The following is an 82,296-nucleotide window of genomic DNA, read 5'->3' as shown; positions in this document are numbered from 1 at the left end:
GCGCCAACGAGCTGATGGCGCACAGCTACAGCCATCTGTTCCGATTGCCGACGACCGGGCTTCGCTTCTTCACGGTGTATGGTCCTTGGGGTCGCCCGGACATGGCGCTGTTCCTGTTCACCAGGAACATCCTGGCCGGCGCGCCGGTCAAGCTGTTCAACAACGGCAATCACACGCGCGACTTCACCTATGTCGATGACATCGCCGAAGGCGTGATCCGCGCCAGCGACAGCCCGGCCACGGGCAATGCCGCCTGGGACTCCAGCCGTCCCGATCCGGCCACGAGCAGCGCCCCCTGGCGCATCTTCAACATCGGCAACAACAACCCGGTGAAGCTGACCGCCTATGTCGAGGCGCTGGAAAACGCGCTGGGCCGCAAAGCCATCGTCGAACTCTTGCCGCTGCAGCCCGGCGACGTGCCCGATACCTTCGCCGACACCTCGGCGCTGGAGCAGGCGGTCGGCTACCGCCCGACGACGACAGTGACCGAAGGGGTGGGGCGGTTCGTCGAGTGGTACCAGGCGTATTTCGGGCGGGGATAAGGCTCGGCGTTTCCCGGCTGATCCGCGCTGTTCCATGATCACGTAACCAGGAGCAGATGGAATCGATACGGCTCGCAAACAGGCAGTCTGCAATCCATTGCAGTCCCAGGCGCTATTGAGCGTCTGCATCCCCACGTTCAATCGGCGGGATCGCGTTGCGGCGCTGGTTCAGCAACTGTTGCGTACGGACTGCCCATTGCAGATATGCGTCCATGTCGACGGTTCGACCGATGGAACGAACGAAGCGCTTGCGGAAATCGCATCTCGCGATGCCAGTTTGGTGGTCACCACCGGCCCGAATGACGGCAGAGGCCGCGCGATGTTTTCGGCGATTGCTTCCGCCACTGGCGACTATTGCATGGTCTTCGATGATGACGACGATCTCTTCACCGATCGCTTACCGGAAGTCTGTGAGCACCTCTCGCAGAGAAGTGTCGATGAGAAGATTGCGGGTTTTGTGTTCTCGATGGCTCTTGGCCACCCAGAGACGGCAGCAGAGCCATTTCCATCGGAACGGACAAACCTGATAAAGATGCGGGCCGACGAACGGGTGGTCGGCGACAAGAAGGAGGTCATCAAAACTCCTTTGCTTAAACGGGTTGCCGTGCCCCCAGCGGGGCGGTTCCGCCGTGTTCCAACATCTCTTCTCTGGTCCAGATTGGCGATCGAATACGACGTTATCTGTGTCAATGTCGAGATTGGACGGAAACGATATTTGCCGGAGGGGATGACGGCAAGGATTCGGCTTCTTCAGCGGCAAAATGCATACCCGATGTTGTTGCTGAACTTAAACTACATCAAGGCGTTCTGGCTAGGACGATATCGGTCGGTTCGGTTCCTGGGCAAGGCGGTTCTTGCCTGTTTGAGCTTTGGTGCCTTGAGTTTCCCGTTCTTGCTCAAGAGGTCATTCGTGCGGGTGACTTCATGAAAGAAGCCAGCCTGTGGAAGTTGGTGGAAGCCATCGTAATACGAATTGTTCCTGGTCTTCTGAACATAGCGACGTTGCTGTACATCGGCAGCCATCTGGAGACTGGACAGTACGGTATTTTCAGCACGACGATTGCAACAGTTTCATTTATTTCGACACTTGTTTTTGGGGTCGCGACCTATTCGATAATGCCGGTTTCCGCAAAAATGCATGCCGCGGGAATGGGTAGAGAGTACGTATCGTCCATCTTGACCGTGCTGGCAGTTGTGGCGTTGTTTGTCGTCCTGTCTGGACTGGCACTGACGTGGCTGGGATTTGGCAATGCCGTTGCCGCGACCATCATCGTTTCTTTCGGCTTGCACACCGCACTTCAAGAGATTTTGAGGTCACAACTGCGCTTGTGGGCGTACGGTTGGTCGGCGATTGGCCAGGCCGTCGCATACCAGGCAGGAGCCATAGTCCTGCTTGTCGGAGATGCGAAAGTAGGCTCGGCTCTTGCAGCCTTTTCGCTCAGCTATTTCGTCGGAGCGCTGATTTCATTTGCCTTGCTGGGACCTAGGAATCTGAGACGGCCTGGCTTTTCCTATCTTGCCGGGTCTCTGGTCACTGGCTGGGGATTTGTGTTGAGCAATTTGGCCGAGAGCGGCGTGTTTGTCGGCATCCGATACATAGTTTTGTTGCTTGGCTCCGAGACCCATCTCGGTGTCTTCTCGTTTTGTGTCGATCTTTCACAACGGTCCGTCGGCTTCTTCATGAATGCGGCCAGCTTCGTTTTCGTGCCAAGGGCGTTTCTCAGCGCCGCAAATGGAAACGTCAGGGAGTTTCGGCGCGGACTGTTCGAGGGAGCGGCCATCGCACTCATTTTTGCGACCGCGGCGGCGGCCGGAATAGTTGGCCTGTTTTTCTCGGGCCATGCCTCCGGATGGCTGGGGAAGTCTTTTGACCCTGTGGTGTTCGGGATCGTTTCTTGTGCTGTTCTGGTCAACAGGACGAAAAAGGTGATCATCGATCCGTTTGCGCTTCGGTCGAGCAAAGCGATGACGTTGACCTATTCCTACGCGATAGGGGCGTTGGCTTGCTGTTGTCTGGCGGCATTGGGCCTTTGGTGGCGGGTGCCGCTTGGCAGTGAAATGGCGTTTTTGTTCGGATATGTCGTTGCCGCTGCCTGTTCCTTTTTCGCATTGAGGAATGTGATTGCAGACCAAGGGCCTGATGCGAAACAGCGCACTGTTTTGGTGGTCGGGCCGGATGCCAGAAATGAATGAGAAGAAAGCACTCTACGACGAGGAAAACAGGCGCATCGTCCATGTCGGCACGGTGGCTGATGACGACTATTGGGATTCTCACTGGGCCGAAGGGATTGTCTTGAGGCCGGATCGCTTTGTCGTTGAAACCACCAGGCGATACCTGACCGGATCGGCCAAGATCCTGGACGCTGGATGTGGCTTGGCCAATACGGTCCATGGCCTCCACCAGGCAGGCTTTTCCGCCTACGGGATCGACTTCGCGCAGAAGACCGTGGGGATGGTGAACCGTGCCGCGCCCCATTTGCAAGTGACCGTGGGGGATGTTCGAGCAACGGGCTTCGCGGACGAATTCTTCGATGGGGTGTGGTCTCTGGGGGTGATCGAGCACTTCTTCGACGGTTACGATGAGATCGCATTGGAGATGAGGCGCATCATCCGGTCAGGAGGAGTTGCCTTCGTGACAGTGCCGAGCATTTCTCCTCTCCGACGGCTGAAGATCAGAATGGGTCTCTATCCCAGGTTTTCAGGTGAACAGGCCGGATTTTACCAGTTCGTTCTTGAGCCGTCTTCGATTGTTTCCAGTTTCGAACAGTACGGCTTCAAGCTTCTGGGATCACAGCCAAGGGGAGGCTTCAAGGGGCTGAAGGACGAGACATTTTTCTCCAAGCCGATGCAGGCCTGGTACGACAGCAAGAATGGAATCCTAAGAGGTTTGCGTGCTGCTGCGGACCGGTTGCTCGGCCCATTTTCGCATCATACGCGGCTCTACATCTTCCACAGGATATAGCGCGGATGTCAAATCCGAGTGGGCGCAGATCGCCAAACGAAACCGGTGGTGAAGCAGTGTCGATATTGCGAAAGTTTGTTCGCGCGAATGTGGCCATTTCCGAGTTCCTGGACAGTGCTCTGCCGCGGCGCCTTCGCATCGACGGCAACCGTACCTTTGCGACGGAGATAGCACCTCCCTTACTTACCTCAAACGCACGGGTTTACGATCTTGGCGGGGGTGCCAGGCCGTTCGTCAGTCTTTCGGAGAAGCGGCGCCTGGGGCTTTTTGTCGTTGGGCTCGACCTCGACGCGGAAGAGTTGTCGAAAGCGCCACGCGGAATATACGACGAGGAGATTGAAGCGGACCTTACCTCGTTTAGGGGGAGGGGCGATGCTGACGTCGTCATTTGCCAGGCAACGCTCGAGCACGTCCGTGATGGCGAGGGTGCCCTGCGCGGCATTGCCAGTTGCGTGAAGCCGGGAGGCATGGTTGCCATTTTCTCGCCCTCGCGCAACGCCGTTTTTGCCAGATTGAATCGGGTCCTGCCGGAGGGGATGAAGCGACGGCTGCTTTTTGCGATCTATCCTGAAAAGGGCATGGGTCATGACGGGTTTCCGGCCTTCTACGACAAGTGCTTGCCCAGTGACGTCGAGACAATCGCAAAACGGAACGACCTGGAACTTGTCGAGCGCCGTCTGTTCTGGAAAAGCTCCTACTTCTATTTTTTCGTGCCGGCCTTTCTTGCCTGGCGCATCTGGTTAGGCGTTTCGGCCCTGTTTCTCCGCAAGGATGCCGCTGAAACCTACGCCTATGTCTTTCGGCGAAAACAGTGAGTTCCCGCGGCTCATGAAAAGGAAGCTCGCGCTGATCGCCATTCCGCTCGACAGAAGAGGCGGTGCCGAAACCATTCTGAAACTTGTTGCGCGCGCACTCGCGAGGCGACCCGACTGGGACGTCGAAATCGGCTTCTTGGGTAGCCAGGCGGCGGGCGAGGCCGCTGGATCACACCAGGACGGAATTCGGTGCAGCTACGGCTTTGGCGGCGGCAAGGCCATGAGCGAGTTTTTGCTCGCCCCGCGGCTGCTCCGGCGTCGGTACGATTTGGTGTTCTCGAGCCACGCACGGGTAAACTCGTTTCTGGCTGCCGCTCGAAGCATTGGACTTCTCCGCAGCCATAGGCTGGTCGCCCGCGAGTCCACGGTACTTCTGGATCGTTTCAAGGGTCCTCGCGCGCTCGCTTACAAGGCGCTCTACGCTGCCTATGGCAGCCAAGACATGATAGTCGCGCAAACGAGCTATATGAATGAACGCTTGCGTGACGTATTGCCCCGGCGAGCAATCGCCAAGTTGTGTACTTTGCCCAACCCGGTCGACGACGATCTCATCGTCAAAATGTCCATGGAGGCATTGTCCGGGCACGACGCCGAGATACTTTCCCGCCGTCCACAGATAGTCTGGTGCGGCCGGCTGATTGATGTGAAGCGTCCGACGATCGCGGTTGATGTGCTGGCCGAAGTCAGACGAAGGACCGGCGAGGATTATGGGCTGACCATGGTTGGCTCTGGCCCCATGGAAGCGGAGTTGAGAGCCCGCGCCGGCAAGCTTGATCTGGCCTCGCGACTAAATCTGCTCGGCCAGAGAGACAACCCGTTTCCGCTGTTTCGCGCAGCGCGTGCCGGCATGCTCACGTCGGCGACGGAGGGATTTCCCAACGTCCTTCTGGAAATGATGGCTTGCCGGATTCCCGGCATCGTCACCACCCCCTGTGCGGGAGATCTGGACATGCTGTCGGGCCTGGAGATTTCAGCCGGCTTTGGCGCGTCGGAAATTGCGGAAGCACTGCTGAAGGTCATTCAAGTCGGTGATCGGTCGGCCTTGTACGGAAAGACCTTGTCGGAAAGATCGCCGGATCGGTTTGCGGATATGCTGTTGAGAGCGCCGTCGTCATATCCGGGTGGGCAGAGATGACGGCCGTTGCTCGCAACAAGATAGTCGTCTCGATAAACACATCCTGGAATGTCGTCAATTTCCGCAAGGGACTGATCGAGGCGCTGCGGAGCCGTGGCTATGACGTGGTCGTCGTCGCGCCGAGAGACGAGTATTCTCCGCTGATTGGGGCCATGGGCTGCCGCTATGTCGAACTCGACATGGACAATTCCGGCACGTCACCGTTGCGGGATTTGGTCCTTCTGTGGCGCTACTGGCGTCTCTTGCGGCGCGAGAGACCGCTGGCGTTTGTCGGCTTCACGATCAAGCCCAATGTGTTCGGCTCCATCGCGGCCAATCTGAACGGCATTCCCGTCATCAACAACATTTCGGGATTGGGGACGGCGTTCGTCCGCGGTGGTCTGCTGCTCAGGATTGCCAAGGCCTTGTACCGGGTGGCATTGGCCCGTTCCAAAATGGTTTTCTTCCAGAATGACGATGACCGGATGCTGTTCGTCGACGAACGTCTGGTTCGCAAGGATCGAACCGCGCTTTTGCCTGGCTCCGGCATCGACCTCGTGCGTTTTGCCCCGTTGTCCGAAGCGCGCACCGGGTCTGGCGCCATCGTCTTTCTTCTCGTGGCCCGGCTTCTCTGGGACAAGGGTGTCGGCGAGTTCATCACGGCGGCCCGTCGGGTTTGCCGTGAGGTGCCCGGAGTGCGTTTCCAGCTACTCGGCTTTCTTGATGTCGAAAACCGGACCGCGGTCAGCCGCGAGCACGTGGAAAAATGGGTTGGCGAGGGATTGGTCGAATATCTCGGCTCCACCGAGGATGTGCGGCCTTTCATGCGTGCCGCCGATTGTGTCGTGCTGCCCTCCTACAGGGAGGGAACGCCGCGCTCGCTGCTCGAGGCGGCTGCGATGGGCAAGCCGCTGATCGCAACCGACGTGCCAGGATGCAGGGAAGTGGTGGACCACTCCGTCAATGGCTTCCTATGCAAGGTGAGGGACCCTGATGACCTTGCGAGCAAGATGGTCGAGTTTGCGCGGCTGGACGGCTCGTCCAGGGACAGAATGGGGGCACAGAGCAGAAACAAGGTCGAGCGGCAGTTTTCGGAAAGGATCGTCATCGAGAAGTACATGCAGCAGATAGAAAGACTGAGCGCCCTTGCGACGAAATGAGCGGACCGGCCGCACAGGGTCGGATGGAGGATGGTTTTGTCAGTCAGGAGCATAGCGTTGCTTGCCGTCGTGGCTGTTTTGTTTGGTGTTGGCTTTCTGGGCATCATCGTGATGCAGAGGGGCGGCCCGTCCCCCGCGAAGCCGGTAGCCGAGCTCAAGCCGTTTGACGGCAAGCTCGCAATCCCATCGGTCGATGATCTGCGCGTCGGCGGTCGCAAGATCCTGCTGTGCGGAGCGGCGTTTTCCAGGCCTCAGGCTATGCGCCTCCTGGTGACGGAAGCGGCGCGCCGAGACTACCAGGGGCTCGTCCTGGCCTGCAAACCTGTCGGTGCCGGAACACCTTGCGACGGCAAGATCGCCTCCAGGGTTGGCGATACCCTTGTTGTGCAGTGCTTGACGGCCGAGGGCGAAGATTTGGCCACCATACTTACGCAGGGCGGAATTCTCTGCGGCCAGCCGGTTCAGGCCGGCGCAACGTACAAACCTTGCTGAGCAGGTCGCCAGTAAAGACCGGAGCCTCTTGCGGCGAAGTGAGTGGGTCTTGTTCTCAAGCTGGCCGGCTGCCCGTATTTGGGTATTTATGGGTCCTTTCTTGGTATGTCGGTTCTTGAATTTTCGGGTATTTGTGGGTATATTTGTGGGCATGACCCTGAAGATCGACTCTCTGCAAATTACCACCGAGATCCTTGCCCTGGTCTCGGAGATCGACGAATTCAAAGGGGCTTGGCGAGCGCTGGGCGCGCTCGCTCCGGAGCGCCTATCGGCTCTGCGCCGCGTTGCGACCATCGAGAGCATCGGCTCTTCTACCCGTATCGAAGGAAGCAGGCTTACTGACGGCGAAGTGGAGCGGCTGCTCGCCAACCTCGACATCAAATTCTTTGAGTCCCGAGACGAGCAGGAAGTCGCCGGATATGCGCAGGTCATGGAAATGATCTTCGCGCATTTCGATGCGATTGATCTGACCGAAAACCACCTGACACAACTACACCGGGACCTGCTGGCGTTCAGCAACAAGGATGAACGCCATCGCGGTGCATATAAGACACTCGCCAATAATGTCAGTGCGTTCGATGCCGACGGGAAAGAGATTGGCGTCATTTTCGAAACGGCGACGCCCTTCGATACACCAAAGCGGATGAAGGAGCTTATCGAGTGGACTCGCAACACACTCAACGAGCAAAGCCTGCACCCTCTGCTCGTCGTCGCAATCTTCACGGTGGTGTTTCTGGAGATACACCCATTCCAGGACGGGAATGGACGGCTGTCGCGCGTTCTGACGACGCTCCTGCTGATGCGCAGCGGATATGCGTATGTGCCTTACTCTTCCCTCGAAAGCGTGATTGAGAACAGCAAGGAAGGCTACTATCTGGCGCTACGCCAGACCCAGAAGACGATCCGCAGCCCGAACCCCAATTGGCAGCCATGGGCTGTGTATTTCCTGCGCGCTCTGCAGCAGCAAAAGCGGAGGTTGGAGAAAAAAATCGAGCGGGAACGCCTTGTGCTCGGCACGTTGCCCGAACTCTCGCTGCAAATCGTTGAGGCCATCAATGAGCGTGGGCGCATAACCATCAGCGAGATCGTCAACTTGACAGGTGCAAACCGAAACACCGTCAAAAAACACTTGGCCATTCTGGTCGAAGCGAACCATCTGGCCCAACATGGAACCGGCAAGGGAACGTGGTACGGCCAAAATAGGCGGTAAAGGCTCCAAGTCTGAGGCACGTCGACTTGGTGAATTGGATCGAGGTGGGGGCATGGAGCCAGATCTCTATGGCCGAGAGATGAGGAATGGGTAGCCGAGCCGGCCGTCTACCCCGTTGGCCGCGATTGGTATCGAGCCGATCTCGAATTACATGCTGTCAGCAGGAATATCTACACCGAAAATGTATCTATAATTCAATATATTAGCTTGGGTGTCGGAAGGTTTGGCGCGCTCAGCTTGGTCAAATCTTATCGAGCCAGTCACCGCGGAAAGGAGACCTCAAATTTTTGCCCGATAATAAGAAACCTGTGAAAGTTAGTCGAAAACTATTAATGCGATTTGGCTAAAGTACTGTGCTCGGACAGACACGCATCAGCTTAAATCGCCTCGCGCGCGCGAAACAGGTTGGAATTGTGGCCAAAAACTGGTACGCGCTGATGCACTGCCTTTGACTGGGTGCGTCTGAAGTGGTGCAGCAAGAAGGGATCGAAGACTGATGAACCTTGTGGTCAAAACTGCGCTTGCCGTATTTGTCGTGTCAATCGGGTTTGGTCCAGCTTCATCGTTTGCCCAGGATGCTTCGTGCAGCTGCGCGACACCCTATCAAGGTTCGGCAAACCCGATCGGATCCATCCGTTCCGCCATCGGTGATGTGATGGTGTCGCAGACGGCGGGCTATGGCGCTGCCAAGGTTGGAAGCGCGCTCGATTTCGGCAGCCGTGTGGTGGTTGGCGCCAAGGGCGCGGCCTCCGTTCTGGTCGGCGGCTGCAATCTGGAGGTTTCGGCCAATTCGAGCCTCGACGTTTCCCGCCTTGGCGACAACATTTGCCTCAAGCTTGTCGGCTCGGAGCAGACGGCTGCTATTCAGCCCTCCGGCGGCGGCGCTGGGTTCGGTCCGCCGGAGACGATTTTCGCCGGGGCGCTTCTGACGTCTGGCGTGCTCGCGGCGACGCAGGACGACGACAACGGCGTCAGCCGCTGACGAAGATATGGCGGCGTCGGCCGCTGTAGAGAAGGGTCTGGATAGGTTGGCGGGCCGGCTGGTTTATTGGGTTTGTTAACCATATTGTTCTATTGCTTGGGGCGGGGCGGGCTGTAATTCGTACCAACAGGGCGAGTTACAGATTTTGGTGGGGTAAAATGATGAGTTGCCATCGGTTCGGGGCTGCTTTTGCTTTTGTTGCATTCGTCGCAGGGGGCGTCCTGTTCGCCGAGCCCGAGGCTGTAGCTCAGCAAACCTGTTCCTGTCTTGCGCCCGTGCCGGCGTCCGAAGACGCGATAGGTCGTCTTACGCAGGTCCGGGGTGATGTCCAGATGTCCCAGGCCGGCGGCTATGCAGGGGTGGATGCCGAGGCGCCGGTGTATGCGGGCGCGCGCATCATGACCGGGGCGCAGGCGTCTGCTTCGCTGGCTATCGGAGCCAATTGCGCGCTCGATATTCCAGCCAATGCCACCGTCAAGGTCGACCCTATCGAAGGCGGCATGTGCGTTTCGCTTGAGACACCATCTGCGACGATCGTACCCGCCAGCTCAGAACCTGGCATGCTGCCGGTTCTCTTGGGCGGCGCCGCCGTCGGTGGTGCCGTCGCCCTTATTATCGGCCTGCAGGATGACGACGACGCGGTCAGCCAATAGGCGGGATACGACCCCCGTTGTTTTGCGTAAATTTGTCAAATGCGTCATTCGCCTTCATGCGGGTGACGCGTTTCTATTTTTGTCGAGGCGAAGCTTTGCCTCCTCTCAACCAGAAACGCCAATGATCGACCTGCATTCACATATCCTGCCCGGTCTCGATGACGGTTCTCCTGACTTGGCCATGTCGCTGGAGATGGCACGGCTGGCAGTCGCCGACGGTACAACGCATATGGCATGTACGCCGCATGTAATGCCTGGGGTTTATGAGAACGCCACGCAAAACATTGCCGAGGCTGTTCAGGCGTTGGAACTGGAGCTTCATCGCGCTGCCATACCGCTTACCCTATACGTTGGCGCTGATGTTCATCTCGCGCCTGATCTTTCCGATCGATTGAGGCTTGGTACGGTGCCGACTCTGAACGGATCCCGCTATTTCCTGCTCGAACCGCCACATCACATTCTGCCTCCGCGGCTCGAAGACTTCGCCGCGCGTCTCATAGGCGCCGGCTTCGTGCCGATCCTCACTCATCCAGAGCGGTTGACCTGGATCAAGGCGAATTACGACGTCATCGAGAGGTTGAATACGCTAGGCTGCCTTATTCAGCTCACGGCTGATTCTGTGACGGGGGCCTTTGGACGTACGGCGCTCTACTACTCGGAGAAGCTGCTGGATGAGGGCAGGGTGGATATTGTCGCCTCCGACACGCACGGCGCCAGCCGGCGGCGGCCAGGGCTTTCGCAGGCGGTTGTCGCCATCGCGAACCGGTGTGGGGAAGATGAGGCTTACAACATGGCAGTGAAACGCCCGGACGCGATATTGCAAAATCGGCCGCTCGTGCCCATCGGAAAGCAAAGCGCGAGGAAATCGGGCGGCAGCAGTGCGGGGCGGTTTGGCGGATTGGGCCGGTTGTTCAAGAGCGGGGCTCTTTGATGGGCATTTTCGATCTTGCAAGAAGTCATGCGGGCACCGTGCCCGCTTTGCTCGCATCGCTAGCAATATCTGCTTGCGCAAGCACTTCGTCGACATCGACGTCCTCCACCAGTTCTGTCGATGCGCTGCAGCCGATGGCGTCTTCATCGGCGCTCTCAGGCGGTGGTACGCTGCAGGTGGTCAAGGATCTCCCGCCGCCGCAGAATACCCAGAACGGCAGCGAGCAGCCGCTGTCTGCCAACGATGTGCTCGAGGTCAGTGTGTTTCAGGTCGATAATTTGAACAGAACAGTTCAGGTCGACGCGGGCGGGCAGATTTCGCTTCCGCTGATTGGAACCATGACTGCAGCCGGCAAGACCGTTCGTCAGCTCGAGAAGGAAATCGAGACTGCCTACGGTGAAAAGTACTTGCAGTCGCCTGACGTGACGATTTTCGTCAAGGAGTCGATTGGCCAGCGCATCACGGTCGATGGTGAAGTCAACAAGGCCGGCATTTATCCGGTGTCCAGCAGCGCTTCCTTGCTCGACGCGATCGCCCTTGCCGGAGGGTTCAATCCGGTCGGTGATGCCGGCAAGGTCTTCGTCTATCGCAATGTCGGCCAAAACAAGCTGGTCGCAAATTACAATGTCGAGGAAATCCGCGCCGGCAAGAACCGCAACCCGCGGATCTATGGCGGCGACGTGGTCGTCGTTTTTGCTTCGAAGTCGAAAATCGCGATGAACAATTTGAAGGATGCGCTGGGCCTCGCCTCCAGCGCTGCCCGCATTGCGGTCATTCCGTAGACACGGACAACTCCAGGATCACCTCGCGCATGCTCGATCGTAACAGGCAGCCCCAACTTGCCGGACCCGGACATGGCCAGGCCCTGTCCGCGGACTCCTATTACGACGTGCCGCAAAACTACGGTCCCTATGGTCGCGACTATGCGGGCCAGGATGAGGGGTTCAACCCGCTCAAGCTGCTTTTATACATCGTCCAGTATCGCTGGCTGATCGTCATGATGGCGGCGGCCGGGCTCGTTGCCGGCGTCATCGTGACGATGATGCAGACACCAAAGTATCAGGCGATGACGCAGCTCGAAGTTCTGGTGCCTTCGGCGAAAGTGTTTCAGGACATTGAGGTTGTTTCCGAAAACAGCGACGTCCGGGCCTTCCTGACCGCTCGGGAGAAGCTGAAGAGCCGGGCATTGGCTCAGCGCGTGGTGTTCCAGCTTGGGCTTAGCGAAAAACCGGATTTTCTGTTTCCGACGCCGAGCTTTTCCCCGAGCAATATTGTCTACCGTGCCTTCGGGATGTCCAAGTCACCCTCCATTGAGGAGAAAACGCCCGAAGAGCGCGAGGCAATTGCGATCAAGCGCATCCAGGAAGATCTGACTGTCAATCTGGTCACCAATACAAGCCTGCTATCGATCACCTTCGTCGATCAAAAGCCGAAATATGCAAGCGACGTTGCCAATCAGGTTGCGCAGAGTTTTATCGATCAACGTCTCGATCAGACCAGCGAGACCTCTGATCTGGCACGGCAGTTCATCCAGGAACAGGTTTTGCAAGTGAAGCAAAAGCTGCAGACCTCCGAAGAGGAACTGGTCACCTATGCAAAAGATGCCGGCATCACGGTTACCGGCGATGACAAATCGCTGATCGGCTCCAACATCGAAGCCCTGAACACCGCCCTGGCCACTGCAATCCAGGAGCGTCTTGATGCGGGGCGGGTGGTCGATCAGATAGAAAAGGGCCGCGGGTCGAGCCTCGGTCCGGTTCTGGAAAGCGAAGGTTTGCAGAAGCTTAGCGACAAGCTGGCGGATCTGACCAGCCAGTATCAGCAGAAATTGGGCATCCTGAAGCCCGGTTTTCCGGAAATGCAGCAATTGCAATCGCAGATCAAGGAACTGCAGCGACTCTACAACAACGGCGTGCTGGCGATAACCGATTCGTTGCGGCTGAAATATCAGGAAGCGCAGAACAAGGAAACCGACCTCAAGTCCAAGCTCGCGGAGATGGAGAGGCAGCAGGTCGTCTTCAACGACAAGAATATCAAATACACGATCCTGAAACGCGAAGTCGACTCCAACCGGTCGCAGTATGACAGCCTTATCGCCAAGCTGAATGAAGTCGGCGTTAGCTCGGAGCTCAAGACGCAAAGCGCTGCGATAGTCGATTTCGCTTCGCTGCCCACAGCCCCCTATTCTCCACGTCTGAGCATCAATCTTGCAGTCGCTCTCGCGCTTTTCATGGCCCTGGCGGCATCGATCATCTACATCATCGAGTTGCTGAACAACACTTTCACCAACCCGGAGCAGATCGAGAAAGAGCTGGGGCTGGCGATGCTCGGCATCCTGCCGCTTGTCGGTGACCGCGAACTCATAGCCAGCATCGCCGATCAAAAATCCGGGCTCTCCGAGGCCTATCGTTCGCTGCGAACATCGCTGCAGTTCTCCGGTGCGGAGGGCGCGCCGCGATCGCTGCTGGTGACCAGTTCGGAACCGTCGGAAGGCAAGTCGACCACGTCGTTCAAGCTTGGCCAGGATTTCGCGGCACTCGGCGCAAGGGTTCTGCTTGTCGACGGCGATCTCCGCAAACCCAACCTGCACCGGCTGTTCGGCCTCGACAATGCGATCGGGTTGAGCAACCTGCTGACAAATACCGTTCGCAAGGACGATCTGCCGAGCATTTTCAGACCGACGAAATACCCCAATGTCACCGTGCTGACGTCCGGAACGATTCCGCCGAATCCGGCCGACCTGCTCTCGTCGCCGAAGATGGCGTTGATCTTGACCAATCTAGGCAAACGCTTCGATCTGGTCATCATCGACGCCCCGCCGGTCGTCGGTCTTTCCGACGCACCAATCCTCAGCCGGCTTGCCGAAGGCACATTGATGGTCGTTTCGACCAATCAGGTCACACGCAAGTCAGCCAAAACGGCACTCAAGCGTCTGCGCTCAGCCGGTGCGAACGTGATCGGAGCGGCGATGTCGAAATTTACGGTCAACAAATTCGATTACAATTACGCCTATAAATACATGAACTATCAGTACTACGACTATGGCGCGAGTACCCCGAAAATTGAGGGCAAAGTCGATGACGGAGCAGGCCAGCCCGCTCACGCGAAATCTCCGGCGTTCAGGCGTTTGGTTCGTCGCCTCCGTTCTGGTGTTGGCGGTTTCGTCGATAGGGCTAAGTCGGCTTCTTGAGTCGGAAACGCCGGCCGTCTCGCTTGCGCTTGATCCCTTGAACACAGATGCCTTGATAGGCGAAATTGCCGGTCGGTTGAGCGAAACAGGCGACGGTGTTGATCTCGACGTCTTGGCAGCAAAGGCGAGGGGCGCGCTTCGTTTCAACGTCGCGGACGCCCGGCTCTACAGCCTGATAGGCGAGATTGAGTATCGACAAGGCGAGAAAGACGAGGCTTTTGAACTCTTCGACCAGGCTCGAAAGCTGTCCAAGACCGAAATCCATTCGCTTCAGAGATCGATCGATCGCTCGATCGAGGTGGGCGATCTGTCAAAGGCCGTTGCCGAGATCGACACGTTGCTGCGCCGGTGGCCCGACAGATTTCCAGTCATTGCGGCAGGCTTGCCGGCTATTCTTTCAAACCCGGACGGATATCAGGCTGTCCTGGCAGCCTTAAGGATCGAGGCGCCGTGGAGATCCAATCTTTTCTCCGCCCTTGGTAAGGATCCGCGGGGCCTGCGCGTCGCAAATCAACTGTTGCTTGACCTTGCCGGATCGAGCTCACGACCCACGTCGAAGGAATTGTCTGCCGTAATCGACGGGTATATCCGGCAGAAGGAATACGAGGCGGCCTATCGGCTGTTCCTGTTCAGTCTGTCCGATCAGGAGCGGACACTGGCCGGATACATTTTCAACGGCGGCTTTGAGCATATCCTCAGCGACAAGCCATTCGACTGGCAGGTTCGCGACCGCTCCGGTCTGGAAATTACCTTTGCCGGGGCGCGCGATGTCGGCGAAAGCGATAGCGGAGCGACTGTCCGGTTCCTGAATACGCCGGTAAAGAACGCCGCGCTCCAGCAATACGTTGGATTGCCTCCCGGCTCCTACAGGATTTCCCTGATCGCCTCCGCGAGAAACCTGAAGCTGCCCAAACAGTTGTTCTGGTCCATCAGATGCGCGGATCCGGCGGGCGAAATAGCGCGGTTCAACATTCCGGAAGGCACATTCAATCGGCGGCAGTTGAGCCTGGATTTCGCGATCGGACCAGGCGCGTGTCCCATGCAATTGTTGCGGCTGGAAACAGCTGCCATCGCTGAGAGCTGGCGATTTCGGTACGTTGGCACGCTGGTCATGCACAAATTGAGCATCGAAAGAGTTTCATCTTGAGAGAGCGGTCAACCCGGTCCACGGAATGGGAAAAATATCTGCTTGGGTCGGTTCTTTTCCTGTCAGTGCTGATTGGCGGCGGCACCGCGAGCGGTCTCTACACCGAAGCGCTGATCGAGGTGGCGGCGATTGCCGCGGCCGCGGCCGTCTTTTCAAGGCCGTCGGAGCACGGCATCCCTCGCTCGGCCCTGTGGTTGCTTGCTCTGGGCCTAGCCGTGTTCTTTTTTCAGATCGTGCCGCTGCCTGCCGCCCTGTTGAGCGGATTGCGGCCTGAGGTGCTACTTGCAAATCCATGGCTGAGCGGTGAAACCGGGCTGCGTTTCGTCAGTGTCGGCGTGGGACGTACGATCGAGTGTCTGTTGTACTTCGTTGCGATGGCTGCATTCTTTCTGAGCGTCACCCGCCTGCGCCCAGATCAGGTCTACGGTCTTCTGCCCTTCTTTTTGATGGGTGTCATCTGTAACGGATTGGCTGCGGCGATCCAGTATTCGCTCTCCGACACGGTTGCCATACAGGGTTTGTTGCCGTTCACGATCAATGCGGGACTGTTTGCCAACCAGAACCATTTTTCAGCTTTGCTCTTCGTCTCCATCCCCTTCGTCGTCTACTACGGCCTGTTTCGCGGGCACCTTCTGTCCGGGTCGCTCGGTTTGATAACGCTGCTGCTGCTGCTTCTGGCCGCCGGTTCGCGCGCCGGTATTCTGATAGGGCTGGCGATCACCATAGTATCTGTCGTCTTTCTGTCCGCGCGCTCGAGGCTGGGCGGGTATGGAATACCCGCTGTCTTCATCGGGCTTTCGCTTTACACGATCGGGGCGTGGACGAAGATTGATGCGGAAGTGGTTGACCCGGCCTTTGGACGGGCCGAATTTGCCCGCACGACGATCGCGGGAATTGAAGAGAACTGGGCGACGGGCGTCGGCTTTGGCAGTTTTCCGAAGGTCTACCAGATTTACGAAAAGGGAGAGATGATCTTCAAGCCCTACGTCAATCACGCCCACAATGATTATCTGGAATTGGCACTTGAAGGTGGCGCGCCTGTTGTCTTTCTGGTCGCGGCCTACTCGGTATTGCTTTTTGCGTTTTCCCTTGCGGCACGGCGAGATCCGCTGCAGAAAATGGCATTTCTCTCAGTATCGTTTCTGCTCGTTCATTCCCTGGTCGATTATCCCATGCGAACGGCGGCGCTTGCGATGACTTTCGCCTATATGAATGGCATCATCTTTCACAAGGGATTCGCTGGGCGGTTAAGCCAGAGAGGCGAGTCGACCGAGGCCCATGATGACAATCTGCTTGTTCCCGTCAGGCCGGCCTTGGCAAGACGATAGCAATGCGTCGCCTGGAATTGGCCATGGATTGGCGCTGGACCGTGACCCGGTCGTTTGCCGAACGCCGAGATTGACAAGCCATTGCATGGAACCTAAGCACGGGCGGCTGGGGCCGGGGGGTTCAGGCATGTCAAGGAGAGCTTCTTGAAAGGAATTATCCTTGCTGGAGGCAGTGGAACGCGTCTTTATCCACTAACATTAGCAGTCTCTAAGCAAATTCTGCCGATATACGACAAGCCGATGATCTATTATCCGCTGAGCGTTCTGATGCTCGCGGGTATCCGTGAAATTCTGATCATTTCGACGCCGCGTGACCTGCCGATTTTTCGCGATCTGCTTGGCGATGGATCGGAGTTCGGCCTCGACCTGTCCTATGCCGAGCAACCGCAGCCCAACGGGCTGGCGGAGGCCTTCATCATCGGCCGCAATTTCATCGGCAAGGACAACGTGTCGATGATCCTCGGCGACAACATCTATTTCGGCGATGGGCTGTCGCAGCTTTGCCGCGACGCTGCCTCGCGCGAAAAGGGCGCTTCGGTGTTCGCCTATCATGTCGAGGATCCCCAGCGTTATGGCGTGGTTTCCTTCGACAAGGCCACGGGAACGGCGCTGACGATCGAGGAAAAGCCGCAGGTGCCGAAATCCAACTGGGCGGTCACCGGTCTCTACTTCTATGACAACGACGTCGTCGACATCGCCCCTGCCATCCGTCCCTCGGCGCGCGGCGAGCTCGAGATCACGGCGGTCAACAACGTCTACCTCGAGCGCGGCCAGTTGCATGTGCATCGGTTGGGGCGCGGCTTTGCCTGGCTCGACACCGGCACGCATGACAGCCTGCATGAGGCCTCGTCATTCGTGCGCACCATCGAGCACCGCCAGGGCATCAAGGTCGCCTGTCCCGAAGAGATCGCCTTTGAACAGGGTTGGCTGACAGTGGACCAGGTTCTGCGTCGCGCCGACCACCTGGGCAAGAATGAATATGCCGCCTATTTGCGCCGGCGTGTCGTCGACCTGTCGGAGGGCTAGGCGTTGGAGGTCAGGCCCCTTGGCATCGATGGCGTGCTGGAAATCGTGCCGAAGCGACATGGCGACGCGCGCGGCTTCTTCGTGGAAACCTACAATGCCGAGCGCTTTTCGCAGGCCGGCATAGACCTGGCTTTCGTGCAGGACAATCATTCCTATTCCGCCGCGGCGGGCGTCTTGCGAGGGCTTCATTATCAGCTTGCGCCGCGCGCGCAGGACAAGCTGCTGCGCGTCATCCGGGGCAGCATTCTCGATGTCGCGGTCGACATTCGCCGCGGTTCGAAAACCTTCGGAAAATGGGTCGCTCTCGAAGTGTCGGCCGAAAAGGGCAACCAGATTCTGGTGCCGAAAGGCTTCGCGCACGGCTTCGTGACGCTCGTGCCTGACACCGAGGTCCTGTATAAGGTGACCGACACCTATTCGCAGGCGCATGACCGGTCGGTCCGTTTCGACGATCCCGCCATCGGCATCGAATGGCCGTCATTGACCGGCGGGTTCCAGCTCTCGGACAAGGACCTCAAGGCGCCGCTGCTGGCCGCCGCCGAGGTGTTCGCCTGATGGGTCACGTGAGGACAGCGGCATGAATTTTCTGGTGACGGGCGGTGCGGGCTTTATCGGTTCGGCGGTGTGCCGGCATCTGTGCGCCAACCCGGCCTATCGGGTGACCAATCTCGACAAGCTTACCTATGCGGGAAACCTGGCCTCGCTGCGGCCGATCGAGAACGCACACAATTATCGCTTCGCGCAGGCCGATATCTGCGACGAAAAGGCGGTGCTCGACATCCTCCGGCGCGACGATATCGACATCGTCATGAACCTTGCCGCCGAGAGCCATGTCGACCGCTCGATCGATGGGCCGGGCACCTTTATCGAGACCAACATCGTCGGCACCTACAAGATGCTCAATGCCGCGCTGGAGTACTGGCGCGGCCTGCCCGAAGACAGGAAGAGCCATTTCCGCTTCCATCATGTCTCGACCGACGAGGTGTTCGGCGATCTTCCCTTCGACGGCGGCATGTTCGTCGAGGAAACGCCCTACGCGCCATCCTCGCCCTATTCCGCCTCGAAAGCGGCCTCGGACCATCTGGTGCGGGCCTGGCACGAAACCTATGGCCTGCCGGTCGTGCTTTCCAATTGCTCGAACAATTACGGACCCTACCACTTTCCCGAAAAGCTGATCCCGCTGGTCATCCTCAATGCGCTCGATGAAAAGCCGCTGCCGGTCTATGGCGCCGGCGCCAATGTGCGCGACTGGCTGTTCGTCGAGGATCACGCGCGCGCGCTGGAACTTGTCGCGACCAGGGGACTGCCGGGCGAAAGCTACAATGTCGGCGGCAATTCCGAGCGGACGAACCTGGGCGTCGTCGAGACGATCTGCGATCTGCTCGACATCAGGCGGCCGCGGGCAGGGGGCAAGAGCTATCGCGACCTGATTTCCTTCGTCACCGACCGCCCCGGTCATGATCGCCGCTATGCCATCGACGCCTCGAAGATAGGCCGGGACCTGGGCTGGGCGCCCAATGAGAATTTCGACAGCGGCCTCGCCAAGACCGTCGACTGGTTTCTCGACAACACATGGTGGTGGGGACCGATCCGCGAGCAGCGCTATGCCGGTGAACGGCTGGGCGAAGCACGCAAGGGGGCGGCGTGAGGCTGGTTGTCACCGGACGCGACGGACAGGTCGCGGCAAGCCTTGCGGAGGCCGGCCAGGCGGCCGACGGCGTTGAGGTCATAGCCATTGGCCGTTCGCAACTCGACCTTGGAAGACCCGACACGGTGATCGAAGCCATCTCGGCCGCGAAGCCGGATATCGTCGTGTCGGCTGCCGCTTACACGGCGGTGGATCAGGCCGAGGACGAGCCCGATCTGGCATTCGCGGTGAACGCCGTCGGCGCCGGCAAGGTGGCGCAAGCGGCGGCGCTGCTTGGCGTTCCCGTCATCCATCTATCGACCGACTATGTCTTCGACGGCACCAAGGACGCCGCCTACGTGGAGACCGACGCTACCGCACCGCGCAGCGTCTATGGCGCCTCCAAGCTTGCCGGCGAGCAGGCGGTTGCAGCAGCCAATCCGCATCATCTGATCCTGCGCACGGCATGGGTCTACAGCCCGTTCGGCAAGAATTTCGTGAAAACCATGCTGCGGCTGGCCGCCGACCGTGACGAGATCGCGGTGGTGGCCGATCAATGGGGAAATCCAACATCGGCACTTGATATCGCCGACGCAATCCTGCATGCGGCGGCACAGTTGCACGAGGGCGCCGCCACATCCGGCATCTATCATCTGGCCGGAACCGGCGAGGCCAACTGGAGCGGCTTTGCCCGCCATATCCTCGACACAAGCCGCGTGTTGGGTGGTCCCTGGGCGCGGGTACGGGACATTGCTACGATGGACTATCCGACCAAGGCGCGCCGCCCCGCCAATTCCCGGCTGTCGAGCGCGAAATTCGCCGACGTGTTCGGGTGGAGGGCGCCGGACTGGCGGCAATCGACGGAAGCGGTGGTGCGGCGGCTTCTAACCGGTGAGACGAAACAGGCATTGACGGCATGAACAAGCACCCTTCACCTGAAAACATGCGCGATTCCGCGCCCATCGACGAGGCGGCGCCGAAGGCGCGCAAGCCGAAAGCAGGCAAACGCACCTGCATCATGGTGCTCGGCATGCATCGCTCGGGCACCAGCGCGCTGACGAGGGCGATCAGTCTGCTCGGCGCGGAACTGCCGAAGAACATGCTGGGCGCCAATCCGACTAACCCTGCCGGCCATTGGGAGCCCCTGCGGCTGGTAGGACTTCATGACCGAATGCTGGCCGAGGCCGGCAGCCGATGGGATGACTGGCGGTCCTTCGATCCCGCTGATCTCGGCGCGGCGCGGCTGCGCTTCTACAAGGCCGAGATCGCGCGGTTGATTGACGAGGAATACGGCAACTCGCCGCTTTTCGTCCTCAAGGAACCGCGCATCTCGCGTTTCGTACCGCTTTATGCGGAAATCCTGAAGCGAATGAACGTAGACGTTCGCTATGTCCTAACCCAACGCAATCCTTTGGCGGTGATCGCTTCACTCGAAAGGCGCGACGAGTTTACCTTTGGTTTCAGTGCACTGCTGTGGTTGCGGCACGCACTGGAGGCCGAACGCGCGACGCGTGGCAAGCCTCGCGTTTTCGTATCGTATGAGGCCATGCTTGAAGACTGGCGCATCGACATTGAGAAAATTACCAGCGCGCTGCAAATTGACTGGCCGCAATCTATCTCAGAAACACGAGCGGCTCTGTCCTCCCATTTTTCGACTGACCATCAGCACCATATCGCAAGCGCGGACTTACTCGACGCCGATCCACGTGTCGTCGATTGGATAAAGCAAGCTTACGATGCGCTAAGAGACCTGGAGACGGATTCTGCGGACGCAACCGCATTGGCGCGGCTCGATAATGTTCGGATTTCATTCGACACTGTCACTCCGGTGTTTGGCGAAGCCTTCTTTGCTGAGATTAACTCACGCGTTCAGCGATCGGTTCAGGTAGGTTCGCAGGCGCAAAGCCTGGCGGATGAGAGGGCTGCAGAACTTAACCGGCAAACGGAAGAGTTGGAGCAACTCCGTCAAGAAGCGGGAATGAAAGGCGAAAAAATAACTCAACAGGAGAAAGATCTCCGCCGCTTGCTGGAAGAACATACGTCGAACAATTACCGCCACACAGCCGAACTCAAAAAACTTCAGGTGAAAGTGGCGAGGAAGGATGCAGAACTCGTTCGAGCTTGGGATGCCGTCAGTCGTTTGACGGAAAAGCTATCTCTCGGCGCCGAGATTCTGAAATATCTGGAAACAAAGGAACTTGCTGCTCCTCAAGCTGAGTTGCTGGCGGAGGTCGAACGCGAACGACAACGTTCGTCCTACGCCGAAAGCCGGGTGCACTTCTTAACCCAAGAATTGGAGGCCAGTCGTACCGCTCATGCAAATATGCTGCTGGAGAGGGATCGAGTTCTCGCCGAGAATCAAGCCGTTCACGACAGCACGTCTTGGCGGCTGACATCCCCTCTTCGTTCGGTCGCGCGCTTCGTCAAGCGTACGTCATTCGATGTTGGCTACCCCCTTTCAGTTCTTTGGAAAGTTGGAACCAAGCTTTCTCTTGTGCCAATACGCGAGGTGCGAGCGGCGGGCATCATCAGGAAATCCGGTGCTTTCGATAGAGAGTGGTATCTCAGTAATAATCCTGACGTTGCCGAGTGGCGTATTGATCCCTTGCGACACTACGTTGTCTTCGGCGCTAAAGAGGGGCGCGATCCTAATCCGCACTTCAGTAGCAGCTATTATCTACGCCTCAATCCGGATGTTGCGCTTGCCGGTCTAAACCCCCTGGCTCACTTCATAGCTCACGGCAAAGGCGAGGGGAGAGAGGGGCGAGCGAGCGAGCTTAGTTTAACAGTGCGAACGGTTCCGCAAAGTCCTCGACGTCTTGGCCCATTGGCTGCCTTTAAGCTGGCACCCGCTGCGCTGCGCTTCTCGGGTGGCTTCGCACCCCTTGCATCTTCCTTTTGGCGAGTGTTTCGCCGCGAGGGCGCGAGGGGAATTGCATATCGGATGAAGGTTCTGGAGCAGCGGAATGGCGGTGCGCGTCTGCCCGGTCCGCCTGCGTATGGGCTATCGGGTATCAAAGAAGCACCGGTTCGACGTTCAAAAGAGGTTCGCCGTCACATTGCCACTGTAGATATTATTGTTTGTGTTCATAACGCCTTGGAAGACGTTCGTAGATGCCTAGAGTCAGTGATAGCTCTGACGGTGCCACCCTACAATCTGATCATTGTGGATGACGGCAGCGACGAACCAACCGCATCATATCTCAAGGAGTTCATGGTCGGCCAGCAGGGCAGGCTGCTGAGGCATCCGGTTGCAGTGGGTTACACGCGTGCGGCCAATGCTGGTCTAAAAGTCTCCACCGGAGACTTCATCGTCCTATTAAACAGCGACACTGTCGTCACAACATTTTGGCTCGATCGCTTGATCGAGTGTGCTCAATCGGACAGCAAAATCGGAATGGTTGGACCTTTGAGCAACACTGCTTCGTGGCAGTCGGTGCCCTTGACCATTGAAGAAGGCGATTGGGCATTGAATCCACTGCCAGACGGAGTGGACGCGAATGGTATGGCCTTACGCGTGGCGGAGTGTTCTTCGCGCGTTTATCCCAAGGTCGGGTTTTTGAACGGTTTCTGCATCCTTGTCAGACGGTCTCTTGTCGAGGATATCGGTTACCTTGATGAGGCATCATTTGGCGAAGGTTATGGAGAGGAAAACGATTACTGTCTCCGTGCTACGGCCGCAGGGTGGCTCCTTGCTGTGGCCGAGGACACGTACATCTATCATGCGCAATCAAAAAGCTATTCGAATGAACGACGACGCAAGCTTGTCGAGCACTCTGACCTAGTACTGCGTGAAAAGCATGGTAGCCGCATTTTGGCATCTGTGGATGCGACCAGAGAAAACGCCGGTCTCGTGGCAATGCGCGCAAGGATTGCGGAGAGTTCGGAGCGTGCCCTGATTAGGGATCAAATTCGTAGTCGGCACGAGGGCCGGCGGGTCTTGTTTCTGTTGCCAGTTCGGGATTCTGGGGGCGGGGCCAATGTCGTGCTCACCGAGGCGAAATGCATGATGGGTGCGGGTGTAGACGTGACAATTGCAAATTTAAATATGCATAAGGATGCGTTCGAGCTTAGTTACCATGGTATGGAGGTGCCAATAATATATCTGGAAAGCCCGCAATCGTTGCCGGACGTAAGTGGCAATTTTGACGCGATAATCGCGACCGTTTTTTTTACGGTGGAGTGGTTGAGAGGGGTGAAATTAGATAAATCCCATAGGATCGGATACTATGTTCAGGATTTCGAGCCCTATTTCTTTGATGAATCGGATCCTCTTTATGCGCAGGCCCTGAGCAGTTACACCGCGATGCAAGATATGAAATTGTTCACGAAGACATCGTGGAATGCTGGGGAACTGGAGCAATTTGCTGGCGTTAAGGCATCGATTGTCGGACCTAGCTACGACGGCGACCGCTTTTTCCCTGGCACACGTGACGGCAAGGCCATCACACGGGTAGCGGCCATGATTCGCCCATCGACTCCTCGTCGCGCACCAGAACTAACCGCCTCTGTGCTAGAGCGTTTCTGTAGGGCTCAGCCAATGCAAGTGGAAGTCCACGTTTTTGGTTGCTCGCCCGAAGATCCTCTCATGAGGCGTTTCGCCCAGCTTCCAAATGCGGTGATAAGGGGTCACTTGGATCCCGACCAAATGGCGGATTTTCTCGCATCTATGGATATTTTTGCGGACTTTTCAGTCTACCAAGCCATGGGCTTAACCGCACTGGAGGCAATGGGTTGCGCTACAGCCGTGGTTGGACCGGCAAATGGAGGCTTGGCCGAGATCGTCACCCATCGCGAGGATGGCTTGATCGTAGATACGTCCGATGAAGACGCCTGCTATGAAGCGCTGGTGGAGCTTGTTGGCGACAGGCAATTGCTGGAGACAATACAATTGGCTGGTGTCAAAACTGCATCCAAATATTACCCCGAGAGATCTGCAGCTCGGATCCTTGATGCTCTATTTCCGAATGCATAATACGTTGGTTTGGGGTTGAGAACATTGCCGAGAAAACTCAAGGTCCATGTGTTGTTTGAAAGCGGAGATGGCAGGACTCCGTTCGGAGCTAGCTACATACGCCTGCTCCGGCCGCTAGGGCATCCTTCAATTGCAACGAGAATTGCATTGTCGGCCGGTGTGAAGCTGCCTGATGATGCTGCTGACGTTGTAGTGGTTGATCGCCTCTGGCGCCAAGATCTTGACGCCGGAAGGCAAGCTAGTGCGCAGGCCGCACTTTTCTCCGAGCTTGAACATAGGCGTATTCCCCTCGTATACGCCTTAGACGACAATCTTCTTGATTTGAATTCTGAACCGGGACGCGCACCTTGGCCGGGAGCGCTTCAACGAACAATATGCAGGCGCTTTATTCAGAAGAGTATCGGCGTCATCGTTTCAACTCCTACGCTAGCGAAGCGCATAGGTGGGCTGAACGCTAATATCGCTGTTCTGCCCAATCAAATAGACGATACGCTGTTTCAGCGTCCCGGACGGGAGGCTTCTTCCTCTTCGTCGCGGAAGTTGCGATTTGGATATATGGGGACATTCACTCATTTTGAGGATCTTTTGGGTGTCGTCCAGCCACTTCGACGATTTATGTCATTAAATTCCAATATCGAATTTGAGATTGTCGGTGTTGCTGATCCATCAGATGTTATTTCTGTATTCGGACAACTTCCAGTTCGTGTGATAAATGTTCCTCATGAAAATGTTGAGTATCCGAGATTTGTAAAATGGATGCAAGAGAAGGTAGGTTGGGATTTCGCAATCGCGCCATTAAACGACAGTTGTTTTAACAATTCAAAATCCGACGTCAAATTTCTCGACTATAGCGCCATTGGCGTTCCAGGAATCTATAGCAATGTCGCTGCTTATAAAGACACAGTGCGTCACGGTGAAAACGGCCTTCTAGCCAGTGCAAATTTTGACGAATGGGCGAACGCGTTGGATCGTATGATCCACGACGATGAAATGCGCCATCGCATTGCCGGCAATTGTTCAAATGAGGTGTGGGATTCGCGGGTCCTGGCGAAGCACGCGGGCAATTGGGTTGATACCATAGAGCGGTTCGTGGCGGAGAGCCAATCACAGCCTGCGCGGCGCGGGTTCAGTGCCATTGCTGCCGTTACTTCTTCTCAGATCGTGAGGGGCGAAGGCTCTCTCTTCGGCTTAAGCTCGGAGAACCCAGCTAACTCGCGGTCAGCAAAGAAAGCGCCACTCGATCATCAATTGAATAGGCACGAGAAGTTGCTATGGCACATTGACCCACAAGGTTTGGGCCTTGAGATAGGTCCGGGGTACAGTCCTCTGCTCCCTAAGGCTCAGGGTTATCGCGTTGAGACGCTCGATCACGCGCCCGCAGATGAGTTGCGACGAAAGTACAAAGGTATGGGGGTCGACACGAACCTAATTGAAGAAGTGGATTTCGTTTGGCAGGGTGAGCCTTTGGATGAATTGACCGGGCGTAAAGAGTATTATGATTTTGTCATTGCTTCACATGTCATCGAACACACGACAGATTTTGTTAGTTTTATTAGGCAGTGCGAATCGATGTTGAAACCCGGTGGAGTGATTTCATTGGCAATACCGGACTGCCGATATTGTTTCGACATTTTCCGGGGAGTCACGACGACAGGAGATGTTCTTCAAGCTTTTATAGAGAAGCGAAAGCGCCATACTCCAGGAACGATCTTCGACCACGTGTCCCTTGCAGCGTTTTTGGATGGCAAGCCCTCATGGTATCGTGGTGCTGCGGGTGATTTGAAATTTCTGCATACTTTTCAACAAGCTGAAGAATTGTACGAGAGAGCCCAGATGGAGGATAAGTATTTTGATGTGCATAATTGGAGGTTTACACCATCGTCATTTTCTTTGATCATGAGCGATCTTTTCTCATTGAATTTGGTCGAATGCTCGGAGCAGGTTTCGTTTGAAACCGTCGGCTACGAGTTTATCGTCAATATGGCGAAAGGTAAGTCGCCCATCGCTGATCGGCTGGAGCTGGCTCGTCGGATTCGCTCTGAGATTGCTGAATCTCGGGTTCCTGGCAATTAGGGCGTCGTAAGCAAGATATGCCAAATAAGGATATCGTATTATCTCTCATCCGCCGCGAGGTGGTGGGGCGTTATCGCGGCTCAATGCTCGGGTTGTTGTGGTCACTACTCAATCCGCTTCTGATGCTGGCAGTTTACACTTTCGTATTCGGTGTTGTGATGAAGTCGCGCTGGACAATTCCTGGTCAGGAGAGCGCCGCACATTCGACGGGTGAATTCGCAGTCATCCTGTTTTGTGGGCTCATCGTCTTCCAATTTTTCGCTGAAGTAGTTTCGCTAGCGCCAGGGTTGATTGTAGCCAATGCCAACTACGTCAAGAAGATCGTCTTCCCGATTCAGATATTGCCGGTGGTTTCGGCGGGTGCTGCGTTGTTTCATGCTGCCGTCAGTCTGCTGGTGCTGCTCGCTTTCGCCTACATCATCTTCGGCCACGTTTCTCTCACCGTGCTCCTGGCCCCGTTGGCATTCGGCCCGCTTATCGTGATGGTGCTTGGCATCGCCTGGTTGTTGGCATCAATCGGTGTCTATTTTCGTGACATGGGCCAAATCGTGACGCCGCTGGTGACCACCACGATGTTCCTGTCGCCGGTGTTCTTCCAGCGAACGTCGCTGCCAACCTGGCTACAACCTTGGCTGTCTCTCAACCCGCTCGCGATCCCAGTCGAGAGTTTCCGTGACGTCGTCATTTTCGGGGTAATGCCGGATTGGATGTCGCTTGGCTCCTATTCGGGTGCGGCGATTGTGGTGGCTGTTCTCGGGTATCAGTTTTTCCAGAAGACCCGCAGGGGCTTTGCCGATGTCCTCTAACGACTTTGCCATCGAGGCAGGCGAGCATACCTCACATTTTGCCATTCGCGTGCGCGATGTGTCCAAGCATTATGTCATGTTCGAGCGACCGGAGGACCGCTTCAAACAGATGATCGTGCCGCGGCTGGAGCGGCTGATCGGTCGTTCGCCGCGTCGCTATTTTCGTGACTTCGCAGCCCTGTCCGGAATTTCTTTCGAGGTCGGTCGCGGCGAGACAGTCGGCATTATTGGCCGCAACGGCTCTGGCAAGTCCACGCTGCTGCAGATCATTTGCGGCACGCTGCAGCCAACTGTTGGGTCGGTCGAGGTCAATGGCCGCATCGCGGCGCTGCTGGAGCTTGGTGCCGGATTTAACCCCGAATTCACCGGACGCGAAAACGTGTTCCTGAACGCGTCTATCCTCGGCGTGCCACGCAAGGAGATGGAGTGGCGCTTCGACGACATAGCGCGTTTTGCCGATATTGGCCCTTTCATCGACCAACCGGTGAAGACCTATTCGTCAGGTATGTATGTGCGGCTGGCCTTTGCCACGGCGATTAATGTCGATCCAGATATTCTGGTGGTGGATGAGGCCTTGTCCGTGGGGGACGAGGCGTTTCAGCGCAAATGCTACGCCCGCATTGAGGACATCAAGGACAAGGGCGGCACCATCCTTTTTGTCAGCCACGGTGCGCAAACCATTGTGCAACTATGCACGCGAGCGATTCTTCTCGATGGCGGTGAAAAGATCCTTGAGGGTAATCCAAAAGCTGTGACTGGTCAGTATCAGCGGCTGGTAAATGCGAGCCCTGACGGTGCGTCGGCGATCCGGTCGGACATCTTGGCTCTCAGCGGTTCATCTCCAGATGAATCCGCGGTAAGGCAAGGGCAGGCAAAGACGCACCAGCCACCGGTCAACGACCCGAGTGACAGTTCCCTCTGGACGGAAGATTTGGAAGGGTCCGCCGGGGCAGTCGCGGACATTAGCGATTATCTCGATGATGGGATGCAGTCTCAATCGCTTGAGTCACACGAAGAGCGTGGGGCGCACATTCACAGCATGCGCGTCCTGACTCTCAGCGGAAACCAGGTGAACGTGCTGCGTCTTGGGCGTCGCTATGTATTTGAATATCAAGTGGATTTCGACCTGAGTGCGCAGGATGTTGGATTTGGAATTTGGATTCGAACCATGGAGGGTTATGGGCTCGGGGGGGCTCAGACGATCCGTTCGCCAGGCCAAAGAACGAAGTCTGTGTACGCTGCGCAATCAATGTCTGTTCGTTGGGAGTTCTCTTGCTCGATGCTTCCAGGGGTCTATTTCCTCAGTTGCGGTGTTACCGGAACACGGGATTCCGAGCGCATTGTGATGCACAGAATTATGGATGCGCTGATGGTGAGGGTGGCTCCTGAAACCGGATCAATTGCCGTAGGGCGTGTCGACTTCGGTGCGCAGCCCTATATATCACAGCGACCGCCTCCGACGGCCTTAGGGATTGAGGATCGGTGAACTTGTGGATGGCAGCCGGGTCGATGCGTTCGAGTCATGAATCGTGAACCAACAGTAGCCTGGCTCCACTTTGACCGAATTCGCGAAGAGTTTCGGCAGTTTCAAGTGAGACTGTTCGTAGGAGAAAATATAACCGTCCACTTCATTCTGAAATATTGCAAAGAATGGGGATCCGGCCTCTGGTCCGTATATCGCCTTAAAGTCATACTGCGTAAGGTTTTCAAGGTTAAATATCATTGGCTGAAAACATACATGAAGTGAACTCGAGCGACTTTTTGAGACTTCTTGATATATTCTTTCAAGATAATCTTTTCTTATAAGGTCGTCGCTGTCAAGACCAACTTGAATTCGGTACGGAGGTAGTCCAACAACATCTCGCCAGTAAGTGAAATCAATATGATAGTTCTTAGCTCGCTCAACGTCTTCTGGCCTAACGAAGCCATCGGCTTCGGGGCGTACGCCGAAAACCCTGATTTTCTCAGAGAGTGCGAGAAACATGTCTCGATGCCAAGGGTTGCACCAGATGGCAATCTCGAACTCATTGACGGTCTGTGAGAGTATGCGAGGAAGCACTACAGAGCGAAAATACGCAAACCGCCAATCAAACCGCCGATCGCTTGGACCGTAATGAAACCTAATTACAAAAGCCGTATCCATCGTTTCCTGCTTAAAACTGTGAGAAGAGGATGGTTGAGCGCCGCATCGGAGCAGTCCGACGTTGCAATTCGAGAGTGGCACTTTTCAAGGATCGGGAACATCGGTGACGTGGTGAGCCCGGACGTGATTGAGCATGTCTCGCGCCATCATACAATATTTTCCGCTGATTCTGACCAGTCGCGACTTTTTGCAATCGGCAGCATCGCGGGCAGCGCGAACTCCAAGGCAATCTTGTGGGGCACTGGCCTCATGGATCCGGATCAGCAAGTCTCGCAGATTGCTGCCTCCAACGTATATGCGTTACGGGGCAAATTAACCCATCAGAAATTTAGATCGGCTGGCGTTGACGTTCCTGACATTCCGCTTGGCGATCCCGGTTTTCTGGTCTCCAATTTTATTCCTCGAATTGTTAAATCTGAGCAAAGGTTCCGTGTAGGCCTTGTTCCCCACTATGTGGATCGCCAGCATCCCCTTTTCCAGCGGCTTGTTCTCGAGGAGGGGGTAGTTGATCTTAACGTCCACGACGCACCCGCTGAGTTTTTTCGCAGAATGCAGTCATGCGACGCGATTATAAGCTCAAGCCTCCACGGGCTAATATTCGCCGAGGCGTTTGGCATCCCCAATCTTTGGATCAAGCTTTCTGATCGCGTCGTTAGGAGTGGGTTCAAATTTCGAGACTGGTTTTCTCTGGCAGATCGACCTCAGCTTCAGCCGTATGAACCGGCAAGTGACGTAAGAATTAATGAGTTGGTTGCTCGGGCCACCTTGCATGAGATGCAGATCGATCGTGAGGGTTTGATCAAAAATTTTCCCAACGATCGGGTAGGCGAGCTCTCTTATGATCTTGGAGAACGTTCCTATCTGACTTTGTCTTCATGTCGAGAAGCGCCTCTGCCGATCTTCGTAATTTCTTACAATCGCGGAACCTTCCTGCGGATTTGCGTTGAGTCCTACAAAAGAATGAAGAGAAATGTTGCGATAATTATACATGACAACGGGTCAGATGATCTGGAAACATTGCGTATACTTGATGAACTGGAATCTGAGGGGTGTGTTATTTACAGAAAGCAAAAGGTATTTACCCAAGATGATTTGAATAAAATTGATGAAACTATTAAGCATTATTTTTCTTCGTGGGCACAACCCTCGAGGTATGTTGTAACCGACTGCGACATCGATCTTTCGGTCGCGGATGCTGACACGCTAGACATTTACGACGAACTCCTCGATCACTACACCTCGGTGCAATGCGTCGGTCCGATGATCCGCATCCGCGATGTTCCGCACGATTATCCATTGTTCCAGGATGTTATGGCTCGCCACATTGAGCAGTTCTGGCATCGCAAGCCTGAATGGATAGACACATCGCATGGGCGGGTCGCCAGTATTGAAGCCGCAATTGACACCACCTTCGCGTTACACAGGGCTGGCGAGCCCTTTAGCAGAATGAAGACTGCCAGGCGTGTCTATTATCCTTTTGAAGCCGTGCACCTAGACTGGTATCTTAAGCCAGTTGACTATTCGTCCTCCACGTATTTCAAAACCTCTTCTGGTTCTATATCTCACTGGAACAACGAGGCGGCCGACAAGCTTGTGACAACTGAGCCAATGGAGTTCGGCGATTTCATCTATGTCGATGCAGATGCAGATGGAATTTTGGTTGAACGCACGCAATCGGTGGAGGCAAGGCGGGCCAGGACAGATATTCACTGATCGAGGTCTAGCGCCCTGACCGCCTCTTCCCGAAAAAACCTCTGGCTATGCCCTCGCCGCCGAAGTATGCGATACAGGACGGCGGGGGCCGGGGATGGCACTTTGAGAAAGCGGTCGCGAAGTATCTTCGTGTCGCACCTCGCTGGTGTCGATGCCCCTGAGCCTGGAGTCTAGTGCCGTCCAATGAATTCCCACCTCGAAGCTGTGTTCGGGCTCAGGCCACAGATGCGGCGCGCCTTCATCATGGTCCAGGACGTGGTCATGGTCCTGGTCGCCGTTGCGCTCAGCCTCGTGCTTTCGCGGTCGAATCTTTCGTTCGAAGCGCTCTCCAAGGAGGGTCTGGCGACATGGGCGGGCATCGTCGTCATCAGCCATTTGCTGTTCCGCTACAGTGGCCTCTACACCACCGTCTGGCGCTTCGCCTCGACGCCGGACTTTTTCAACATCCTGAAGAGCTGCGCGATCTTGACGTTCACTCTTTATGGGGCGTCGCTGCTGCTGCGGTTTTACCGGCCGGTCGCGGGGCTCAACGAGCGTCAGTTCATCGTCTTCTTCCTTGTCTCCTTCACCATCATCTCGGCACCCCGGCTGTTCTACCGCTTCCTGCGTGACGGCGCGAGCTGGGGGATTCTGAGCCGCAAGACCGACATCAGGCAGGCCAAGCGCGCCCTGTTCGTCGGCCGGCTCGGCGAGGCCGACCTGATCATTCGCTTCACACGCACGGCGCAACCGGCGGACTATTCCATCGCAGGCATCATGGCGACCGAGCGCGGCGCACCGTTGGGCACGCGGATTCAAGGTGTTCCCGTGGTGGCGACCATGCCGCGCCTGATCGATGTCCTGGAGGACTATGCGACCGGCACCAAAAGTCTGGACTTGCTGATTTTCGGCAGCGGCGCCGAGCACGAGATCGAGGACTATTCGGAACTCGTCCGCGTTGCCCGGCACGGCGACATAAATGTGGTGCAGTTCTCAGGCCTTTCGGAGTTGGAACAGCACGGAAAGCTGGTTCTCGACACCGTTGAGATGGAAACGATCCTGCGCCGTCCGGCGGTCGCGTCCGACATCCAGCGCATCGGCGCCTTTGTCAGCGGCAAACGCGTTCTGGTGACCGGCGGCGCCGGTTCTATCGGCCAGACGCTGGTCAAGCGGTCGCTGGAACTGGGAGCCGAGGCGGTGCTGGTCGCCGACAACTCCGAGTTCGGCATTTTCCAGTTGAGCCAGTATGTTGACGAAAAGGACCATGACCGCCTCAAGGTCCGCATCGTCGATGTCGCGGACCGGCGCCAGATAACGCGTGTCGTCACGGAATTCCGGCCGGACATCATCTTTCATGCCGCGGCGCTCAAGCACGTTCCGCTGCTCGAGGAAAACTGGGATTCAGCCATTCAAACCAACATTTTCGGAACGCTCGTCTGCGCCGAAGTTGCCGCCAAGTGCGGGGTTGCGCAATTTGTCCTGATATCGAGCGACAAGGCGGTGGATCCCTCATCAGTGCTTGGCATGACGAAGCGGGCCGCCGAACAGATCATCAGCGCCTTGCATGGCGAGACGGGCGGGCGTGACCCGGCCACCAAGTTCATTGCAGTGCGGTTCGGCAATGTCTTCGGCAGCAATGGTTCGGTGGCGACCATATTCCAGGCGCAAATCGAGGCTGGGGGGCCCGTCACCATCACCGACCGGCGCATGACGCGCTATTTCATGACCGTGGCCGAAGCCGTCGATCTCGTCATCATGTCGGCGGCCGATGCCGCGTCGCGGCAGAGCGGACACGATTATGCCGTCTATATGCTCGACATGGGCAAGCCGGTGCCGATCCTTGAAGTGGCCGAAACGATGATCCGCTTGTCCGGAAAGAGCCCATACAAGGACATCGCGATCCGGTTCACCGGCATCAGGCCGGGCGAAAAACTTCACGAAACGCTGCATGGCGAAGACGAGGAACTCGTCGAACTCGGCATCTCGAAGGTTTTCGGCCTCAGCACGGACGTCGTGGAATGGTCGGATGTCCAGGTCGCGCTCTCGGCGCTGCAGCAGTCGGCGAAAAACCAGGACAAGGCTGCCGCGCTCGCCGCATTGGCAGGTCTCGACCGCGCCAAGAAGGCCAGGGAGAGTGCACGTCAAGACGCGATCCCGAAAACGGCCGGGCAGGCGAGCTAGGTTCAGAATTCAGAAAGCGATCTTGGTCGTGAGCAAAGCAGATCTGCGCATCGCGGTCCTGATGGGCACGAAGGATGGCGCGGCCTTCATCGATGAACAGCTGCAGTCCCTGCTCGCGCAGTCGCACCCTCTGGTCGACCTGTGGATTTCAGACGATGGCTCCATCGACGGCACGACCGCCATCATCGAGACATGGAAATCCCGCTGGCGGCCCAAAGGTCGGATGACGCTGGTAGAGGGGCCGCGGCAAGGCTTCGCCGCCAATTTCCGCTCCATGATCGTCGATCGACGCATCGAGGCGGACTGCTATGCCTTCTGCGACCAGGACGATATCTGGGAAACCGACAGGCTGGAGAGCGCTATCAGCTGGATGCGGACCCAGGATGCGAAAACCCCGCTGATGTTTTGTTCGCGAACCGCAACCATGACGGAAACAGGAAGTCTCGTCGGCCATTCGCCGCTGTTTGCCCGGCCGCCAACCTTTCGCAACGCGCTTGTGCAAAGCATCGCCGGCGGCAACACAATCCTGCTCAACGCGGCGGCACGCGACCTGCTGGCCAGGGCCTCCACGCGGACCGGGTTCGTCAGCCATGACTGGTGGGCCTATCTCATCGTGACCGCCGCCGGCGGCATCGTCCGCTACGATCCGCGGCCGCTGGTGCGCTACCGGCAGCACGCGGCGAACCTGGTCGGCGCCAACGTGTCCTGGAAGGCAAGGGTGTCCCGGCTTGGCCGCCTGTTCAAGGGGGAATTCGCCGGCTGGACAGACCTCAACCTCGACGGTCTCGCCCTCAATCGCGACCTCCTGACCGAGGACGCGACGGCATGCCTCGACCTTTTCACCCGCGGGCGCAACGGCGGTCTTTTCCGGCGCTTGGCGGGCTTGCGCCAAAGCGGCGTCTATCGGCAGACCGTTTCCGGAAACCTGGGGCTCTATCTCGCTTTCGTCCTGGGGCGCATCTGAACATTGGCACGAGTGCGTGGCACGCTTGGCCAAAAGATCGGCTCATGCTACTTCGGCCGGATTGACGGCATTTGCCTGCGGCGTTGCCTCGGGACTTCGGCAGGGAGCACTATCGGCCGTTCATGAAGGCAGCCAAGAAAATCTTCGATATTGCCGGTGCGGCTCTGCTGCTGGTGGCGACATCTCCTGTCTTGGCGCTCACCCTCCTTGCCGTTCGGGCATCGTCGCCGGGCCCGGCTATTTTTTCACAGGTGCGGGTCGGCCGTGACGGTCGGCTTTTTCGCTGCTACAAGTTGCGCACGATGTACGTCGGGACGCCGTCACTGCCCTCGCATGAGGCGCCGGTGGATTCCGTGACATCGGTCGGGAAGGTCTTGCGGAAGTTCAAGCTCGACGAGCTGCCACAATTCTGGAACGTCCTGAAGGGCGAAATGAGCCTGGTCGGGCCGCGCCCCTGCCTGCCGACCCAAACGGAATTGATCGAGTGTCGCAGGCGGCTGGGGGTTTTGGCGGCGCTGCCGGGCATAACAGGCCTGGCCCAGATCAGGGGCATCGACATGTCGAACCCGGAGCTTTTGGCCGAAACGGATGCTGCCTACCTCCGCACCGCGTCGTTCTGGCTCGATTTTCGGATCCTGTTTGGAACGCTCTACCGAAGACCATGATCCCAAAAAGTGGAAGCCGGTTTTTGGAAAAGATCATGGTCAAGCAAGAAAGTCAGGATCTACCGAGCCGCGCCAGCTCGGCCAGCCGCTCGACCGTGCGAGCTTCAGGCGTCCACCCCTGCGATACCAGCAGGGCGGGGTCGCATATCTGTGTCGCAGTCAGGCTGTCCCAGAACGCCCGCCTGCCGAGCGCGGCCACGACCGGCCGTATCAGGCCGGCCGGCACAGCCATCAGGCGCACAGGCCGCCCCAAACCTCTGCGAAAGGCGACGATGATGGCCTCGACGGTGACCGGCGCCACATCGGCGCCGACGTAGATCGGGCGAAGCGGTCCGGAATGGCTGAGCAGGTGCGACACTGCTCGCACCGCGGCTTCGGAAGACATCAGCGAGCGGATTCCGGTCAAGGCACCCGTCGGCAGCGGCAGCGGCGTATCGGCAACGCGCATCAGCGTTGCCAGATTTCCCCTCATGCCGCTTCCATAAACCGGAGGCAGGCGCAACACGGCGGCGTCCGAGCGGCCGTGTAACGCGTAGGCGTCCAAAACCTTGATCTCGCCTTCGCGCTTCGAGCGTCCATAGGCGCATTGTGGGGCAGGAAGCGTGTCCTCGTCGATCGTTGCGCTGATATGCGCGCCGATCACCGCTCGGATCGAGGAGAGATGGATGAAGCGTCCGCTTATCTGGGCGGCCGCCGCATGCGCCAGCCGCGCGCTCAATTCCACATTGACTGCCCTGTAATCGGCTTCGGTTGCATTTCCCTGATCATTGTTGAGGCCGGCGCAATGGACGACGTCAGTCATATCCCGGGTCAGTTCCAGGAAGGCGGCGGCCGGCGCGTCGAAACCGGGCATCGGCACAGTCTCGTTTTCCGAACCCAGCCTCTCGGGATGGCGGGAGGCGAGGCGAAGCTCGGCACCGGCTTCGCGAAGGTGGCGCACGACAAGACGCCCGATGAAACCTGTCGCTCCCGTGACCAGAACCTTCATGGTCTTGCCCGAAACAGCTCTTTGCTGACTACTCGCTCTTCCATCACTGGCGCAGGTGCCTGCTCTTCCAACAATGGAACCTGGCGGCCGGAGGCGAGATATGTTCCGCTCACCAGGAAGACCATCAGCACCGAGTCCAGAATGTCATGGCCGATCAGGATGCCTGTCATTCCGGCCGTCAGATAGGTGATCACCACGACGACAATCATGGTCGCGCCGAACCGCTCGCTCGGATCGCTGCTGTTTCGCAAGACCCGGACGGCATTTCCAGCGGCAACGATAAAGATCGCCGCCAGCGTCACGGCGCCCAGAATTCCCGCTTGCACCAAGGCGGTCAGGAAGCCGTTGTGAAAATGGTTGAAGCCTGTGTCCATCGCGAACTGCTCATGAAAGCCCTGCTTGATCAGAAGCTGGGTTGCACCCACACCGTGCCCGAACAGTGGCATGTCATGGAATGCTTTGAGGCCGATCTCCCAAAGCGCAACACGTATTCCCAGCGAGGTATCGTAGTTGCCGCTGGCTCCAAGCGCACCCCAATCGGAGCGCAAAAAGTCGACCCGCCCGGATATCGCCTGGATGCTGGAAGCGGCGATCACGACGCCGACCGCCGCCAGCAGCAGCAGCAGGCGAACGGCATTCCTGCCTCTGAGCCTGTGCCGGTTGATCAGCATGACGGCGATACCGGTGATCAGCAGTGCCAGCCAGACGATACGCGAGCCGGAATAGATGACGGCGATCGTCCCGGCCAGTGCCGCGTAGAAGAGGGGTGTCCGGGCTTGCTCAATACCGGACAAGGCGCCAGCCACACACATGACCACGGCAAGGCAGACGACGGTTGCGAACACGATCGGATTTCCAGCTCCCCCCTCGGCCCTGACGCCAATCCAATATTGCTGGATGACGGCTATGAGCAGCGCGACAAAGCAGGCGGCCATGCTGGAAAGCACGATGATGCGGGCAAGCGTGGTTTTCTGCGTGATGCTCCAGGTCGAATAGGACACGGGGAAAAACAGGAAGGTCACCAGCGGGATAAGATGCGGCGCATCCCGGGCGAACGAATTGTTGACGATGGAAGCCAGGAGATTGGAGGCGCAGTAGGCATAGATCGCGACCGTCATCCAGATCATGGGCCGGTCGGCGTTGAAGCGCCTTTTCCGTAAAGCAATCAGCAGGACTGACGAAAGGCCTCCGCCATTGAATACGAAGCTGACCACCGATCCCAGAACCGGTGGAAAAAAGAAGCAAAGGATGGAGAAGTAGTTGTTGATCCGCGAAGGCGTGAATTGCTGTCTCAGGGATGAAAGCCGGGTCAATTTTCGGGCTCGCTGTCTTCGGCAAGTTTCATGCGGCGGATCTGTTTAGCGAAGTTGAATGCGCTCGCCTCGAAATTGCCCATGCCTCATGATGCACTTGCCCGCTTCCCGAGGCTGGTATAGCGGCTGCCCCCCATTTTCGATAGTGTATAGGGCAGATTGCCACCGAAAATCGGCGGCAGGCGCGGGCCGACCAGAGGAAGTCACTTGAAAGCCGCACACTGGTCCATTCAAGCAATATTTTCCCCGCGTTTTCTGGGCCGTTGAGCTTGCGGGCAGGAATTTCCGGGTTTGCCGGCATCTGTGGAAAATTCATTCTCGAACCATGTGCGGCCGGGCCAGTCTTGCATTGTTCTTGACAATGGCGATCTGCTAGAACGCCGGCACGAGAAAGATTGTCCGGAAACAAGGCTCGAACCGGGCGCGAAGAGCTCGATGATTTGAGGCAAGGTCTTCTGTTGGAAGATACGAAAGAACGCCCACGGCCCATGACAACAGCGCTTACGCATCTTCAGCGGCTTGAAGCCGAGTCCATCCATATATTCCGTGAGGTTGCGGCCGCTTTTGCCAAGCCGGTCATGCTCTATTCGGTCGGCAAGGATTCATCCGTGTTGATGCATCTGGCGATGAAGGCGTTTTATCCCGCCAAGCCGCCGTTCCCCTTTCTTCACGTCGACACGACGTGGAAGTTCCGCGAGATGATCGCCTTTCGCGATCAGATGGCGCAGAAACTCGGCTTCGATCTCCTGGTTCATGTCAACGAAGACGGCGTGCGCGACAACATCAATCCGTTCGACCATGGTTCGAACACCCACACCCATGTCATGAAGACCGTGGCGCTGCGCCAGGCGCTCGACAAATACGGTTTCGATGCGGCCTTTGGCGGCGCTCGTCGCGACGAGGAGAAATCGCGCGCCAAGGAGCGCATCTTTTCGTTCCGCAACGCCCAGCATGTGTGGGATCCGAAGAACCAGCGCCCCGAAATGTGGAAGATATTCAACACCCGCATCGCATCGGGTGAATCGATCCGCGTCTTTCCGCTGTCGAACTGGACCGAACTCGATATCTGGCAGTACATCCTGCAGGAAAGTATCCCGATCGTGCCGCTCTATTTCGCGAAGGAACGGCCGGTGGTGGAACGCGACGGCATGCTGATCCTGCGGGACGACGACCGCATGAAACTGCGCCCCGGCGAGACAGTGGAGAACAGGCTGGTGCGGTTCCGCACGCTGGGTTGCTATCCGCTGACCGGCGCCATCGAATCGGATGCCGACACGCTGGAAGCCATCGTCGGCGAAATGCTGACGGCACGCACGTCCGAACGGCAGGGCCGCCTGATCGACCGCGATGAAGCCGGCTCGATGGAAAAGAAGAAGCGCGAGGGGTACTTTTGACCATGCGCCACATCATGGCAAAGAGCCTCGCTCCCACCGACGGCGTTCGCGACTATCTGGCTGCGCAGGAGAAGAAATCGCTGCTGCGCTTCCTGACCTGCGGCTCGGTCGATGACGGCAAGTCGACGCTGATCGGGCGCCTGCTGTCCGACACCAAGCAGATTTTCGAGGATCAACTCGCCGCGCTCGAACGCGATTCGCGCAAGCATGGCACGACGGGCGACGACATCGATTTCGCGCTGCTGGTCGACGGTCTGGAGGCCGAGCGCGAGCAAGGCATCACCATCGACGTCGCTTACCGCTTCTTCGCCACACCGAAACGCAAATTCATCGTTGCCGACACACCTGGCCACGAGCAATACACCCGCAACATGGCCACCGGCGCTTCGACCGCCGACCTGGCAATCGTGCTGATCGATGCCCGGCAGGGGGTGCTTCGCCAGACAAGGCGGCATTCGATCATCGCCTCGCTGCTCGGCATCCGCCACGTCGTGCTGGCCGTCAACAAGATCGATCTTGTCGATTTCGATCAGGCGGTTTTCGACCGGATCGTCGAAGACTACGGGCAATTCTCGCGCGATCTCGGCTTCCAGACCATTGTGCCGATCCCAATGTCGGCCCGTTATGGCGACAATGTCAGCCGCCGGTCGGAAAGCATGGAATGGTATTCCGGCCCGACGCTGATCGAGCATCTCGAAACCGTGTCGGTCGACGAAGCGATGGTCGAACTGCCGTTCCGTTTCCCGGTCCAGTATGTCAATCGTCCCAATCTCGACTTTCGCGGCTTTGCCGGCACGGTCGCCTCCGGCTCGGTTGCGCCCGGCGACGAGGTCGTTGTCGCCAAGTCCGGCAAATCCTCGCGCGTCAAGCGGATCGTCTCGTATGGCGGCGATCTCGCCCAGGCGGCCGCCGGCCAGGCCGTCACGCTCGTCCTCGATGACGAAGTCGAAATCTCGCGCGGCAACATGCTGGTTTCGCCTGCCGCACGGCCGCAAGTCGCCGACCAGTTCGCCGCCAACATCGTCTGGTTCGACGAGCATGCGTTGCTACCAGGCCGCTCTTACATCCTGCGCACCGAGACCGACCAGACCAGCGCCACCGTCACCGACCTAAAATATCGGATCAACGTCAATGACTTTGCCCATGAAGCGGCCAAGTCGCTCGAAATGAACGAAGTCGGCATCTGCAACATCTCGACGCGGACGCCGATCGCCTTCGATCCCTTCGCCGAAAACCGCACCACCGGCGCCTTCATCCTGATCGACCGCATCTCCAACGCCACGGTCGGCGCCGGCATGATCCTGCACTCGTTGCGCCGTGCCGAAAACATTCATTGGCAGTCGCTCGATGTCGGCAAGCGCGTGCGCGCCGACATGAAGAACCAGCGGCCCGCCGTGTTCTGGTTCACTGGGCTGTCGGGATCCGGCAAGTCGACCATCGCCAACCTGTTCGAAAAGAAGCTGTTCGCTACCGGCCGCCATACCTATATCCTGGACGGCGACAACGTCCGTCACGGTCTCAACCGCGATCTTGGTTTCACCGACGCTGATCGCGTCGAAAACATCCGCCGCGTCGCCGAAGTGGCGCGTTTGATGGCCGATGCCGGGTTGATCGTCATCGTGTCGTTCATTTCGCCGTTCAGCGCCGAACGGCGCATGGCGCGCGAATTGATGGCCGATGGCGAGTTCATCGAGGTGTTTGTCGATACGCCGTTCGAGGAATGCGCCAGGCGTGATCCCAAGGGCCTCTATGCGCGCGCACTGAATGGTGAGATCAAGAATTTCACCGGCGTCGATTCCCCTTATGAAGCGCCGGAAACCCCGGAGATCCATCTGCGGACACTCGGCAAGTCGGCCGAAGAGATGGTCGACGCCCTGGAACACTGGCTGAACGAGCGCGACATTGCCGAAGACCAATACGATAGCGGCGGCGGCATCTGACGACAGGCTGATGCTCGAAATCTTCGAGCGCCTGGCCTTGTCGGCCGGGCGCGAGGTGATGCGCGTATTCCACGCCGGCTGTGCGGTTGACCGCAAGTCCGACGCCTCGCCGGTGACCGAGGCGGACCGCGAGAGCGAAAAGATCGTTCTCGCCGGACTGCGTGCCGCATTTCCCGATATCCCCTGCGTGGCCGAGGAAGAAGCTTCCGCCGGGATCGTGCCGCCCGACCTGGACGGGGCTTTTTTTCTGATCGATCCGCTCGATGGGACCAAGGAGTTCGTTAACCGCCGCACCGATTTCACCGTCAACATAGCGCTGGTTCGCGATGGCGTGCCGGAAGTCGGCGTCGTCTTTGCGCCCTGTACGGGGCGCTTCTTTTCCGGCCAGCCGGGCAGGGCGGAATCACTCGAAATCGATGGCGATTACCAGGTCGTCGGCCGCCGGTCGATCGCGGCGAGAACGGCCGCGACGCCGCTGGCCGTCGTCGCCAGTCGGTCTCACAACACACCGGAAACCGAGGCCTATATTCGCGACCTGGGTGCCGCCGAAATCGTTTCGGTCGGTTCGTCCTTGAAATTCTGCCTTCTCGCCAGTGCCGAGGCCGATGTCTATCCGCGCTTCGGCCGCACCATGGAATGGGACACAGCGGCGGGCGACGCCATCCTGCGCGCCGCCGGCGGCATGACGCGCACGCTCGATGGCCAGCCTCTGGTTTATGGCAAGCGCAGGCAAAGCGACGACGAGGATTTTGCCAATCCGCATTTCATTGCCAGCGGCAGGGCTGCGGGCCCCGGCTGAGAAAGGCTCGGCAGCTTACTCCGCTGCGGCCTGCGCTGAATTCGAGCCGATATAGTTGCGGATCGTCTCGATGATTTGGTCCTGGTCGGCTTCGCTGAGATAGGGGTGCATCGGCAGGCAGAGGATACGCTTCGGCAGGTCTTCCGAAACGGCCAGGCCGGTCGGCGTGCGCGGGTAGTCGCGATAGGCGACCTGGGCATGCAGCGGCTTCACATAGTAGATGACCGACGGAATGCCCTTATCGCCGAGATGCGCCTTCAGCCCGTCGCGCTTGGGTGTCTCGATGGCGTACTGCGCCCAGGCCGAACGGCTGCCGTCCAGATTGCGGGCCGCGGTGACGATGTCGCCAAGCCCGTCGGCATAGCGCTTTGCCACCACCTGGCGCGCAACCATCTCGTCTTCGAGGATGGCCAGCTTCTCGATCAGGATCGCCGCCTGTATCGTGTCGAGCCGCGAATTGATGCCGACGCGGACATTGTCATATTGCGTTTCGCCCTTGCCGTGGAAGGCGAAGGATCTGAGCTGCTCGGCCAGCGCATCATCATTGGTGAACATCGCGCCGCCATCGCCGTAGCAGCCAAGCGGCTTGGCCGGATAGAAGCTGGTCGATCCGACATGGCCGAAAGCACCGCACATCTTGCCGTCGAGCGAACCGCCCATCGACTGGGCGGCATCCTCGATCACCATCAGCCCTTCGCGGTTGGCGATCGCCATGATCGCCTCGTAGTCGGCGGCAAGGCCGAACAGATCGACGGGAATGATTGCCTTCGGCTTCAGCCGGCCTTGCTTCTTGATCATGGCGATGGCCGCTTCGAGGCTGGCAATGTCGATGTTGTAGCTATGCGGGTCGACATCGACGAACACCGGCTCGGCCTTGGCCAGCGCCACCACTTCGGCGGTGGCGGCGAAAGTGAAGCTCGGCACGAACACCGCGTCACCCGGGCCGATGCCGGCCGCAAACAGCGGCAACAGCAGCGCGTCGGTGCCGTTGGCGCAGGCCACGACATGCTTGGTGCCGATATAGGCGGCAAGCTTGTTCTCGAATTCGGTGACTTGCGGGCCAAGAATATAACGGCCTTCGTCGACGACACGGTCGATCGCGGCCTTCAGCCGGTCGCGGATTCGTTCGCGCTGCGCGCCAAGATCGATGAACTGCATGTCGGCCTCAAAACGGGTTAGCCAGATAATCGGCCGCTGGTACCAGAGTTGCGCTTGCCGAGAAAGCCGGGCAGGCGGAGCCCTAAATTGCCCAAGTGTCGCAGTCCGTTACCAGTATTTCCCGGCGAATGTCAGTCAGATGCCGGAAATCCGGGCTTCGTCGGGCGCCATCCCGCCCTCATAGCCTTGGAAAGAGCCCCTGCGAAACATAAAGTGATCGATTGGGCTCAGCTTATGTTGAGCGTTGCTCAGGCGATTTCATGTCGCCAGGGTGGATTGGCGCCGGCCCGCGACACGGTCACTGCCGCCGCCTTCGCGCCGAGCGCCAGCGCCTTGTGGATGGCGTCTTTCGACAAGCCGGAAATCGCCGCTTTGGTCAGCAGGCCCTGCTCATGCAAGGAGGCGAGGATGCCGGCGTTGAAGGTATCGCCGGCACCGACCGTGTCGACCACCTCGACCTTTTCCGGCATGACGGTGACGGCATGTTCCCTGGTATAGCCGACGGCGCCTTCGCTGCCATGGGTGACGACGATCAGCTTCGGGCCTCGATCCAGCCAGTTGCGGATGACATCCTCGTGCGAGCCGGCTTCGCCGAACCAGTTCAGGTCTTCGTCCGACAATTTCACGATGTCGGCCATCGCCATCATCGCGCGAATGCGCCTGAGGTGCTTGGCCTTGTCCGGTATGAAGTTCGGCCGGATGTTGGGATCGAGCATCATGACTCGACTTTCATGCTCGCGCCGCATGAATTCCTCATAGGCACTGCCGGCGGGCTCCGAAATCAGGCTGATGGCACCGAACAGCATGGCTTCGATCTCGCTGCCAAGCTGCGGCAGGTCGTCGACGGTCAGCATGCGGCCGGCGGTGTTCTCGTCATAGAAAGTGTAGGTCGCCTGGCCGTTGGTGAGCTTGACGAAGGCCAGCGTCGTTGGCCGTGGTGAGGTGTGCGCATAGGTGGAGCTGACCTTGCTTGCCCCCAGCGCATCCCGGAATTGGCCGCCGAACAGATCCGACGACAGGCCCGAAAAGAAGCCTGCCGGCGCGCCGAGCCGGCCAAGCGCGATCGCCGTGTTGAACACGGCGCCGCCGACATAAGGCGCAAAGGCCGGCTCGCCTGCTGTCGTCGTGCGCGGCAGCATGTCGATCAGGGCTTCGCCGCAGCAGAGGATCATGGCTTCCTGGTCTCCGGCGGATGGATCACGCCCTTGCGGATGATGATGTTGGCGTAGAGCCGCGGCTCGCTGGTCGCGACGATGGCATGCGCCGATTTGACCCGTGCATAGAAGTCGGCGCCGGCCAGCGCAACCACCTTGCGGCCAGGCGCGCGTTTGGCGCAGATCGCCTCGATCTCATGATGGACGGGATCGGCAAGCGAAGGATCGCCCTTGACCGAGGCGCGAAACAGCGCCTCCGGCACGGCGTCGTCCACCGGCAAGACGCTTAGTATCGCGTCGAGTACCGGGATAAGAGGGTGGCCATCGGCGCGTACCAGCCGGGTTGCCTGCTGTTCCGCCGGATAATTTCCGTCGACAAGGGCGATTTCGTCGCCATGGCCCATGCCGCGCAGGATCGCCAGAAGCTCCGGACCGAGCAGCGCCGGAATTCCGATCAGCATCAGGCGCTCCTGGAAATTGTCGTCGAGCCGATCAGGAAGCGTTCGGAAAGGGGCAGACTGGCGCCGCCGAGCGCCCGGGCGTGAATGCCGACGGTTCCCTCACGAATGGCGGGCAGCTTCAAGCCTTCGCTGTCGATCGTGGCGATGGCCGCAATGATGGCGTCGACCAGCCGGCGGCGCACCGCCTTCGGCATCCAACCGTCGATCACCGCCGCTTCGAAATCGATGATCGAGGATGCGGCGACGATGGCGTAAGCGAGCGCCGTTGAGGCGCTGGCGATCCAGTCGTCGAGTTCGGATCCGATCTCGCCCCAGTCTTCCGGCGAGGTCCACAGATGCGAGGCCTCGATGCCGCGCGCATTGAGCGCCTTTTCGAGCATGGCGATGGAAGCGACATCGATCAGTTGGGTCGGCTTGCCGTCCGGCCCGGGCACCGGCATGGAGCCGAGCGCTCCGGCATTGCCGGTCGGGCCGCCAAAAAGCCGGCCATTCAGCACGATGCCGCCACCGGCAAAGGCGCCGATATAGAAATAGACGAAGTCACGCGCGGCGCCAGCCTGGCCGAAGACGAGCTCGGCGCCGCAGGCCGACGTGGCATCGTTCTGCAAATAGACCGGAAAATCGCATTGCGCCTGGATGTCGGCCCTGATGTCGCGGTGACGCCATTCGTCCATGACATCGCGCGGGGCGCCGGCGGTATCGGCCCAGTTCCACAATTCGAACGGCATGGCGATGCCGAGCCCGGCGATGCGCTTGTCTTGCGCGGGCGTCAGCTCGCCGCGCATCTGCCGCATGCCGTTGGTGACGAAGTCCACCGTCTCGCGCGGCGCCGGGTAGCGATAGGAATGCTGCAGCATCGAACGGACATGGCCAAGGAAATCTATCAATACCAGTTCAGCGCTGCGGCGGCCGATCTTCAGGCCAATGAAGAAAGCGCCTTCGGGGTTGAGCGCCATCGGGATGGAAGGCTGGCCGATCTTGCCGCGCAACGGCGCCTGGCGCAGCAGGAGGCTTTCTTCCTCCAACTCGCGCATGATGACCGAAACCGTCTGCGCCGAAAGGCCGGTCATGCGGGCGATGTCGGATTTTGCCAGGCTGCCGTGCTGGCGCACCAGCGACAGCACCAACCGCTCGTTGTGGTCGCGCATGCCGCTCTGGTTGGTGCCGCGGTGAATGAGACTGTCATTCACCTCGGGCGAACCGTGCCTCGCAATGGCCGTTTCCACCCTGTTCCTCCCGTCGTTTCCCCTCAATACTTTTGGGCCAGAATGGGTGAACGAAGCAAGGCTGTCAATAATAAATAAGAGTGATTTAATTATTGACAGGGGCTTCGTGCTGGTGTCTGTTGAGACGGCGTCCACGCTGGGAGAATTTCGTTGGACGCGCTGCAGGTGCCGGTTGGCCGGCATCCGGATAGTTCCACTGGGAGGAAATCGTGACCAATACAAAACTGTTGAAATCGACCGTGTTTGCCGCCGCGGCTCTGGGGCTGATGGCGTCTGCGTCGTCCGCATCCGCGGCTGGTGTCGGTGCCTGCCTGATCACCAAGACTGACACCAATCCCTTCTTCGTCAAGATGAAGGAGGGCGCCACCGCGAAGGCCAAGGAACTCGGCGTCGACCTCAAGACCTATGCCGGCAAGATCGACGGCGACAGCGAGAGCCAGGTCGCGGCCATCGAGAGTTGCATCGCCGACGGCGCCAAGGGTATCCTGATCACTGCATCCGACACCAAGGGCATCGTGCCTACCGTGAAGAAGGCGCGCGATGCGGGCCTGCTGGTGATCGCGCTCGACACGCCGCTCGATCCGATCGACGCCGCCGACGCGACCTTTGCAACGGACAATCTCGAAGCCGGCAAGCTGATCGGTGCCTGGGCAGCCGCCACGCTCGGCGACAAGGCCAAGGACGCCAAGATCGGCTTCCTCGACCTGACGCCTTCGCAGCCGACCGTCGACGTGCTTCGCGACCAGGGCTTCATGATGGGCTACGGCATCGACGTGAAGGATCCCAACAAGATCGGCGATGAGGACGATGCGCGCATCGTCGGCCACGACGTCACCAACGGCAACGAAGAGGGCGGCCGCAAGGCGATGGAGAACCTCCTGCAGAAGGACAACACCATCAACGTCATCCACACCATCAACGAGCCCGCCGCTGTCGGCGCCTACCAGGCGCTCAAGGCTGTCGGCCTCGAAAGCCAGGTGCTGATCGTCTCCGTGGACGGCGGCTGCCCCGGAGTGAAGTCGGTGGCCGAAGGCGTCATTGGTGCCACTTCGCAGCAATACCCGCTGCAGATGGCAGCGCTCGGCATCGAGGCGATCGCCGCTTTTGCCAAAGACGGAACCAAGCCGAAGCCGACCGAAGGCAAGAATTTCTTCGACACCGGCGTCAACCTGGTGACCGACAAGCCGGCTACCGGCGTGAAGTCCATCGACACCAAGGAAGGCCTCGCCAAGTGCTGGGGCTGATCCCGGTCTGACAGGCATCCAGGGAACCTGAGCGGCCGGGGCTTGATCCCCGGCCGCTTCGGGTGGACGATGGCTCGCGTGACCGCGAACAATCCCGGCAGCAGACCGGAAAGGCGTGGACTGGCGTCGGCGTTTGGCTGAAGCCTACGGGGAGTAAACATGGCTCAAGCTCAGGAATTCGAGAAGGTTCTCTCAAGCAGCGACACCAGCGTTGCTGCTTTTGACGAGCACAAATCGGCCGTCAAGCGCATCCAGCATTTCTTGCATTCGACGCCGGCCGCGGTGCCGCTGATCGTCCTGGTTCTGGCGATCATCGTCTTCGGCATCACCATCGGAGGGCGGTTCTTTTCGTCCTATACGCTGACGCTTATCCTGCAGCAGATCGCCATCATCGGCATTCTGGGTGCCGCACAGACGCTGGTCATCCTGACCGCCGGCATCGACCTGTCGATCGGCGTGATCATGGTAATTTCAGCGGTGATCATGGGCAATTGCGCTGTCAGCTACGGTATGCCGAGCGCGCTCGCCGTGGCGATCGGGCTTGCCGCCGGCGCGGCCTGCGGGCTGCTCAACGGGGTGCTTGTCGCCTACATGAAGCTGCCGCCCTTCATCGTGACGCTTGGCACCTGGAACATCGTCATGGCCACTAACTTCATCTATTCGGCCAACGAGACGATCCGCGACACCGATGTCGACACCCAAGCGCCGCTGCTGCATCTCTTTGCCATCAGCTTCAAGGTCGGCACGGCGGTGCTGACGCTCGGCGTCATTGCCACGGTCGTGCTCGTGATGATCCTCTGGTACGTGCTCAATCACACGGCATGGGGCCGCCATGTCTACGCCGTTGGCGATGATCAGGAGGCGGCGAAGTTGTCGGGCATCCAGACCAAGAAGGTGCTGATGACGGTCTACACCCTTGCCGGGCTGATCGCCGCTTTCGCTGCCTGGGTCTCCATCGGCCGCAACGGCTCGATCTCGCCGTCGGCCGCCGTCACCGACTACAATCTCCAGGCGATCACCGCGACGGTGATCGGCGGTATTTCCCTGTTCGGCGGACGTGGCTCGATCCTGGGCACGCTGTTCGGCGCGATGATCGTCGGCGTCGTCTCCATGGGCCTCAACATGCTGGGCGCCGATCCGCAATGGAAGGTGCTGCTCACCGGTGTGCTGATCATCGGCGCCGTGGCAGTCGACCAATGGATCAGAAAGGTTTCGGCATGACCACGACCCAGGAACCCATTCTCACCGCGCGTGGCCTGGTCAAGCGCTACGGCCGCGTCACCGCCCTCGACAACGCCGACTTCGACCTTTACCCCGGCGAAATCCTTGCGGTCATCGGTGACAATGGCGCCGGCAAATCGTCGCTCATCAAGGCGATTTCCGGCGCTGCCGTGCCCGATGAAGGCGAGATCCGGCTTGAAGGAAAACCCGTCTCCTTCAAATCGCCGATGGAGGCCCGCGAAGCCGGCATCGAGACCGTCTACCAGAACCTGGCGCTGTCGCCCGCGCTGTCGATCGCCGACAACATGTTCCTTGGCCGCGAAATCCGTAAACCGGGTTTTCTGGGCGATTGGCTTCGCATGCTCGATCGCCCGGCGATGGAAAAGCGCGCCCGCGACAAACTTACCGAACTTGGCCTGATGACCATCCAGAACATCAGCCAGGCTGTGGAGACGCTCTCGGGCGGCCAAAGACAGGGCGTTGCCGTGGCACGTGCGGCCGCCTTCGGCAGTCGGGTGGTGATCATGGACGAACCGACGGCCGCGCTTGGCGTCAAGGAAAGCCGCCGCGTGCTCGAATTGATCTTCGACGTCAAGAAGCGCGGCCTCCCGATCGTGCTGATCTCGCACAACATGCCGCATGTCTTCGAAGTGGCCGATCGCATTCACATCCATCGGCTGGGCCGTCGCCTCGCCGTCATCGACCCCAAGCAATATACGATGTCCGATGCCGTCGCCTTCATGACAGGAGCCAAGGCCCCGCCGGAGGCGGCGCTGGCGGCTTGATACATGTCGCCCAAAGTGGCTGGTGCTTGGCAACAGCGGCAAGCACGGAACAGGAATTTGAAGCGCGTCGCGCGGGCCGTCTTGACGCGTCACACTTCAGAATTGCCAAATTGCCGCAGGGGGCAAGCCGGATCGAACCTGTTTAAATCGATTGAATATATGGCGGTATCAGCTAGCATGGGCTGGGAGGAGCGATGAAAGCCGGTATGATCATGGCAACCGCACGAGAGGCATCATGACGAGCGCGATGACATCCGAACCCCTTCCGCCACTGCTCGAAAATCCTGATCCAAAGACACTCGCACGTGAAGTCTTGGTGGCCCTCAAATACAGGGTCGGCAAGGACACCACCGTTGCGACCCAGTACGACTGGCTGACCGCCTCGATCAAGGTCGTGCGCGACCGGATCGTCGATCACTGGATGCAGGCGACGAGAGAGGCTTACGACCAGAAGGAAAAGCGCGTCTATTATCTGTCGCTGGAATTCCTCATCGGCCGCCTGATGCGTGATGCCTTCTCCAATCTGGGCCTGATGGACAACATGCGCGAGGCGCTGTCGTCGCTGGGTGTCGACCTCGACTTGATTGCAGCACTCGAGCCCGATGCGGCGCTCGGCAATGGCGGCCTCGGCCGGCTCGCGGCCTGCTTCATGGAAAGCATGGCGACCGTCGACATTCCGGCGCATGGCTACGGCATCCGCTATGCCAATGGCATGTTCCGGCAGGAGATTCACGACGGCTGGCAGGTCGAACTGCCAGAGACCTGGCTTGATCACGGTAACCCGTGGGAATTCGAACGTCGCGAACGCTCCTTCGAGGTTGGTTTCGGCGGTTCGGTGGAATCGATCACCTCCAAGGACGGGCGCCTCGAACGCCATGTCTGGAAACCGACCGAGCATGTGCTGGCCGTCGCCTATGACACGCCCGTCGTCGGCTGGCGGGCCAACCGCGTCAACACGCTGCGGCTCTGGTCGGGGATGCCGGTCGATCCGATCCTGCTAGACAAATTCAATGCCGGTGACCACATCGGCGCGCTAGCCGAAAGCAACAAGGCCGATGCCTTGTCGCGCGTGCTCTATCCCGCCGATTCCCACAAGGCCGGGCAGGAACTGCGGCTTCGGCAGGAGTATTTCTTCTCCACCGCCTCGCTGCAGGACATCGTGCAGCGCCATCTGAGCCAATATGGCGACCTGAAGTCGCTGCCCGACAAGGCTGCGATCCACTTGAACGACACCCATCCCGCCATCGCCGTGCCGGAGTTGATGCGCCTGTTGATGGACGTCCACGGCATGGACTTCGACCAGGCCTGGGATATCACCCAGCGCACCTTCGGCTACACCAACCACACACTGCTGCCCGAGGCGCTGGAAAGCTGGCCGGTGCCGCTGTTCGAGCGGCTTTTGCCGCGCCACATGCAGATCGTCTATGCCATCAACGCTGAAGTGCTTCTGGAGGCGCGTGCTTCCAACCAGTTCTCGGACGAGCAGATTGGCCGCATCTCGCTGATCCAGGAAAATGGCGACCGCCGGGTGCGCATGGGCAATCTGGCCTTTGTCGGCTCGCATTCCATCAACGGCGTTTCGGCTCTTCACACCGACCTGATGAAGGAGACGGTGTTCGCCGACCTGCACAAGCTCTACCCCAATCGTATCAACAACAAGACCAACGGCATCACGCCGCGGCGCTGGCTGATCCAATGCAATCCCGGACTGACGTCGCTCGCCCGCGAGGCGATCGGCGACCGTTTTCTCGATGACATCGACGCCATTAAGGATCTCGACGGTTTCGCCGGCGATGCCGTCTTTCGCGACAAGTTCGCCGCCGTCAAGCGCGCCAACAAGGCGCGATTGGCCAACCTCGTCGCCGACCGGCTCGGCATCAAGGTCGATCCTTCGGCGCTTTTCGACATCCAGATCAAACGCATCCACGAATACAAGCGCCAGCTTCTGAACATCCTCGAGGCGATCGCCCTCTATGACCAGATCCGCTCGCACCCCGAGCGCGACTGGATGCCGCGCGTGAAATTCTTCGGCGGCAAAGCGGCGCCCAGCTACCACAATGCCAAGCTGATCATCAAACTCGCCAACGATGTCGCAAAAGTCATCAACCGCGATCCGGCCGTGCGCGGTCTGCTGAAGGTAGTGTTCGTGCCGAATTACAATGTCAGCCTTGCCGAGATCATGATGCCGGCCGCTGACTTGTCCGAGCAGATCTCGACCGCCGGCATGGAAGCGTCGGGCACCGGCAACATGAAGTTCGCACTGAACGGCGCGCTGACCATCGGCACGCTCGACGGCGCCAATGTCGAGATCAAGGAATGCGTCGGCGACGACAACATCTTCATCTTCGGCCTGACCACCGCCGAGGTCGCCGAGCGGCGCAACAACGGCTACGATCCGCGCGCCGTCATCGAAGGATCGCCCGAGCTGGCGCAAGCGGTCGCGGCTGTTTCGTCAGGCGTCTTCTCGCCGGACGATCCGGAGCGTTACCGCGACCTCGTCAACGGTCTCTACAACAGCGACTGGTTCATGGTCGCCGCCGATTTCGATGCCTATGCCACCGCCCAGCGCGAGGTCGATGCGGTCTGGCGCAACAGTCCCGACTGGTACGCCAGGGCAATCCGCAATGTGGCGCGTGTCGGCTGGTTCTCCTCCGATCGCACGATCCGCCAATATGCGAAAGAAATCTGGAACGTGCCTGCCTGATGTGATTGCATGAGGCCGCAAACAATGTGGTCCCGGTGGTGTGAACTTGAAAGTCGGATCACACCACTAGAAACAAACACTCGGTGCCGGGGAGGGACACTGCCTGATGAAGAAGCTGCGCGCGACCGCTGCGACAAGCGGGCCGGACGGACTGGCGGCAGCCAGCGATGTTGCGGCGATTGTTGCCGGCACGCATGGCGATCCGTTTGCCGTTCTCGGTGTTCAGGAGGCTGGGAAGGGTTTTGTGGCCCGCTGCTTTGTTCCGAATGCCGAATTCGTCACCGCTTATACGCTGACCGGCACCATCGCGGGTGAATTGTCCAGGCGCGACGATGGCGGCTTTTTCGAAGGCAAGCTCTCGATCAAGAAGCGGCAACCGCTTCGCTATCACGCGCGCAACGCCGGCGGCGACTGGTGGCTGACCGATCCCTATTCGTTCGGTCCGGTGCTCGGGCCGATGGACGACTACTACATCGCCGAGGGATCGCATCTCAGGCTGTTCGACAAGCTCGGCGCCCATGTCATCGAGCACGAAGGCGCCACGGGCGTGCATTTCGCCGTCTGGGCTCCCAATGCGCGGCGTGTCTCTGTGGTCGGCGATTTCAACGAATGGGACGGCCGCCGGCACTCGATGCGCGACCGCCGCGACACCGGCATCTGGGAGGTGTTCATTCCCGATATCGGTGCTGGCCGGCCCTACAAATACGAGATCATCGGCCCCGACGGCGTCAGGCTGCCGCTGAAGGCCGATCCGTTCGCCTTCAAATCCGAACTGCGTCCGGCCACCGCTTCGGTCGTTGCTGTGCCGCCGGCGCATGAGTGGGGCGATGAGGCGCATCGCAATTTCTGGCGCAATGCCGATCACCGGCGCGAAGCCATTTCGATCTACGAAGTTCATGCCGGCTCCTGGCAGCTTCGCGACGACGGTACGTTCCTGTCATGGGACGAACTGGCCGACCGGCTCATCCCCTATGTGGTCGAGACCGGCTTCACCCATATCGAATTCATGCCGATCTCTGAACATCCCTATGACCCGTCCTGGGGCTACCAGACGACCGGGCTCTACGCGCCATCGGCCCGCTTTGGCGATCCGGACGGCTTTGCCCGCTTCGTCGACGGCGCCCACCGTGCCGGCGTCGGCGTTATTCTCGACTGGGTGCCGGCGCATTTCCCGGTCGATGAGCACGGCCTGGCCAATTTCGATGGCACCGCGCTCTATGAACATGCCGATCCGCGCAAGGGGTTTCATCCCGACTGGAACACCGCGATCTACAATTTCGGCCGCCGCGAGGTGGTGTCGTTCCTGGTCAACAATGCGTTGTTCTGGGCCGAGAAATACCATGTCGACGGACTTCGCGTCGATGCGGTCGCCTCGATGCTGTACCTCGACTATTCGCGCAAGGCCGGCGAATGGATCCCCAACGAGAAAGGCGGCCGCGAGAACCTTGAGGCGGTCAGCTTCCTGCAGAAGATGAACAAGGAGGTCTACGGCCACCATCCGGGCGTGATGACCATCGCCGAGGAATCGACCTCTTGGCCGAAGGTCTCGGCACCGGTGCATGAAGGCGGGCTGGGCTTCGGCTTCAAGTGGAATATGGGCTTCATGCACGACACGCTGGAGTATTTCTCCAAGGAACCGATCTTCCGAAAGCACCACCACAACGACCTCACCTTCGGCCTGACCTACGCCTTCTCCGAGAATTTCGTGCTGCCGCTCTCGCATGACGAGGTCGTGCACGGCAAAGGCACGTTGCTTGGCAAGATGGCCGGCGACGATTGGCAGAAGTTTGCGACGCTGCGCGCCTACTACGCTTTCATGTGGGGCTATCCCGGCAAGAAGCTGCTTTTCATGGGGCAGGAGTTCGCGCAGCGCCGCGAATGGAGCGAGGCGCGCGCGCTCGACTGGAACCTACTTGAATTCCGGCCGCATCGCGGCGTCTGGCAGACGGTGCGCGATCTCAACTATCTCTACCGTTCGCGCCCGGCACTGCATGGCCGTGATTGTGAGCCGGAAGGGTTTTCCTGGCTGATCGTCGATGACAGCCAGAATTCGGTTTTTGCCTGGCTGCGCAGTGCACCGGGCGGCAGCCCGGTGGCCGTCATTTCCAATTTCACGCCGGTGCCGCGTGACAATTATCGCGTGCCGTTGCCGATATCAGGCAAATGGCGCGAAATCATCAACACCGACGCTTCCGAATATGGCGGGTCCGGCAAGGGCAATGGCGGCATGGTCGAGGCACGGGCGGAGGGAGGAAGCATCTCCGCGACGATGCTTTTGCCGCCGCTGTCGACGATCATGCTTGAACTCGTTGCCGACTGAGCCATGTCGATATCGAGTAACTTGGGAGGGTAGAAATGGCAGACTTGAAACGGACCCAGCCGCTGGCGCGCGATGCCATGGCCTATGTATTGGCCGGCGGCCGTGGGAGCCGCCTCAGGGAACTGACCGACCGGCGTGCCAAGCCGGCCGTATATTTCGGCGGCAAGACGCGCATTATCGACTTCGCGCTCTCCAATGCTCTGAATTCCGGCATTCGCCGCCTTGGCGTTGCCACCCAGTACAAGGCGCATTCGCTGATCCGTCATCTGCAGCGCGGCTGGAACTTCCTGCGGCCCGAGCGAAACGAGAGTTTCGACATCCTGCCGGCCAGCCAGCGCGTCTCGGAAACGCAGTGGTATGAAGGCACCGCCGACGCCGTTTATCAGAACATCGACATCATCGAGGCCTACGGGCCCGAATACATGGTGATCTTGGCCGGCGACCACATCTACAAGATGGACTACGAGATGATGCTTCGCCAGCACGTCGACGCCAATGCCGATGTCACCGTCGGCTGCCTCGAAGTGCCGCGCATGGAAGCCACCGGCTTCGGCGTCATGCATGTCGATGCCAAGGACAACATCATCGCCTTCGTCGAAAAACCCGCCGATCCGCCCGGCATTCCCGATAAGCCGGAATTCGCGCTGGCTTCGATGGGCATCTACGTGTTCAAGACCAAATTCCTGATGGAGCAATTGCGCCGCGATGCGGCCGAGCCGGGCTCAAGCCGCGACTTCGGCAAGGACATCATCCCCTATATCGTCCAGCACGGTAAGGCGATCGCGCATCGCTTCGCCAAATCCTGCGTCCGCTCGACCGCCGAGAACGAGGCCTACTGGCGCGACGTCGGAACGGTCGACGCCTATTGGGAAGCCAATATCGACCTGACCGACATCACGCCTGAACTCGACCTCTACGACCGCGACTGGCCGATCTGGACCTATGCCGAATTGAAGCCGCCGGCAAAGTTCGTGCATGACGAGGATGGCCGCCGCGGTTCGGCCGTGTCCTCGCTTGTCTCGGGCGACTGCATCGTCTCCGGTGCGTCGCTCAAAAGAAGCCTGATCTTCACCGGCGCGCGCATCAATTCCTTTTCGACGCTGGAAGAAGTCGTCATGCTGCCCGACGTTCATGTCGGCCGGAACGCAAAGTTGAAGCGCGTGGTCATCGACCATGGTGTTAGGATACCGGAAGGCCTGGTGGTCGGCGAAGATCCCGTCCTCGACGCCAAGCGCTTTCGGGTCTCGGAGAAAGGCATCTGCCTGGTCACCCAGGACATGATCGACAAGTTAGGGCTCTAACGCATGCAGGTTCTGTCGGTCACGCCCGAGATCTTTCCGCTGATCAAGACCGGAGGGCTTGCCGACGTGACCGGCGCGCTGCCCATTGCCTTGGCGGGCAAGGGCGTGACCGTGCGCACGCTCATCCCAGGGTTTCCGACCGTCATGGCCGCCTTCAAGAAGAAGCGGGCGGTTCTGCAATATCCCTTGCTGCAGGGCGGCAAGGCCTCCGTCCATTCAGTCCAACTCGCCGGGCTCGAACTGTTCGTGCTCGATGCGCCGCATCTGTTCGACCGTCCCGGCGGTCCCTACGGCAACGCCACCGGCGTGGACTGGCCAGACAATTGGCGGCGTTTCGCGGCGTTGAGCCAGGTCGGCGGCGACATCGCCGGTGGCGCCATCTCTGGCTACCAACCCGACATCGTCCATGCCCATGACTGGCAGTCGGCGATGACCCTGGCCTATATGCGCTACGGCAAGGCGGTCGGCGTGCCATCGATGATGACTGTCCACAACCTCGCTTTCCAAGGCCAGTTCGGCGCCGCCATCTTTGGCGAACTCGGCCTGCCGGCAGCGGCGATGGCGCTCGACGGCGTCGAATATTATGGCGGTGTCGGCTTCCTCAAGGCCGGCCTGCAGGCCGCCTGGGCGATCACCACGGTCAGTCCGACCTACGCGCAGGAGATCCGCTCGGCGGAATTCGGCATGGGCCTCGACGGCCTCATCAACATGCGCTCCAGCGATCTCTATGGCATAGTCAACGGCATCGACACCGACATCTGGGATCCGGAAACCGACAAGCACCTGGTGTCCACCTATACGGCTAGCACGCTGAAGGCGCGCGCGCCCAACAGGGTCGCCGTGGAAGACCGCTTCAGCCTTGAGCGCGACGACAGCCCGATCGTCTGCGTCGTCAGCCGCCTAACCTGGCAAAAGGGCATGGATACCTTGGCGACAGCGGTCGACGGCATTGTTGCGACCGGCGCGCGCCTGGCCATCCTCGGCTCGGGCGATGCCGGCCTCGAAGGCGCGCTGCTCGCCGCCGCCGCCCGGCATCGCGGCCGCATTGGGGTCGTCGTCGGCTACGACGAGGGGCTGTCGCACATCATGCAAGGCGGCTGCGACGCCATCGTCATTCCCTCGCGCTTCGAACCGTGCGGGCTGACGCAGCTTTACGGCCTGCGCTATGGCTGCGTACCCGTGGTTGCCCGCACCGGCGGCCTTGCCGACACGGTAATCGACGCCAATGAGGCTGCCGTTTCGGCCGGCGTCGCCACCGGCTTCCAGTTCGCGCCCAACAATGGCGGTGCCTTGCTGCACGCCATCCGCCGCCTCGTCGACGCACATGCCAGTCCGGCGGTCTGGGAATCGTTGCAGCGCCAGGGCATGAAGGCCGATGTGTCATGGGACAAGAGCGCGGAAAAATATGTCGAACTCTATCGCTCTCTGCTTTCGAAAAGGGTTGCCTGAAGCATGATACGCACCGTCCCCACCAAGCCTTATTCCGACCAGAAGCCCGGCACGTCGGGCCTGCGCAAGAAGGTGCCTGTCTTTCAGCAGGAGCACTATGCCGAGAATTTCATCCAGTCGATCTTCGACGCGCTCGACGGTTTCAAGGGCAAGACCCTGGTGATCGGCGGCGATGGCCGCTTCTACAACCGCGAGGTCATCCAGAAGGCCATCGCCATGGCAGCCGCCAACGGCTTCGGCAAGGTGATGGTCGGGCAGGGCGGTATCCTGTCGACGCCGGCCGCCTCGCATGTCATCCGCAAATACAAGACCTTTGGCGGCATCATCCTGTCGGCCAGCCACAATCCTGGCGGCCCGCATGAGGATTTCGGCATCAAGTACAATGCCGGCAATGGCGGCCCGGCGCCGGAAAAGCTGACCGACGCGATGTTCGAAAAGACCAGGGCGATTTCGAGCTTCAAGATCGCGGACATCGATCCGATCGACATCGACACAACAGGCACGGTCAAGGCCGCCGGCATGACGGTCGAGATCATCGACCCGGTCGCCGACTATGCCGAACTGATGGAAAGCCTGTTCGATTTCGATGCCTTGCGCAAACTGTTCAAATCCGGCTTCCGCATGCGCTTCGACGCCATGCACGCGGTGACCGGCCCCTACGCCAAGGAGATCCTGGAAAACCGGCTCGGCGCGCCCATCGGCACCTGCCGCAATTTCAAGCCGCTGCCGGATTTCGGCGGCCATCACCCGGACCCGAACCTCGTCCATGCCAAGCACCTCTATGACGAGATGATGGGACCAGACGCGCCGGATTTCGGCGCTGCCTCGGATGGCGACGGCGACCGCAATCTGATCATCGGCAAGGGCATTTTCGTCACCCCGTCGGACTCGGTTGCCATGCTTGCCGCCAACGCCCGCCTGGCGCCCGGCTACAAGGGCGGGCTGAAGGGCATCGCCCGCTCGATGCCGACCAGTGGCGCTGCCGACCGCGTCGCCGAAAAACTCGGCATCGCCCTCTATGAGACGCCGACAGGCTGGAAGTTCTTCGGCAATCTGCTCGACGCCGACATGGCGACGATCTGCGGCGAGGAAAGTGCCGGCACCGGTTCCAACCACGTCCGCGAAAAGGACGGCCTTTGGGCGGTGCTTTTGTGGCTCAACATTCTTGCCGCGCGGGGCGAAAGCTGCAAGCAGATCGTCGCCGAGCACTGGGCGACCTACGGTCGCAACTACTATTCGCGGCACGATTATGAAGAGGTTGAGAGCGACCGCGCCACCGCATTGGTCGACGAACTGCGCGCCAAGCTCGGCGCGCTGCCGGGTGCCAGCGTGCGCGGCATGACAATCGCCAGCGCCGACGACTTTGCCTATCACGATCCCGTCGACGGTTCGATCAGCGAGCATCAGGGCATCAGGGTGCTGTTTGAAGGTGGTTCGCGGGTGGTCTTTCGGCTGTCCGGCACCGGCACGTCAGGTGCCACGCTGCGCGTCTATATCGAGCGCTACGAGTCGGACAAGTCGAGGCACGACCTCGACACCCAGGCCGCCCTTGCCGATCTGATAGCCGCGGCCGATGATATTGCCGGGATTCACAGCCATACCGGCCGCGCCGAGCCAAGTGTGATTACTTGAGGATGGCGCTGCACGCGCCCATAGCTCTCGCAGAGCGCCAGGTTAGATAATGACGGGCGTATGGCGCTGCACCCCCCTCTGGCCTGCCGGCCATCTCCCCCTCAAGGGGGGAGATCGGCAGTTTCAGCGCCTCGTTCCTCATGCTGCGTTGGCCGTTGGCGAAAGCGATGCGACGGTCCGATCTCCCCCCTTGAGGGGGAGATGCCCGGCAGGGCAGAGGGGGGTGCCTCGCGCTAACCTTGGCGGTATTTTCCAGTGACCCAGCTCGGCGCCACCGTCACCCGCGAAGGCATCCGCTTTGCCGCTTGGTCGCAGGCCGCCCGTCGGCTCTGGCTCTCGATCTTCGACGAGCAGGGCAATCGGGAAATCGAACGGCTCGAACTGCAGCCGGAAGGTGAGGGCGTCCATGCGCTGTTCGTTGCGGGCCTTGGCCAGGGCATCCGCTACGGCTTTCGCGCCGATGGCGACTACGCGCCGGAGCGCGGGCTGTGGTTCGACCCTGCCAAGCTCCTGACCGATCCTTACGCCGTCGAGATCGACAGGTCCTATGTCTATGACTGGCGGCTGGCCCAGCGCCGGGGCGAGGGCGCCGATACCGCACCGCTGATGCCGAAGGCGATTGCCGCTGCGCTGCCGAAGCCGGTGCAGGCTGCCCCGCCGCTATTCCAGCCGGGCGGCCTTATTTACGAAGTGCCGGTGCGCGCCTTCACCATGCTGCATCCGGACATTCCCGAAAAATTGCGCGGAACAGTCGCCGCACTTGCTCACCCGGCGGTTATCGAGCATCTGAAAAAACTCGGGGTTGGCGCGGTCGAACTGATGCCGGTGACCGCGTCGATCGATGAGCGACATTTGCCGCCGCTCGGGCTGCGCAATGCCTGGGGCTACAATCCCGTGACTTTCATGGCCCTCGATCCGCGTTTGGCGCCGGGCGGCATCATGGAGTTGCGAAACACGGTCGCCGTGCTGCGCGAGGCTGGCATCGGCGTCATCCTCGACCTCGTCTTCAACCACACCGGCGAGAGCGACTGGCTTGGCCCGACGTTGTCGCTGCGCGGTCTGGACAACCAGGCCTACTACCGGCACTCATCAGACGGCGGGCTGGCCAACGATACCGGCACCGGCAACACGGTCGCTTGCGACCATCCTGTCGTCCAGGAGATGGTCCTCGACACGCTTCGCCATTTCGTCAGGGATGCCGGCGTCGACGGCTTCCGCTTCGACCTGGCGCCCATTTTGGGCAGGGTCGAAGGAACATTCGATGCCGAGGCGTCGTTGCTGAGAGCGATGCGCGACGACCCGCTGCTGGCCGATCGGGTGTTGATCGCCGAGCCGTGGGACATCGGTTCCGACGGCTATCAGCTCGGTAATTTCCCGCCGCCCTTCCTCGAATGGAACGACAAGTATCGCGACGATGTCAGACGCTTCTGGCGCGGCGACGCCGGCATGGTCGGTGCGCTGGCGACCCGGCTTGCCGGTTCGTCCGATGTGTTCGCAACGAACAGGCAAAACGCCAGTCGGACCGTCAATTTCATCGCCGCCCATGACGGCATGACGCTCGCCGATATCGTGCGCTACGAGCGCAAGCACAACGAAGCCAATGGCGAGCAGAACCGCGACGGCCACAATGAAAACCTGTCCTGGAACAACGGCGCCGAAGGGGATGCGGACGATCCGGCCGTACCAACTGCTCGCCTGAACGATCAGCGCGCGCTGCTCGCCACGCTGTTTGCCTCACGCGGCACCATCATGCTGACCGCGGGCGACGAATTCGGCCGCACCCAGCAAGGCAACAACAACGCCTATGCGCAGGACAACGAGATCACCTGGCTCGTCTGGGCCGGCCGTGACCAGGCGCTGGAGCGCTACACGGTGGAACTCTCGAGGCTGCGCCGGTCGATGCCGGCGCTCTTCGATACAAGCTTCCTAACTGGCCAGCCGCAGGCAGGTTCGGGGACGCCGGACGTCGCATGGCTGACCGAAACGGGCACGCCGCTCGATGGACAAAGCTGGCAAGATCCGCAGCGGCACCGTCTTGTCATGATCCTGGGTGGCGCCAGCGACGACGAGCGCCGTCTCGCGGTGCTCGTCAACGGCGATCGTAGGGCCTGCATGTTCACCTTGCCTGAGCGTGAAGGATTTTGCTGGGTGCCAGCCCTCGAAACCGCCGAGCCAGCGGACAGCTCGCGACCGATATCGGGACGGGCGGTGATCTTCATGATCGAACGAGCGCAGGCCGGCACAGGGGAGAAGCGCAATGGCGGCAGGTGACAAGACCGGATGGTGGCGCGGTTGCGTCATCTACCAGATCTATCCGCGCTCCTTCCAGGACACGACCAGCGACGGCAGCGGCGATCTCGCCGGCATTACGTCGAGGCTCGCTCATGTCGCTTCGCTTGGTGTCGACGCAGTCTGGCTGTCGCCTTTCTTCAAGTCGCCGATGGCCGATATGGGCTACGACGTGTCGGATTACTGCGATGTCGATCCGATGTTCGGCACGCTCGAGGACTTCGATGCGCTGGTCGCCGAGGCGCATCGTCTCGGCCTGAAGATCGTCATCGACCAGGTGCTGTCGCATTCGTCCGACAAGCACGACTGGTTTGTCGAAAGCCGCGCCAGCCGCGATAACCCCAAGGCCGACTGGTACATCTGGGCCGATACCAAGCCCGATGGCGGCGCGCCCAACAACTGGCTCTCCGTCTTCGGTGGCCCGGCCTGGGAATGGGATTCGACCCGCCGGCAGTATTACATGCACAATTTCCTTGCCTCGCAGCCCGACCTGAATTTCCACAACCCGGAGGTCCAGGACGCGCTTCTCGACACGGTGCGGTTCTGGCTGGAGCGCGGCGTCGACGGCTTCCGGCTCGATACGGTCAATTACTATGTCCACGACCGCTGGCTGCGCAGCAATCCGCCGCTGGCGTCGAGCGTCGCCGGCACCAACGGCGAGACCAACACCTACCTCTACCAGGAGCATCTGTTCGACAAGACGCAGCCGGAAAACCTGGCGTTCCTGCGCCGCTTGAGGGCGCTGCTCAACGAATACGACAACCGCGCCGCGGTCGGCGAAATCGGCGATGAGGGCCGTTCGCTGCAGACGCTCGCCGCCTACACCTCCGGCGGCGACAAGCTGCATATGTGTTACACCTTCGACCTGCTCGGTCCGCAGTTCTCGGCCGCGCATGTGCGTGGCTGCGTCGCAGCCTTCGAGGCGGCCGTCTCCGACGGCTGGGTCTGTTGGGCGTTCTCCAACCATGATGTGGTGCGCCATGTCAGCCGCTGGACAAGGCCGGACAGCGATCCCGATGCGGTCGCAAGATTCTCGATCATGCTGCTCGCCTGCCTGCGCGGCTCGATCTGCCTCTATGAGGGCGAGGAGTTGGGCCTGGAGGAGGCGGAGCTGGCCTATGAGGATCTGCGCGATCCCGTCGGCATCCGCTTCTGGCCAGGCGTCAAGGGCAGGGATGGGTGTCGCACGCCAATGGTCTGGGAGGCCGGCGCCGACAATGCGGGCTTCTCCACGGCCAGGCCGTGGCTGCCGATACCGGCCAGCCATCGCGCCCGCGCGGTCGACGTCCAGAATGCCGACACGGCCTCGGTGCTGAAGTCCTATCGGACCACGCTGGCCTTGCGCGGGAAGCATGAGGCGCTGGTGTCAGGCTCGATCCGATTTCTCGACGCCGAGGGTGACCTGCTTGCTTTCATTCGCGAGGGCGGCGGCGAAAGACTGCTCTGTGTCTTCAATTTCGGCGGGGGATCGGCCAATTGGCCGTTGCCGGGGGACATCGGAGTGGTTACGGAACTTGACGGCGATGCCTCGCTAACCAGGGAGGTCGAGCTTTTGCTGCCGGGACTTGGATGCTTCCTCGGTAGGCTCGACTGATGCCTCGACTGCTCTACTGCACCAGCACGGAGCGTCCACAAGTCGCACCGGTGACCCGGACATCCGCCTCGCCGAGACGCACGCCAAGGGCTCCAAGCAGGTTGGCAAGCAAGGTATCGATCGGGGCTGCCACGCTGTTCAGAAGTGCCACCACCGGCGGCTTCACAAATCCCAGAAGGGCGTCCAGATTCAGCGGCAGGCCGAGTAAATTCGCCGTCAGCGACAGGCCGCTGACCAGCGACGTAGTCAACGATTGGGTAAAGTTTTGCGTGTAAGCGGTCCTTATCGTCTTGGCATCGATGTCGGCCTTGTTGAAAGTCAGCGTCGTCGCGGGGTTATTGGCCATGTTAAACGCCGCCGAGCCCACTACGGACACCACGGGGATGAGCAGAAGTTTCACGGCCGCGATTTCGGTGTTGGAAAACGTCTCCTTATTGGTGAAATCGGCAAAGCCGGCGCTGCTGCTGTCACCGAGATGTCCTTCGACGATACCGGGACGTGTAGCAACGGTGACCTTGATACTGTCAGGGCCTGTTGGACAACTTATGTCCATGAGCTTGGCCTCGGCATAGGCGACTTCGACATGCAGGGGCAAACTGACCGATACCAAGGTGATACCGCCTCCGACATTTTTGTTGCCGCCCCCGATCTTCACTATTAGCTTGATGCGGGTCTGCGCCGTCCGCACAATGGCGCCGACCTCGCCAACCGCCAGCCATGGCGAGGATTGCGGCGGTTCGCCGATAGCGATGGCGAGCGTGGTCGACAGCACCCCCGGAATGGCGGCGCCGAGCGCGACGTCGACCTGCTTCGAACCGTTTGCCAGTCCGGCGGCGGCGGTCAGCATGCCCATCGCACTGGCATCGACGCCAAGGCCGGCCGGCTTTTGGCCGAGGCCCAACTTGCCGACGGAGCCGAGATCGACCAGATGACTGAGCGGGATCTTGACCGTGCTGGTCGACTTGGAAGCGATCGTCTGCAGGGCGACCTTGGCCGTGTTGCCAAGCCCCGGCACATTGGCCATGGCCGTGGCGATTTGGCCGACGGTCGCCTTCGATGCCAGCACATCCGTATACGATACGCCGGTCAGGTTCAACTGTGTGGCAAGGCCGTCGACGAAGGAGAGCACGCTCACATCCGCAGAGAGCAGCGCGTTGTAGTCCATGACGCTGAGCGAGATGTTGCTGCCGAGAAGTCCGCCGAGAAGCGCGTTGAGGATACCGCCATCGAGGCTGGCGAGCCTCGATCCGACCGAGAACGTCGCCTGCGGCGTCATGCTGGCGATGGCTTGGGTGCCGATGACGGGAGTGGGGATCAGCGAACTCGCGAAATAGCGGGCCGGGATCTTCTTCAGGGTGACACGGACGGCATTGTAGGGTGTTACGCTGGCCTGGAAACGCTGGCCCACATTGGCGCCGGATGCCACATATCGCCCGGGTGTGACCGTCACGACGGTTTTGCCGGCCGCCGGCTCGATCGTCTGTCCCGAGCTTTGAACGACAACCCCTGGCATGCCGTTGTCGGTCAGCGTGGTGACAACCGCGGTGTTGACTTTGGTCATGTTCGAGGCGGCGGTGATCGCCGCCAGATCCACCATTGCCTGTGCTTCGCGGCGCTCGGTGTAGATCGAGGCTTCGTCGATGGCCACCGCGGCCAGCGCCAGCGCCACCGGCGCGCTCAATGCCGCCATGACGGTGAAGTTCGCTTTCCTGTCACCCAGCATCAACCGGGCAAGCCGACCGATCCCATTGCACGCATGCAGCAGCATTTAAATGCCCCCGACCCTAATCGTTGACTGGCGCTTGATGGTAGTCCCGGGCATGGCTATGCCCGGGAAAAGGTTCCAGATCGGCAGGTTGCGGGCATCGTACTGGATGGCCACCACGAACTGGCTTCCATCGGCCGCGCTGTCGTTGGCCTGGTAGGTCAACTTGCTGACATCCACGAAGGGATATCCGCCGGCATTGTTGGTGACGAAGCTGGCCACGAGCGTCTGGCGCTCGGTCTGGTTCAGCCCGGCAATGGCCGTGCGGGCCGCATCCGCTGCGATCTGCTGGATCGAGTTGGCGGCGCCGAAATATATACCGTATGCAACCATTCCGAGTAGAAGAAGAATGAAGATCGGCGAGAGTAAGGCAAATTCAACCGCTGAAGTTCCACGTTCTTCTTGAAATTTTCGCACCAAATGAAAGACTTTGGGCAATTTACTTGCTCCGTTGCTCATAGCCGCCACGCGTCTGAGATCGAACTGTATAGAAGGCAATCGTAATGTAACCTGTGGTTGCTTAAGAACGCATTAAGACATTCCGGCAAACTGGCGTGGCTCCGATTCGCGGTGAAAAATGGCGTCGAGGTGAAGAAACCAAGTCAAGCTTCTGGTTTCGGCTGGTGTTTCAGCGGCCACGCCATAGCTTTCGTCCGCCTTACTTTGGGTGACCCAGAGAGTCTGTTGAAATAAAAATTCTCCGCGTTAGTGTCTGGGCACGAGCCGCAGGACGGGAACCAGCGGCGCGCTCAAAGGGGTCAGATATCGGCTCCAGGGCGTCAACACTTAATAGGCGCGCCAACGGCAGCGCCGACAGGGAGAACTTCATGCTGAAAAACATGCTGAAGGCGACGGTGCTCGCCACGACCATGGCGCTGGCCGCCGGCACGTTCTACACGCCGGCTTTCGCCGAGACCGTCTATAACAGAGGCAGCGCCGCCGAAGCGGAGACGGTCGATCCGCACAAGACCTCGACAGTCTACGAAGCCGATATCATACGCGACCTGTTCCAGGGCCTGGTCATGCATGACCAGAAGACGAACCTCATTCCGGGCGCGGCCGAAAGCTGGACAGTGTCCGACGACGGCACTGTCTACACCTTCAAGCTGCGCAAGGATGGCCTCTGGTCGGATGGCAGCCCGGTGACGGCGGACGACTTCGTCTATTCGTTTCGTCGGCTGGAAGACCCGGCCACCGCTGCCGAATACGCCTCGATGCTGTACCCGGTGAAGGGTGCGGAGGACGTCAACACCAAGAAGGGCAAGCCGGAGGATATGGGTGTCAAAGCGATTGATGCAAATACCCTCGAAGTCACGCTGAAGGCGCCGACGCCTTACTTCCTGGAGATGCTGACCCATCAGGCCACCTATCCGGTCAACAAGGCTTCGATCGACAAGCTCGGCGCCGACTGGATCAAGGCGGGTAATCTCGTTTCGAACGGCGCCTATACGCTGGCCGAGTGGATTCCCAACGACCACATGAAGCTGGTCAAGAATCCGAAATTCTGGGACGCCGCGACCGTCAAGATGGACGTCGTCAACTATATCCCGACCGAAGACCGCTCATCGGCGATGAAGCGCTTCGAGGCCGGCGAACTCGACAGCTACGGCGACCTGCCGACCGAACAGCTCGCTGACCTCAAGACCAAGTTCGGCGACCAGGTCCGCGTCGGACCTTATCTCGGCACCTATTATTATGCGATCAAGACCGACAAGGCGCCGTGGGACAATGTCGAACTGCGCAACGCCATCTCGATGGCGATCGACCGCGACTTCCTCGCCGAGAAGGTCTGGCAGAACTCGATGCTGCCTGGCTATTCGATGGTGCCTCCGGGCATCGCGGGCTACTCGCCGGCAACGGCCAAATACGCCGACATGTCGCAGATCGACCGCGAGGACGCTGCCAAGAAGACCCTCGAGAAACTCGGCTATACGCCCGAGCATCCCTTGAAGATGGAGATCCGCTACAACACGTCGGAAAACCACAAGAACACGGCCGTCGCCATCCAGGAACAGTTGAAGCCGCTCGGCGTCGACGTCTCGCTCGTCAACACCGACACCAAGACCCACTACTCCTTCCTCGAGCAGAAGGGCGACTACGACGTGGCGCGTGCCGCCTGGATCGCCGACTACAAGGATCCGGAGACCTTCCTCGGCATCACCCGCAAGGCCAGCGGTAACAACTATTCGAGCTATGTCAGCCCGGCATATGAAGCGGCCATGGACAAGGCGGCGGCTGCCGGCGGTAAGCCGGAAGAGCGCATGAAGGACCTCGCTGAGGCCGAGCGCATCCTTGTCGATGACGTCGGTAACATTCCGCTTCTCTACTACAGCTTCCACGACATCGTTTCCTCGAAGCTGCATGGCTTCGACGACAATGTGATGGATATCCATCCGTCCCGCTTCATCAGTAAGGACTGATCCTTAGCCGGGCCGCCGCGCAACTCAATGCGCGGCGGTGCTGGTTGGCCATCGCATCGGTCCGGAAACCGGAATCGATTTTCGGTATGTCGGTGCGAAGATTTGAAGGCTAGAGCGCAACCGTCCGGCTGGACGCGCGTTGCTCTGGATCAAGCGGGGCACCGATGCTGCGATACGTATTACGGCGGCTTCTGACCGCCATCCCGACGCTGTTCGTCATCGTGACCATGGCGTTTTTCCTGATGCGCGTCGCGCCGGGCGGCCCATTCAACCAAGAGCGGGGGCTGAGCCCCGAGATCAAGGCCAATCTCGAAGCCCAGTTCGGCCTCAACGACCCGCTCTGGCTGCAATTCGTCCATTATCTCGGCAATCTGCTGCGCGGCAATTTCGGCCCGAGCTACAACATGCCGGACTTCACCGTCACCGAACTCTTCGCCAAGGGCCTGCCTATATCGGTTCAGCTCGGCGCCTCGGCGCTCGTCCTGGCGCTGCTGCTCGGTTGTGTGCTCGGCACCATTGCGGCGCTTAACCAGAACAAGCTTGGCGACTATACGGTGATCGCGCTGGCGACGGCCGGCAGCACCATCCCAACCTTCGTCATCGCGCCGGTGATCCAACTCCTGTTCGGGCTGACCTGGAGGCTGCTGCCGATCGGTGGGTGGGGCGATGGCGCTTTCATCAACAAGGTCGGTCCGGTGTTGACGCTCGCTCTGCCGCAGATCGCCATCGTCGCCCGGCTGATGCGTGGCTCGATGATCGAATCCTTGCGGTCCCATCACATCCGCACGGCGCGCGCGCTCGGCCTGTCCGATTGGTCGGTGGTGGTCAAGCACGCGCTGCGCGGCGCCATCCTGCCGATCGTCTCCTTCACCGGTCCGGCGGCGGCGGCATTGCTGACCGGCTCGGTCATTGTCGAGACGATCTTCTCCATTCCAGGCGTTGGCCGCTATTTCGTCGATGCCGCGCTCAATCGTGACTACACGCTGGTGATGGGAACGGTGGTGGTGATCGCCATCTTTACCATTGTCTTCAACCTGATCGTCGACGTCATGTACGCGGTCGTCGATCCGAGGGTGCGCTATGACTGACATCGCAGCCACAGCCGCCCCCGCCGTCGTCGGCCGTTCACTCTGGGGGGATGCCTGGGCGCGTCTCAAGGCCAATCGCGCCGCCATGTTCAGCCTGTACTACCTTGCCCTGATCGGTGTCGTCAGCGTATTCGGGCCGTGGTTCGTGCCACATCAATACACTACCATCTATGCCGACTATGTGCGCATGCCGCCAAGCCTGTCAGCCTATCCGAAGGCCGACATGGTCGAGACGGCGCTTACCGAAGCGATCAAGCGCATGCGGGTTGAGATCAAGGAGTGGCGGCAGGAAGGCAACCAGGTCTTCGTCACCGTCAAGTCGACCAGGCCGATCGACGATCGCAACATCCGTTATCTCGACCGTTCCGATGCCTTTGACGGCACCAAGATCGAGAGCAAGTCGCCCGACGGTCTTGAAGCGACGATGAGCGCCTCGATCAAGCAGCAATATTTCCTGTTCGGCACCGACAACACCGGCCGGGACCTATTGTCGCGCACGCTGATGGCCGGGCGCATATCGCTGGCCATCGGCCTGCTCGCGGGTGTCGTGGCGGTGGTCATCGGCGTGGTCTACGGGGCCGCGGCCGGCTTTGCCGGCGGCAAAATCGACGAGGTGATGATGCGCATCGTCGACGTGCTCTATTCCTTGCCCTTCATCTTCTTCGTCATCATGCTGGTGGTGTTCTTCGGCCGCAACTTCGTGCTGATGTTCCTGGCGGTCGGCGCCGTGCTGTGGCTCGACATGGCGCGGATCGTGCGCGGCCAGGCGCTGTCGATCCGCCGGCAGGAGTATGTCCAGGCGGCGGAAGCCATGGGTGTCGGCCAGCGCGGTATCCTGCTGCGCCACGTCATTCCCAATCTGCTCGGCCCGGTGGTCATCTACATGACGCTGCTGGTGCCGCAGGTCATCATCCTGGAGAGTTTCCTGTCATTCCTGGGGCTCGGCGTGCAGGAGCCGATGACCAGCTGGGGCGTGCTGATCTCGGTCGGCGCCAAGAACATCGGCACCGCCAACTGGCTGCTCCTGTTCCCCGCCTTCTTCCTCGTCTCGACGCTGTTCGCGCTGAATTTCGTCGGCGACGGCCTGCGCGACGCACTTGACCCAAGGGATCGCTAAGATGGGGATCGCCGAGATGGCTGCTTCCGAAACGATCCTCAGCGTCAAGGATCTGCGTGTCCGCTTCCGCACGCTTGACGGCGCCGTCGAAGCAGTCAAGGGCATCAACATCCATGTCAAATCTGGCGAGACCGTTGCCGTGGTTGGCGAATCCGGGTCCGGCAAAAGCCAGACGATGATGGCGGCGATGAGCCTGCTGGCATCGAATGGGGAAGCGACAGGCAGCGTCGATTATCGCGGCCGCAATCTTCTGACGCTTAGCAAATCCGAGCTCAACCAGGTTCGTGGCCGCAAGATCAGCATGATCTTTCAGGAGCCGATGACTTCGCTCGATCCGCTCTATTCGATTGGCAATCAGTTGATCGAGCCGATCCGCCGGCACCGGGGCCTGAATGCCCCCGACGCGCGGGAAGAGGCGCTCAAGCTGCTGCGGCTGGTGCATATTCCCGATCCCGAGCGGCGGATGAAATCCTATCCGCATGAAATGTCCGGTGGCCAGCGCCAGCGTGTGATGATCGCGATGGCGCTCGCCAACGACCCTGACATATTGATCGCCGACGAGCCGACGACGGCGCTCGACGTGACCATCCAGGCGCAGATCCTGATGCTTCTGGCCGAATTGCAGCGCAAGCTCGGCATGGCGATCGTCTTCATCACCCACGATCTTGGCATCGTCCGCCGCTTTGCCGACCGGGTCTATGTCATGCGCCAGGGCGAGGTTGTCGAGGAGGGGGAGGCGGAGGCCATCTTCGTCAATCCCCAGCATGCCTACACGAAAATGCTGCTGGCGTCCGAGCCGACCGGCAGCAAGGCGCCGCCGCCCGCCAATGCTCCGGTGCTGCTTGAAGGCAGAAATGTCGAAGTGACGTTCAGGATTGGCGGCGGGTTTCTTGCTGGTGAACCGCTGATGCTGCGTGCCGTCGATCACATCTCGATCCGGCTGCAGCGCAACCAGACCATCGGCATCGTTGGTGAATCCGGCTCGGGCAAGTCGACGCTCGGCCGCGCCTTGCTGCGGCTGTTGCCGAGCGACGGGCTTATCCGTTTCGGCGATCGCGACATTTCCCAAGCCGACAGGCAGGCGATGCGGCCGCTGCGGCGCCAGATGCAGCTTGTCTTCCAGGACCCGTTCGGCTCGCTGTCGCCGCGCATGACCGTCGGCCAGGTCATCACCGAAGGACTTCTGGTGCATGAGCCTGATCTCTCGGGCAAGCAGCGTGATCAACGCGCGGTCGACGCCTTGCGCGAGGTCGGCCTCGACCCCAACGCACGCAATCGCTACCCGCACGAATTCTCCGGCGGCCAGCGGCAGCGCATCGCCATTGCTCGCGCCATGATCCTGAAGCCCAGGCTGGTGGTATTGGATGAGCCGACCTCGGCGCTCGATCGCTCTGTGCAGAAACAGATCGTCGAACTGTTGCGCAAGCTGCAGGCGGACCACGAATTGTCCTATCTCTTCATCAGCCACGATCTGTCGGTCGTGCGCGCCATGGCCGACTACATCATCGTCATGAAACAGGGCAAGATCGTCGAGGAGGGGCCGACCGAGGCGATCTTCAGCGATCCGCGGCACGCTTACACACAGACGCTGATGGCCGCCGCGATCGACATGACGCGATTTCGCCTGAGCGCCTGAACCAGGCTTCGCACCGATACACTGGCTGTCCGCTCAATTTGTGGAGCTCGGGCACTTGCGTGCTCGCACAGCGGCAATGGCATCCTGTTGCTGCTTGAGCCGGTCGATCCTGGCTGTTTCACGGTTGGCCACCGCGGTCTTCACGCGTGAGCCGCCGAGCAGCCAGCGTGGAACATTGGTGTTGGCGACCTTGCCGCGCGTGATTGCCGTTTGCGAGATGTCACGGGCGACGTCTCCCATCGCCCTGTTGAGGTCGGTGCACGTCATCGAATCGTATTTCGCTGGATCGACGGTTCTGCCGAGCGATGAACAGCCAGCGACGAGAACCAGCGTCATCACGAGAATCAAGGGCGAGGCTGTGGTTGAATTCAAATTCATGTCGCACTCGGCCCGCCGTTCACTGACTCCATCAAGTTCACGACCCTAAGACCGACAGACCTTTTCGTCAAAATATGCGGCCTCGAAGAAACCTCCCACTGGGCCCGGCCTTTGCGGCCGACGCAGGAACATCTCAGTCACTGGAATTGCTATCTGCCGAGTGTTGGGCTCAATCGCTGGCAAACGGAGAGTACCGGTTCCGGCGACGTCGGGGCGGCCTTTCCTACGCTGCCTCGGCCACGAACCTCGACGGGGGGCAACCGCCGAGCACTGTCTGAGCGATGTCGGCGTCATTTTCATCGACATGCGCCGTCACCAGAACGACCCCTTCGGCAACCTCCTGATCATCCGCCTTTATGGCGGCCGTGGCGAATGTTCCAAACAGACCGGCAACGCCGCCACAGACCGCGCCAGCCACCGCTGTTGGCAATACGCCCGCAGCAACAGGATTGATGCCATAGGCCGCAACGGCACTCAGGCAGACCAACCCGCCGGCGGCAGCGCCAAATAACGATCCCAAAGCGGAAACCCGAAGAGATCCCGCCTCGTCATTGTAAGGCCCGATGATCGCGATCTGTACGCGAGGAATTCCGGCTGCCACCAAGTCGCTGGCGACCCGCGCCGCATCGACGGGGGAATCAAAAAGTCTGCAAATCGTCGGCATGGTCGCTTAACGCTTCTGGCTGTTCAGCGTCGTCTCGGTGAGGAATGACGCGGCAATCAGATCGTCAACCTCGATTGGGCCCTCGCCGCCCTCCATGATGGCTGCGACCTTCTGGAAGGTCTTCATCTCGTCTTCGGTAATCTGGGCTTCCGGCATCCTGGCTTTGATCTCTGTCATGCGCATGCTCAGGGCATAGGATTTCTTGGTCTCACGGTTCGACATGCTGCTGCTCATAGTTCATTGATCATTTTTTGCCCGCCACTCGAATTTGGGGCAAGGGCAAACGTTTCCAACCCTGGACTTCGGTCGGGGAGGGGTCGGACCTAAGTCTGGTCGTGGGCCGCAATGGTCTTGCCGACGGCGCCGCCAAAGCATGACCCAGGATGCGTGCCAAAAGGCCTTTCGTGGCCCGACTCATCAAGAATCGGGCCGGAGATCTGCGATCAGTACCCGTCGTTTTCGATCACAACGGGATGGTGCCGATGGTGGTGACGGTGGGTGGAGACGGAACCTGTCACGACAACAGTATCGCGGTGATGATGCCGGCGCCCATGGTCATAGAACGCTACGGTACCATGGCGGCGGTGGTGCAAGCGCTGACCGTCTTCGTTGATGATCTTGACGCTTTCGTGATGTCGATGATGGGTTCTAACAACCACATCGGCTTCGGCTGCCGAAGCCACAACGGGCAGTCCAAGGGAAAGCGCCAACGCGCACATGATCATTGTTTTCATTGCAGTTTCTCCATTTTCTTAATTAGCCCTTCATTGGATAAACTGCCCCTGATCGCTTTGGTTCCGGTCGTCCGGCATCGACCCGAACGTTCACTGGTCATCGCTGGATCTCGTCAAACGGCGGAACATTAGGCGTGCCTGATGGTTTATTTCCCGCAGCCGGGATCACGATTTGGTGTCTGCTGCGGATCAGTCGGCAAAGGCTGGTCGGCCCGCGTTCTCTGCCAGAGGCGCGGGCTTCCCAGGCAACAGGAGAGAGATCATGAACAATATCATTTGGCTCGTTGGAGCTGTGGTCATCGTGATAGCGATCTTGAGCTTTTTTGGCCTCCGCTGAGGGGGACGCGCGTACCAGTCGGGATGTTTACCCGAAACTGTCCGCGAGCGCACGCATGAAGGCATCAGGCGGCCGGTTGACTGGTTACTGTCCAGTGCAACAGGCATCGCTGTCGGCCGGGTCACAGAGGCACGGCGAATAGAAATTCGCCCATCCGACTGGCGGGGGACGCGAGTAATCTCGCTTGAGGGGCAGGTGGAGCGCCGAAGTCGGGATGCGTTAACTCTTTGTTTTCTCTGGTCGGAGTGGCAGGATTTGAACCTGCGACCCCCTCGTCCCGAACGAGGTGCGCTACCAGGCTGCGCTACACTCCGTGACCAGACCGCGGGCTTATAGCCGCCACACTTGGTTCCTGCAAGCGGCACGGCGGCACTTCTGTCGCATTTCGTCGGCTTTCGTCGAGCATTGCCCGAAAGGCCCGGATTCCCTTCCGGAATAAACGTGGCTTAAAGCCTTGTGTGCTAAGCCGCAGCCCTCGACAATTCGTAATTTCGGCCATTCGGAGTTTCCAGTCTTGTCCTTCAGCATCGTTGGCGACGCCCGGCCCAACAGTTTCGAATTCGAAACCGAAGCGCTGATCAAGCCATCCGGCTTTCGCGAATATGATGCGCGCTGGTGGTTCGGCCATCCCGGCTCCGCGCAACGACCGGAACTCAATCTGATCGGCGTCCAGGCGCTCGGCATGGGGCTTGGTACGCTGATCCGCCGTCTCGGCGCCGGTCCCGATATCGTCACCGGGCATGATTTCCGCTCCTATTCGCTGTCGATCAAACTGGCCCTGGTGTCCGGTTTGATGGCTGCAGGCGCACGGGTGAGGGACATCGGACTGGCGTTGTCGCCGATGGCGTATTTCGCTCAGTTCGCTTTGGATACGCCCTCGGTCGCCATGGTCACCGCTTCGCACAACGAAAATGGCTGGACCGGCGTCAAGATGGGTGCGGCGCGGCCGCTGACCTTCGGCCCGGAAGAGATGAGCGCGCTGAAAGCAATCGTGCTGTCCGGCGATTTTGACCTTGTCGGCGGCGGCTCCTACGATTTCATCCGCGACTTTCGCGCGACCTATCTCGACGATCTGACCCGCGACAAGCGCATCGCCCGAAAACTGAAAGTGGTCGCAGCCTGCGGCAATGGCACCGCCGGCGCCTTCGCGCCGCAAGCGTTGCAGCGCATCGGCTGCGAGGTCATCGCGCTCGACGTCGAGCTCGACCATACATTTCCGCGCTACAATCCCAATCCCGAGGACATGCGGATGCTGCATGCCATCCGGGACAAGGTGCTGGCATCAGGCGCCGACATCGGCCTTGGCTTCGACGGCGATGGCGACCGCTGCGGTGTCGTGGACAATGAAGGCAATGAAATTTTTGCCGACAAGGTCGGTGTGATGCTGGCAAGGGATATTTCCAGCCAGCATCCCAACTCGACCTTCGTCGTCGACGTCAAATCGACCGGCCTGTTCCATACCGACGCAATGCTGCGCGCCAATGGCGCCGTCACTGACTATTGGAAAACCGGCCATTCCTACATCAAGCGCCGCGTCGCCGAACTCGGTGCTGTCGCCGGTTTCGAAAAGTCGGGTCATTTCTTTTTCAATCCGCCGATCGGGCGCGGATATGACGACGGCCTGGTCACCGCCATCGCCATCTGCCAGATGCTGGATCGCAGCCCGGGCAGTTCGATGGCCGATCTTTATCGCGCGCTGCCGCTGACCTTTGGCACGCCGACCATGTCGCCGCACTGCGCGGACGAGGTGAAGTATGGTGTGGTCGAACGGGTGGTTGCCGACTTTCAGGCCATGAAGCGGGATGGAAGGGTTTTCGCTGGGCAGAAGATCGCAGACCTCATCACCGTCAACGGCGTGCGCGTCGTCGCCGATGACGGCACCTGGGGGCTGGTGCGCGCCTCGTCGAACAAACCGGAACTGGTCGTGGTGGTCGAAAGCCCGGTGTCGTCGCAGCGTCGACGGGAGATGTTCGAGGCTGTCGACGCCGTGCTGCGCCGCAGCTCCGAGGTGGGCGCCTACAACCAGACCTTTTGAATGGTAGTTGAATGACCGAGCGGATCGTCAGTTTTGTCATGAGCGGTGGCGTCGGCTCGCGGCTGTGGCCGCTGTCGCGCGAGGACAACCCCAAGCAGTTCCACGATCTGTCCGGCGACGGCTCGATGCTGGCCAAGACCTTGCGTCGGCTGACCGCCCGGCTGGAAGGCGGAACGCCGATCTTCCTGATCGCCGCGGAGCGCCATGCTGATCGCGTTCACGCCGATCTTGCTGGTCTCGACCTCGCCGGCGGCGGTCCGCTGTTCGAGCCGACCGGGCGCAACACAGCCGCCGCCGTCGCACTGGCGACGCTGCGCACACTGTCCGAGTTCGGCGACAGCCTGGTGCTGGTGGTGCCGTCTGACCATGAGATATCGACCCCGCGCCAGTTTTGGCAGAGCGTCGAAGCCGGCACCGAGGCTGCGCGCGTCGGCAGGCTGGTGGTGTTCGGCATCAAGCCGACGCAACCAGAGACCGGCTATGGCTATATCGAGGTCGCGGCCGAAAGCGGCGGCACCTTCGACGTGTCGCGCTTCGTCGAAAAGCCGGATATTGCGACTGCGCAGAGCTATCTCAAGGCCGGAAATTTCTACTGGAACACCGGCATCTTCCTGTTTCGCGCCCGCACCATGCGTGACGCCTTCATAGCGTTGCAGCCGGATATCTGGCAGGCCACCGAAGCAGCCTACAAGGCAGCGACATCGGATCTGTCCGGCCTTTACATGCCGCTGGAACTCTACGCCGCCATTCCGTCGAATTCGATCGACTACGCCATCATGGAGCGGGCAAAAGACATCGCCATGGTGCCGGCCGGCTTCCGCTGGAACGATCTCGGCTCGTGGCAGTCGCTGCTCGATGTCGGCCCCGCCGACGACCGGGGCAATGTCATCATCGGCGATGTCGTCGCCATCGATTGCGAGAATTCCTACATTCGCAGCGACGGCCGCCTGCTGTCGGCGATCGGCATGAAGGACATCGCCATCGTTTCGACATCGGATGCCACCTTCGTTGCCCCGGTCAGCCACAGTCAACACGTCAAGAAGATCGTCGAGCAGCTCGAAAAATCGGGTCGCCTGGAAACCAGGTTCACGCCGGCGCATGACCGCGTCATCGAAAGCGGCGCCTGGCGCCGGCGCGTGCATCACTGGCTGTTTCAGGAGACCTTGCCGCTGTGGTCGACATCGGGGGTCGACGAACGCCATGGCGGCTTTCACGAAGCGCTCGGCCTGGACGCCTCGCCGTTGATGAAGCCCAAGCGCATGCGCACCATGGCAAGACAGGTCTATGCTTTCGCCGTCGCCCGGGCGCGCGGCTGGGACGGCCCGGCCGATCGGTTGATCAGCCACGGCATCGCCTTCATGGCCGGCAAGGGCCGCACCGACAAAGGCGGCTGGGTTCGCACGCTGAATGTCGACGGTTCGGTCGCCGACGCCACCGAGGATGCCTACGATCATTCCTGCGTGCTCCTGGCACTGGCGCATGCGCATATGTCAGGCAATCCCGACGCCTTGCGCCTCGGCGAGGAAACCTTCGCCTTTCTCGATGCGCATCTCGAAGACAGCCGCATGACCGGCTTTCTTGAGACATCGGACGGCAAAGGCGAGCGCCGCTCCAACCCGCATATGCACCTGCTCGAGGCCTTTCTCGCCTGGCACCAGGCGACCGGCGAGCGCGCCCATCTGCGGCGCGCGGCACGTATCATCGACCTCTTCCGCAGTCATTTCTTCGATCCGGAAAGCTGGACGCTTGGCGAGTATTTCGATGCCGAATGGAAACCCTCCACCGGCGAGAAAGGGTCATGGACCGAGCCCGGCCACCATTTCGAATGGGCCTCTTTGCTGGTAGATTTCGCCGGGCGTAGCGGCCAGGCCGAGTTGAGCGGCTTTGCCCGAAAACTTTACGCGTCGGCCACTGCCAATGGCCTCAACCGCGCCACCGGGCTTGCCTATGGCGCCGTCTCCAGGCAAGGCCTGCCGCTCGACCTGATATCCCGCAGTTGGCCGCAGGCCGAAGCCGTGAAGGCGGCGATCGCGCTGGATGGCTCTGGCGGCCCCGATCTCAAGCCGGAAATCGAAGCGCGCGTCGGCCGGCTGTTCCGCTGGCACATCGACCCGGCGCCGCTCGGCCTGTGGATCGATCGCATCGACGAGCGCGGCCGCTCGCTGGCATCGGACGTTCCTGCCAGCATCTTCTATCATCTGGTCTGCGCGCTGACGCAGTATCTTGATGGGACGGTGGAGAAGGGATGAGCCCGTATTGAGAGGCCGGCCTCTCAATACGGGCTCGCTACATCCCCAGTCTCGACATACACCGACTTCAGCTGCGAATAGAGTGCCAGTGCCGCCAGTGAATTCTCACGTCCGATGCCTGACTGCTTGAAGCCGCCGAACGGGATTTCCACCGGCGTCAGATTGTAGGCGTTGATCCAGCAGGTGCCAGCCTGCAACTCGGCGATGACGCGGTGGGCGCGCGGCAGGTCGCGCGTGAAGACGCCGGCAGCGAGGCCGAACTCGGTGTCGTTGGCGCGGTCGATCACCTCGTCCTCGCCATCGAATTTCAGCACGCTCATCACTGGTCCGAAAATTTCTTCACGGGCGATGCGCATGCCATCGGTGACGCCGGTGAACACCGTCGGCTCGACGAAGAAACCGCCCTGAAAACCTTGCAACGAAGGCACGTTGCCGCCGCAGGCGAGAACAGCTCCGTCCTGCTTGCCGATTTCGATATAGCCGACCACCTTGTCGTGCTGCGCCCTGGAGACCAACGGGCCCATCTGGGTTTCGGGGTCGAGCGGGTCGCCGATGCGGATTTTTTTGGTTCGCTCGACAAGGCGCTCGACGAAGCGGTCGTGGATGCCGCTCTGCACGAAGACGCGCGTGCCGTTGGAGCAGATCTGTCCGGTCGAATAGAAATTGCCGAGCATGGCGCCGCCAATGGCGTTCTCGATGTCGGCATCGTCGAAGACGATCAGCGGCGACTTGCCGCCAAGCTCCATCGTCGCGTGCTTCATTTTCGAGCCGGCCAGCGACAGCACCTTGCGGCCGGTCAGCACCGAACCGGTCACCGACACCTTGGCGACGACATCGTGGCCGACAAGCCCGGCGCCGACATCGCCATAGCCCTGCACGACGTTGAACAAGCCGTCGGGCAGCCCGGCCTCGCTGTAGATCTCCGCCAGTGCGAGTGCTGAAAGCGGCGTGTTTTCCGATGGCTTGAACACCATGGCATTGCCCATGGCGAGTGCCGGTGCCGATTTCCAGCCGGCGATCTGGATCGGATAGTTCCAGGCGCCGATGCCGACACAGACGCCGAGCGCTTCGCGCCTTGTGTAGGCGAAGGGTCCGCCGAGATCGACCGACTCGCCATTGTAGGCGGCGACGGCGCCGCCGAAATATTCAAGGCAGTCCGCGGCGGAAGGCGCGTCCGCCACCAGCGTTTCCTGGATCGCCTTGCCGGTGTCCAACGTCTCGATGCGGGCGAGGTCGGCATTTCGGGCGCGCAATATGTCGGCGGCGCGGCGCAGGATGCGCCCGCGCTCGACCGGTTTCAGCCGCGCCCAAGCGGGCTGCGCCGCCCGCGCTGCCTCGACGGCGAGCTCCAGCACGTTCGGCGTCGCCGAACGTAGCATGGCGATGGTCTCACCGGTTGCCGGATAGATGACCGGCAGCGGCGCGCCGCCTTCGTCCTCGATGTAGCGTCCATTGACATAGTGCGATGCCGTGGGCTGGGCGCGCATGGTTTTCTCCAGATGTATTCGCTACCAAGTCCGTTCGACAATGCCCTATCGATCCGCGACCTGCCAGCGCGGATTGATCCATGGTTCCTGGTTGGACGGCGCCAGCGGCGTGCGGCCAAGGATGTGGTCGGAAGCCTTTTCGCCGGTCATGATCGAGGGCCCATTGAGATTGCCGTTGGTGACGCGCGGGAAGATCGAGGAATCGGCGACCCGCAATCCTTCGACGCCGATGACCCGGCACTCCGGATCGACGACACTCATCATGTCGTCGGCGCGGCCCATCTTGCAGGTGCCGCAAGGATGGTAGGCGCTCTCTGCGTGATCCCTGATGAAGATGTCGAGATCGTCGTCCGACTGCACGTGGCTGCCAGGCGATATTTCCTTGCCCCGATAGGGGTCGAACGCCGACTGGCCGAAGATCTCGCGCGTCAGCCGGATGCAGTGGCGGAACTCCGCCCAGTCGTCAGGATGCGACATGTAGTTGAAGTGGATCACCGGCTTCGATTTCGGGTCCGGCGAGCGCAGCGTCACCGAGCCGCGCGACTTCGAGCGCATCGGCCCGACATGCGCCTGGAAGCCGTGCGACTTGGCCGCCGCCTTGCCGTCATAACGGACAGCCGCAGGGATGAAATGGTACTGGATATCGGGGTAGTCGACGCCGGCGCGCGAGCGCACGAAGGCCGCCGCTTCGAAATGGTTGGTGGCGCCAAGCCCGGTCTTGAGGAACAGCCACTGCGCGCCGATGAGCGCTTTCGAGAACGGATTCAGCACCGAATTGAGCGTGATCGGCAGCAATGATTCCTGCTGGATGTAGAGCTCCATATGGTCCTGCAAATTGCGGCCGACGCCGGGTCTGTCGGCCACCACGGCAATGCCGTTTTCGCGCAAATGCTCGGCCGGGCCGATGCCGGACAGCATCAGGATCTTGGGCGAATTGATCGACGAGGCGGCGACGATCACCTCACGTCGCGCCTTAACGACCTGAATCTTTTTGTGAGCTTCGATCTCGACGCCGATGGCGCGTTGATTCTCGATGATCACCCGCCGCGCAAAGCCCTTGACCAGACTCACATTTTTGCGCTTCAGCGCCGGTTTCAGATAGGCCGATGCCGCCGACCAGCGGCGACCGCCACTGATGGTCTGCTCCATCGGCCCAAAACCTTCCTGCTTGGAGCCGTTATAGTCGTCGGTCAGCTCGAACCCGGCCTGGCGGCCAGCCTCGACGAAGGCGCCGTAGAGCGGATTTTTACGCGAGCCGCGCTGCACATGCAGCGGCCCGCCGTGACCGCGCCAGCCATCCTCGCCGCCATCCGAGTCCTCCATGCGCTTGAAATAGGGGAGCACGTCGGCGAAGCTCCAGCCGGCCGCACCCTCTTCGGCCCAATGGTCGAAGTCGCGGGCATGGCCGCGCACATAGACCATGCCGTTGATCGAAGACGAGCCGCCGATGACCTTGCCGCGCGGCGTCGCCAGCACGCGGCCGCCGAGATGCGGCTCCGGCTCGCTGGCAAAGCCCCAGTCGTAGAGGCTCATGTTGAGCGGGATCGACAGTGCCGACGGCATCTGGATCAGCGGCCCGATATCGGTCCCGCCGAATTCGATGACGATGACCGAATGCTTGCCGTCCTCCGACAGGCGATAGGCCATGGCCGAGCCGGACGAGCCGGAGCCGATGATGACGAAATCTGCTTCAAGCATGGTTCATATGCGCCATAAAGTCGGCGAGCGAGACATTGCCGCCGGTAGCCACAACCAGGACGGTTTTGCCCGCCACATCCACCTCGCCGCCGAGCAGTGCCGCCAGCGAGGCGGCGCCGGACGGTTCGAGCACCAGCTTCATGCGCTCGAACGCGATCCGCATCGCCCGGCGGACAGACGCGTCGTCGACGGTGATGCCGCGAACACCCGCGGTCTTGACCGCGGCAAACGGCGCGTCGCCTGGCCGTCGCGACATCAGTCCGTCGCAGATCGATTTCGGCCCGATTGGCATCGTCTCGATGGCGCCATGCGCCAGCGACGAGCCCATGCCGTTGAAACCTTCCGGTTCGACGCCGATGATCTCAGTGGCGGGCGACAGATAGTGGAAGGCAAGCGAAACGCCGCCGATCAGTCCGCCGCCGCCGACCGAGCAGAACAAAAGATCAGCGCTGGCACCTTTGGCTTCGAGTTGGTCGAGCGCTTCGAGGCCGGCGCCCGCCTGGCCGGCGACGATCTCCGGATCGTCGAATGGATGCAGCAGCGCCAGCCCCTCGGTCTCGGCGATCTCGCGTGCCTTGGCGGCCGCGACTTCCTCACGTGCGCGCTCGCCGTGGTCGGTCAGCACGACACGAGCGCCATAGCCTGCCGTGGCGTCGCGCTTGGCGGCCGGTGCGTCGATCGGCATGACGATGGTGACCGGAATGGCAAGCGCTTGGCCGGCGGCCGCCAGCCCTTGCGCGAAATTGCCGGAGGAGTAGGCGACGACGCCCTTCTTCGCTTCGTCAGCTGAAAGCTGCTTCAGCCGCCAATAGGCACCGCGCACCTTGAACGAGCCGGCCCATTGCAGCGATTCCGGCTTGATGAAGACGCGGGCCGCACCCGTCTCGCGGGCCAGTGCCGTCGATTCCAGCAGCGGCGTGATCTGCGTCGCCCTGGATGTGACGGCATAGGCCTGCTTGAGATGGTCGAGGGAGGGGACGAGAAGGTCTGACATCATTCGCCTCGCGGATACCTTTTGCTCTCTTCGAGATTGTCTAGGTTCATGTGATTGCGCATGTAACGCTCGGACGCTTTTTGCAGCGGCTGGAAATCCCAGGGGTAATAGGCGCCGTTGCGCAGCGCCGGATAGACGACCCAGCGGCGCGCCTGGCTTTCGCGGACAGCGGCGTCGAAGCCGGCCATGTCCCAGCGCGCCTGGACCTTGTCCATGAATACCGCCACTAGGTCCGCATTGGCCGCGTCGTCGGCCAGATTGTCCCGTTCGAGCGGATCGGCTTCGAGATCGAACAGTTGCGGCGGATCGAATTCGCAATGGACGAATTTGTATCTGCCGTCGCGGATCGCCACCAAAGGCGCGTTGGACCCTTCGGCGGCATACTCCATCAACACCGGCGCGGTGCGCTCAATGCCCTCGGTGAGCGGCAGCAGCGACTGGCCGTCGGTCCACGGCGCGATCGCGGCGATGTCGATGCCGGCGAGGTCGCAAAGCGTCGGTGCCACGTCGAGATTGGAAACCGGCGTTTCGATCAGCCCGGCCGGCACACCCTTGCCCGCAATCATCAGCGGCACCCGCGCCGAGCCCTCGAAGAAGCTCATCTTGAACCACAGGCCGCGCTCGCCGAGCATGTCGCCGTGGTCCGAGCAGAACAGGATGATTGTGTCGTCGGCCATGCGGGTGCGCTCGAGAACATCCAGGATCTCGCCCAGCTTGTCGTCGACATAGGAGATGTTGGCGAAATAGCCCTGCCGCGAACGACGCACCTGTTCCGGCGTGATCTCGAAAGAAGGATAGTCGCTGGCGTGGTACAGCCGCTGCGAATGCGCATCCTGCTCGTCATGCGCGATGAACCCGGTTTCCGGATCCAGCGCCTGGCAATACTCATAGAGATCCCAATATTGCTTGCGCGCGACATAGGGATCGTGCGGGTGCGACAGCGAGACGGTGAGGCACCAGGGCCGATGGCTCGCATCGTCCTGTTCGCGCGAAAGCTGATAGAGCTTCTGTGTGGCCAGGAACACGACCTCGTCGTCATACTCCATCTGGTTGGTGATCTCGGCAACGCCGGCGCCGGTCACCGAGCCCAGATTGTGATACCACCAGTCGATACGCTCGCCGGGCTTGCGGTAGTCCGGCGTCCAGCCGAAATCGGCAGGGTAGATGTCGGTCGTCAGCCGCTCCTCGAAACCGTGCAACTGGTCCGGCCCGACGAAATGCATTTTGCCCGACAGGCAGGTGTAGTAGCCGGCGGCGCGCAGATGATGGGCAAAGGTGGGGATCGATGAGGCGAATTCGGCCGCATTGTCATAGACGCCGGTGCGCGACGGCAACTGTCCGCTCATGAACGAAGCACGCCCTGGCGCGCAGAGCGGCGAGGCCGTGTAGTTGTTGGCAAAGCGCGCCGAACGCGCGGCCAACGCTTTCAGATGCGGTGTGTGCAGAAACTCCGCCGGGCCGTCCGGAAACAGGGTTCCGTTGAGCTGGTCGACCATGACGATCAGAAAATTTCGCTTAATTGTCACTTTTGCGCCGCTCGCCGAGTTTTGTTTCGAGATAGTCCTCGACCAGCGCGATCGCGGTCGCAGCATCGGGCACGCCGTCTTTCAGCGCCCGCCTGATGTAGAGCCCGTCGATCATCGCCGCTGTCGCTTCGGCGGCGCGGTCGGCTTCGGCTCTGGGCAAGATGCCGACAAGCCCGCTCATCAGGTTCGAATGCAGTCGCCGCGCATAGACCCTGAGCAGTCGGCGCAACGCCGATGATTTCTGCGCCTCGACATAGAAGGCGAGCCAGGCGGCGATGGTTTCCGGCTGGAACTGGATGTCGGAGAAGTTGACGGCGACCACCGCCGAGACGCGCTCGCGCGCGGTATTGGCCGAACCAAGGGCGCGCAACGTGTCGGCGGTCAGTTCGGCCAGGATGTGGCGCATCGTTGCCAGCAGCAGCTCGTCCTTGGCGCCGAAATAGTGATGGGCAAGGGCCGACGAAACCCCTGCGCGCCCGGCGATTTCGGACATGGTCACGTCGAGCGAGCCGCGCTCG

65 protein-coding genes and 1 tRNA gene (1 of these 66 running past the window's edge) are annotated in these 82,296 nt (G+C 60.1%); 48 read left to right on the top strand and 18 right to left on the bottom strand.

The features are described from left to right. From NKI99_RS04595 to NKI99_RS04480, 24 genes are all read left to right on the top strand, one after another. A partial coding sequence (locus NKI99_RS04595) for an NAD-dependent epimerase/dehydratase family protein (protein ID WP_352609925.1) occupies positions 1–542 on the top strand: 542 nt, incomplete at its 5' end. Between the two features lie 97 nt (positions 543–639). Beyond that, positions 640–1,470 (top strand): glycosyltransferase family 2 protein, encoded by an 831-nt coding sequence (locus NKI99_RS04590; RefSeq protein WP_023808550.1) that lies wholly within the window; start codon positions 640–642, stop codon positions 1,468–1,470. Then, entirely contained in the window at positions 1,467–2,735 is a 1,269-nt protein-coding gene (locus NKI99_RS04585; RefSeq protein ID WP_128302896.1) for a polysaccharide biosynthesis protein, read from the top strand. Before NKI99_RS04590 ends, NKI99_RS04585 begins: the two co-directional genes overlap by 4 nt. Then, positions 2,728–3,504, top strand: coding sequence for a class I SAM-dependent methyltransferase (locus NKI99_RS04580; RefSeq protein WP_023808548.1), 777 nt, complete (start codon positions 2,728–2,730; stop codon positions 3,502–3,504). Before NKI99_RS04585 ends, NKI99_RS04580 begins: the two co-directional genes overlap by 8 nt. 5 nt (positions 3,505–3,509) lie before the next feature. Further along, on the top strand, positions 3,510–4,319 hold the full coding sequence (locus tag NKI99_RS04575; protein ID WP_352609924.1) for a class I SAM-dependent methyltransferase: 810 nt from the start codon (positions 3,510–3,512) through the stop codon (positions 4,317–4,319). After that, the gene (locus NKI99_RS04570; RefSeq protein ID WP_031212201.1) at positions 4,297–5,454 is read left to right on the top strand and encodes a glycosyltransferase; all 1,158 of its coding nucleotides are present in this window, start codon (positions 4,297–4,299) and stop codon (positions 5,452–5,454) included. Before NKI99_RS04575 ends, NKI99_RS04570 begins: the two co-directional genes overlap by 23 nt. Beyond that, positions 5,451–6,593, top strand: a complete 1,143-nt coding sequence (locus NKI99_RS04565; protein WP_023808545.1) for a glycosyltransferase family 4 protein — start codon at positions 5,451–5,453, stop codon at positions 6,591–6,593. The genes NKI99_RS04570 and NKI99_RS04565 overlap by 4 nt, the downstream gene beginning before the upstream one ends. Positions 6,594–6,650: 57 nt before the next feature. Next, positions 6,651–7,085, top strand: a complete 435-nt coding sequence (locus tag NKI99_RS04560; protein ID WP_127295725.1) for a hypothetical protein — start codon at positions 6,651–6,653, stop codon at positions 7,083–7,085. A 151-nt stretch (positions 7,086–7,236) separates the two neighbouring features. Further along, positions 7,237–8,295 carry a Fic family protein gene (locus tag NKI99_RS04555; protein WP_031212199.1) on the top strand — a complete coding sequence of 353 codons (1,059 nt, stop codon included), beginning with the start codon at positions 7,237–7,239 and terminating at the stop codon, positions 8,293–8,295. Positions 8,296–8,950: 655 nt separating this feature from the next. Then, positions 8,951–9,277, top strand: coding sequence for a hypothetical protein (locus tag NKI99_RS04550; RefSeq protein WP_245273032.1), 327 nt, complete (start codon positions 8,951–8,953; stop codon positions 9,275–9,277). Between the two features lie 158 nt (positions 9,278–9,435). Next, positions 9,436–9,930: a hypothetical protein gene (locus NKI99_RS04545; protein ID WP_352609923.1), complete on the top strand. Its 495-nt coding sequence runs from the start codon at positions 9,436–9,438 to the stop codon at positions 9,928–9,930. A 121-nt stretch (positions 9,931–10,051) separates the two neighbouring features. Continuing rightward, complete coding sequence (locus tag NKI99_RS04540) at positions 10,052–10,861, top strand: tyrosine-protein phosphatase (protein WP_352609922.1); 810 nt, start codon at positions 10,052–10,054, stop codon at positions 10,859–10,861. Further along, positions 10,861–11,643: a polysaccharide biosynthesis/export family protein gene (locus NKI99_RS04535; protein WP_031212196.1), complete on the top strand. Its 783-nt coding sequence runs from the start codon at positions 10,861–10,863 to the stop codon at positions 11,641–11,643. The genes NKI99_RS04540 and NKI99_RS04535 overlap by 1 nt, the downstream gene beginning before the upstream one ends. Before the next feature lie 29 nt (positions 11,644–11,672). Next, complete coding sequence (locus NKI99_RS04530) at positions 11,673–14,051, top strand: GumC family protein (protein WP_128302903.1); 2,379 nt, start codon at positions 11,673–11,675, stop codon at positions 14,049–14,051. After that, positions 13,939–15,198, top strand: a complete 1,260-nt coding sequence (locus NKI99_RS04525) for a tetratricopeptide repeat protein (RefSeq protein ID WP_352609920.1) — start codon at positions 13,939–13,941, stop codon at positions 15,196–15,198. Before NKI99_RS04530 ends, NKI99_RS04525 begins: the two co-directional genes overlap by 113 nt. Further along, positions 15,195–16,526, top strand: coding sequence for an O-antigen ligase family protein (locus NKI99_RS04520; RefSeq protein WP_352609919.1), 1,332 nt, complete (start codon positions 15,195–15,197; stop codon positions 16,524–16,526). Before NKI99_RS04525 ends, NKI99_RS04520 begins: the two co-directional genes overlap by 4 nt. A 144-nt stretch (positions 16,527–16,670) precedes the next feature. Beyond that, the gene (gene rfbA, locus NKI99_RS04515; protein WP_023808535.1) at positions 16,671–17,552 is read left to right on the top strand and encodes a glucose-1-phosphate thymidylyltransferase RfbA; all 882 of its coding nucleotides are present in this window, start codon (positions 16,671–16,673) and stop codon (positions 17,550–17,552) included. Between the two features lie 3 nt (positions 17,553–17,555). Continuing rightward, positions 17,556–18,107 (top strand): dTDP-4-dehydrorhamnose 3,5-epimerase, encoded by a 552-nt coding sequence (gene rfbC / locus NKI99_RS04510; protein WP_127295709.1) that lies wholly within the window; start codon positions 17,556–17,558, stop codon positions 18,105–18,107. A 22-nt stretch (positions 18,108–18,129) separates the two neighbouring features. Further along, positions 18,130–19,200 carry a dTDP-glucose 4,6-dehydratase gene (gene rfbB, locus NKI99_RS04505; protein WP_352609918.1) on the top strand — a complete coding sequence of 357 codons (1,071 nt, stop codon included), beginning with the start codon at positions 18,130–18,132 and terminating at the stop codon, positions 19,198–19,200. Then, positions 19,197–20,099, top strand: a complete 903-nt coding sequence (gene rfbD, locus NKI99_RS04500; protein WP_352609914.1) for a dTDP-4-dehydrorhamnose reductase — start codon at positions 19,197–19,199, stop codon at positions 20,097–20,099. Before rfbB ends, rfbD begins: the two co-directional genes overlap by 4 nt. After that, complete coding sequence (locus tag NKI99_RS04495) at positions 20,096–24,154, top strand: glycosyltransferase (RefSeq protein ID WP_352609913.1); 4,059 nt, start codon at positions 20,096–20,098, stop codon at positions 24,152–24,154. The genes rfbD and NKI99_RS04495 overlap by 4 nt, the downstream gene beginning before the upstream one ends. A 147-nt stretch (positions 24,155–24,301) precedes the next feature. After that, entirely contained in the window at positions 24,302–26,227 is a 1,926-nt protein-coding gene (locus NKI99_RS04490; RefSeq protein ID WP_352609910.1) for a methyltransferase domain-containing protein, read from the top strand. 17 nt (positions 26,228–26,244) lie between these two features. Then, a complete protein-coding gene (locus NKI99_RS04485; RefSeq protein ID WP_352609908.1) occupies positions 26,245–27,033 on the top strand; it encodes an ABC transporter permease in 789 nt (262 codons plus the stop codon). Next, entirely contained in the window at positions 27,023–28,519 is a 1,497-nt protein-coding gene (locus NKI99_RS04480; RefSeq protein WP_352609906.1) for an ABC transporter ATP-binding protein, read from the top strand. Before NKI99_RS04485 ends, NKI99_RS04480 begins: the two co-directional genes overlap by 11 nt. Here NKI99_RS04480 and NKI99_RS04475 read toward each other — a convergent pair. Next, the gene (locus tag NKI99_RS04475) at positions 28,499–29,257 is read right to left on the bottom strand and encodes a glycosyltransferase (protein WP_352609905.1); all 759 of its coding nucleotides are present in this window, start codon (positions 29,255–29,257) and stop codon (positions 28,499–28,501) included. The genes NKI99_RS04480 and NKI99_RS04475 overlap by 21 nt on opposite strands. On the opposite strand from NKI99_RS04475, the gene NKI99_RS04470 reads away from it, so the two are divergent. The 4 genes from NKI99_RS04470 (at position 29,210) to NKI99_RS04455 (ending at position 34,678) form a co-directional block, all read left to right on the top strand. After that, entirely contained in the window at positions 29,210–30,889 is a 1,680-nt protein-coding gene (locus NKI99_RS04470) for a polysaccharide pyruvyl transferase family protein (RefSeq protein ID WP_352609904.1), read from the top strand. The two genes, NKI99_RS04475 and NKI99_RS04470, sit on opposite strands and share 48 nt — an antisense overlap. 183 nt (positions 30,890–31,072) lie before the next feature. Continuing rightward, a complete protein-coding gene (locus NKI99_RS04465) occupies positions 31,073–33,049 on the top strand; it encodes an SDR family NAD(P)-dependent oxidoreductase (RefSeq protein ID WP_352609902.1) in 1,977 nt (658 codons plus the stop codon). A 28-nt stretch (positions 33,050–33,077) separates the two neighbouring features. Further along, entirely contained in the window at positions 33,078–34,013 is a 936-nt protein-coding gene (locus tag NKI99_RS04460) for a glycosyltransferase family 2 protein (protein WP_128302913.1), read from the top strand. Between the two features lie 122 nt (positions 34,014–34,135). Then, positions 34,136–34,678 carry a sugar transferase gene (locus tag NKI99_RS04455; RefSeq protein WP_352609900.1) on the top strand — a complete coding sequence of 181 codons (543 nt, stop codon included), beginning with the start codon at positions 34,136–34,138 and terminating at the stop codon, positions 34,676–34,678. 52 nt (positions 34,679–34,730) lie between these two features. Here the strand turns inward: NKI99_RS04455 and NKI99_RS04450 are convergent, their stop codons facing one another. Together NKI99_RS04450 and NKI99_RS04445 are read right to left on the bottom strand one after the other, a co-directional pair. Further along, positions 34,731–35,666 (bottom strand): NAD-dependent epimerase/dehydratase family protein, encoded by a 936-nt coding sequence (locus NKI99_RS04450; protein ID WP_352609898.1) that lies wholly within the window; start codon positions 35,664–35,666, stop codon positions 34,731–34,733. Then, the gene (locus NKI99_RS04445) at positions 35,663–36,979 is read right to left on the bottom strand and encodes an O-antigen ligase family protein (RefSeq protein ID WP_352609897.1); all 1,317 of its coding nucleotides are present in this window, start codon (positions 36,977–36,979) and stop codon (positions 35,663–35,665) included. Before NKI99_RS04445 ends, NKI99_RS04450 begins: the two co-directional genes overlap by 4 nt. Positions 36,980–37,467: 488 nt before the next feature. On the opposite strand from NKI99_RS04445, the gene cysD reads away from it, so the two are divergent. Genes cysD through cysQ form a run of 3 tightly spaced genes read left to right on the top strand, consistent with a single transcriptional unit; the run spans position 37,468 to position 41,112 of the window. Then, the gene (gene cysD / locus NKI99_RS04440) at positions 37,468–38,373 is read left to right on the top strand and encodes a sulfate adenylyltransferase subunit CysD (RefSeq protein WP_023808519.1); all 906 of its coding nucleotides are present in this window, start codon (positions 37,468–37,470) and stop codon (positions 38,371–38,373) included. Between the two features lie 2 nt (positions 38,374–38,375). Next, a complete protein-coding gene (gene cysN, locus NKI99_RS04435; protein WP_352609896.1) occupies positions 38,376–40,313 on the top strand; it encodes a sulfate adenylyltransferase subunit CysN in 1,938 nt (645 codons plus the stop codon). 10 nt (positions 40,314–40,323) lie between these two features. Beyond that, on the top strand, positions 40,324–41,112 hold the full coding sequence (gene cysQ, locus NKI99_RS04430) for a 3'(2'),5'-bisphosphate nucleotidase CysQ (RefSeq protein ID WP_352609932.1): 789 nt from the start codon (positions 40,324–40,326) through the stop codon (positions 41,110–41,112). Positions 41,113–41,127: 15 nt separating this feature from the next. Here the strand turns inward: cysQ and NKI99_RS04425 are convergent, their stop codons facing one another. The 4 genes from NKI99_RS04425 to NKI99_RS04410 all read right to left on the bottom strand — a co-directional run bounded on the left by NKI99_RS04425 (position 41,128) and on the right by NKI99_RS04410 (position 45,111). Further along, on the bottom strand, positions 41,128–42,270 hold the full coding sequence (locus NKI99_RS04425) for a DegT/DnrJ/EryC1/StrS family aminotransferase (protein ID WP_023808516.1): 1,143 nt from the start codon (positions 42,268–42,270) through the stop codon (positions 41,128–41,130). 248 nt (positions 42,271–42,518) lie between these two features. Further along, positions 42,519–43,442 (bottom strand): carbohydrate kinase family protein, encoded by a 924-nt coding sequence (locus tag NKI99_RS04420; RefSeq protein ID WP_023808514.1) that lies wholly within the window; start codon positions 43,440–43,442, stop codon positions 42,519–42,521. Further along, complete coding sequence (locus tag NKI99_RS04415) at positions 43,439–43,885, bottom strand: RbsD/FucU family protein (RefSeq protein ID WP_023808513.1); 447 nt, start codon at positions 43,883–43,885, stop codon at positions 43,439–43,441. The genes NKI99_RS04420 and NKI99_RS04415 overlap by 4 nt, the downstream gene beginning before the upstream one ends. Further along, complete coding sequence (locus NKI99_RS04410) at positions 43,885–45,111, bottom strand: ROK family transcriptional regulator (protein WP_352609895.1); 1,227 nt, start codon at positions 45,109–45,111, stop codon at positions 43,885–43,887. The genes NKI99_RS04415 and NKI99_RS04410 overlap by 1 nt, the downstream gene beginning before the upstream one ends. A 266-nt stretch (positions 45,112–45,377) precedes the next feature. Between NKI99_RS04410 and NKI99_RS04405 the strand changes: the two genes are divergently transcribed. The 10 genes from NKI99_RS04405 (at position 45,378) to bglA (ending at position 61,650) form a co-directional block, all read left to right on the top strand. Continuing rightward, on the top strand, positions 45,378–46,355 hold the full coding sequence (locus NKI99_RS04405; protein ID WP_502895823.1) for a sugar ABC transporter substrate-binding protein: 978 nt from the start codon (positions 45,378–45,380) through the stop codon (positions 46,353–46,355). A 159-nt stretch (positions 46,356–46,514) separates the two neighbouring features. Then, positions 46,515–47,576, top strand: coding sequence for an ABC transporter permease (locus NKI99_RS04400; protein WP_127269995.1), 1,062 nt, complete (start codon positions 46,515–46,517; stop codon positions 47,574–47,576). After that, positions 47,552–48,361, top strand: a complete 810-nt coding sequence (locus NKI99_RS04395; RefSeq protein ID WP_352609894.1) for an ATP-binding cassette domain-containing protein — start codon at positions 47,552–47,554, stop codon at positions 48,359–48,361. The genes NKI99_RS04400 and NKI99_RS04395 overlap by 25 nt, the downstream gene beginning before the upstream one ends. Positions 48,362–48,596: 235 nt before the next feature. Then, a complete protein-coding gene (locus tag NKI99_RS04390) occupies positions 48,597–51,065 on the top strand; it encodes a glycogen/starch/alpha-glucan phosphorylase (RefSeq protein ID WP_352609893.1) in 2,469 nt (822 codons plus the stop codon). Between the two features lie 106 nt (positions 51,066–51,171). Further along, positions 51,172–53,385 carry a 1,4-alpha-glucan branching protein GlgB gene (gene glgB, locus NKI99_RS04385; protein WP_352441331.1) on the top strand — a complete coding sequence of 738 codons (2,214 nt, stop codon included), beginning with the start codon at positions 51,172–51,174 and terminating at the stop codon, positions 53,383–53,385. Positions 53,386–53,420: 35 nt separating this feature from the next. Beyond that, the gene (gene glgC, locus NKI99_RS04380; protein WP_023808506.1) at positions 53,421–54,686 is read left to right on the top strand and encodes a glucose-1-phosphate adenylyltransferase; all 1,266 of its coding nucleotides are present in this window, start codon (positions 53,421–53,423) and stop codon (positions 54,684–54,686) included. A 3-nt stretch (positions 54,687–54,689) separates the two neighbouring features. Next, positions 54,690–56,135 (top strand): glycogen synthase GlgA, encoded by a 1,446-nt coding sequence (gene glgA / locus NKI99_RS04375; RefSeq protein ID WP_128302923.1) that lies wholly within the window; start codon positions 54,690–54,692, stop codon positions 56,133–56,135. 3 nt (positions 56,136–56,138) lie between these two features. Beyond that, positions 56,139–57,767 carry an alpha-D-glucose phosphate-specific phosphoglucomutase gene (locus NKI99_RS04370; RefSeq protein ID WP_352609892.1) on the top strand — a complete coding sequence of 543 codons (1,629 nt, stop codon included), beginning with the start codon at positions 56,139–56,141 and terminating at the stop codon, positions 57,765–57,767. 255 nt (positions 57,768–58,022) lie between these two features. Then, a complete protein-coding gene (gene glgX, locus NKI99_RS04365) occupies positions 58,023–60,038 on the top strand; it encodes a glycogen debranching protein GlgX (protein ID WP_352461321.1) in 2,016 nt (671 codons plus the stop codon). Further along, entirely contained in the window at positions 60,025–61,650 is a 1,626-nt protein-coding gene (bglA, locus tag NKI99_RS04360) for a beta-galactosidase BglA (RefSeq protein WP_352609889.1), read from the top strand. The genes glgX and bglA overlap by 14 nt, the downstream gene beginning before the upstream one ends. Positions 61,651–61,663: 13 nt before the next feature. On the opposite strand, the gene NKI99_RS04355 is transcribed toward bglA, so the two are convergent. Then, entirely contained in the window at positions 61,664–63,418 is a 1,755-nt protein-coding gene (locus NKI99_RS04355; protein WP_023808501.1) for a TadG family pilus assembly protein, read from the bottom strand. Further along, the gene (locus tag NKI99_RS04350; protein ID WP_196815282.1) at positions 63,419–63,874 is read right to left on the bottom strand and encodes a TadE/TadG family type IV pilus assembly protein; all 456 of its coding nucleotides are present in this window, start codon (positions 63,872–63,874) and stop codon (positions 63,419–63,421) included. It lies immediately after the preceding gene. A gap of 368 nt (positions 63,875–64,242) precedes the next feature. Between NKI99_RS04350 and NKI99_RS04345 the strand changes: the two genes are divergently transcribed. The 4 genes from NKI99_RS04345 (at position 64,243) to NKI99_RS04330 (ending at position 69,676) form a co-directional block, all read left to right on the top strand. Next, positions 64,243–65,835: a peptide ABC transporter substrate-binding protein gene (locus tag NKI99_RS04345; RefSeq protein WP_023808499.1), complete on the top strand. Its 1,593-nt coding sequence runs from the start codon at positions 64,243–64,245 to the stop codon at positions 65,833–65,835. A gap of 164 nt (positions 65,836–65,999) precedes the next feature. Next, positions 66,000–66,923, top strand: coding sequence for an ABC transporter permease subunit (locus tag NKI99_RS04340; RefSeq protein WP_027035849.1), 924 nt, complete (start codon positions 66,000–66,002; stop codon positions 66,921–66,923). Further along, entirely contained in the window at positions 66,916–68,040 is a 1,125-nt protein-coding gene (locus NKI99_RS04335; protein WP_352609887.1) for an ABC transporter permease, read from the top strand. Before NKI99_RS04340 ends, NKI99_RS04335 begins: the two co-directional genes overlap by 8 nt. 16 nt (positions 68,041–68,056) lie before the next feature. Next, positions 68,057–69,676: an ABC transporter ATP-binding protein gene (locus NKI99_RS04330; RefSeq protein WP_023808496.1), complete on the top strand. Its 1,620-nt coding sequence runs from the start codon at positions 68,057–68,059 to the stop codon at positions 69,674–69,676. Between the two features lie 33 nt (positions 69,677–69,709). Here NKI99_RS04330 and NKI99_RS04325 read toward each other — a convergent pair whose 3' ends face one another. The 3 genes from NKI99_RS04325 to NKI99_RS04315 all read right to left on the bottom strand — a co-directional run bounded on the left by NKI99_RS04325 (position 69,710) and on the right by NKI99_RS04315 (position 70,940). Beyond that, a complete protein-coding gene (locus NKI99_RS04325; protein WP_023808495.1) occupies positions 69,710–70,054 on the bottom strand; it encodes a hypothetical protein in 345 nt (114 codons plus the stop codon). 223 nt (positions 70,055–70,277) lie between these two features. Continuing rightward, positions 70,278–70,718 carry a hypothetical protein gene (locus NKI99_RS04320; protein ID WP_023808494.1) on the bottom strand — a complete coding sequence of 147 codons (441 nt, stop codon included), beginning with the start codon at positions 70,716–70,718 and terminating at the stop codon, positions 70,278–70,280. 6 nt (positions 70,719–70,724) lie between these two features. Continuing rightward, positions 70,725–70,940, bottom strand: a complete 216-nt coding sequence (locus NKI99_RS04315) for a hypothetical protein (protein ID WP_023808493.1) — start codon at positions 70,938–70,940, stop codon at positions 70,725–70,727. A gap of 182 nt (positions 70,941–71,122) precedes the next feature. Here NKI99_RS04315 and NKI99_RS04310 point away from each other — a divergent pair, with 182 nt between their 5' ends. After that, on the top strand, positions 71,123–71,584 hold the full coding sequence (locus NKI99_RS04310; protein WP_352609886.1) for a hypothetical protein: 462 nt from the start codon (positions 71,123–71,125) through the stop codon (positions 71,582–71,584). Between the two features lie 442 nt (positions 71,585–72,026). Here NKI99_RS04310 and NKI99_RS04305 read toward each other — a convergent pair. Continuing rightward, positions 72,027–72,103 (bottom strand) — tRNA-Pro (locus NKI99_RS04305). A 200-nt stretch (positions 72,104–72,303) separates the two neighbouring features. Here NKI99_RS04305 and NKI99_RS04300 point away from each other — a divergent pair. Both NKI99_RS04300 and NKI99_RS04295 read left to right on the top strand, forming a co-directional pair. Then, positions 72,304–73,824 (top strand): phosphomannomutase/phosphoglucomutase, encoded by a 1,521-nt coding sequence (locus NKI99_RS04300; protein ID WP_023812760.1) that lies wholly within the window; start codon positions 72,304–72,306, stop codon positions 73,822–73,824. A gap of 11 nt (positions 73,825–73,835) precedes the next feature. Beyond that, positions 73,836–76,073, top strand: coding sequence for a mannose-1-phosphate guanylyltransferase/mannose-6-phosphate isomerase (locus NKI99_RS04295; RefSeq protein WP_352609885.1), 2,238 nt, complete (start codon positions 73,836–73,838; stop codon positions 76,071–76,073). A 23-nt stretch (positions 76,074–76,096) separates the two neighbouring features. Here the strand turns inward: NKI99_RS04295 and betB are convergent, their stop codons facing one another. The 5 genes in view from betB to betI are tightly spaced (at most 45 nt apart) and all read right to left on the bottom strand, a layout consistent with a single transcriptional unit that may run on beyond the window. Continuing rightward, positions 76,097–77,560: a betaine-aldehyde dehydrogenase gene (betB, locus tag NKI99_RS04290; RefSeq protein WP_352609884.1), complete on the bottom strand. Its 1,464-nt coding sequence runs from the start codon at positions 77,558–77,560 to the stop codon at positions 76,097–76,099. 45 nt (positions 77,561–77,605) lie between these two features. Beyond that, positions 77,606–79,258: a choline dehydrogenase gene (betA, locus tag NKI99_RS04285; RefSeq protein ID WP_352609883.1), complete on the bottom strand. Its 1,653-nt coding sequence runs from the start codon at positions 79,256–79,258 to the stop codon at positions 77,606–77,608. Next, positions 79,251–80,252 carry a threonine/serine dehydratase family protein gene (locus NKI99_RS04280; RefSeq protein WP_352441319.1) on the bottom strand — a complete coding sequence of 334 codons (1,002 nt, stop codon included), beginning with the start codon at positions 80,250–80,252 and terminating at the stop codon, positions 79,251–79,253. The genes betA and NKI99_RS04280 overlap by 8 nt, the downstream gene beginning before the upstream one ends. Next, the gene (gene betC / locus NKI99_RS04275) at positions 80,252–81,778 is read right to left on the bottom strand and encodes a choline-sulfatase (RefSeq protein WP_352609881.1); all 1,527 of its coding nucleotides are present in this window, start codon (positions 81,776–81,778) and stop codon (positions 80,252–80,254) included. The genes NKI99_RS04280 and betC overlap by 1 nt, the downstream gene beginning before the upstream one ends. Continuing rightward, positions 81,768–82,296: the 3' portion of a choline-binding transcriptional repressor BetI gene (gene betI, locus NKI99_RS04270; RefSeq protein ID WP_352441317.1), read on the bottom strand. The gene runs 68 nt beyond the window's last position; the window shows 529 of its 597 coding nt (coding positions 69–597); its start codon lies off the right edge, out of view; the stop codon is at positions 81,768–81,770. The genes betC and betI overlap by 11 nt, the downstream gene beginning before the upstream one ends.

The sequence above is a fragment of the Mesorhizobium sp. M0239 genome (assembly GCF_040321815.1).
Taxonomy (GTDB): Bacteria; Pseudomonadota; Alphaproteobacteria; order Rhizobiales; family Rhizobiaceae; genus Mesorhizobium.
This window is presented reverse-complemented; position numbering and strand designations above follow the sequence as displayed.

Bases quoted from the DNA above. Each gene is read 5' to 3' on its own strand.
- NKI99_RS04585 (WP_128302896.1), top strand. From the start codon at position 1,467: ATGAAAGAAGCCAGCCTGTGGAAGTTGGTGGAAGCCATCGTAATACGA.
- NKI99_RS04580 (WP_023808548.1), top strand. From the start codon at position 2,728: ATGAATGAGAAGAAAGCACTCTACGACGAGGAAAACAGGCGCATCGTC.
- NKI99_RS04575 (WP_352609924.1), top strand. From the start codon at position 3,510: ATGTCAAATCCGAGTGGGCGCAGATCGCCAAACGAAACCGGTGGTGAA.
- NKI99_RS04570 (WP_031212201.1), top strand. From the start codon at position 4,297: ATGTCTTTCGGCGAAAACAGTGAGTTCCCGCGGCTCATGAAAAGGAAG.
- NKI99_RS04565 (WP_023808545.1), top strand. From the start codon at position 5,451: ATGACGGCCGTTGCTCGCAACAAGATAGTCGTCTCGATAAACACATCC.
- NKI99_RS04555 (WP_031212199.1), top strand. From the start codon at position 7,237: ATGACCCTGAAGATCGACTCTCTGCAAATTACCACCGAGATCCTTGCC.
- NKI99_RS04550 (WP_245273032.1), top strand. From the start codon at position 8,951: ATGGTGTCGCAGACGGCGGGCTATGGCGCTGCCAAGGTTGGAAGCGCG.
- NKI99_RS04545 (WP_352609923.1), top strand. From the start codon at position 9,436: ATGATGAGTTGCCATCGGTTCGGGGCTGCTTTTGCTTTTGTTGCATTC.
- NKI99_RS04540 (WP_352609922.1), top strand. From the start codon at position 10,052: ATGATCGACCTGCATTCACATATCCTGCCCGGTCTCGATGACGGTTCT.
- NKI99_RS04535 (WP_031212196.1), top strand. From the start codon at position 10,861: ATGGGCATTTTCGATCTTGCAAGAAGTCATGCGGGCACCGTGCCCGCT.
- NKI99_RS04530 (WP_128302903.1), top strand. From the start codon at position 11,673: ATGCTCGATCGTAACAGGCAGCCCCAACTTGCCGGACCCGGACATGGC.
- NKI99_RS04525 (WP_352609920.1), top strand. From the start codon at position 13,939: ATGACGGAGCAGGCCAGCCCGCTCACGCGAAATCTCCGGCGTTCAGGC.
- rfbB (WP_352609918.1), top strand. From the start codon at position 18,130: ATGAATTTTCTGGTGACGGGCGGTGCGGGCTTTATCGGTTCGGCGGTG.
- NKI99_RS04495 (WP_352609913.1), top strand. From the start codon at position 20,096: ATGAACAAGCACCCTTCACCTGAAAACATGCGCGATTCCGCGCCCATC.
- NKI99_RS04485 (WP_352609908.1), top strand. From the start codon at position 26,245: ATGCCAAATAAGGATATCGTATTATCTCTCATCCGCCGCGAGGTGGTG.
- NKI99_RS04480 (WP_352609906.1), top strand. From the start codon at position 27,023: ATGTCCTCTAACGACTTTGCCATCGAGGCAGGCGAGCATACCTCACAT.
- NKI99_RS04465 (WP_352609902.1), top strand. From the start codon at position 31,073: ATGAATTCCCACCTCGAAGCTGTGTTCGGGCTCAGGCCACAGATGCGG.
- NKI99_RS04455 (WP_352609900.1), top strand. From the start codon at position 34,136: ATGAAGGCAGCCAAGAAAATCTTCGATATTGCCGGTGCGGCTCTGCTG.
- NKI99_RS04450 (WP_352609898.1), bottom strand. From the start codon at position 35,666: ATGAAGGTTCTGGTCACGGGAGCGACAGGTTTCATCGGGCGTCTTGTC.
- cysD (WP_023808519.1), top strand. From the start codon at position 37,468: ATGACAACAGCGCTTACGCATCTTCAGCGGCTTGAAGCCGAGTCCATC.
- cysN (WP_352609896.1), top strand. From the start codon at position 38,376: ATGCGCCACATCATGGCAAAGAGCCTCGCTCCCACCGACGGCGTTCGC.
- cysQ (WP_352609932.1), top strand. From the start codon at position 40,324: ATGCTCGAAATCTTCGAGCGCCTGGCCTTGTCGGCCGGGCGCGAGGTG.
- NKI99_RS04425 (WP_023808516.1), bottom strand. From the start codon at position 42,270: ATGCAGTTCATCGATCTTGGCGCGCAGCGCGAACGAATCCGCGACCGG.
- NKI99_RS04420 (WP_023808514.1), bottom strand. From the start codon at position 43,442: ATGATCCTCTGCTGCGGCGAAGCCCTGATCGACATGCTGCCGCGCACG.
- NKI99_RS04415 (WP_023808513.1), bottom strand. From the start codon at position 43,885: ATGCTGATCGGAATTCCGGCGCTGCTCGGTCCGGAGCTTCTGGCGATC.
- NKI99_RS04405 (WP_502895823.1), top strand. From the start codon at position 45,378: ATGGCGTCTGCGTCGTCCGCATCCGCGGCTGGTGTCGGTGCCTGCCTG.
- NKI99_RS04400 (WP_127269995.1), top strand. From the start codon at position 46,515: ATGGCTCAAGCTCAGGAATTCGAGAAGGTTCTCTCAAGCAGCGACACC.
- NKI99_RS04395 (WP_352609894.1), top strand. From the start codon at position 47,552: ATGGATCAGAAAGGTTTCGGCATGACCACGACCCAGGAACCCATTCTC.
- NKI99_RS04390 (WP_352609893.1), top strand. From the start codon at position 48,597: ATGACGAGCGCGATGACATCCGAACCCCTTCCGCCACTGCTCGAAAAT.
- glgB (WP_352441331.1), top strand. From the start codon at position 51,172: ATGAAGAAGCTGCGCGCGACCGCTGCGACAAGCGGGCCGGACGGACTG.
- glgC (WP_023808506.1), top strand. From the start codon at position 53,421: ATGGCAGACTTGAAACGGACCCAGCCGCTGGCGCGCGATGCCATGGCC.
- glgA (WP_128302923.1), top strand. From the start codon at position 54,690: ATGCAGGTTCTGTCGGTCACGCCCGAGATCTTTCCGCTGATCAAGACC.
- NKI99_RS04370 (WP_352609892.1), top strand. From the start codon at position 56,139: ATGATACGCACCGTCCCCACCAAGCCTTATTCCGACCAGAAGCCCGGC.
- bglA (WP_352609889.1), top strand. From the start codon at position 60,025: ATGGCGGCAGGTGACAAGACCGGATGGTGGCGCGGTTGCGTCATCTAC.
- NKI99_RS04355 (WP_023808501.1), bottom strand. From the start codon at position 63,418: ATGCTGCTGCATGCGTGCAATGGGATCGGTCGGCTTGCCCGGTTGATG.
- NKI99_RS04350 (WP_196815282.1), bottom strand. From the start codon at position 63,874: ATGAGCAACGGAGCAAGTAAATTGCCCAAAGTCTTTCATTTGGTGCGA.
- NKI99_RS04345 (WP_023808499.1), top strand. From the start codon at position 64,243: ATGCTGAAAAACATGCTGAAGGCGACGGTGCTCGCCACGACCATGGCG.
- NKI99_RS04340 (WP_027035849.1), top strand. From the start codon at position 66,000: ATGCTGCGATACGTATTACGGCGGCTTCTGACCGCCATCCCGACGCTG.
- NKI99_RS04335 (WP_352609887.1), top strand. From the start codon at position 66,916: ATGACTGACATCGCAGCCACAGCCGCCCCCGCCGTCGTCGGCCGTTCA.
- NKI99_RS04330 (WP_023808496.1), top strand. From the start codon at position 68,057: ATGGCTGCTTCCGAAACGATCCTCAGCGTCAAGGATCTGCGTGTCCGC.
- NKI99_RS04325 (WP_023808495.1), bottom strand. From the start codon at position 70,054: ATGAATTTGAATTCAACCACAGCCTCGCCCTTGATTCTCGTGATGACG.
- NKI99_RS04320 (WP_023808494.1), bottom strand. From the start codon at position 70,718: ATGCCGACGATTTGCAGACTTTTTGATTCCCCCGTCGATGCGGCGCGG.
- NKI99_RS04315 (WP_023808493.1), bottom strand. From the start codon at position 70,940: ATGTCGAACCGTGAGACCAAGAAATCCTATGCCCTGAGCATGCGCATG.
- NKI99_RS04295 (WP_352609885.1), top strand. From the start codon at position 73,836: ATGACCGAGCGGATCGTCAGTTTTGTCATGAGCGGTGGCGTCGGCTCG.
- betB (WP_352609884.1), bottom strand. From the start codon at position 77,560: ATGCGCGCCCAGCCCACGGCATCGCACTATGTCAATGGACGCTACATC.
- betA (WP_352609883.1), bottom strand. From the start codon at position 79,258: ATGCTTGAAGCAGATTTCGTCATCATCGGCTCCGGCTCGTCCGGCTCG.
- NKI99_RS04280 (WP_352441319.1), bottom strand. From the start codon at position 80,252: ATGTCAGACCTTCTCGTCCCCTCCCTCGACCATCTCAAGCAGGCCTAT.